Raw genomic sequence first — 115,343 nt, forward strand, 5'->3', positions numbered from 1 at the left:
GCGCGCTCGGGGGGGGGGGGGCCCCCGGGGGCCCCCCCCGCGGGGGGGGGGGGGGGGGGGGCCGGGGGGGGGCGCGGGCCCCCCCCCCCCCCCCCCCCCGCCGCCCCCCCCCCCCCCCCCCACGCTCCTTCATGAGCCGCGGAAGACGGCCGGTCAGGCTCCGCCCACGGCCGGAGGCAGGGACGGGACGCGCAGGGGCGGCCCGCCGCGCTCGTCGAAGACGCGGAACGAAGGATCGGCCGCGATCCGGTCGAGCAGGTCGCGGTAGTCGGCGGCGATGTCCCGTACCCTCGCGGCGGTGTACCTGTTGGTCCGGTACGTGACGACGACGTGGGTCCCGGCCGTCGCGTCGTGTGTCACCCGGAGCGTGAAGTCCCGCTCCGCCTGGCGCCACGGTGGATCCATGACCATCTCGCTGCGCAGGACCTCCTCGGCCTCGTCGGGTACGGCGGGGTTGCTCTCCTCGGTGAACAGGGCGCGCAGCAGGTCGCGCCGGCCGGCCGCGGGCTCCTGGCCGAGGGCCTCGATCACCTCGGCCACCGGGAGGTCGTGGTGCTCGAAGTCAGCCGCAGTCCGGTCGCGTACGCGTTCGAGGACCTGGAGGTACGTGGGGTCACCGGACAGATCCGCCCGCACGAGCAGCAGATTGATGAAGGCGCCGACGAGGCGGTCGGCCTCGGGGCGGTCCCGGCAGGAGTAGGGAGTGGTGACCGCTCCGTCACGTACTCCCGTCCAGCGGGCGAGCAGTATCTGGAAGGCGGCCAGACTCACCATGAACGGGGTGGCTCCGTGCTTCCTGGCGAGCTGCCGCAACGCGGTCACGGTCCGGTCGGAGACCGGCAGCTGATAGGTCCTCCCGGTGCAGTCGGTCGCCGGCCGCGGCGCCACGTCGCTGGGCGGGACCGGGACCAGGACGCCGTCCAGGGCGGTCCGCCAGTAGTCGAGCAGTTGCCGGCGCCGGGCCGCGGTCAGCCGCCCGCCCTGCCAGGCGGCGAGGTCCGCGGGCTGGAGCGTCAGCGGCGCCAGCGGTGAAGGAAGCCCGGCCGAGCAGGCGAAGTACAGGGCGGTCAGTTCCTCGATGAGCACCGACATGGTGTGGCCGTCACTGACGATGTGGTGCACCACGATGGCGATGTGGTGCTCTTCGGGCCCCACCCGCAGGACCCGGAGCCGCCCCGGCGGATCGGCGCACAGGTCGAAGGGTTCGTCGAAGAAGTCCCCCATGGCGTCGTCGGCGCCCTCCGGCGTCACTTCGACGACCTGGAAGGACAGGTGGCCGGTGCTGGACGGTCGCACGATCTGCGCGGGTTCGCCGTGCTCCTCGGTGGTGAACACCGTCCGCAAGGCCTCGTGCCGGTCGGCCAGGGCGGCCCAGGCGCGTTCGAGCGCGCCGATGTCCAGAGCGCCGAACAGCCTGATGCCGCCGAGGGTGACCCAGGTGTTCCGCGTGGGCGAGTCGTGGTGGAGGTGCCACATCAGGTGCTGGACCGGTGACAGCGGGAAGCGGTTGTCGCCCTCGCTCCTCGGCAGCCGGGGGACCGCGGCCCGGCCCGTCCGGGAGCGCCGGGCCAGCAGGGCGGCCTCGATGCGTGCTCGCGCGGCCAGGTCGGCCGGGCCCGCCGTCATGCTCCGGCCTCCCCGGCGGCACCGGCAGAGCCGTTCGTACGGTCAGCGTCCTCCGCAGCGTCGGCATCGTCCGTGCCGTCCGCGAGGAGCAGTTCGAAGATGTGCTGCGCGACCTCGGCGACGGTCGGCTCGATCGTGAACAGGATCCGCATCGGGACCTGGATGCCGAGCGTCTCGCTCACATCGGCGAGCATCCGCACGGCGAGCAGCGAATGGCCGCCCAGATCGAAGAAGTTGTCGTGGACACCGACTTGCTCCATGCCCAGGAGCTCCGCCCAGATCCGGGCGAGTTCCTCCTCCACGGGGGTCCGCGGTGCCACGTAGCGCGCCGACGCGGCGGCTCCCGACGCGTCCGGCAGCGCCGCCCGGTCGACCTTGCCGTTGGCGGTCAGCGGGAGCTCGGCCAGCGGCACGTACAGGGCGGGCACCATCCACTCCGGCAGCCGCTCGGCCAGGAAGTCCCGCAGCTCCCCGGGGTCGGCTCCACCGCCGGGGACGGGCACCGGGTACGCCACCAGCTGCTGGGCGCCCAGGGCATCGGGCCGGGCGATGACCGCGCCGCCGGAGAGTCCGGGGTGCCGGTTCAGCACGGCCTCCACCTCGCCCGGCTCCACCCGGTAGCCCCGGATCTTCACCTGCTGGTCGGACCGGCCGACGAACTGAAGGCTGCCGTCGGCGCGCCGGCTCACCACATCGCCGGTGCGGTAGAGCCGGGCGCCCGGCGTGGCCGAGTGCGGGTCGGGCACGAAGCGTTCGGCGGTGAGGCCCGGGCGGGCGTGGTAGCCGCGGCCGACGGAAGGACCGCCCAGACACAGCTCGCCGGCGACACCCGGCGGCACCGGCTCCAGCCACGCGTCCAGCACGTAGGCCCGGCAGTGCGGCAGCGGACGGCCCAGCGGGGCGATGGCGTCGGCGGCGCCGTCGTAGTCGACGGGCGCCGCCACGGAGGTGCACGCGGCCTCGGTCACTCCGTAGACCTGTACGAGCCGGCCGGGCCACTGCCGCCACGGCATCAGCCGGCCGAGCGCGGGCGCCGCCTCGCTGCCGAAGATCAGGATGCGCAGACAGGAGGGCACGGTCTCCCGTTCGGCCCGGGTGATGGCGCCGAGCCGGCTGGGCGTGGTGGACAGAACGGTGGCGCCGGTCGCTGCGACGAGCTCCCACAGCTCGTCCGTCGCCACCGGCGGCTTTCCGTCGGGCAGGGCTATCGAGCCGCCCGTGAGCAGATGCGGATAGACCTCTTCGGCGACCACGTCGAAGCCCAGCGGTGCCAGTTGCAGGGCCCTGTCCTGCGGGGTGAACCCGAGGGAGCCGGCCAGCGCGCGGGCGAAGGCGGTGACGCCGCGGTGGGTGTTCATGGCGCCCTTGGGGCGTCCGGTGGAGCCGGAGGTGTAGATGAGGTAGGCGAGCTGGTCCGGCGTGGTCTCGTCCGGCGGCGGTCCCGGGCGGGACTCGGGCGGCAGCGCGTCGAGCAGCACGGCTTCACGGCCCCGCAGATACGGCTGCGCGGCGCACTCGGCCGTGGTGATGACCAGGGAGGCGTCCGAGTCGGTCACCATGTAGTCGATCCGGTCGGGCGGGTAGTCCGGGTCGAGCGGCACGTAGTGTCCACCGGCCTTGAGTACACCCAGGTAGGCCGTGATCAGCTCCGGCGACCGGGGCAGGAGCACGGCGACGGGTGTGCCGGGCGCGACGCCGCGGTCCCGCAGATGCCAGGCGAGCCGGTCCGCGGCGGCGTCCAGCTCCGCGTAGGTGACCTGCCGCGGCCCGCAGACCACAGCGATGTCAGCGGGTGCGGCGGCGGCCCGGCGCGCGAAAGCCCGGTGCAGGCAGTCGGGTTGATCCTCCGCATCCGGCACGGGCTCATGGGCGGAGCCGAGAAGCCGGTCGCGCTCGTCCTCGTCGAGCAACCGCAGCCGGGAGACGGGCTCCTGCGGCCGGGTGGCGACGGAGTGCAGCAAGGTCACGAACTGCCGCGCCATCCGCTCGGCCGTTTCGGCGTCGAACAGCTCGGTGCTGTACTCGAGGGTGGCATCGGCGAACTCCGCCCCCGGCGTGATCTCGAGCGAGAGATCGAACTTCGCGGTGCGCGTGGCCACCGGCATCGCCTCGAAGGACAGTCCGCCCGCGGACCAGCCCTCCTGCGGCAGGTTCTGCAGGGAGAACATGACCTGCGAGAGAGGGCCGCCGAGTCCCGCGTAGCGCGCGGGCCGGAGCTCCTCCACCAGCTTCTCGTACGGCAGATCCTGATGGGCGTACGCGCCGAGACAGGCTTCCCGGGCCCGGGCGATGAGTTCGGTGAAGGCGGGGTCGCCGGAGCTGTCGACGCGCAGGGGAAGGGTGTTGACGAAGAACCCGATCAGACCGGCGAGTTCGGAACGGCCCCGGCCCGCGACCGGGGTGGCCACGGAGATGTCGTCGCTCCCCGAGTACCGGCCGAGCAGGACGTTGAAAGCCGCGAGGAACACCATGAACGGGCTGGCCTCGTGCTCGCGGGCGAGCCGGTCCACCCTGGTGACCAGGGCCGTGGGAATGGTGAACGGGTGCACGGCGCCGGCCGAGGACGGTTCGGCGGGTCGCGGCCGGTCGGTGGGGAGCTGGAGCGGGGAGAGGCCGGCGAGGCGGTCCCGCCAGTACTCCACCAGCCCCTTCAGCGTCTCGCCCTGCAGCGACTCACGCTGCCAGAGCGCGTAGTCGACGTACTGGAGGGGAAGCGGTTCCAACTGGGGCAGCCGGCCGCTCGCATGGGCCTCGTAGCAGAGCGAGAGCTCCTGGAAGAGGATGCCCGACGACCATCCGTCCGTGATGATGTGATGCATCGTCAGGACGGCGATGTGCTCCTCGGGCGAACACCTCAGCAGCCGCATGCGCAGGAGCGGTCCGGTGTCCAGGGAGAACGGCCGCTCGATCTCGGCGAGGATGAGCTCGTCGGCGTCCCGGCCCGCCACCTCGACGACCGGCAGTTCGATCCGCAGCTCGTCGAGGATGACCTGGAGCGGTTCCACACCGTCGAAGTGGAAGACGGTGCGCAGCGACTCGTGCCGTTCGACGACGCTGTCGAGCGCCCGGCGCAGCGCGGTGACGTCGAGCGCGCCCCGGATGCGCGCCGCCGCGAGCACGTTGTACGTCGGCTGACCCGGGTCGACCTGGTCGAGCAGCCACAGGCTCTGCTGGCTGAAGGACGTCTCGGCCATCAGCGGCTCGTCGTCCTCCGGCCGGTCGTCCGTCGCCGCGGACCCGGATTCTGGTGCGGTGGTCAAGGGTTCTCCTGTCGCGATGGGCGGGCTGGCGGGCACATCGGGTGCGCGAACCCGGCCGGGACCGGGCTCCCGCACGCCCTCTCAGACCAGCGCGCGTCCGTGCGAGCCGTAGCGGCGGTCCTCGGAATCGCGCAGGTTCGACGTGACGTTGATGCGCCGCAGCCAGCGGTCGGTGCCGTCGTAGCGGGCCTTGAACGGGCGACGCCCGTGGATCGCCCGCTTGTTGTCGATGAGCAGGAGCTCGCCGGGGGCGAGGGAGACGTCGCGCAGTCGGGTGTCGAAGGCCGCGATCACGGTCTCCAGCGCCTTCTCGGCGGCCGGGTCCGAGAGCGAGCGCTGCATGAAGGCCGGGTCGATGCGGATGAACGGGGCGTCCTGGCTGCCGCTGAGAATCGCGGTGGGCCGGGGACTGCTGTTCATCTCCGCGATCTGCCGGAACGCCTTGTCTGCCCAGGCGTCGGTCTCCAGGCCGGTCGTCGTCTCGTTGAACGCGGCGGTGTGCGACTCGTCGGGGAGGATGATGAACCGCTCCTCGAAGAGGATCCGCCGCGTCTCCGCGTCCAGGGGCAGGTCCTGGACCGGCGCGAAGGTGGTCGGCACCCGGTCGGGGTTGCGCAGGCAGAACAGCATGATCCAGTCCGCGCGCAGCGGATGGAACGCGTCCTCGTTGTGCCATTCCAGGTTGACCGTGGAGCTCGAACCCAGCTGGGACTGCTCGTGCCCGGCCACCGGGAAGACGTCCAGGACCAGCCGGCCGCGCTGCTGGGTGAGATAGGAGATCGGGTCGCCGATCAGCGAACCGATCAGAAGGAGGACCGCCGCTGCCCGGTCCGTCTCGCGGCTCCGGGGATCGTCGGTGTACTCCAGCGGGGTCGGGCCGAGAGCGGCGGCGTCCAGCGGGAGTCCGGAGACCACGAGGCCGCCGTACGGCTGCCCGGTGAGCCGGAATTCGGTGAGCCGCCGGCGCAGACGGAACGGAAGCTCGTGGGAGCGGACCGAGATGCGGTTCAGCCGGTCCTCGAGAGGGCGCTCCGGGTCCTCGTCGAGGAGGGTGTCGGTGATGTCGCGGACCGTCGCGCTCTCCTGTCCGTCCAGTGCCAGGCAGGGCACACCGTCGTCCGCCCGGATCTCGAGGTCTTCGGCTTCTTCGGCATGTGCCAGTCCCACGTTCAGCCTCCTGGAGTCAACGGCCAGGGTCGGGGCCGTTCGCGCAAGGCTCGCAGTGGTCCGGTACCGCCAGGCAGTCGGGAACCCTCCTGACACCCCGGGCCCGGCGGCGCCGCCCGCGCTCACCCGGCCACGTGGTGGCCCGCCTCCCGCAGTACCGAACAGGCTTCGGCCCGGCGTTCACGGGGCACCAGGACCAGGTCGCTGAGGTAGCTCGACGAGACGAAGACCGGGACGCCCGCTGCCGCGAGCGGGCCGAGCACGGCCGCCAGCATGCCGGGCAGGTCGAGGCCGTGCGACGTCTCGCCGTAGAGGCCGGCCCAGCGTTGCGGAGCGCCGTCCCCGACGGGCTCCGCCGCCGGGGACGGCGGTATCTCGCGCACCACGGTCAGGCCTTCCGGGGCCCGGTGCAGGACGTACCAGGAACCGTCCGGCGGCAGGTGCCCGGCCGGCAGCTGTTCGACGGTGAACTCGGAGGGCAGCACCCGCAGGTGCTGCGCGGCAGGGGTGATCATGCGCGCACCCTAGGGCATCCCGTCCGGAGCGGGCCGGGGCGCGCGAGCCCCGGCCCGCTCCGGACGGGATGCCCCGGACCAGGTTCCGGACCGTGCCGCGCCCGCGGGTCAGGAGGCTCCCTGACCGGCGGGCGCACCGGCCGTCGCCGTGGGGGATTCCCCCGACTGCTGCACGCGGCGGGTGGTTGCCAGTATCGGCGTACCTCTGCTGCTCAAGTGCCTCAGAAAGGAGGCGCCCGTGGTGGCTGAACCGAGCACCGCTACGGTGCCGAAACGCCGCTTCGGGGCAGGATTCTGGCGACTGTGGACCGCGACCTCGATCTCCGGGCTGGGCGACGGCGTCCGGATATTCGCCCTGTCCGTGTACGCCGCCACCGTCTCCAGCGACCCCGTCGCGGTGTCGCTGGTGGCGGTCGCGGGCCAACTGCCGTGGGTCCTCGTCGGCCCGTTCTCCGGCACCCTGATCGATCATCTCGACCGCTGGCGGATGCTCTGGATCTGCGATGTCGCCAGGGCCGTCGTCCTGGCGGGCTTCGTGTCGGCCATCATGGGGGACCGGGTCACCATCCCCGTCCTCGCGGTCACGGCCTTTCTGCTCAGCTCGATCGAGACGATGGCGGACAACCTGTCCCAGGCCGTCGTTCCCGACGTGGCCGGCTCCCATTCGCTGGACTCGGCCAACAGCAAACTGCTGACCGGGCGCCTGGTCACGATGGAGTTCCTCGGCGCACCGGTGGGCACGGCCCTGTTCGCCACCGCCCACCTGCTGCCCTTCGGCCTGGCCACGGTCTGCTTCGCCCTCTCCGCACTCCTCATCTTCGGAGTGCGGCCGGCGTCGGGCCGCACGGCCGCGGACGAGGGCCGGGTCACCCTGCGGCTGCTCGGTTCCCAGACCGGCGAGGCCGTGGTCTGGCTGTGGCGCCACCCGCTGCTGCGCACCGTCTGTGTGATGGCGGGGCTGCTGAACTTCGCGGTCCTCGCGGTGATGGGCGTCGCCGTCCTCTACGCCCTGCACGTGCTGCACGTCAGCGAGACCGTGTACGGCCTGCTGCTCCTGGTGATCGCGGTCGGCGGTCTCGCCGGGCTGACCGCGGCCCCGAAACTGATCGCCGGACTGGGACGCGGCCGTGTCCTGCAACTGTCGCTCGGCATCTGCCCGTTCGTCTTCGTGCTGGGCGGCATCACTTCGCAGCCGCTGATCGCCGCCGTCGTGTTCGCCTTCGCCGGGATCAGCGTCGCCCTGGTCAACGTGGTCACCACGACGCTGCGTCAGGCGCTCATTCCACCGGACAGGTTCGGCCGGATCAACGGCGCCTACCGGCTGGTCATCAACGGCCTCTCGCCGCTCGGTGGCCTCGCGGGAGGGCTGGCCGCGGACCGGTTCGGGCTGCGCGCGCCCTTCTTCCTCGCAGCCGTCGTGCTCGCCGGCGTCACGTGCGCGGCCCTGCCCCTGCTCTCCAACCGCAGGATCGGCCACGTCCCCGACCCGGACACCGAGCCCGGGCACGAGGGCGCCGGAAGTCCGGCCACACCGACAGGAACGGACGGCGAATGACGCTGCGCGAGATCCAGATCCCCGCCGCCGCGGCCCCGGAGCAGACGCCCGACTCCGGCCGGCGGCGGCTGCTGCCCGGCCTGCTGGTCCTCCTCGTCACGCTGGCCGTGGCGGTCCTCGGTGTGCTGTCCGTCTCCACACCGCCCGACCCGCTGCCGGCCGACGCGCCCGCCGCGGAGTTCTCGGCCGTACGTGCCCATGCCCATGTCGAACAGATCGCGACGGGACCGCGCCCCGTCGGGTCGGCCGCGCACGATCGGGTACGGGACCAGCTCGTGCAGAACCTGCGCGGACTCGGCCTGGACCCGGTGGTCCACAAGGAGCTCGGCGTCGACCGGACCCCGGGGCACGCCATGGCGGCCCCGGTCCAGAACATCGAGGCCACGATCCCCGGCAGCGATCCGACGGGCAGGGTCCTGGTCGTGGCCCACTACGACTCGGTGGAGATCGGGCCGGGAGCCACGGACGACGCGCACGGTGTGGCGACGCTGCTCGAAACCGTGCGGGCGCTGCGGTCGGGCCCCGCGCCGCGCAACGACATCACCGTCCTGTTCACCGACGGCGAGGAACTGGGCCTGATGGGTGCCCGGGGCCGGCTCGCCGCCGACGACCGGGGCGATCCGAACCGTACCGTCGTCCTCAATCTGGAGTCCCGCGGCACCTCGGGCCGCGCGGTCATGTTCGAGACCGGTGCGCACAACGCGGCGCTCGTGCCCGCGCTGGCCGACCACGCGCCGGTCACCACCTCGCTCGCCTACGAGGTGTACCGGCTGCTTCCCAACAACACCGACTTCACGGTCTTCCGCGAGGCCGGCTTCACCGGAATGAACTTCGCCAACGTCGGTACGTCGGCCAACTACGACACGCCCCAGGACAAGCTCGCCAACTCCAGCAAGGCCTCGCTCCAGGACATGGGCGCCACGGTCCTGAGCGCCACCAGGAGCCTGGCCGCATCGGACATCGCCGCGACGGGCAGGGGCGGCGAGGCCACCTACTTCACGCTCGGGCCGCTCCTGGTGCGCTACCCGGGCGCTCTGGTGCTGCCGCTGGCCGGGATATCGGTGGCCGCGTCCGCCGTCGTCGTCTGGCTCGCGCTACGGCGGCGCGCGGTCACGGGCCGGGCCATGACGATCGCCGCCGCCACGGTGCCCCTGCCACTGATCACGGCAGCCGCCGTCGGCTGGGCGGGCTGGCAGCTGATGACCCTCGTCCGGCCGCACTACGCGGGCTTCATCTTCGGCGACCCCTACCGTCCGGGCCCGGCCGCGCTCGGCCTGTGTCTGGTGACCGCGGTGGCCGTCTGGGTCTGGGCGACGGTGCTGCGGCGCAGATGCGGCTCCCTGGAGCTGACCGCGGCGGTCACCTGCTGGCTGACCTTCCTCACCCTGCTCACGGCGCTCCTCGTCCCCGGCGCCTCGTACCTCTTCCTCTGGCCCGCGCTGACCGGCGCGGCCGCGTTCGCCGCCGCGGTCCGGCTGCCGGCGTCCTCCCCCTGGCGCACCGCCGTCGCGGCCCTGCCGGCCGTGCCCGGCGCCGCACTGCTCGCCCCCATGGTGGCGCTGCTCTTCGCCGCGCTCGGACTGGTGCTCGCCATGGCGCCGCTGGTCGTACTCGTCCTGCTCGTCGCCCTGGTGGCGGCGCCGCTCGCCCGCCCCCTGGCACGGCGGCCGCTGTTCCTCGGGGCCGGTGCGGCGGCTCTCGCGGGCGTCGTCGTCTGCGGGATCGGCGTGGCCCGGGACGGCACGGACAGCGAGCACCCCGCCCAGGTCAGCATGGTGTACGTCGCCGACGGGAAGGGCGCCCGCTGGGTGAGCTCGGGCCGGAGCAGCCATCCCTGGCTCGATCCGTACGTGGACGCGGGCACCGCCCCGCTGGCAGCGGAGTTCCCGTACCTCAAGGAACCGGACGAGTGGCTCACCGGCCCCGCGCCCCGTGCCGAGGCCCCGGCGCCGACCGCGCGCGTGCTCTCCACCCGGCGCGGCGCAGACGGATCGCGCGAGGTCACCGTACGCATCGGCACGGCCCACGGCGCGGCCGGCCAGCTGATGCTGTACGCAGACACCGGCAGCGGTGACGTGGAGAGCCTGACCGTGGCGGGGGAGAAGTGGTCCGGAGGCAACAACCGGCCCGGTGTGAAGGGCCGTTGGGGCTGGGGGTTCACCTACGTGGCGCCGCCGGCCGAGGGGGTCGAGCTCCGGCTGAAGGTCGCGGGCGACGGCCCCCTGCGGATGCGGCTGCTGGCGAAGTCCGCCGGATTCCCGGAAGGGGCGCTGGCGCAGGAGCCGCCGGCCGATGTCGCCTGGGCCGCCTGGGACGCCGGGTTCACGCTGGTGGCCAAGGAGTTCACCGTCTGATGGGCGGCCGCAGCCCACGGCTTCCACGACGGAGGTCGCCGCCTCCGGATGCCCGGCTCGTCCGCACCGGACTCGTTCAAGGACAGGTATCCGCACAGGGCGTCCGTCGGGACGCACCACATAGGGAGGTTCACATGGCCGGTGGTACCCAGGACTATCAGGTGGTCGTCAACATCGAGGAGCAGTACTCGATCTGGCGGGCCGGACGCGATCTCCCGGACGGCTGGAGCGAGGCGGGCTTCAGCGGGTCCAAGGAGGAGTGCCTGGCCCACATCGACACCGTCTGGACGGACCTGCGACCGCTCAGCGCCCGCTGATCCAGCAGACCGGAGCCGTCACGCAACGGCGCACGGGGCTTCGCCTTCAAACCGGAGGCGGAGCCCCGTTTCGCGTTGCGCGGGAGGCGTCAGGCCGCGGGATCCGCTTCGATGGCTATCCAGAGGGCACTCGCCCGGGCCAGCAGGCGGCCCGTCTCCGCTTCGTACAGAGCCGTGACGTTCGTGGCGGTGCGGTCCTGGACGCCGTCGAGTCTGCCCACCACGACATAGTCCGTTCCCGCGCGCGGGCGTTCGTCGATCCCGGCCGTCATCCGGCCGAGCAGCCTGGGACGCCGGACCGGATCGGTCGTCCAGCCGCCCGGGCAGTCCAGGGCGGCCCAGACGACCTCGGGCCGTACGAGACCGGACGCGTCGGCCAGTTCGGGGCGCGGACGCCAGCGGCAGGCGACCGTGCCCGGACGGCCCTCGACGGCCCCGGGCCGTAGCGACAGGCCGTCCTTCTCCCGCTCGGTGCCGCAGACGAAACAGGTCGGGAAAGGATGGCCGTCCCCGCTGAACGACTTCTGCGCCACCGCTGCCGCCGTCGCGGAGACGGCGGCGGGTGCGGGAGGGGCGCCGTTCGCCGCCGTGACCGTGGCGACCACGTCCTCCCCGTGCCAGGCATGGCCACGCCGTCCGGCGGGCCGGTAGGCGAGTGGTGTGTCCAGCGGAACCGGAAGATGCAGGGAGACCGCGAGCGGGCCGGTGAGATGGTCCGCGGACCGGGCGACCTCCGCCAGAACACCGCAGGCGTAGCCGCCGTTGGCGCTGGTGGGGGGCCCGTTGAAGGCGGCGTCGACGGAGAAGGACGTTATCGGGGGCACGGTGTCTCCTCGGCGGCAGGTGGCTGATCGTGCCAGCGACCTTAGAGCGCTGCGACGTTGGTCCGGGCCCCGGTCGGGGCCGTGCCGGTGTCAGGAGTCTTCCCGACTGTCTGCGTCCGCCGGGTGTGGCCAGGCTGTTCGCGTACCCACGGGTGGGTGTTTCCGCCGCGCCCTCGGACGACAGAGGTGCTGATGACCCAGATCCGCCCCGTGGCAGGCAGCTGGACCGAGCTGCTCGCCGATACCGCACTGCGTTCACCGGACCGTGTCGCCTTCATCCACCTCGCCGACGGGGAGGTGCCGGCCGGTGAGCTGACGTACGCGCAACTCGACTCCAGGGCACGGGCGATCGGCGTCCACCTTGAGGAACTCGGCCTGGCCGGAAGCCGGGTGCTGCTGCTCTACCCCTCGGGCCTCGACTACGTGGCGGCGTTCTTCGGCTGCCTGTACGCGGGCGCCGTGGCGGTCCCCGCCTATCCGCCCACCCGCCAGGCGCGTGCGCAGGAACGCATCGCGGGCATCATCCAGGACTGCGGCGTCGACACGGCCCTGACCACCGCGGAGTTCGCCGGGCGCCTGGCGTCCAGGGCACCCGCGGTCGCGGGACTGCGGCTGGTCGCGACCGATTCCGTGGCGCAGGGCGCGCCGGCCGACGGCTGGACGCCGTACCGGGCCGATGAGCGGACGACGGCGTTCGTCCAGTACACCTCGGGTTCGACCAGCAGCCCCCGGGGCGTGGTGCTCAGCCACGGCAACCTGCTGTCCAACGCACACGTCACCCAGCAGGCGTTCGGGACGTCCGCCGGCACCCGCGTGGTGTCCTGGCTCCCCATGTACCACGACATGGGTCTGATCGGTTCGGTCCTCGGCACCGTCTACTGCGGCGGGAGCTGTGTGCTGATGTCGCCCTCGGCGTTCGCGCAGCGGCCTGCCCGCTGGCTGGAGGCGATCAGCTCGGCAGGCGGAACGGCGAGCGGCGGTCCCAACTTCGCCTATGACCTGTGCGTCGACCGCATCGGGCCCGAGGAGCGGGCGGCGCTCGACCTCAGTTCCTGGGAGGTCGCCTTCAACGGCGCCGAGCCGCTGCGTCCCTCCACCCTGCGCCGCTTCGCCGACGCCTTCGCTGACAGCGGCTTCCGCGCCGAGGCACTGACGCCCTGCTTCGGCCTCGCCGAAGCGACCCTGCTGGTCTCGGCGAAACCGCGCGGTACAGCGGCGGCCGTGGACGGGACCCCGCCGGACGGCAGCGCCCCCGTGGTGTCCAGCGGGACACCGGCCCCCGGCGTCCGCGTGGAGATCGTCGACCCCGCCACGCGTGAACGGACCGAACCCGGCAGCGTCGGCGAGATCTGGGTGAGCTCACCGGGCGTCTCCGAGGGATACCTGGGCAGGCCCGAGCTCACCGCGGCCACCTTCGCGGCCACCCTGAGCGGCACCTCCGAGCCGCGTTTCCTGCGCACGGGCGACCTGGGGTACCGGTCCGGGGGCGAGCTCCACGTGGTCGGCAGGCTCAAGGACCTCATCATCGTGCGCGGCCGGAACCACTATCCGACGGACATCGAGCAGACCGTCGAGCGCAGCCATCCGGCGCTGCGTCCCGGCGGGGGAGCGGCCTTCTCACTCACCGGCGGCGACGACGGCGCCGAACAGCTCGCCGTCGTGCACGAACTCGACCGCGGCTTCGACGGTGACCGCGCGCAGATCGTGACGGCCGTCCGCGCCGCCGTCGCCGCCGCGCACCAGATCCGGCCGCACACGGTCGTGCTGATCCGGGCCGGCAGCCTGCCGCGCACCTCCAGCGGCAAGGTGCAGCGGGCCGCCTGCAAGGCGGAGCTGCTGGCCGGCTCGCTGAAGACCGTCCACGCGGACGACGGAGGTGACGCCGTGCCGGCAGCCGGTGCGGAACCTGCCCGCGCCCCCGCCCTTCCCGAGGTCCTCCCTGTTCGCGACGTGCCGGCCCTTCCCGAGGCTCTGCCCGCTCCCGACGCGCCCGTCGTGCCCAGGGTTCCCCCCGTTCCCGACGTGCCTGCCGCTCCCGGCCCCGTGCAGCCGGACGCCCGCGCCACCGGGGCTCTGAGCCTTCTCCGTACGGAGCTCAGCCGGCTCCTGCTCCATGACGACCTGCCCGCCGACCGGACGCTGATCGAGCTCGGCCTCGACTCGCTGGGCACGGTGGAGCTCCAGCACCGGATCGAACGCGAGCTCGGGTACCGGATCGACTTCGAGGAAGCCGCGACCCTCACCCTCGCCGAGCTCGCCGCGCTGGTCGCGGCGCCGAAGCCGGCCGTCGACACCCCGGCCGACGCCGTACCCGCCGAGCCCGTCGGGGACCGCCCGCTCACCGCGAACCAGTACGCGCAATGGCTGGGGCATCAGGTCGCGCCCGACGGCCGCGCCCAGGTGATCGCCTCGGCGGTGGCCGTCCGAGGGCCGCTGGACACCGCAGCGCTCGAGCGGGCGGTGCAGGGTGCGGTGGCACGGCACCCGGGGCTGCGCTCCACCTTCCCCGCGACCGGTGACGGTCCGGTACGACGGCTGCGGCAGGACCCGCGGGTCGAATTCGTCCGCCACGACGCCTCCGGGCTCGACGCGCAGACCTTGCGCGAGCGTCTCACCGAGGCCGCCTACCGGCCGTTCGACCTGGCCGAGGGGCCGCTTCTGCGGGCCGTGGTCTTCACGCTCGGTGCCGACGACCACCGACTCGTCCTCGCGATCCATCACATCGTCGCGGACCTCTGGTCGGTCGAGGTCCTCCTGGCCGACCTCGACCTGCTCTATCCCGCGGAGCTGCGGGGCGACACGCCACCCGCACGGCCGGCCGGCAGCGGAGAGCCGAGGCAGCCGGCCGCGGACGAGCAGGAGCGGCTGTGGGAGTACTGGAGCCGGGAACTGGCGGGCGCCCCCGTACTGTTGCCACTGCCCACGGACGGGCCGCAGCCCGGCCGCCCGCCGCTTACGGATGGGCCGCAGCCCGGCGCGTCGTTGCCCACGGACGGACCACCGCATGACCGTTCGCTGCCCGTCGGCGACCCGCAGCCGGTCCCCGCGGCATCGCGGGGCGAGAGCGTGCCCTTCACGCTCGGCCCGGAGCTCAGCTCCCGGATCGCCGCCGCCGCGACCACCGCCCGGACCACCCCCTACACGGTGCTGCTCGCCGGCTACCAGATCCTCCTCGCCCGCCTCAGCGGCCGCCAGGACCTGCTCGTCGCCACCCCGGAGCACGGCCGTCGCACAGCGGACGAGGCCGACGGCATCGGGCTGTTCGCGGGGATGCTGGTGCTGCGCGGCAGGCTCGGGCGCGGCGACGACGTCGACGCCCTGCTCCGGCGCACCCACCGCACCGTCCGGGCCGCGGCCGCCCATGCCGGGCTGCCCCTGCCCGCGCTGATCGAGCGCCTGCGGCCGCGGCGCAGCCCCGGGCGGCCCGCGCTCGCCCAGGCCGTCATCACCGTGCACCGGCCGGTCGGCGGGCACGGTCCGCTGGCGGCCGCCTGCGCCCTGGGACTCGCGGGGGCTCGCGGCTCGGTCGGCGGACTCGCCCTGGAATCAGTGCCGTTCACTCCGCCGCCCAGCCAGTTCGAGACCGGCGTGACCCTCGCCGAGATCGACGGCCAGTGGCACGGAGTACTGCACTTCGACGCGGCGCTGGTCCGGTCCGCATCGGCCGGCGACTGGGCGGATCAGTTCCGTACCGTACTCGACACGGTGACCCGCGACCCCCGGACGCCGCTGTCCGATCCGCGACTCCTCGGCCCGGCCCCGAACACGGCCGCGACCGGAGAGGAGAGCGCCGAACCGCTCCCCGTGCACGAGATGTTCGCCCGCCGGGCGGAGATCGCACCGGACCGGACGGCGCTCGTCTGGAACGGCGGCACGCTCACGTACGCGGAGCTCGACGCCCGGGCCAACCGGCTCGCCCATCGGCTGCGGGAGGCCGGGGTGGTGCCCGAGTCGCTCGTGGCGCTCTGCCTCCCGCGCTCGCCCCACCTCGTGGTGGCCGTCCTCGCGGTGGCCAAGGCAGGCGGCGCCCATGTGCCGCTGGACCCGGCGCACCCGTCCGCGCGGACCGGGTACGTCCTCGAAGACGCCCGGCCCTCGATCGTCCTGACCTGCGCGGAGACCAGGACCCGGCTCCCCGCCCACGACGCCCTGGTCATCGATCTCGACGCCGAGGCCGGGACGCTCGCGGCGCTGCCCGCCACCGACCCGGGCGTTCCGGGCGACCTCGGCCGGCTGGCGTACGTCATCCACACCTCGGGCTCCAGCGGCCGGCCCAAGGGCGTGCTCGTGCCGCACCGCGGCGTGGCCAACCTCTTCGCGGCGGCGGCGGACTTCCGCTTCGACCACACCGACGTGTGGACGCTCTTCCACTCCTACGCCTTCGACTTCTCCGTGTGGGAGATGTGGGGCCCGCTCGTGCACGGCGGCAAGCTCGTGCTGGTCGAGGCGCAGGAGACGCTGTCGCCGCCGGACTTCTGGGAGCTGCTGCGCCGGCACCGGGTCACCGTGCTGAACCAGACGCCCGCCGTCTTCGCCGAACTGACCGCCGTCCCACCGCGGATGCTCCAGGGCCTGGACCTGCGCCACATCATCTTCGGCGGCGAGAAGCTCGAAACGGGCCACCTCGCCGGCTGGGCGGCCCACGGCGACCCGGCGACCCGGCTGACCAACATGTACGGCATCACCGAGATCACCGTGCACGCCACCTACGGGCCGCTGCGGCGGGGAGCCGGACCGGCGCCGTCCCCCGTTCCGACGCCAGGGAGCACGGTTGCCGAGGTACCGCTCGGTGCTCCGCTCGGCGGCACCGATCTGCGCCTGCTCGACGAGGACGGCTGTGCGGTGGCCCCCGGTGAGGCCGGGGAGATCTGCATCGGCGGCCGGGGAGTCGCACGCGGATATCTGGGCCGGCCCGCCCTGACGGCCGAACGGTTCGTGCCCCATCCCGACCGGGCCGGGGAGCGCATGTACCGCTCCGGCGACCTGGCCAGGCAGCGGCCGGACGGTGCCCTGGAGTACCTCGGCCGCGCCGACTCCCAGGTCAAGATCCGCGGTCACCGGATCGAGCCGGGTGAGATCGCCGTGGCGCTGCGCACCCACCCCGGCATCCGCGACGCCTTCGTCCTGGCGGACCTGGACAGCCGCGGCCGTACCGGCCTCACCGGCTACGTGGTGCCCCGCCAGACGCCGCCGACGGCCGCCGAACTCCGCGCCCATCTGCGCGAGCGACTGCCCGAATACCTGGTCCCGGGCAGCTTCCGCCCGGTCCCCGCCCTGCCGCTGACGGTCAACGGCAAGGTCGACCACCGGGCACTGGCCGCGCTCGGGGCCAGTGCCGACGCCACGCCGGAACGCGCCCCGGCCGCGGCCCAGCAGCTCAGTGCGACCGAGGCGGCCGTGGCCGGCATGGTCGCCGAGCTCCTCGAAACCGCCCGGGTCGGGCGCGACGACGACCTCTTCGCCCTGGGCTGGCACTCCCTGCTCATGGCCCGGCTCGCCCTGCGCATCGACGACCGGTTCGGCGTGAAGGTCCCGCTCCAGGAGCTCTTCGCCGAGCCGACGGTCGCCCGGGTCGCCGCCTCCGTGGACGCCGGTGTGCGGCGAGCGGACGGCAGCGGTGGACCGGGCGGGCAGGGCGCGGCGCGCACGGTCATCGCCAAGGTGGACCGCTCCCGCTATCTCGCCGGCACGTCCGGGTCCGGGCGCCTGACCCTCCCCGACTCCCTCTCCTGAGATCCGCCGCGCCCGGTGCCCACGGCATGGGCACGGCTCCGCAGCCCTGTTGTCCCCGACCGCAATACCGACGTGTGGAGACGGCCATGCAGACCCCGCAACCGACGATCTTCCCCCTGGCCTCCGCCCAGGAACGGCTCTGGTTCGTGGAGCAGTTGACCCCGCACACCGCCGCCTACCACATTCCGCTGGCCTTCCGGCTGCGTGGCGCCCTCGACGGCGAGGCGCTGCACGGTGCCCTGCAGCACGTCGTGGACCGGCACGAGGCGCTGCGCACCGTGTTCCGGCAGGTGGACGGACGGGCGGTGCAGGTGGTCGAGGCGGCCGTGCCGATCGCGCTGCCGCTCCTCCAGGTGGCCGAGGCGGACCTCGATGAGACGCTGAGCACCGAGGCCTCCCGGCCGTTCGATCTGGGCCGGGGGCCGCTGCTGCGCGCCTGTGTGCTGCGGCTCGCCGAGGACGACCACGTGCTCGCCGTCACCCTGCACCACCTGGTCGCCGACATGTGGTCCTGCGGGATACTCCTGCGCGAGGTCGGGGTCGCCTACGCGGCCCTGAGCGCCGGTGAACCCGTCAAGCTGCCGGAACTCCCGCTGCACTACCCGGATTTCGCGGTCTGGCAGCGGGAGCAGCTCCAGAGCGAGCGCCTGGGCGAGCTGCTCGGCTACTGGCGCGGGGCCCTGGCCGGGGCCCCGCCGGTCCTGGACCTGCCCTTCGACCGCCCGCGCCCCGCGGTGCAGTCCCTGCGGGGCCGGCAACTGGCCGTACAGCTGTCTCCCGAACTCTCGGCGGCGGTCCAGGATCTGTCGCAGCGTCTGGGCGTCACCCCCTTCATGACACTCCTCGGGGCCTTCCAGCTCCTCCTCGGCCGCTACAGCGGGCAGCAGGACATCGTGGTGAGCACCGGCGCGGCCACCCGTACGCCGGAGACCGAGCAGGTCATCGGGTGTTTCATCAACACACTGCTGCTGCGCACCTCGCTGGCGGGTGACCCGGACTTCGCCGAACTGCTCGGCCGCGTCCGCGACACCACCCTGGGCGCCCTCGACCATCAGGACCTGCCCTTCGAGCGGCTGGTCGAGGACGTCCGGCCGCAGCGCGACCTGAGCGTCAACCCGCTGGCCCAGGTGATGTTCATCCTCCAGAACGCTCCGGTGCCCGAGCCGGACCTGCCCGGCCTCCGGGCAACCGTCACCGGGATGGAACGCGGCGGTGCACAGTGCGACCTTGACGTGCAACTCCGTTATACGGACGGGGTGTTCACGGGCTTCATCGAGTACGCGGACGACCTCTTCGACGCCGCGACGGTCAGCCGCCTGTGGGACCACTACCACGTGCTGCTCACCGCCGCGGTGCACGACCCGCAGCGCCGTACGGGCGAACTGCCCTGGCTCACCGAGGCCGAGACGGAGCGCGTCGTGTCCGAGTGGAACGACACCGCGGCGCCAGCACCGGACCTCTGCCTGCACCAGCTGTTCGAGCGGCAGGCCGAGGAGTGCCCCGCAGCGCAGGCGCTGGCCTGGACGGGTGGCGGCATCAGCTACGGCGAGCTGGACCGGAAGGCCGGGCAAGTGGCCGCGGCACTGCGCGCGGCCGGCGTGGGGCCCGATGTTCCCGTGGCCATCTGCATGGACCGCTCCTCCCACCTGGCCGCGGCGGTGCTGGGGGTACTCAAGGCGGGCGGTGCCTACGTGCCGCTGGACCCGGGTTACCCGTCCGAACGCCTTGCCTTCATGCTGGCCGACGCCCGGCCTGCGGTCCTCCTCACCGACTCCGCCGCCCTGCCGCGGTTGCCGGAGGACGCGGCCACCGGCCAGGTGGCCGTCGGCGCCGGGGTGCCGGCCGTGCGGGTGATGAGGGTGGAGGAACTCGACGGCGACGGACCCACGGCCGCGAGCGGGTCCCCGGCCGTGGTGACGCCGGCCCATCTCGCGTACGTCATCTACACCTCGGGATCGACCGGCAGCCCCAAGGGCGTCGCCGTCACCCACCGAGGTGTCGTCAACAACATCACCGACCTCAACAGGGGCCAGGACATCGGGCCCGCCGACTCCGTCCTGTCGCTCTCCTCGCTCAGCTTCGACATGTCCGTGTACGAACTGCTCGGCATGCTCGCCGCCGGCGGCATGACGGTGCTGCCCGACCCCGGCCGCGCCAAGGACCCACGGCACTGGGCCGAGCTGATCGAACGGCACGGCATCACCGTGTGGAACTCCGCCCCCACGCTCCTGGAGGCCCTGGTCGACGGCTACGGCGACGGCTCCCCGGCCCGTCCCACGCTGCGCGTCGCGTTCCTCGGCGGCGACTGGGTCCCCGTCCCGCTGCCGGACCGGGCCAGGGCGCTCTTCCCGGACCTGAACGTGATCGTGATGGGCGGCGCGACCGAGGCGTCCATCCACTCCATCGTCCAGCCGGTCGGCGAGGTCGGCCGGGACTGGGCCCACATCCCGTACGGCAGGCCGATGGCGAACCAGCAGGCACTGATCGTCGACGAACGGCTCGAAGCGGTGCCCGCCGGGGTGCCGGGAGAGCTCTGCCTCGGCGGGATCGGCCTCGCCCGCGGCTATCTGGCCCGCCCCGCACTGACCGCCGAGCGCTTCGTGCCCCATCCGTACGCGGGCACCCGCCCCGGCATCCCCGCCGGCAGCCGGCTGTACCGGACCGGGGACCTCGCGCGCTACGCGCCGGACGGCACCATCCACCTCATTGGGCGCCTCGACCACCAGGTCAAGGTGCGCGGCTTCAGGATCGAGCTGGGGGAGATCGACGCGGCACTCGGCCGGCACCGGGGCATCGCCGAGGCGGTGACGGCCGTACGCACCGACGAGGCGGGGCACGGCGTCGGACTCACGGCGTACGTGGTGGCCGCCGGCGACCCGCCCCCGACCGTGGGCGAACTGCGTACGCACCTCGCCGCATCCCTGCCGGACTACATGGTCCCGGACGCGTTCGTCCCCCTGGAGCGGCTTCCGCTCTCGGCCAACGGGAAGGTGGACCGCCGCGCCCTTCCGGCGGCCGGGACCGCGACGCTGGCACTGTCCGGGGAGTTCGTCGAGCCCGTCACCGCCCTGGAGCGGGCGATCGCCGACATCTGGCAGGGCGTGCTGCGGGGCGAACGGGTCGGTCTGCACGACGACTTCTTCGAACTGGGCGGCAACTCGCTCGGTGTGACGCAGGTGGCGTCCGCTCTGAGCGAGTACCTGCGTGTCGACCTGCCGCTGCGCGAGGTCTTCGACGCCGCGACCGTGGCGGGACAGGCGGAAGCCGCCGAGCGCACCGCCCAGGACCTGGGGACGGACGTGAACGCCATCGCCGAGATCTACCTCCGGGTGATCTCACTGGACCAGGAACGCACCAGGGAGCTGCTGAGCGACCTCGAGGAGGCCAGGTGATGACGGCAGACATCGTCGGCCGCACCCTGGCCCATGGAGTGGAACTGCTGGCCGCGCACGACCAGGAGCTCCACGGGCTGCTCGCACGCGAGCAGGTCCGCCAGCACGAAACGCTGGCCATGGTCGCCGCGGCCAGCGTCGCCGACCCCTCGGTCCTGGCCTGCGAAGCCAGCGCGGCGGGCAACGTCACCACCGAGGGATACCCCGGCGCCCGCTACCACGCGGGCTGCGACGTGGTCGACGAGGTCGAACGCCTGGCCGTGGACCGGGCGAAGACGGCCTTCGGCGCCCGGTACGCCAACGTCCAGCCGCACTCGGGATCCACCGCCAACCAGGTGGTCCTGTGCAGCCTGCTCGACCCGGGCGACACCGTCCTCGGCATGGGCCTCAAGGCGGGCGGGCACCTCACGCACGGCGCCGCCGCGTCGATGAGCGGCCGCTTCTTCGATCCGGTGCGGTACGGGCTCGACGGCGACGGGTTCATCGACTACGACGCGATGGCCGAACTGGCGCGAAGGCACCGGCCCCGGCTCATCTTCTGCGGTGCCAGCGCCTACCCCCGGGCCATCGACTTCGGCCGGTTCCGCGAGGTCGCCGACGAAGTCGGTGCCTACCTGGTGGCGGACATCTCGCACATCGCGGGCCTGGTCGCCACCGGCCAGCACCCCAGCCCCGTCGATGTCGCCCATGTGACCACGACCAGCACCTACAAGCAGCTGTACGGGCCCCGCGGCGGACTGATCCTGCTCGGTCGCGACGCGGAGACCCCCACCGCCTCGGGCAAGCCGCTCGCGGCCGCCCTCCAGGACGCCGTGTTCCCCTATCTCCAGGGCACCCCCCGGCTGAACACCGTGGCCGCCAAGGCGCGCGCCCTGGCCCGGGTGGCCGAGCCCGGTTTCCGCGCGCTCACCCAGCGGATCGTCGCCGACGCCAGTGCCCTGGCGAAGGAGCTGGACCGTCTCGGACACCGGGTGCTGACCGGCGGCACGGACACCCACATGGTCCTGATCGATGTGGGCCGGCGCGGACTGACCGGGAAGATCGCCGAGGGGTCGCTGGAGGAGTGCCGGATCGTCGTCAACAAGAACAGCATCCCCGGCGACCGGCACGGACCACAGATCACCAGCGGCGTGCGTCTCGGCACCAACGTGCTCGCGCTGCGCGGCATGGGGGTGACGGAGATGGCCGAGTGCGCGGAGCTGTTCGACACCGTGCTCGGTGCCGTACGTCCTACGGGCGACCGGACCTATGCCCTGGACGACGAGGTACGGCGCCGGGTCGCGGACCGCGTCACGCGACTGTGCCGGCGCTTTCCGCTGCCGGATCACCCCCTGCCCGAACGATGACAGGACACGGACGCGCGCCCACGCCGGGCAAGCCGGCCCGGCGGGCCCGCGGACAGTCTCCCGGCGGCTCCCGCCCGGGCGCACGTGCCCGCGAACGAGCCCCTGTCAGGAACAACCCCGACTGCAACTCCTGCCCCCGGTGGCGAAGCTGGAACCCGGTGTCCTGCGGCGCCGGACGGGCTGTGAAGGGAACACGTGGATGGCACGGCTGACATGGCTGCGTGACTGGTCGCACAGCGACCGGGTCACCCTGCGGGTGCTCTGCCTTCCCGGGGCGGGCACCGCGGCGCACACCTACCGGCGTTGGTCGCAACTGCTGCCGGCCGACATCGGAGTGGTGGCGGTGGAACTGCCCGGGCACGGCAGCAGGCTGAGCGAGCCGCCCGTACGGACCGTGCGGGAGATCCTGGATCCGCTCGCCGAGGAGGTGGCGACGCTCGCGGACCGACCGCTGGTGATCTTCGGTCACAGCATGGGCGCCGCCGTGGGCGCCGAACTCGCCCGGCTGCTCCGCCGCGAGCGGGGCATCACGCCCGCCCTGCTGATCGCCGCGGCGCGTGAGGCCCCGCGTCCCGCCCGGGACCGGGACTACACGAAGTGGCTCAGCGAGGACGGAGCCCGCACGTTCCTCCGCGAGATGGGCGGCACCCCGCCGGAACTGCTCCGCAACGAGGACTACCTGGCGCTGATGCTTCCCCCGCTCCGGGCGGACCTGGCCGTTCTGGCGGGTCCCTGGCCCGAGGACACCGAGCCGCTGGACTGCCCCGTGCGGGTCTACCTCGGCGACTCGGACACCGGTGTGCGGCCGGACCAGGCCGCCGGATGGCGGGCGGAGAGCAACGGCGACTTCGCGGTCCACACGTTCGACTCGGGCCACTTCTTCGTTCACGACCGGACCGCCGAGGTGCTCGCACAGCTGTGCGCCGATGTCACCGACACCATCGGGTGCCCCGACCGGCCGCGCACGGCGTCCGCACCGTCCTACGGCCAACTCCACCGACCCGTCCCCGCAGACAGAGTGAGGCGTCCATGCGACCGGCAACGCTGACAGCTGAACAGAGGGAACTGCTCAGCCGGCTGACGGAGCGCCAGGCCCCGGCCGGTGCGCGCACCCGCATTCCCCGCTACGACGGGGACCGCACGAGCATGCCCCTGTCCTCCGTACAACAGCGCATCTGGTTCTTCTACCGGCTGCAGCCCGAAGCCACCGTCTACAACGTCGCGGGAGCGGCCCGCCTCCGTGGCCGGCTCGACGCGGAACTGCTCCACCGCTGCCTGGGCGAGATCGTCGAACGGCACGAGATCCTGCGCACCACGTACGGACAGACCGACGGCATCCCGATGCAGACGGTCCACCCCTTCACCGGTGTGGAGCTTCCGACGGTCGACCTGACCGGACTGCCCGAGGCGGAGCGGGAGGCGGCGGCCCGGCGCCGCTGCCAGGAGGAGACCGACCGGCCCTTCGTCCTCGAACGCGACCCGATGCTGCGCCCGATGCTGCTGCGGCTGGCCGACGACGAACATCTGCTCCTCATCTGCCAGCACCACATAGCCACCGACGGCTGGTCGCTCAACGTCCTCATCCGGGAGCTGGGCGAACGCTACGCCGCACACGTGCGCGGCGTGCCCGTCGACCTGCCCGAACTTCCCGTCCAGTACGGCGATTTCGCCGCCTGGCAGCGTGGCTGGCTGGACGACGCGGCGGTTCGGCGCCAGCTCGACTACTGGCAGGAGCGCCTCGACGGGACCCGTCTGGTGGACGTCGCCACCGGTCTGCCCCGGCCCACCGAGCTCAGCTGGTCGGGCGGCACCCTGGAGTACCGGATCGAACCGGAGACCGTGCGCCGCATCACCGAGGTGGCCGAAGCCGAACGGGCCACCCCCTACATGGCGTTGGTGGCGGCCCAGTCCGTGGTCCTCTCCCGCTGGAGCGGCCAGGACGACATCGTCATCGGCTGCCCCGTGGCCGGGCGCCGCCATGCCGAGCTGGAACACCTCGCCGGCTGCTTCATCAACGAGGTGGTCCTGCGCATGGACACCTCGGGCGCCCCGACCTACCGGGAGCTGCTCAGGCAGTCCAGGGACGCCTGCCTGAGCGCCTACGACCACCAGGACGTGTCCTTCGAGCGGATCGTCGAAACGGTCACGCCCGAGCGCGACGCCCTCGCACGGATGCCCCTCGTCCGGCATCAGCTCGGCTTCCACAACGAACCGCAGTGGAGCGCGCGGCTGCCGGGTCTCACCTTCACCATCGAGCCGCTGAGCACCAACACGGCCCGCTTCGACCTGGAGGTGGACCTGTCGCCGGCCGACGACGGCGCGATCACCGGCACGATTTACTTCTCGACCGACGCGTTCACCGAGGACGTCGTGGTGCGCATGCTGGAATCCCTGCGTACCGTCCTCGAAGAAGCGGGCCGGCAGCCGGACGTGCCCGCCCGGGAACTGCCGGTGGTGGGCGCCGCGGAGCTGGCCCGGATCGGTGCCGGTGACCCCGCGCCCCGCCGGGAACAGGACCGGCCGGCCACGGTCCCCGCACTCTTCGAGGAGCAGGCCGGGCTGCGGCCCGACGGGACCGCCGTCCGGGCGGGCGACAGCAGCCTGACCTTCCGGCAGCTCGACGAACGGTCCAACCGCCTCTCCTGGCAGCTGCGGGACCGGGGCGTGCTACCCGACCAGCCGGTCGCGGTCTGCCTGCCCCCGTCCCCGGACCTCCTCGTCGCCCTGCTGGCCGTACTCAAGGCCGGCGCCCTCGCGGTGCCGCTCAACCCCGGCTACCCCGTCGCGGACCTCAACGACGTCCTGCTCGACTGCTCCACCGGCCTGGTGCTCATCGAGGGCGACGGTCCCGAGGGTCTCGACCCGATGGTCAGCCGGCTCGATGCCACCGGCGACCTCGGCCAGTGGCCGGCCGACCGCCCTCCGGTCGCACGGACACCGGCGGACCGGGCCTTCGTCAACTACCCCTACACACCGGGCGGAACGCCCCGCGGTCTGGTCAACACCCATGCAGGCGTGACCCATCGCCTGCGCTGGGCAGCAGCGGCCTACGCACGGAACGGCACGGACCGGCCCGACTGCCTGGTCACCGGAGCCGGTTTCGACCTCTCGCCCTGGGAACTGCTGTGGGCCCCGGCCGTCGGCGGCTGCCTGACCCTCACCGGCCAGGAGGATCCGGGGGGCCGGGCAGGGGCGCTCGCCGATGCCGCGGTGAACACCCTGAGCTGCACCCCCTCCGAGCTGGCCGCACTGCTCGACACCGGACTACCCGGAGGCCTTCTGCGCCAAGTCGTCTGCCATGACGAGCGGCCCTGGCCGCAACTGGTCCAACGGCTGGCGGCCGTCGCGCCCGGCTGCCGCATCCATCTGCAGTACGGCCCCGCCCACGCGGCGCTCGACATCGTGGCCCAGCCCCTCCTGGCCGAGCACCGCACCGGAACCCTGTCCCAGGTCGGCGCGGAGGAACCCGGAGCGGTCCTGCGCGTCCTGGACGCCCGCGGGCTCCCGGTCCCGCTCGGCGTACCCGGTGAACTGTGCCTGGGAGCAGTGCCGTTGCCCGAAGGAATCCTCGGCCGCCCGCACGAGGACCGGACCCTCCTCGCCGACGACCCGCTCCGGCCGGGAACGCGTCTCTTCCGCACCGGCCTGCGCGCCCGCAGGCTCCCGGACGGCACCCTCGATCCGCTCGGCGAGGACATCCGTGTCCACACCCACCAGGTCGAGCCGAGTGAGGTCGAGGCGATCCTGCACACGGCCCCGGAGATCGAGCGCGCGCTGATCACCACCCGGCCCGGCGCGGGTGAGGAGGCCGGACTGACCGCCCATCTGACACTGCTCCCGCAAGAGGGCGGCACCGACGAGGACCCCGGCCGCGCCCGGTTCGAGGAGATCTACTCCACCCGGGCCGCGGAGGACGACCCGACCCTGAGCCCCGCCGGCTGGAACAGCCCGCAGACCGGCGAGTACCTGACGGCGGCGGAGATGAAGGAGTGGGCCGACACCACCTTCCGCAGGATTCTCGCGCTGCGGCCCAGCGACGTCCTCGAAATAGGCTGCAAGACCGGAGCGCTCCTGTTCCGGCTGGCGCCGCGCTGCTCCGGATACACCGCCACGGACCTGTCGGCACACGCGTTGCAGCACATCCGCGACCACGGGGACTGGCTGGCCGACAAGGCGGACGAGGTACAGCTCCTGGAGCGGGCCGCGGACGACCTCGGGTCGCTGGCCGAGGGAAGCTTCGACACCGTCGTCCTGAACTCGCTGGTCCAGTACTTTCCCGACGCCGCCTATCTGGAGCGGGTCCTGACCGGAGCCCTGCGAGTGCTGCGGCCCGGTGGCCATGTCTATCTCGGCGCCGTACGGAGCCTGCCGCTGCTCGGACCGCTGAACCTGCCCGCGCAACTGGAACTCCACGAAGCCTCGGACCCCGCCGACCGGCTGCGCGCGGCGGTGTCGGCCCGGGTCGCGCAGGAGGAGGAACTCTGCCTGGACCCGAGGTACTTCGCCGAGCTGGCCGCCCGGCTTCCGGGTATCTCCGAAGTGTTCCTGCTGCCGAGGCTGAGCCGGCACCGCAATGAACTCGGCGCCTACCGCTACGACGCCGTCCTGCGGGCCGGAACACCCGTCGGACCCGGTACCCCCGACCTCACCCTGGACTGGCAGGCCGATGCCCTGACCGCCGACGCGCTGACCGGCCTCCTGCGCGAGCAGACTCCGCACAGGCTGCTGCTCGATGCCGTGCCGGACAGCAGGGTGCACACCCGGCTGCGTGCCTGTGCGGAGCTGACGGCGGGCCGCACCGGCACGGTCGCCGACACCACCGCGGCCCTCGCCCCCCGCAGCCCGGGCCCCGGCTCCCCGGTCGACCCCCACGCCCTGGCCACGCTCGCCGCGCGGGAGGGCTACGCCGCGGTCGTGCAGTACGGCGCGGACCCCGCCGACGGAACGGTGTCGGTGCTGCTCACCCGGAGCACCGAACCGGGCAGCGGTGAAGCGGGCGCGGACGCGGAGCTGCCGGCCGGGTTCGGGCACAGGACGAAGGACGGGGGAGCCGCCGGCGCGCCGCAGAGGTACAACGACCCCTCGACGGTCGCCCGGGGCCGCGCGGCCGTCGCACGGGCGCGCCGACATCTGCAGCAGCGGCTGCCCGTCCACGCGGTGCCGCCGGACCTCCTGGTGATACCCGGCTTCCCGCTCGGCCGGTCCGGGGCCGTCGACACCACGGCGCTGCCCGACCCGGATCCGAACGCGGCCGCCGACGCGCACAAGGCACCGAGCACGGAGACGGAGTCCAGGCTCGCCGTCATCTGGTCGGCGGCGCTGGGAGTCGACCGGGTCAGCGTGCACGCCGACTTCTTCGCTCTCGGCGGCCACTCCCTGATGGGTTCGGAAATCATGGAGCGGGTCCGCCACGCGTACGAGGTCGATGTGCCCCTCGGCCTGCTCTTCGGATCACCGACGATCGCCGCCGTCGCGGCCTATGTCGACGAGCAGCTGGCCAAACCCCGCGAGTCCGTCGCTCCCATCCAGCGCGTCGACCGTTCCTCGCTCCGGCGGCGACGCGCCAGGATCCCGGCCGGCACCGCCTCTTCCAAGGAGACCCCGTGACCCCCATGACGGAATCGCAGCAGCGCGCCACGCCGGGTCCGGCGGGCGGCGGAACCGCTCTCCCCATCGCCGCCGCGGCGGCCGTCGCCGTCGCGGTCCTGCACCGGTGCACGCTTCAGGAGACCGTGCGGCTCTCCTACCGGGACGGCGAAGGCGAAGGCGTGCTCGAACTCGACGTCTCCGCGGATCCGACCCTTGCCGAGCTGCTCTCGGAGATCAGCACGGCCCTGTCCGCGCCCGACCGGGAAGCCGCGGAGGACCTGGACCCCGGAACCCCCGTGGACGTGCGGCTCGCTCCGGACACCGGGCCGCCGGAGCGGGCCACCGGATTCGGTGAGGCGGTTCGCTTCGACGGCTGGTGGGTGTCGGTGGCCCTGGCCGGCGCGGCCGGGCCGGTGGTGGACTCTGCCCGGCTGCTCGCCACGGCGGCCGGGGCGCTGGGCGCCGGCGAGGCCACCCCCCTGTCGGCCCTTCCCCTGGCCGACGACCACGCCGGCCTGGTGGGCAGCCTGGCGGGATCGGGCCGCGCCGCCGTGCCGGCCCGCCCGCTGCACGTACTCGTCCAGGACCAGGCGGAGCGGACCCCGGACGCCGTGGCCGTGAGCTGTGCGGGACAGCAGCTGACGTACCGCGGACTCATGCGCCGCGCCGACCTTCTCGCACACCGGCTCCTGGCGCGGGGGGCCGGCCCGGGACACGTGGTCGGGGTGCTGGCGGAGCGGTCGCCGGAACTGGTCGTGGCCCTGCTCGCGATCCTCAAGACCGGTTCCGCGTACGCCGCGTTCGAACCGGACCTGCCCGCCCAGCGGCTGCACCGGCTCCTCGACGACGCCGGGGTCCGCCTCCTCGTGGCCCAGGACAGGTTCGGCGCGAGCGCGCCGGCCGGCCTGTCCGTGCTGCCCGTCGCCGAGGACGCCGGCACCGAGGTGCCGGTACCCGTCTCGGCGGAGGTCGCGCCCTCCGCGGTGGCCTACGTCAGCTTCACCTCGGGCTCCACCGGCGTGCCCAAGGGGGTGCGGGTGCCGCACGCCGCGGTCTCCCGGCTGGTCGTCGAGCCCGACTGGGCCAAGTTCGGCCCGGACGACGTGTTCCTGCAGCTCGCCCCGGTCGCCTTCGACGCCTCGACCTTCGAACTCTGGGCGCCTCTGGTCAACGGCGGGCGGCTGGCCGTCCACCCGCCGGGCCCGCTGTCCACGGAACAGCTCGCCACCACCCTGGCGGAGGAGCGCGTCACGGTCGCCTGGATGACCGCGGGCCTGTTCCACCAGATGACCGGCCGGCACCTGGACGCCTTCGCGGGCCTCCGGCACGTCGTGGCCGGTGGAGACGTCGTGTCGGCGACCCAGGTGCGGCGGCTGCTGGAGGCCCATCCGGGGCTGGTGTTCACCAACGGGTACGGGCCCACCGAGAACACCACCTTCACCGCCTGCTGGACGTCCACCGCGCCCCCGGCAGGCCGCACGGTCCCGCTCGGCAGGCCCGTCAGCGGCACCCGCGTCCTGGTCCTCGACCCCGAGCAGCGACCGGTCCCGGTGGGTGTGCCGGGTGAGCTCTACGCGGGCGGCGAGGGGCTCGCCCACGGGTACGCCGGACGGCCGGGCGCGACCGCCGAACGCTTCGTCCCCGATCCGTACGCCTCAGGCCCCGGCGGCGGGCGGCTGTACCGCACGGGCGATCTCGTACGACGCCTTCCCGACGGGAACCTGGAGTTCCTGGGCCGCGCCGACCGGCAGCTCAAGGTCCAGGGGTACCGGGTGGAACCGGGCGAGATCGAGGCGGTGCTCACCCGGCACGAGGACGTCCGGCAGACCGTCGTGGTGGCACAGGACGACGGCGCAGGCAGCAAACGCCTTCTCGCCTACATCACCGCCGAACGGCCCGAGGACGACAGCCCGGCCGCACTCGGGCTGCGACTGCGCGAGTGGCTCCGCGGCGAACTGCCCGGCTACATGGTCCCGTGGGCGATCCTGCCCCTCCCCGCGCTGCCGCTGAACCGCAACGGCAAGGTGGACCGCGCCGCCCTGCCCACGGCCCGCAGGACGGCCCGCGCGCTGCCCACCGAATATCTGGCCCCCACGAATCCCACCGAGGACGCCGTGTCGCAGGAGTGGGCGGACCTCCTGGGCGTCGAACCGGTCGGCCTGGACGACGACTTCTTCGAGCTGGGCGGCCATTCACTCATCGCGGCCGACCTGCTCGGCCGGCTCGGTGACCGCTTCGGCGTGGAACTGTCCGCGCGCACGCTCTATCTGCACCCGACCGTTGCCGAACTGGCAGCGGAGATCGACGGCCGCCTGACCGCCTGACGCGTAGTTGAGAGAGAGGCCACACCGTATGAAGCTCAGCCAGCCGGCTCCGCCCGAGTCCGTCGACCTGGACGCCGTCGATCTGACCGATTCCGTCCTCTACGGGGAAGGCGACCCGCACTCCATCTGGAACGCCATGCGCCACCGCGACCCCGTGCGGTGGCAACAGGTCGACGACACCCTGGGATTCTGGTCCGTGACCAAGTTCGAGGACGCCGACCTGGTCCTGCGCGACCACACCAGCTTCACCTCGCAGCGGGGCACGATGCTCTTCCTCCTCGGCAAGGAGGATCCCGCGCGGGGCCGCCAGATGGCGGCCACCGATCCGCCGCGCCACACCCGCATGCGGGTGCCCATGCAGCGGGCCCTGACCAACAAGCAGGTGGAGAAGTACCAGGGCGCGGTCACCAACGAGGTACAGCGACTGCTCGCCCCGGCGTTCACCGGTGAGCCGTTCGACTTCGCCGAGGCCATGATGCGGCTGCCCATGGCCACGGCGGGCACCATGATGGCGCTGCCGCGCGAGGACTGGTCCCGGCTGACCGAGCTGACGACCATGTCGGTCGCGCCGGACGACCCCGAGTTCGCCGGGGCGGGCGGCCCCAACTCCACGCTCCAGGCGGCCCACCGGGAGCTCTTCGCCTATTTCCACGACATTCTGCGTGAGCGCCGGGACAACCTGGGCGACGACCTCATCAGCCTGCTCCTCGGCATGGAGATCGACGGCCGCGCCCTGGAGACCGGGGCGATCCTCTCCAACTGCTACAGCCTGATCCTCGGCGCCAACGTCACCACTCCCTTCGTCCCGACGGGAGCGCTGGCAGCGGTCATCGACACCCCGGTCTGGGACGACTGGCGGTCCAGTCCCAAGCTGCTCAACACCGGTGTGGACGAGGCGCTGCGCTGGGCCTCACCGGCCAACCACTTCATGCGGTACGCGCTGCACGACATCGAGATCCGCGGGAAGAAGATCCGCGCCGGGGACGCGGTGGTGGTCTGGCTCGGATCGGCCAACCGCGACGCCGACATCTTCGACCGGCCCTTCGAGTTCGACATCCACCGCAAGCCCAACCGGCACATGGCCTTCGGCAGCGGGGCCCACTACTGCGTCGGTCACACCGTCGCGCGGATGAGCCTGAAAGTGCTGTTCACCGAGCTCTTCACCCACTTCGAGGCGTTCGAGTTCGCCGGTGAGCCCCAGCATCTGCACTCCAACTTCGTCGCCGGAATCAAACACATGCCGCTGGTCGCCAAGGTCCGTGCCGGGGCCGAGCAGGCCTATGCGGGGGTGTCCGAATGAGCGCCTCGCCGTGGTTTCTGCGCGAGCCGTCGCAGGAGAGCGCCGCCAGGCTCTTCTGCCTGCCCTACTCGGGCTGCGGCGCCAGCATGTACCGCAAGTGGCCGCGGTTCCTGGGCGACGTGGAGATCGTTCCGCTGCAGCCGCCGGGACGTGAGAACCGCTTCCGCGAGGACCCGTACACGACGTACGAGGCGCTCGCGGACGACCTGGTCGAGGTGCTGCTCCCGTACCTCGACCGGCCGTTCGGCCTCTTCGGCCACTGCGGGTCCGCGCTGCCCGGCTACGAGACCGCCGTCCGGCTCCAGGAACGCGGATACCCCGCGCCGGCCCGGCTCTTCGTCTCCTCCCAGATCGCTCCGCACGACGGTCCCCACGGCCGTTTCCTGGAGATGACGGATGCCGAACTGGCCGACGAGGTGCACACCCTGATCGTGTCGCTGGGTGGGAAGCCCCGTCCGGACCTGGTCGAGCTGAGCCTGGAGATCCTCCGCGCCGACGTGGAGACGAACAAGCGCTACCACCCGGCCGAACCCGTCCGCCTTCCCTGCCCCATCACCGCGCTCGGCTGGGACCAGGACGCCGAGGTCGACCACCGCCTCATGGGTTCCTGGACCGACTGCGGCGACACCACGTTCCGGGTCCTGGAGGGGCCGCACTACCGCTTCATGGAAGCGCCGTCCGAGCTCATGGACACCCTGCTCGCCGACCTCACCGTCTGACGCAGGCCGATACCCGGCAACGCCGGTGAACGAGAAGGCCGAGGGACGGCCGGCCCGCACGTGGCACCGCCCCTCGGCCCGGCCGTCCGTTCTTCCACCGGGCGGCTGCCCCGGCGCTCCCGGACCAATTCGGCGCCGCCCGGCGGACGGTAACGCGTTCAGGTCCCATTCCGTCCGCCACGGAACAGAATTCCGCCGCACCCGGAACCGATTCCCACCGCCACGTCGATGTCGATGAACGGAATGGACGTGTTCCGGCGCACTCGGTATGCGATCATCACCTGATGACACGTACTGATATGCCGTCCTCCTGGGACGAGCGCACCATGCTGGCGACCTTTCTCGACTACGCGCGAGCCACGGCGATCGCCAAGTGCACGGGGGCGGAGGACACCGGAAAGGCTCCTCTTCCCGGATCGCCGCTCATGACCCTGGGCGGTCTGATCAGCCATCTTCGGTGGGTCGAATACTGGTGGGTCGAGGTGATCTTCCTCGGGGAGGAGGACCGCGGTCCCTGGACGGATGAGGACCCCGACCGCGAAATGCGTATCGGTGCGGAGATTCCTCTCGCGACCTTGGTGGAGGAATACGAGGCGCAGAGCGCGCGCTACCGCGAATTGATCGCGGCGACCGATCTGGCGACGTTGGCGAAGCGCCCCGTCAGGGACGGTATCCATGTCAGTCTGAGCTGGGTCGTCATGCATCTGATCGAGCAGACGTCCCGGCACAACGGGCATATCGATATTCTGCGTGAACTCGTCGACGGCACCGTCGGCGATTGACGGCCGAGACGATTCCTGTCCGGCCGCGGCGTCATGACGTCGGGCGGATGCGCGGGGTGCCACCGGCGGGTCCACGCGTCCGTTCCCGCACCCCTGTGGGTCTCGTGGCGGGACGGGCATTAGGTTGACCGGCAGAAGTCTCGGCAGCCGGACTCGCGATGGGGGCGAGCATGACCATGCTAAAGGGAACCAACGTTCCAGTGGCGGCTCAGGCCGTGCGCGTCGAACTGGGGTGGCGCGCCGCCCCCGGTACTCCGGACGTGGACGCCTCGGCGCTCCTTCTCCTCGGGTCCGGAAAGGTGCGCAGCGACGCGGACTTCGTCTTCTACAACCAGCCGGTCCACGCCTCCGGGGCGGTGCGTCACGAGGGCAAGCGGACCGCTGCCGGAGCGGCCACCGACACGCTCGCCGTCGATCTGGCCCGGGTGGAGCCCGCCGTCGACCGCGTGGTGCTGGCAGCCTCCGCGGACGGCGGTTCGTTCGGGCGGGTGGGCGGCCTCTACGTACGGATCACGGACGCGGCGAACGGTGCGGAACTTGCACGCTTCGACAGCACCGACGCCACGGTCGAGACCGCCTTCATCCTCGGCGAGCTCTACCGGCGCCAGGGCGCCTGGAAGTTCCGGGCCGTCGGCCAGGGATACGGGACCGGGCTCGCGGGACTCGCCACGGACTTCGGGATCTCCGTCGACGAACCGCGACAGCCCGCGCGGGCACCCCAACCGCCCCATCCGGCAACGCGGGTAGCCGCCGCCCCGCCTCCGCCGCAGTACTCCCAGCCGACGCTCGCCGCCCCGATGGCCCCGCCCGTCCCTCCGGCACCCCCGGCGCCGCCCGTCACACAGCCGGTCCGCCTCACCAAGGTGACGCTCACGAAGGACGCGCCGTCGGTCTCGCTCGCCAAGCAGGGCGGGACCTCGGGAGCCATGCGCGTCAACCTCAACTGGGAAGTGCGCAAGCAGTTCAAGGGATGGGGCAGCAAGCTCGGCAGGGCCGTCGCCCACCATGCGGACCTCGACCTCGACCTCTGCGCCCTCTACGAACTGACCGACGGCCGCAAGGGAGTGGTGCAGGCACTCGGCAACGCGTTCGGCGCTCTGCACCAGCCGCCGTACGTCCAGCTCGACGGCGACGACCGGACGGGCGCCGTCGCCTCCGGGGAGAACCTGACGATCAACCTCGACCAGAAGGCCAGGATCCGCCGTCTCCTGATCTTCGTCACCATCTACGAAGGCGCGCGGAGTTTCGCGGACCTGCACGCGACCGTCACCCTCCAGCCGCAGCACGGCGCACCGATCGACTTCTCCCTCGACGAGTGCACCGTTCCCTCGACGGTCTGCGCGCTCGCGCTCATCACGAACACGGGGAGCGACCTCACCGTGCAGCGTGAGGCCCGCTATCTCGTGCCGCAGCGCGGAGTGAGCCCGCAGCGCACCATCGACCAGGCCTACGGCTGGGGCATGAACTGGACCCCCGGCCGCAAGTAGACCCGGCCGGCGGAGGTCACTGATCCGGTGCGGCCTCGGGACGGGCGTACGTACGCCCCTTCCAGGCCGCACCCCGGCCGCGGTAGTGCCGCACCGCGGAATCGACCGTCATCAGCAGATACAGCAGCGCGGTGAACGGCAGCAGCGGGGCGAGCCACAGCGACTGCCGGTAGTACCCCAGCACCGGCATGTACGTCCCGGCCATCACGGCCCACGCCGCGCCCCCGGCCCACGCGGCCGGGGCATCGCCGGCCACCAGCCCCGCCACGAGCGCCACGGGCGGCGCCAGGTAGATCAGCGCGAGGCCGAGCACCGTACCGAGCAGCACCAGCGGATTGTGCCGCAGCTGGGCGTACGCGCTCCGCGAGACCATGCGCCACAGGTCGGCCAGGCACGGATACGGCCGCACGCTGTCCACCCGGTCAGCCAGCCCCAGCCAGATCCGGCCCCCGCTGCCCTGCACCGCCCGGGCCAGGGACACGTCGTCGATCACCGCCTGCCGGATCGATTCCGGCACCCGCGCCCGAACCGCGGCCTCGGTCCGCAGCAGCACACAGCCGCCCGCAGCTGCCGCCGTCCGCGCCCCCGCCCGGTTCACCCACCGGAACGGGTAGAGCTGGGAGAAGAAGTAGACGAAGGCGGGCACGACCAGCCGTTCCCAGACGCTCTCCACCCGCAGCCGCGCCATCTGCGAGACCAGATCGAAGCCGCCCGACCCGGCGGCCGCCACCAGCTCCCGCAGACTGTCCGGCTCGTGCGCGATATCGGCGTCCGTGAGCAGCAGGTACTCCGGCTCCCGTGACCGGGCCAGCGCGATCCCGTGCCGGAGGGCCCAGAGCTTGCCCGTCCAGCCGGGCTCGGGCTCCCCGGGTGACACGACGGTGACCGGCAGCCCCGCGCAGCGCACGGACAGCTCGCGGGCGAGAGCGCCGGTGCCGTCCTTGCTGCAGTCGTCCACCAGGAAGATCTCCGCGTGTCCCGGGTAGTCCTGCGCCAGCAGTGAAGGCAGGCTCACCGGAAGCATGTCGGCCTCGTCACGCGCCGGCACGACGATGGCGACCGAGGGCCAGTGTGCCGGGGCCGCGCGGCTCGGCAGCCGCTGGTCGGTCCGCCAGAAGAACCCCTGGCCCAGCAACAGCCACACCCACGCGACAAGCGAACCCACGGCGATCCAGGCAACGGCGCTCATTGGCCGAAGTCTGCCCCACTGAGCGGGGACCGCAAGGGTGGTCGACTATGGTGACCGGGTGAAGATCGCGCTCATGGACTCCGGAATCGGCCTGCTCGCCGCCGCCGCCGCAGTACGCCGGCTGAGGCCGGACGCCGATCTGGTGCTCTCCTCCGACCCCGCCAGCATGCCCTGGGGGCCCCGGACGCCCGAAGACGTCGCGGCACGCGCCCTCGCCGTCGCCCGGGCCGCCGCGGAGCACCGGCCCGACGCGCTGATCGTCGCCTGCAACACGGCGTCCGTCCACGCGCTGGCCACGCTCCGTGCGGAGCTGGAGCCCGCACTGCCGGTCATCGGCACCGTGCCCGCGATCAAGCCGGCCGCCGCGGCCGGGGGCCGGGTCGCGATCTGGGCCACCCCGCTCACCACCGGCAGCCCCTACCAGCGGGGACTGATCCGCGACTTCGCCGGGTCCGCGGACGTCACCGAGGTGCCCTGCCCCGGACTGGCCGACGCCGTGGAGTACGCGGACGAGGCAGGCATTGACCAGGCTCTGGCCGAGGCCGCCGCGCTCACCCCGCCCGATGTGCAGACCGTCGTGCTGGGCTGCACCCACTACGAGCTGGTCGCCGAACGCATCCGCGCGGCGGTCCAGCAGCCCGGCCGGCCACCCGTCGTCCTGCACGGCTCCGCGGGCGCCGTCGCCGCCCAGGCCCTGCGCCGGGTCGGGGCCGAACCCGCTCCGTCGGCCGAACGCTCCGGCGGGCTCGTCGTCCTCCTCGGCGGACGTCCGTCCGAGCTCCCGCAACCCGCCCTGGCCTACGTCGAAGGGCGTGGGCTGGCCGCCGTCGGCTCCGCCCGCTGACCGTCCGGCGACCCGACGGGAGCCGTTGGCCCCGTCCCCTCGCGCGGATTCTTCAGTACGCTGCTGGGCATGGAGGACCACCCCCGGAAACCGGCGCGAACCGGTGCCGACACTCACACCGCCGTCTGGACCGGCCGGGCCACCAACAGGACCCAGTGGGTACTCGCGGCCGCCGGTGCCGCCTGTCTGGCGCTGGGCATCCAGCTCGCCGTCAGCTCCAACTGGACCTCCGGCATCGCCCCGCTGCTGATGGCGGTCATCGGCTGTGTGGCGGCCGGACTGCTCATGCTGTTCGGCACGCTGGCCTTCGTGAACGTGGCGGTCCGCGTCGACGGCGACGCCCTCGAAGTGCGCTGCGGCCACATGGGCCTGCCCCGCCGCCGGATCCTGCTCACCCATGTGGTGGGAGCGGAGTTCGTCCCCCGGGTCACCCCCCGCCAGTGGGGAGGCTGGGGCTACCGCTGGCGCCCCGAGCAGGGCACGGCCGTGGTCGTGCGCCGGGGCGAGGGGCTGGTGCTCAGGCTCGGCGACGGCCGGACCTTCACGGTCACGGTCGACGACGCGGAGGCGGGCGTCCGGTTCATCCGCGAACGCCTGCACCTGCCGTCCACGGGCGCTCCGGCCGGGGCCTGACCCACCCGCCCGCGAGACGGTCCGCGGGTACCCCCGCCCGGCCCGCCCGCGGGAGCTTCACAGCCCTGCCGGGCCGGCCTGCGCTTCCTGCGCGGCCGTCCCGTCGTCGCGCCGGCCGCCCGCTCCGATCGGCCGCCTGGCCGATGCCAGTCCGGCGAGGAGCCCCGCCCCCGCCGTCACCGGAGTGAAGCTCAGGGCGTTGCCGACACTCGCCAGCACCGCCAGTGCCGTGAGCGCGGCCCCGGCGGTCAGAGCGACCGCCGTGCTGCGCGGCGAACGCCACAGTACGTACAGCAGCCAGCCGAACGCGGCCCCCAGCAGCACCACTCCCACCAGCCCCTGCTCGGCCGCCTGCTGCAGAGCGGCCGAGTGCGGCCTGCCGTCCGAGCCGAGCGTCTGCTGCGCGGTGGGGCTCAGCTCGGCGAAGCGGTCGGGACCGATGCCGAGAACCGGGTGCTGAGCCGCCAGCCGCGCGGCGTCGCCCCACAGCTGCACCCGGTTGGCGGTCAGCGGGCCCTCCAGGGAGACGGTGAGGCCGTCGGGCAGCACGTCCTCGGCCACCGCCCACGTCAACCCCACCGCCAGGCCGGCAGCCAGCGCAAGACCCGCGAGACCGAGCAGCCGGCTGCGCATCCTGGCCGCCGCCAGGGAGCAGAGCAGAACGCCGGCCGCCGCTGCGAACCCGGCGACGGAGCCGAGCCCCAGCGCGGCACAGGCCGTGCCCAGAGCCAGCAGCCGCAGTGTGAACCGCAGCGAGTCCCGGCGGGCGGCGGCCGCCGCGCAGCAGGCCGCTCCGGTGGCCAGGACCAGTAACGCGGCGGACGCGCCGGTGTGCCCGGGCGCGGTCTCCGCGGTGGCCGTGGCGCCGGGCATGCCATGGCGCCAGACCAGGGCCATGAGGAGAGCGGACAGGGCGGCGACGCTCGCTGCGGCCACCGGCAGCAGCGTGCCGCAGATGCGCCCGCAGGCGAAACCCGCCGCGACGGCGAGCAGCGCCAGCAGCACTCCTTCGGGACGGGTCTCGCGTCCGGCCGCGCTGATCAGCGACCAGATCGCACAGACGGCAAGGATCAGCGCCCCGGCGGCATCGGACACATTGCCGTCCTCGGCCCCCCGCGCTGCAGGTGCAGCCATCACGTCCGCCCCCCGGCCTGTGACCCGTCCCGTCCGCGAGGGCCGGATCCGGCCCGGTCGGCGGGGGACTGGCGCACAGATTAACGGCCACGGCGGTCATCTGTGTACAGATCGGAGAAACGATCCGGCAGTGCATGTTCCGTCACCGGGGCGGGGCTCCCCGGTCCACGGCCCGCCACCGTAGACTCCGCCGGGTGAGCACCACCATCGCCCAGGTCGGCGACCCGCAGATGCCCGACTCCGCCCCCCGGGCCCGCCGCCTGCTGCCGCGCCTCGCCCGGCCCGCCGCAGCCGTGCTCTCCGGAGTGCTGCTGTACGCGAGCTTCCCGCCCCGGCCGCTGTGGTGGCTGGTTCTGCCCGGCTTCGCCCTGCTCGGCTGGGTGCTGTTCGAGCGCAGGTTCCGCGCCGCGTTCGGTCTCGGCCTGCTCGCCGGGCTCGGCTTCATGCTGCCCCTGCTGCACTGGACGGGCGAAGAGGTCGGGCCGGTGCCGTGGCTGGCCCTCGCCGCGGCCGAGGCGCTGTTCATCGCCGTGGGCTGCATCGGCATCTCCGCCGTGTCCCGGCTCGCCGGATGGCCGCTCTGGGCGGCCGCGGTCTGGACGCTCGACGAGGCGCTCCGCGCCCGGGTGCCGTTCGGCGGTTTCCCCTGGGGCAAGATCGCGTTCGGGCAGGCCGACAGCGTGTTCCTGCCGCTCGCGGCGCTGGGCGGCACCCCGCTCCTGTCCTTCGCCGTGGTGCTGTGCGGCTTCGGCCTCTTCGAGGCGGTCCGCCGCTTCCGTATCCACCGCACGACGGGCGAACTGTCCCGGATCGCCGCCGCCGCGACCGCCGCCGCCGTCCTCGTCCCCGTCGCCGCGGCCCTTGCGTCGCTGCCGCTGGTGGACGACTCGGCCGAGGACGGCACCGCGACCGTCGCGGCGATCCAGGGCAACGTGCCGAGGCTCGGCCTCGACTTCAACTCCCAGCGCCGGGCCGTCCTGGACAACCACGCCAACCGCACCGAGCAGCTCGCCCTGGACGTGAAGGCGGGCAAGGTCCCGCAGCCCGACTTCGTCCTGTGGCCGGAGAACTCCTCCGACCTCGACCCCTACCGCAACGCCGACGCGAGGATCGTCATCGACGACGCGGTGAAGGCGATCGGTGTGCCGACCGTGGTCGGCGCGGTCGTCGAACCCGACACCGGCAACCTGCGCAACACCCTCATCCAGTGGGACCCGGACAAGGGGCCCGTGGCCACGTACGACAAGCGCCACATCCAGCCGTTCGGCGAGTACATGCCGATGCGGTCGTTCGTACGCATCTTCAGCTCGGACGTCGACCGGGTGCAGCGGGACTTCGGTCCGGGCAAGAAGGTCGGCGTCTTCGACCTGTCGGGCACCGCCGTCGGGCTGGTCACCTGCTACGAGGCCGCGTTCGACGACGCGGTGCGCGACACAGTCGAGCACGGTGCCCAGATGATCGCCGTGCCCAGCAACAACGCCACCTTCGGCCGCAGCGAGATGACCTACCAGCAGCTCGCCATGTCCCGGGTACGCGCGGTCGAGCACAGCCGCTCCGTGGTCGTCCCGGTCACCAGCGGCGTCAGCGCGGTAATCCGCCCGGACGGCACCGTCGTCAAGAAGACGAAGATGTTCACGCCGGACGCCTTGGTGGACGAGGTGCCGCTGCGCTCCTCGCTGACCCCGGCGACCCGGATGGGCCCGCTCCCCGAGGGCCTGCTCGTTCTGCTCGCGGTGACCGGCCTCGGCTGGGTGGCGGTGCGGGCGGTACGTGCCCGGCGTGCTCGCTGAGCGGGTCCGCACGCCACGTAGGGTCGGGGCATGGCCACTCCTGACTTCATCCGCGAGATCCGCGCCACGGCGGGTCAACAGTTGCTCCTGCTGCCCGGCGTCACCGCCGTCGTCTTCGACGACGAGGGCAGAGTGCTGCTCGGCCGGCGCGCCGACACCGGCGAGTGGTCGGTGATCGGAGGCATCGCCGAGCCCGGCGAGCAGCCCGCGACCACGGCCGAGCGTGAGGTGTACGAGGAGACGGGCGTGCACTGTGTGGCGGAGCGGGTGGTCCTCACCCAGGCCCTGCCGGCCATGCAGTACGAGAACGGCGACCGCTGCCAGTACCTGGACATCACCTTCCGCTGCCGAGCCACCGGCGGCACGGCCCGGGTCAACGACGACGAGTCGCTGGAGGTGGGCTGGTTCCACGTCGACGCGCTGCCCCCGCTGCCCGAGTTCGCGCTCTTCCGGATCAAGCAGTCGATGACCGACGGCCCCACCTGGTTCGAGCCTTCCACCGCGCAGGCGTGACGGAGGGCCGGGCGGCCCGCGAACGGCCCGCCCGGCCCGGTACCGCCCACGGCGGTTCGGACGCTACTTGCCCGTGCGCACGGCGTCTGCCGGCTGCTTCGCCGACGCGTCCTGCGCGTTGGCCGGGTCCACGTCGGCCAGGTCCCGGTGCCGGGTCTCCTTGGCGCACACGACGGCCAGCACCGTGATGAGCGCTGCGGCGATCACGTACAGCGCGATGGGCGTCGAGCTGTCGTAGTCGGCGAGCAGCGCGGTGGCGATGAGCGGCGCCGGGGCGCCGGCCGCGACGGACGAGAACTGGGCGCCGATCGACGCACCCGAGTACCGCATCCGGGTCGCGAACAGCTCGGAGAAGAAGGCCGCCTGCGGTGCGTACATCGCCCCGTGGAAGAACAGGCCGACCGTGACGGCGAGGAGCAGGCTCGCGAAGCTGCGGCTGTCGATCAGCGCGAAGAACGGGAACATCCAGAGCCCCACGCCGACAGCGCCGACCAGGTAGACCGGCCTGCGTCCCACCCGGTCCGACAGCGTGCCCCACAGCGGAATGACGGCGAAGTGGATCGCCGACGCGATGAGGACGGCGTTGAGTGCCGTCTGCTTGCTCAGATCGGCCGCTGTCGTCGCGTAGACGAGGATGAACGCGGTGATGACGTAGTAGCTGATGTTCTCCGCCATCCTGGCGCCCATGGCGATCAGCACGTCGCGCCAGTGGTGCCGCAGCACGGCCACGACCGGCATCCTCTCCGTCGCCCCGGAGGCCGACCTGCGCTCCTCGGCCCGGGCCAGGGCGGCCTTGAACAGCGGCGACTCGTCGACGGACAGACGAATCCACAGCCCGATGATCACCAGCACCCCGGAGAGCAGGAACGGGATGCGCCAGCCCCAGGCCTCGAAGGCCGAGTCCGACATGAGCGCGGTCAGCGCGGAGAGCACTCCGGTGGCGAGCAGCTGCCCGGCCGGCGCCCCGGTCTGCGGCCATGAGGCCCAGAACCCGCGGCGCTCGGCGTCCCCGTGCTCCGACACCAGCAGAACGGCTCCGCCCCACTCGCCGCCGAGGGCGAAGCCCTGCACCAGCCGCAGGACGGTGAGCAGGACCGGAGCGGCCACCCCGACGGTGGCGTGCGTCGGCAGGAGCCCGATCGCGAAAGTGGCCCCGCCCATCATCAGCAGGCTGAGCACCAGCAGCTTCTTGCGCCCGAGCCGGTCGCCGTAGTGCCCGAAGACCAGTGCGCCGATCGGCCGGGCGGCGAAGCCGACCGCATACGTGAGGAAGGACAGCAGGGTTCCGACCAGCGGCTCGGAGTCCGGGAAGAACAGCTTGTTGAAGACCAGGGCGGCCGCTGATCCGTACAGAAAGAAGTCGTACCACTCGATGGTGGTGCCGATGAGGCTGGCGGCGACGATGCGGCGGAGGTTGGAGGCGGGTGGGGGAGCGGATGCTGGGGCGGCCATGGGTACCACTTCCGGGCGGTTGGCGGGGACGGGGACGTGTCGCCACACCGTAGGAAGGGGCAGGTCAGGCGCGTATGTGGTGGGGCACCATAGTTCGGGTGGCGGGGGTGCGGGCGGGCGCTACGGGGTCGTGATCGGGAGCTGAATTGGTCGCGTGAGGCGGGCCTGGACCGCGCTGTCCGAGTTGCACTATTCGCCATGGTTCAGTCGGGCGGTGCTGACTCCCGTGCTGACTGAAAGCGCACGTCATCACCTGTGCTCACCCCTCCCGTGCTGACTTGGTGCTGACTACGCTGCGTTGCGATCGGGCAATTGGGACTAAAGGGTTGTCCGCACGTGCGGCGTGCCGTGGCCGGAGACCGGCTCGATGGGGTCAGGGCCACAGCCGACGGGAGTGGATCGTTCGATGGCGACGTACGATCGACTGGCTGAGTGGGTCGGTCTGGGGCGTGTCGTGCGAGCCGGACGGGACGTTGTGGCCGGCTGGTGGGTCCCGGGCTCCATGAGTAACTCGTTGAGGTGGGCATCCCGGTAGGTCTGCGCCTCAAGGGCGAGCCGGAACGGCCCCCGCTGTTCAAACGATTGCGGCAGATCATCGAGTCGGTCAATGAGGCCTTCCGGGGGCAACCTCGAACGACGCCGAGGCCGCACCAGGCGGCGTGGTCGCCCGTGTCATGCAGCGCATCCTCGCGCTGACCGCAGCTATCTGGTACAGCGACCGCAACGGGCGGCTCGTCCTACGCTCACCGACCGCTTTCGACCACTGACGCGGAATCGATCATCTACGGCGGGCGGCTGGAGCTTTCATGTCAAGGGGACCTTGAAGCTCGGTTGGCGGCAGCCGAAGAAGTGCTGGCAGGAAGCATCGGCTGGAATGGCGTGTAAGCCGCCCATCGTGGTCGGGGAGATCCCGAAGAGCGGGGCGAGTTGGCGCATCGTGAGGTTGGTCCGGTAGTAGACGGCCACCAGGAGGACCCGGTCCGCCAGGGGCAGGCACCACGGGCGCCCTCCACCGGGACCGTTTCCTCCCCGCTCCCGTACTACCTTCACCAACTTCTCGAACCGGCCCATCCGCAAGCCGGTGAACGTCTCCACCCACAACGGCTCAGCCCGCAACACCCCACCCATACAAGAGGAATGCCCTATCCCAGACGTTCTGCAACAACCTTTAGCCCTGGTGACATGAACTCACGGCCGCATTCCACCGACTGGCCGCACTGCCCCGCCCCGCCAGGTGACCCGCCGCCCCCGCCCACCTCGACTCAAGGACCTCGGAGAACCCGAGCCCGCGTCGAACCCTCACCATGCCCACCGGCCGACCCAGCCTCAAACAACACATCGCTCAGCCGCCCAGCAACCCCAACTGAAACGGCGAGGCTACGTGCTCTCAGCGCCACCGGCTTCGAGGAAGCTCACTGGGCTCGACCAGGTCAAGGCCGAGGTTGAACGCGTCAGTTGCCTTCGTCTTCGCTTTGCAGGTACTGAGCAACGCCATCGCCCAGGGACCAGTCCGCATGCGAGTTCTCCGTCAGCACAATGAACATGTTGCGCGGTTCGACCCCCGCGTATGCCTCCGCAAGTTCGGATATGCGTTGATACAACGCCTGCTTCTGGGTATCTGGGCGGCCGGCCCGCAGCGTGATGGCCACGTACACGATGCCGTCGTCGCGGGGAACACCGAGATAGGTGCCGTGGCGCAGCACCCCGTGCTGCCCGTCATGACCAGTCAGGATCTGGAAACGGTCCTCGTCAGGGAAGCCCATCGTCTCGCCGAGCGCCTCGTGGGCGGCCCGCCCAAGGGCCTTCAAGCGCTCCGTGTCGCAGTGCATGGCGTCGATGCGGACGAGTGGCATGACAGGGTCTCCCAAGGTCGGTCTGCGGTGGTGCGTAGCAGCCACTGTACATACCGGTAGGTACAGAAGGATGGGCGTCCTCGCCCCGAGGTTGTCACCGAAGGTTCGCGTCGGTGTCATCGTTCGCTCAGTCCGGCTTATGACGTGACTGCGTCGCCGGCGGCGTACGCCAACGACTGGCCCCCGGTCGTTGCCGACTGCGCTTCTCACCCCAGGGCGTGCCGGTCCGCTGTGCTTCCCGGGCCGAGTGCTGCGCGCTCTCACGTCTCAGGGTGCCGGGACGCCCTGCTCCCCGGCCGCGCGCTCGTCCTGTCCCCCTGCGCGGTGGGTGCGCTCCGCGCTCCATGTCGGGACCGCCCGGCCAAGCGGGATGACGCACGGAATACAGTGCGGGAGAACGGGCCCCCGGACCCACTCCCAGCCCATGTGCAGGCCCGAGCCGGGCGCGGCTGCGAGGTGAGGAGTCGGGCCGAAGCGACCCGGGAGCAAGGGTGGGTTCGCACTACACAGTATGTTCAAATGGCTCTGGTCAGAGCGTTGTTGTATGAACCGAACGTGCCATCGTGTGAAGGAGATCGTGTGTTCCCCAACGGGTCGTTCGAACAGGGAAAGCCGCACCCGGCGCGTGTCTACGACAGCCTCCTCGGCGGCAAGGACAACTACCCGGTGGACCAAGCCGTCGCGGAAGGCATAGCCCAGCGCTGGCCGGAAATCCAGCGCAGTGCGCAGCAGAACCGGGCATGGATGGCGCGCGCTGTACGGCACATGGTGAAAGAGGGCGGTGTCACACAGTTCCTGGACATCGGCACCGGCATCCCCACCCGGCCCAACCTGCACGAGATCGCTCAAGGCATGGTGCCCTCGGCTCGGATCGTCTACGTGGACAACGACCCCGTGGTGTTGCGGCACGCCGAGGCGCTGCTCACCCCGATATCCCCCGAGGGCCGATCGACCTACCTGCAAGCCGACCTGCGTGACCCGCGCGCGGTACTGGAATCGCCTGAGGTGACCGAGACACTCGACATGACACGTCCGGTGGGCCTGGTCCTGGCCGCGATCATGCACTTCCTCGACGACGACGAGGACCCGGCGGGCGTACTGAAGGTTCTCGTGGACGCTCTTCCGGACGGCTCGTATGTCGCGTTGTCTCATGCCTGCGGTGACGCGGATCCGGTCAGGGCAGCGCAGGCATCGGAGTTCTACCGTCAGAACAAGGTCTCCAAGCCCGTGGTGCTGCGCACACAGAAGCAGATCGAGGAATTCTTCACGGGATTGGAACTGCTGGAGCCGGGTGTAGTGACCGTCGACCGCTGGCGCCCGGGCGCATCGGTGTCCGAGGGGCCTGACGACATGGGGTTCCGTGGCGGCGTGGGCCTGAAGCGCGGAGCTGCGTGAGGTGTGAAGGGCGTCGCCGAACGACGGTTGGGGTTGTGGGGGCCTGTCGGCACACGCCCCGCCGCGCCTCAGCGGCCTCCATCGCCCGCACCCGTACGGTCCGCTCGGACGCGGCTGCCCGTGCCCGTCCGGAGGGATGCAGACCACGACCGACGTCGCCGCTGAGCCGGCAGAGCGCATCGAGTGCGGAGACAGAGACAGGAGTCCGGGAAACCGGAGCGCGTGATCCTTACGGGTGACAGGAAGGTCGGACCCGGTGGCAGGGTTCGGAGATCTGATCGGATCCGTTCGGACCAGCAGCGAAGGCAGGCCGCTCTCTGCCGCCGTCCGCACAGTGATCCTCATGCATCGAGCCTACGGCCTGATCAGCGACCGGGGTGCCTCCAGCCCGTAACCCTCAGCTGAGCCGCGAGCCCTATGCCCGCCTCCCGCCTGCACACATCAGTCGTTAGAGTTCCGCCCATCGGACGGGGGTCCGGCTCCTGGTTCGCGCCATCGTGTGGCAATGGTCGGCCCTCCCGCTACCGTGCCGGGAATCCGGCGTCGTACACATCCGCGAGCCGGCCCGAACAGCACTTAAGGAACAATGATGTCCCAGTCCCACGCCAGTCGCAGGACCGTCCTGGCCACCCTCGTGGCCGCAGCTGCGGGTGGCCCGCTCCTGACCGGCCTCGCCGCGACTCCGGCCGCCGCTGCCGGCGGGGACACGTACACCTCGAACTCGGACCTGTACACGAAGGCGGTCGAGGGCCAGGACTTCGCCCGCCGGTTCAAGCGGCACGAGGCCTTCGACAACGACAAGGCCACCACCCCACTTCCCCGTCTGACCAGTGTGCTGGCCATCCACGGCGGCGGAATCGAAATGGGCACGTCCGAACTCTGCCTGGGCATAGCGGGTTACCGGCCCGACACCCTTGCCCCCGTCACGGCGGGCGCCCCGGTGCACGACTACTGGATGCTCGAGGGCATGCGCACTTCCAACAACGGCGAGCTGCACGTCACCGCGTCGCACTGTGACGACCCGGTCGCCCGGTCCATGGCCGCGGGCAGCGCCAACGTCCTCAGCCTGCACGGCTGCACCGCGACTCAGGCCGGTGCGCCCACGAGCCGGCCCGAAGCTGTCGTGGTCGGTGGTCTCAACACCCGTTTCCGCCAGTTGCTGTCCACGAAGCTGAGCGACGCGGGATTCCAGGTACTCAAGGGCGACCCGGACGACATCAACGGTGACCTGCCGGAGAACATCTGCAACCGCACTCTGACGGGCGAAGGCGGCGGCCAGCTGGAGATCACCACCGAACTCCGTCAGAGCCTGTTCGGCAACTTCTCCGGTGCGGGCAACCGTGCGGCCACCACCAACGCGGACTTCTGGAAGTTCACCAATGCCTGCCGTGACGCGATCGCGGCGATGGAGACCGAGCAGCGGGCGCGCGAGAGCCTCTTCGTCTACTGAGAAGTAGCCATGGGGCGAACCGTCCTGGTCCTTCCCCGCGGCCGGGGAAGGACCAGGACCCGCGGCAGCTCACCCACAACGCTGCGCCGGCCATCGCGACGGCGGAGGGCTGATGGCCCCGGCCCCGCGAGGAAGCGGCCTTCCTGCACAGGCGTCAGCTGAGACGGCCGGCTCGCACGGCGTCAGGGCTCATCCGAGTATCGAACCTGGTCGACAGTCCGGCCTTGCACCCACCAGTTCTCCGCAGCGGCTTCCAGAACAGCCCGCCAAGCGGCACCTCCGACGCCGGCCAGCCCCACACCCTGACCTCCGTCACCGTCAACAACGGCACCGCGAAGACCTTCACCTACGACGAGCAGGGCAACACCACCAAGCGCTACAGCCCCAGAGGCGCCGCTCAGAGCCTCACCTGGGACACCGAAGGAGAACTCACCCGCCTCACCGAAGACACAGACGTCGTCCACGGCGAGGCAGTGCTCCGCGCTCAGGCCCTGTCGCGGCTCGTGCATCCCCTTGAGGAAGAGGGCGACGCGGATGGCGAGCTGCGCCCGTACCTGACGGACTTGTTGGGCTGGCCGTGGCCTCGTCGAGACGGCCTGCGCTGTCGTAGCCGTAGTCCTCGACCCTGCCGTCCAGGGCGGTCACTGCCGTCAAGCGGTCGTCGGTGTAGCCGTAGCTGATGGATCGCCCGTCCGCCAGTAGTCAAGAGTCGCCGAACGGCTGGCCTCGTCCGTAATTCGTGTTGGCCTCCCAGCGGTATACGCCAGGCTCAAACCCCGACCCCTACTGTCCCGGCAACAGACCGCAGACCGATCCTGGCTTGGCGGACGTGAGCACCGAGGCGGTTGATAGGGACGGGGACGTGTCGCCACACCGTAGGAAGGGCCAGGTCAGGGGCGTATGTGGCGGGACGCCATAGTTCGGGTCGCCGGCGTGCGGGCCGCGCCACGGGGAGGGGCCGCGCGCCCGTTTCCGCTCGGCCCTCCCGGCGTCGCTCAACCCGTCGCCACGCGTATCTCGCGGTCCAGAGCTACCGGAGCCGAGCGGCCGCCTTCGGCCGAGCGGTGCCGACACCACCCAGTCGAGTCCAGCCGCTGCGCCCGCATCCGGCGTTCGTGCAGACGTCCCAGGAGAGTTCGATGATCACTTCCGATACACCCGAATCGGAAGGCGTCGTCGGGGCCCTCGATGGCGGTGACCACGTCCATGAGCGTGATGCGCTCGGGGAGCCCGGCCAGCCGGAACCCGCCCCGGGCCATGGGCGTCGAGCTCAGGATGCCGGCCCTGACCAGCGCCAGGTGCAACAGCACGCTAGTGCCGTGGAGTCCCCCTGCTCCATGCGGCGGTGCGTCTCGGCGGCGGCACTCGGCGGGAGCCTCTCGATTGGCCGGGGCGCGGTCGGCCTGCCAAGGCTCAGCCAGTGGACGTTGTTGCCCCGGACGCTCTCCGCCTTTCCGCCCGGCACTTCGACGACCTGCCAGCCGGATCAGTACACGACCGGAAACCTCATCAATCGCGAGCATGCCGAGCCGGCCGCCGCGCGGGCGAACGAGATGGACGCCGGCACCGTCGACCGGGAGTTGCCCATCGGGTGCGAGGTGATCGAGCAGTGGCAGCGCAGAGGCTGGAGCGAGTGCGATCCGCCGATCGGCATCGAGCGGGCGGCCGCCCTGCCGGTCCGCGCCAAGGGCCCCAGGGATTCGGGGAGTCGTTGCTCCATCGACGTGGTGAGCATCGGTTCACGGGCGGCGACCTCGTCGGGTGGTCCTCGGTAGGGCGCGCATGGTCGATGCGCTCCGGTACCTCGCGGACGACGACTGGGCTGACGCCTGGGCTCGACCCCGATCGCTTGTTCATATTCTGGTCAATGGCTCCACCATGTGGACGGCTCGGGAGTGGCGATCCAGGTGTGGGCAAGATGCTCGCATGACTGAGGAGATACGCAAGGCATACCTGCTGGGCGCCGAGCGGGCTGTGCGTCTGCTGGCCACGGAAGAGGTGGCGCGTTGCTGGGACAAGGAGTCAGTACTGCCGGGGATGACGGTGGGTGGACTGGCCGGCCACCTTGCGCGCAGCGTCCTGCAGGTCGAATGGTTTCTCGATGGCGAGATTTCCGGCGCGGATCCGGTATCGCCGGTGCGCTACTACGCGAGGCTCGTCGGCACGTCATTGCCCGACTCCGCACTCAACGTCGGCGTGCGTGCACGGAGCGAGGAGACGGCGACCGCCGGCCCCGCCGCCGTGGCTGAGCAGGCACGCGCTGCGTGGCAGAGGCTGGCACAACGGCTGGGCCGGGAGCCGGCCGATCGGCGAGTGGCCGTCCTCCACCGGCCCGGAGAGGAAATGCTGCTCGACGGCTACCTCCAAACCCGGTGCGTCGAGCTGGCAGTGCACCTGGATGACCTGGTTCTGAGCGTGGGCGCCCAGGACCAGACGCCCGAACCCACCCTTGCCATTGCAGTAGATGTCCTTGTCGCAGCCGCCCGTGACCGGCACGGCGATCAGGCCGTGCTGCATGCGCTCGCCAGGCGTGAACGTGACGCCGACCAGGCTTTGCGCGTGCTGTGAGTGGCGGCTGTCGTTTCCGGACTTGAGCGGAGCGCGCCGAGGCCCTGTTCCGGCCCGGGCTGCAGGCCGGTGCTCAGCGCGGTCCAAGTCCTGTTCTTCCGTCGAGCAGTTCGCGGGCAATATCCGATGCCCGGCGTGACGCGCGGTCTCCTCGATGACATGCATGATGATCCCGCGCAGGTCTGTGAGTTCGTCTCCCAGCGGTTCGGGATGGCGGCCCTGTGGGGGTGCTGACAACAGCGTGCGGGCTATCACTGCATCGGGGGTCCCCACCCGTGCGCGGTCGTTCGCGTGGCCGACGCCCGCCGGGCTTCGAGCACGCCCCGGCTCCGGACCGCGATGATCAGGCGATCCTCCCGCATCCCACGTCCCGCGTGTCAGCGCTCGGGAAGGGGCAGGATGATCTATGTGGTGACCTATGGGTATTTCAAGGAATTGGCGCGGAGCGGTGAGCCGCCGCGGGTTCACGGCAGCGGTCATGGGCGGAACGGCAGCGGTGGTGCTCGGCGGCTGCTCATCGGGCGCGGCGGATGTGCCGGCTCCACCGGCGACGGGAAGCGACGCCGTGGATGAGGAGGAGGCGCTGGCGCGCGCCTACACCTTTCTCGACCGTCGGGTCGACGAGGCGGCGGGTGGCACCCGGCAGGGACTGCCGCGCAGCTATACCGGCGGCTGGATGGAGAGTCACCACTCCACCGTGGCCTTCACCTACGATGTCGCGCTCACGGTGATCGCCTACTGCGCGCGAGGGACGGACGCGGACCTGCACCGGGCCGGAGTCCTGGCCGGGACACTGCTCGCCCTCCAGGAGGACGACGCCGCCGGTGACGGCCGGATCCGCCAGTCGTACGCCTCGGGAAAGGTCAGCGCGGCGGACGGACTGCCGGCCGTCCTGGCTGCCGACTCGTTCACCGGCGCGCAGGCGTGGACCGGCCTGGCCCTCCTCCACGTCCACCGGGCGACGGGCGGCGCCACCTACCGGAGCGGCGCGCTGCGGCTCGCCGAGTGGATCCAGGACCACACGGGCGCCACATCAGGCACCCGTGGCTACACCGGCGGCATCCTCGCCTCCGGTTCCGCGCTCACCTGGAAGTCCACCGAGCACAACATCGATGTCGCTGCCTTCTTCCGCGGTCTCGCGGACGTGACCGGCGACCGGGTGTGGGCCGGCAGGTCGGCCGTCGCGACCGGCTTCCTCGACGCCCTGTGGAACGCGGAAGGCGGAGCGTTCTGGACCGGCACCGGCACGGACGGAGCCACCGTCAACCGTTCGCCGGTCCCGGAGGACCCGCAGAGCTGGTCCTTCCTTGCGACCGGCGACGCCCGGCACACCGGCTCGCTGGACTGGGCTCTCACCCACCTGGCCGCCGAGGACGGCGGATTCAGCGGGGTTTCGGTCAGCGACGCCGACACCTCCAAGGTCTGGTTCGAGGGCACCGCCCACATGGCGGCGGCCCTGCGCCGGCGGGGCGGTGACGGCGACGGGGCGCGAGCCGGACGGCTCCTCGCCGGCCTCCGCTCGGCCCAGTCCGACGCTCCGAACGCCGATGGGTACGGGATCGTCGCCGCCTCCTCGGACGGGCTGCGCACCGGAGACGGCGACACCCTGTACGCCAGCCTTCACACCGGCACGACGGCATGGTTCGCCCTCGCCGCCCAGGGCGCCAACCCCTTCCTCCTGGGGTGAGGGCTCAGGCCGGCCAGAGGGCACGGGCCGTCAGCAGCGCGGCGACGAACAGCACCGCCAGCAGTTCCCACCACAGCAGCCGCCGGTCACTGCGCCGGTCGTGCTCGGTCAGCTCCGCGACGTACCGCGCCAGTTCCTTCTCCGGCCCCGGCTCCCCGGGTTCCGCCTCCCTCATCGTCCTGTCGCCACCTTCCCGGTCTTCTCGGTCTTGTCCCACTTCAGTTCCGCGTTCCGCCGCTCCTGCACCCAGGCCGCCACCAGACAGGCTGCGAGCAGCGAGCCGTACCCCGCCAGGTGCAGCAGTACCGGTGCGAGGAACCGCATCCGGGTTCCGGAGAGCAGCTTCGCGAGCCACGCGAGGGGCAGGGCGAGGCCCATCCAGGCGTAGACCACGATCATCAGGAGCTGTGGTGAGCCGTCGTCCGTGATCAGCCCGGCCTGTTCCAGGAGCGGTGCGAAGGTCCCGGACAGCGCGGTGACGACGAGGATGCAGGTGGAGACGATTCCCGGGTAGATCAGCGCCTCCCGCCAGCACCGCCGGAAGGTGGCGGGGTCCACGACCGCCGACATCAGGATGATGAGCAGATAGCAGATGAGGTTGATCGCCCACAGCCAGCGGAAGATCTCCCACGAGCGGTCCGAGTCGGTGAAGTAGAGGTAGAGCAGCGAGGCCGAGCAGGCTGTCAGCAGGACCGGGGTCGCGAGCAGCGAGTACCAGATGAGCCCGAAAAGGACCGAGCCGAGCCGGTGTCCCTCCCGCCGCTTCCACGGGCGGAACCACACGTGCCGGTAGCGGTGGGTCACCTGGAGGTTGCCCCGCGCCCATCGCAGCCGCTGTTTCCACAGCCCGGCCAGGTCGCCCGGCTCCTCGGCGAGCACGGTGGCGTGCCCGTCGAAGACGACCCGGCGGCCGGTCAGCTGGGTCTCGAAGGTGGTGACGGTGTCCTCGGCCAGTGTCGAGGTGTCGATCCGGCCGCCGATCGCCTCAAGGCTCGCCCGGGAGTGCAACTGCGCCCCGCCGGCGAGACAGGCGACGACGCCGAGGACGTTCTGCGCGCGGCGGGCTGCGGCCTGTGCGGTGATGTACTCGAAGGCGATGTAGCGGGTCAGGTAGTTGCCCTGCTTGCCGCTGCCTTCCTTGATGTACGCGGTGACTGCGCCGACGTCGGGGTCGGCGAGGTGACGGGTCATCCGCAACAGGGCGTCGCGGTCGAAGACGACGTCGGCGTCCATGACGAGCACGGCCTCGGCCCAGTCGTCGTCGAGGACGTGGGCGAGCCCGTGGTTGAGGGTATGCGCCTTGCCCTGCCCGCCGTCGCTCCGGCGCAGGTGTACTACCTGTCCGGGGTGGCGGGCCATCAGCTCCCGCATGACCTGCGGTGTCGTGTCGGTGCTGGCGTCGTCGACGACCACGACCCGGACGCGGTCCGGCGGGTAGCGCATGGCGAGCAGCCCCTCGACGGACGAGCTGAGTACCAGCGCCTCGTTCCAGGCCGGAATCAGGACGGCGGTGCGGGGCACGTACGACGGCCGGTCCTCGTACAGGTGCCGGAAGCGCTGGAGGCCGACCAGCAGGAACTGGACGATCGCGACGACCAGCGGAACCGCCCCGAGGAGGACGAGGACGGTCGTCACGACGTGCAGGATCTGGTTCAGGACATCCACGGCTGCTCCGTCGTGGCCGTTCTCGTCATGACGTCCGCGAGCGCGCCCCCGACCCAGGGGAAGCGGCCCACGGCCCCGGCCCGGTGGGCGTCGCTGCCGGCCCCGAGCCGGATTCCGGCGCGATGCAGCAGCCCGGCCGTGCGCACGGACGGACACCGCCACTTCTCGTTCAGTTCCACCGTGATGCCGTGGGCGCGGCCGGACCGGACCAGGGGTTCGAGCAGGGGGCCGTCCACGAGCGCCTCATCGAGCCCGGCCTTGGGCAGCACACTGAACAGGTGCGCGATATGGGCGGTCCGTCCGGCCGGGACTCGCTCCACCGCCCGGGCCGTCGCCCGGACGAGCATCCGCAGCACCTCCTGCGGTGTCAGCCGTCCCTCGTCGAGCAGGGCCCGTACGGTATCGGGATGGGCGGGTCCGTCGGGCAGGGGGAACCGGTGGTCGGCCAGCGCGATGTGCTCGATGCCCGTCAGATCCGCCGGGAGGTCGATCCGGCCCTCGGTGTCAAGGATCTTCGCCTCCACCCCGCAGACCAGGCTGAGCGGCGCGGCGGCGCGGGCCGCGCGGACGGCCGCGACGTAGGCCGGGAGGTAGGTGGTGTCGGCGCGGACGTGATCGGTGACGACGAGCGTGTGGAGCCCGGCGTCCGCCGCGGCGCCGACGACGGCGGCCAGGGTGTCGCGCCCGTCGGAGAAGTCGGTATGGGTGTGGAGGTCCGTGCGCAGAAGGCCGGACCCTGCCGGCGCCCGCCCGGCCGCCGAGCCGCTCACGCCGCCGCCTTCCGGTCTCCATCGGCGTCCGGCGGGGCGGCCTCGGTGACGTCGCCCATGTCGCCGAGTTCGCGCGGGGCGAGGACGACGTCCTGCCAATGGCGGACGACGGCGGTCTCGCGGTGGGCTATTTGGTCCGGCAGCTCCATGCCGAGCAGCGAGGCGACCGCCCACTTGGGCATGTCCACCCCGGCAGCCACCGTCAACGACATGCCGCCGGGCGGGCGGGGGTTGACCTCCAGAAGAGCGGACTTGCCCGCCCGGTCCTCGCGGACCTGGACGTTGAGGACGCCGCGCAGCCCGAGGGTGCGGACGGTGTCCTCGGCGACTGCGGACAGCTCCGGCAGGTCCAGTACCCGGCCGGCCACGACGATGCCCGAGTCCGTCTTGTCCCGGGCACGGGGCACGGCGGCCACGACCCGTCCTGACGCGTCCGTGAGCACGTCGACCGAGTACTCGGTGCCCGGCAGGAACTCCTGGAGCAGGTAGGACCCGTCCGCGGGCAGTCCGGCCAGTTCCTCGGCGGAGCGGACGAGAACGATGCCCCGTGAGCCGGAGCCGGTGCGCGGCTTGGCGATCGCCGGGAAGCCACCCGCCGGCTCCGCCGCCCCCGGGGCGCCGACGAGCCGGGTGTCCGGCAGCGGCACCGCCCCCCGGCAGGCCTCGGCGAGCCGCCACTTGTCCAGGCAGGTCTCCAGCGCCTGGGCGGGGGAGACCAGCACCCGCACGCCTGCGGCCGCGAAGGCGTCGGCCGCGCGGGCGAGCGCCACCAGCTCGGCGTCCACGGTCGGCACCAGGACGTCGATCTCGTGCCGCGCGCACAGGCGCAGCACCGCCTCGGCGTAGCCGGGGGCGTCCCCGGGCGGTACCAGCATCCGGTAGGCGCGCGGGACGAGGTAGAGACCGGCGCCGTTGGGATCGAGGTCCGCCGAGTACCGCTCGGCCACCCCGTCCAGGGCACGTAGGAAGCACACGCCGGAGGGCCCGCCCGCGCCAGTGACCAGGACCCGGGGCGGCCTGCCCAGGGGCACCGAGAGGTCCGGCTCAGAAGAGGAGGGGGTTGCGCTCATGGACGAGCTCCAGGGGTTCGGCGTAGCGGGTCTGGGAGAAACGGCCCCAGTAGCGGGCGGTGGAGCGCAGCAGGTCCTCGTCGAGGTACCAGCGGCTCGCGGCCTGCGAGTGGTGCGCCTCGATGGCGGCGAGCTTGGCCTCCACGTCGATCTCGCTCAGTTCGATGAAGCGGTTCGGCCGGTAGGCCACTGTGGCGGAGGGGGACTGGTAGCAGGCGAGCCGGGCCACCTTGCGGCAGGCCACGAGGGTGGCGCGGTGCACGGCCCGGTGGTCCTGGTGGGTGTCGCTCTCGGAGTGGACGACGACGACGTCCGGCGTGACCTCGGCGACCGCCCGCTCGACGGCCTCCACGGTGATCCGGTCGGCCACCATGGACCCGTCCGGCAGATCCTCCATGAAGAGGCGGGCGCCCAGCACCTCGGCGGCTCGGTGCGCCTCCTTCCGGCGCTGTGCGGGGTCGCCGCCGTTTCCGCCGCCGGACATGGTGAGGACGGTGACGTCCCAGCTGCTGTGCGCGCGGCGGTGGATGGTGCCGCCGAGGCCGATCTCGACGTCGTCGGGATGGGCGCCGACCACCAGCATCCGCAGCGAATTCTGTCCGGAGCCCTCGACGCCGAGCGGGTCCGCCCGTTCCGCGACGGCCCGGGCGACGGCCACGGCCAGCCCCTCCGGGTCGGAGCGCTCGACCAGGTCGGCGGCCCGGCCGCGCAGGGCGGTGACGGCCAGCCGGGCGCTGGGCGCGTCGTCGGTCAGGACCAGGGGGATCCCGGGGTGCTGGGCGCGCCATTGCTCCAGGAACCGGCCCAGCGAGCGGCCCGCCCCGCCGAACCCGGTGTGCCACACGGCGGCGTCCCACAGCCGTACGGGGGCGGGAGGGCCCGCACCGGCCCGCAGGAACGCCTCCGGCGAGTCGACGGCGTGCACCGTAGCGGCGCCGTGCTCGCGCAGGGCCCGGGCGAAGCGCGCGGCGGTCTCCGCGTCGCGTTCGCCGAGGAGAATGTGCGTTCCGGAGAGGGGGGAGGGGTTGCCGCCGTCACCGGACACATTCACAGCACCGGATATTTCAGACATATGGGATACATTACAGTGTGGCGTTGGTTTCGCTGCCGGGTCGAACGTCCTGTCCGGCAAGGGCCTCCGGCCCCGAACGAGGAGGCGGCACCGAGGGCCGCCCGGATTCCCCGGCCTGCGGCCCCGTGAAGCACGCCCCGGCCTGACCGGACCTCCGGGTCCCCGCGCGCGGGATCCGGCATCCGCGGGACGTCGCCGACCACCTGACCCCGATCCGGGGTTCGGCCCCGGGAGGATGCCTCTCGTGGAGAGCGTGCGGAAGAGGACGCCTCGCCGCCCTCGTCCCTCGTTTCCCGCAGGAGATCAACGCGGAGACCGTCGGGCCGTGCGGACGGGGCGACCGCTCGCCCGGGCAGGTTGCCAAGGGCCTCGAGCCGGCCGAAACCGTGGTGCGGACCGGGGAAAGCGCGCCGAGGCGGACGCGGGCGAGCGCAACGGGCCGGCAGCCGGTGAGCGTGAGGAGCAGGCCGCGTCGCGGCGGGAGAACCGCAGGCTGCGTGAGGATGTCGAGGTCCTCGAGCGGGCCGCAGTCTTCTTCGCGAGGGAGACCCGGTGATGGTCACCCGCGCATCGAGGCGGAGAAGCGTGCAGGTCACAGGCCCAACCGGGTGTGAGCTGGCGAAGGTCTCCCGGACCCCCGTCGCCTCTCCCGTGCCGGCTCGGTCCGGCCGGGAGAGGCGACGGTGACGTCTCCGCCCATCAGGCGCCGGGGGAGGGGCCGGCCGGATCGAACCACCGGCCGCTGCCGGGCGGCGAGCGAACGGACGGGTGCGGGTCAGAGACCCGGGCAGGGTCTGCGGTACGTCAGCGCAATTCCACCACCCGAACTCCGAACGCCTCCAACTCGACCTCCCGGAGCCGCTCGCCGGTGGTGAGGTCGTGGAGTGCCGCGCCCTGGGGGCTGACGGTCAGTGGGGTCGGGGACTGGCTCACCAGCCAGCCGAAGCGGCGTCCGTCCTCGTGCACGAGCGTGTCCGCGCTGACGTACGGGCTGTCCACGGTCAGAGCGCGTGTGACGCCCGCGTGCGCGGCGAGTGCCTGGTAGAGGCGGTGTGTCTGCTCGGGGTTGACCTGAGGTGTCCGTGCCGCCATGTGCTCCAGCGGATAGGCGCTCAGGATCGCCCAGCCGCTGCCGATCGCATGCCGCAACAGCGCCGGACGGCCGTGTGCGTCGGTGGCGACGACTTCGGCGCCGTCCGGGAGAAGGGGGAGGTAGGAGCGGGAGAATTCGGTGCCGTTCACCTGGAACGTGAGCGTCTGCCCGGACACGAGGTCCCCGAAGTCGCGGGTGAACGTCAGCGTGACGGTGTCCTCGCGGATCGGCTCCACCATCCCGTACGACAGTTGGTGCTTGATGCCGAACAGCGCGTCCATGCCCTGGAACCAGGGCATCCGGGTCTCCGCGTACTCGCCCGAGCAGTACGAGAGGTAGACCGTGGCGCCTGCGCGGGCGAGGCGCTCCAGCCCGATGCGGCTGCCCGCGGTGATCTGGCGGGTGGAGGGCAGCAGGATCAGCTTGGCGTCCTCGGGGAGGCCGTCGAGTTCGCGGGTGAGGGCGAGCGGCAGATCGGCCTCCCGGGCCGCGATGTACGACTGCCGCAATGAGGAGAAGATCGCCGGCTTGTCGGTGGGCAGCGCGCGCGGGAACTCCCACTCCAGGAACGCGGGGACGAACAGTGCGGTCCCGGCGTCCGTGCGGCGGCAGCGTGGGAAGTCCACAGCCTTCAACACCGCGGAGAATGAAGCGAGTTCGAGGAGCGGCGGCTTGGGGCGGGCCTGGTTGTCCGTGATGCCGAAGTGCATCTCGAAGGGATGGTGGTCGTACGGGTCCTGGTTCCACAGCGTGTCGTAGTCCGTGTTGTTCCAGGCGATCCAGCCGGTCGCGCCTCCCAGCAGCGAGTTGTGCAGGCTCTGCCGGTAGTAGACCGCCGCGTTCTCCTCGGAGACCGTGTCGGAGGAGAGCCCGAACTCCTCCAGAATCACCGGCTGCCCGGTGACGGCGGCCAGTTCGCACTCGAAGGCCGCGTTGTGGTGCTGGCGGACACGGTCGTTCTGTGAGCGGTAGACGTGCGGGCCGACGAAGTCGACGTACTCGGCGGTCTCCCGGAGCGAGAAGCCGTTCGGGCGGCCGTGCACCTCGATGCCCCAGGCGCCGTCGCCGAGCGACACCGGCTGCGTCGCCCCGGCGGCGCGCACCGCGTGACACATGGCCTGCGCCCAGGCGGTGACCTGGTCGGCCGGGGCGGGCGGCTCGCCCACCAGGCGTCCGTACCCCGGCATCTCGTTGCTGATGAGCCAGCCCGTCACCGCCGGGTGGTCCTTGAAGCGGGCCGACATCTGGTGCGCGAACCATGCCTGGCGGCCGACCATCCAGACGTCCGCGTACAGGTCGCGGCCGTTCCGCCAGGCCGGATCCCAGTTCTCTCCGGACATGTGGCCGACGATGAAGGTGGGCACGGTGCCCATGCCGAGCTCGTGGTGTGCGTCGAGGAAGTCGTCGAAGCGGGCGCAGAGTTCTTCGTCGATGCGGTGCGGTTCGGGGTGGAAGTCGGGCCAGTAGAAGAAGGAGCGGGTCATGTTGAGGCCGTGGTCGCGGAGGACGGTGAGTTCTTCGCGTACGACGGCCGGGTCGTAGTTCCGCCACATGAGGGGCCCGCCGGTGCGCGACCAGTAGTTGGCGCCGAGCCAGGGCAGGACGGAGGGGTGGTGGGACAACTGGGCGCTGTGGCGACGCATGGTGGAGTACTCCGGTGCGGTGAGGACGTCAGACGGTGAAGGTGACGGACCGGGTGCGGTCCGACGAGGGGCCGGTCTCGATCGCATAGGTGCCCGGCTCGACCGCCAGGTCGAGGGAACGGGTGACCGATGCCAGGACGGCGTCATCGAGGGGGAAGGCGACGAGTGCCTTCTCGCCGGGTGCGAGGTCGACCTTGCGGAAGGCGCGCAGCTCGCGGACGCGTGGCCAGGACGTGCCGCCGCTGGTCCGGCGTACGTACAGCTGCACGGTCTCGCGCACCGGCCGCCCGCCGGTGTTGGAGATCTCGACCTCGCAGAACCCGCCCGAGATTCGCGGGGGGCCGAACTCGGTGGTGGTGTAGGAGAGGCCGTGCCCGAAGGGGTAGAGCGGGGTGGCCGGCTCGTCCACGTAGCCGCGGTAACCATGGTCCTTGGCGTTGTAGAAGACGGGGAGCTGACCGGACGATCGCGGCACGGACAGCGGGAGCCGGCCGCTCGGTTCGCAGGCACCGAGGAGGACGTCAGCGATGGCCCGTCCGCCCCACGGGCCCGGATACCAGGCGCTCATCAACGCCCCTGTGCTGTGGGTGAGTTCAGGTACCGCGTGCGGGCGGCCCTGGACCAGGACCGCGACGAGCGGGGTGCCGGTGGCCGCAAGCGCATCGACCAGCGCACGCTGCCCGGCGCCGAGCCGCAGATCGGCGAGGTCGACGCCCTCGCCGCACGTCATCTCCGTGGGGTTGCCTGTGGTGATGATCGCGGCCCCGTTGTCGTCGAACACCGTGCCGTGCTCACGTGCGCTGGACCCGCCGAGCACGAGTACGGCGGCGTCACTTGCGGCGGCGACCGCGACGGCCTCGGGGATCTGCGTGCGGTCGTCGCCCACCAGGTCGCAGCCGCGCGCGTATGTCACGTCCACGCCCGCGTCCCTCAATCCGGCCAGCACCGAAATGCCCTCCGCGGGCCGCTGCGGCGCCGTGTAGTCGCCGATCTGCTGCGGGACCGAGTCCGCGTTCGGGCCGATCACGGCGATGCGCATGCCGGGTGCGAGAGGCAGTACCGCTCCGTCGTTGTGCAGCAGCGTGAGGGATGCGCGGGCCAGGCGCTCGCTCAACTCAGCCGCAGACGTCGCCTGTTGGATGGAATCGCTGGTGTGCGGGCGTTCGAAGAGGCCGAGCCGGAACTTGAGCGCCAGGACGCGGGCGACCGCCGTGTCGAGCACGTCTTCCGAGACGAGTCCGCGCCGCACCGCCGTCTCCAGTTCGGGGAACGCCTCGTCCCACAGGCTCAGATCGGTACCCGCGGACAGGGCGAGCGCGGCGGCCGAGGGCTTGTCACCGGCCAGCCGCACCAGGCGGTCCAGAGCGCAACCGTCCGCCATCACCAGGCCACCGAAGCCCCAGCGCTCCCGGAGCAGTCCGGTCAGCAGGTCGCGCGAGGCCGCACAGGGAAGCCCGTCGAACTCGTTGTACGCGGCCATGACGCCCGCAGCCCCGGCCCGCACGCCCGCGAGCGCCGCCGGGAGGTGGATCTCGTGCAGCTCGCGCGCCCCGATCTCGGTGGCGGCGCTGTTGCGTCCGCCCACCGAACTTCCCTGCCCCGCGAAGTGCTTGAGCACCACGGCCGCCCGGTCCGGCGCGAACATCCCTTCGGCACCGGCATCGCCCTGCGCGCCTTCGACCAGCGCCTGCGTCAACCGCGTCGCCAAGTACGGGTCCTCGCCGAAACACTCCTCGCTGCGGCCCCATCGCGGGTCACGTACGAGGTCGAGCGCCGACACCAGTGCCACATGCCCGCCGCGCGCCCGCAGTTCGGCTGCCGCCGCGGCCGCGGCTTCCCGGTACAGGCCCGGGTCCCAGCTCGCGCCGACCGCCAGGTTCACCGGCAGCACCGTCCCGTCCAGGGCCTGGTGGCCGTGCGGCACCTCCTCCACCATCAGCACCGGGATGCCGAGCCGGGTCTGCTCGACCACATGGCGCTGCACCGTGTCAGCGACCCGCGCGCCGTCGGCCGCCGTGATGCCGTCGGCGAACGTGACACCCGACCACGGGTCCGCGCGCTGCAGGCCGTACAGCGCACCCATCCCGTCGAACCGCGCCACCTCGTCGCGGAAGGCGTCGGTGAGACGGTGCCCGTCGGCGGTGCGCTCGTAGGCGTTCCAGCCGTACATACGCTGGTTGACCTGTCCGACCTTCTCCGTCAGGGTCATACGGGACAGCAGGTCGCGGACTCGATCGGGGACCGGGGCGCCGGGGTCCTTGTACATGTCCATGGCTCAGGCCTCCGTACGGAGCTCGAACACCCGCACCCCGTACGGTGCGAGCGTCACCTCGGTGACGGGCCTGCCGCTGTCGAGTTCGTGGGGGACGCCGCCCGAAAGCCGTACCGTCAGCTCCTCCTCGGCCTGGCTGACGAGCCACACGAATCGCCGCCCGTCCTCGTGGACAAGCGTGTCGGCACTCACGTGCGGTGTGTCCACGGTCACCGGCCGCGCCGCTCCCGCGACCTCGGCGAGCGCTGCGTAGAGACGGTGCGTCTGCTCCGGGTTGACCCGGGCGGTTCGGGCCGCCATGTGCTCCAGCGGGTACGTGGCGAGAACGGTACGGCCCGCGCCGAGCTCGTGCACGAGCAGCGCGGGGCGGCCGTGGGCGTCCGTGGCGACGACCCGCGCGCCGTCCGGCACCACCGGCAGCCAGGCGCGGCTGTCCTCGTTGCCCGCGACCGGGAACCGCAGGGTCTCTCCGGCGCGCACCGAGCCGAAGTCCTCCGTGAACGTCATCTCCAGGACGTCGTCCTCGATCGGCTCCGCAACCCCGTACGACAGCTGCATCTCGACGCCGAAGAGGCCGTCGAGGTCGTGGAACCACGGCCCGCGCGTGGCCGGATGCTCGCCCGAGCAGAACGACAGGTACACCGTCGCGCCCTCTCGGGCTCGCTGCTCGAGTCCGCGTCGGGTGTGCGTGGTCAACTGCCGGGTGGACGGCAGCAGATACAGCTGAACGTCGCCGGCCTCCGGGAGCCCGTCGGCCTCCCGTACGAAGCCCACCGGGAGATCCGCGCCGCGCGCCGCCACGTAGCCCTGCTGCAGCGAGGTGAAGATCAGCGGGCGGTCGGCGGGACGGCTGTACGGGTAGCCCTTCTCCAGGAACGCCGGCACCACCAGTGCCGCTCCCGCGTCCGCCCGGCGGCAGCGCGGGAAGTCGACGGCCTGCAGTACCTGTGAGAACGCGCTCAGTTCGCGCAGCGGTTCCTTCGGGCGTCCCTTGCTGTCGGTGATGCCGAAGTGCATCTCGAAGGGGTGGTGGTCGTACGGGGACTGCTCCCACAGGTCGTCGTAGTCCGTGTTGTTCCAGGCCATCCAGCCCGTCGCGCCGCCAAGCAGCGAGTTGTGCAGCGCCTGGCGGTAGTAGATGCCCGCGTTGCGTGCGGACACGGTGTCCGTGGACAGGCCGAACTCCTCCAGGATCACCGGCTTTCCGGTGACCGATGCCAGCTCGCACTCGAAGGCGGCCCGGTAGTGCTGGCGCGGTCGGTCGGTGTCCGAGCGGTAGACATGCGGGCCGACGAAGTCCACGTAGGGGTCCGTCTCGCGCAACGAGAAGCCGTTGTCGCGGCCGGTCACCTCGATGCCCCAGGCGCCGTCGCCGAGCGACACCGGCTGGGTGGCCCCGGCCGCCACCACGGCCTGGCACATGAACTGCGCCCAGGCCGTCACCACGTCGGACGGCGGCGGGTCGACCTGGTAGATCCGTCCGTACCCCGGCATCTCGTTGCTGATGAGCCAGCCCGTCACCGCCGGGTGGTCCTTGAACCGCCGGGTCATCTCGCTCGCGAACCATGCCTGGCGGCCGACCATCCAGACGTCCGCGTACAGGTCGCGGCCGCCACGCCAGGCCGGATCCCAGTTCTCTCCGGACATGTGGCCGACGATGAAGGTGGGCACGGTGCCCATGCCGAGCTCGTGGTGTGCGTCGAGGAAGTCGTCGAAGCGGGCGCAGAGTTCGTCGTCGATGCGGTGCGGTTCGGGGTGGAAGTCGGGCCAGTAGAAGAAGGAGCGGGTCATGTTGAGGCCGTGGTCGCGGAGGACGGCGAGTTCTTCGCGTACGACGGCCGGGTCGTAGTTCCGCCACATGAGGGGCCCGCCGGTGCGCGACCAGTAGTTGGCGCCGAGCCAGGGCAGGACGGAGGGGTGGTGGGACAGCTGGGCGCTGTGGCGACGCATGGTGGAGTACTCCAGGGATGGGTGCTGGAAACGGTGGTTCGCGTGGGGAGGGGACGAGGTCGGTGGGGGTCAGGCAGTGGCCGGTCCGGTCGACTCCCTGACGACGAGACGCGGGCGTCCGACGAGGCCGGGCGAGGGCGCTTCGCTCTGGCCGACCTCTGCGAGCAGCGAGCGCGCGGCTGCCGCGCCCACCTCGGTCACCCGCTGGTCGACCGTGGTCAGGGCCGGATGCAGCCAGCGGCCGAGCGGCAGGTCGTCGTAGCCGATGACGGACAGGTCGCCGGGGACCGAGAGGCCCGCTCGCTGGGCGGTGCCGATGCCGCAGACGGCCATCGAGTCGTTGGCGTACACGATGGCTGTGGGGCAGGGGGCAAGGGCGAGGAGCCGTTCGGTGGCGGAGATCGCGGCGGCTGCGCTGAAGTCCGTGGGGACAACGGCGGCCGGGGTGAGCCCGGATCGTGCGAGCACGTCGGTCAGGACGCCCAGCCGGAACCGGGAGTGGACCAGTTCCGGCGGCCCGGCCACGTAGCCGATCCGCCGGTGGCCGAGGGAGAGGAGATGCTCCACGGCCTCCGTCACCCCCGCCTCCTGGTGGCTGAGCGTGACACCGTCCGGGGCGCCGAGCAGGACGAACGGCAGGCCGAGGCGACGGAGCAGACCGGGGCGCGGGTCGTCGATGCGGTAGTCGGTGAGTACCGCGCCGTCCACCCGGCCCGCCGCGGCGAGCCGCTCGTACAGACGGCTCTCCTCGTCGACGTCCGTGACGAGGTGCAGCAGCAATCCGTAGCCCTGTGGCGCGAGTTCACGTTCCAGACCACTGATCAACTCGCTGAAGTGAGGGTCCGTGCCGAGAACGTCGCTGGGGCGCCGCACCACGAGGGCAATGGTGTGGGTACGGGAGCGGCGAAGCGCGCTCGCCGCCGCGTTCGGCGACCAGCCGAGCCGGGCGGCGGCCTCCTGCACGCGCAGTCGGGTCGGCTCGGAGATCCGGCCCATGCCGTTGAACACCTTGGAGACGGCACCCGGCGACACCCCGGCCTCCGCCGCCACGTCCTTGATGGTCGGGCGCCTGCCCGCCGCGTGCGTGCTCACATCTTCACCGCACCGCTGACCAGGGCCGTCTGCATGCGCTTCTGCAGCACCGTGTACGCGATCCACACCGGGACCAGGGTGAGCACGGTGCCGGCCGTGAGGACGCCGTAGTCCGTCCCGGTCACCGACTTCAGGGTGGGCAGGGCGACCTGGACGGTGCGCAGGTCCGGGTCGGGACCGATGAGGATGACGGAGTAGAGGTACTCGTTCCAGAAACTGAGGAAGTTCAGGAGGAGCACCGTGGCGATGCCCGACAGGCACATCGGCGTGTAGATGTGGCGCAGGACCGCGAAGGTCGAGGCGCCGTCCATCCGCGCCGCCTCCTCCATCTCCTTGGGGATGGTCCGCATGAACTGCACCAGGATCACGACCGACAGGGGCAGCGCGGTCGCGGGAAGGAGCAGGACCATGAACGTCCGGGTGTGGAAGAGACCCGTCGCGGCCGCGAGCAGGAAGGTGGGGAACAGGGCGGCGAACGTCGGTATGAGGAACCCGAGGGAGAAGACCTTCTCGATCACCGAGGCCGCCCGGCCCTCGGAGCGGGCGAGTGCGAACGCGGCAGGCACCGCGAGCCCGAGGGTGAGGGCGAGGGCCAGCACGGTCACGAGTGCCGAGTTCAGTACCGCGGTCCCCAGGTCGGCCGTTTCGAAGGCCGTGCGGAAATTACCGAGGCCGAGCGAGGTCGGCGGAGCCAGCGGGTGCCCGAAGATGGCGTCGTTGGACTTGAAGGCGGAGGCGAGGAAGTAGTACAGCGGCACCGCGAGAAGCACCGTGTACGCCCAGACCAGCACATGTGCGGGCAGCCACGAGCGCCCGAACTTGGCTTTCCTCCCACGGGAGTTGGTCGCCTTGATTGCTTCACTCATGATCAGGGAGCTCCGTTCGGCTCAGTAGCTGGGGCGGAAGGCGCGGCGGACGGCCAGCAGACCCGCGAGGCCGGCGAGGAAGAGGATCACGCCCACGGCCTGGCTGTATCCGAGGTCTGCCTCGATGAACGCCTTCTGGTAGACGAGGAAGGACAGCGTCGTCGACGAGGTGCCGGGGCCTCCCTGGGTGAGCAGCAGTACGTTCTGTGCCGAGCCGAACAGCGTCCACAGCAACTGCAGCATGGTCACCACACCCACGTAGTCCCGTACGACCGGGAAGTGGATGCGCCACATCGTGCGCCAGTGGCCCGCCCCGTCAAGCTGCGCCGCCTCCCCGATGTCCTCCGGCACGCTGGACAGCCGCGCCGCGAACAGCACCGCGGTGAAACCGATCCCCGCCCAGATGTCCATGCCGATCAGGCAGTACAGCGCGGTCGAAGGATTGGCCAGCCAGGCGTCGGTCAGGGAGCCGAGTCCAAGTCCCGACAGGGCGCCGTTCAGCAGGCCGTCGGGGGAGAGGACGGCGTAGAAGACCATCGCCTTCGCAGGGGTCGAGATCAGACCGGGTACGAACAGCAGATACCGGATGACACGGTGGCCGGGCGGCCGCTGAGCCACGTAGTAGCCGAGCATGTACGCGCAAAGGATCATCACCGGCAGCGCGATGACCAGCTGGATCGCCGTGTTGCCCACCGCATCCCAGAAGACCGAGTCGGCGAAGACGGTGCGGAAGTTGTCGAGGCCGGCGAAGGAGACCGGCTGGAGCATGCCGGGCCAGCGCAGGGCGGCGATCACGAAGATCGCGACCATCGGGCCGACCATGAACAGCAGATACCAGACAAGCGCGGGCAGCGCCAGGATCGTGGTGCTCCGACTGCGGCCCGGACGGAGGCCGGAGGGCCGGTCGGGGGTGATGGCCCGGCGTGCGGTGTCGGCGGGCCGGGACGAGGTGATCGTCATTGGGGTGCGACTTCCGTTCTCGGCAGGCGGGTTCAGACGGAGCGGTACGCGGACTCGAGCGCCTTGCGGATGGCGCGCGTTCCGGTCCCCGGGGTGAAGGCGGTCGAGGTGGCCTGGATGAGCGGCTGCGCGGCGGCGGACGGGATGTACTGGTCGGGCAGCACCGCCTGGCTCACCGAGTCGCCCAGTTGCTGAGCCTTCGACACCAGCGGGAAGTCCTTGCTCAGCGCTTCGGTGACCACGGCCATGTCGCGGCCGCCTTCCGTGACGAACCGGTCCACCACCTCGGGCCGGTACATGAAGCGGATGAACCGCTCCACGTTCTTGATCTTCTTCACCCCGTTCGGGCTGATCCAGAACCCGGAGACGGTGTAGGTGCGCAGAATGGTCGGCTTGCTCTGGACGGCTCCGGCCGCGAGAGGGAAGCCGCCGACGGACGTGGTCTTGACAACGTTGTCAGGAACTTTGGCGAGAGCCGAGGACATGGCGGATTCCATGGCCGCGTGCGCCGTGTTGTACTGCGTGGTCATCGTGTCCGAGGTGAGGCCCTGTGCCTTGTCCGCGAACACTCCGGCATCGCGCAGATCCGCGAAGTACGCGATGCCGTCCTGTGCGCCCCGTACCCCGCTGAAGTCGCCCGTCGCATACACGTGGCGGGCCTCGGCCGGATTCATGAAGGTCTGGATGATCTGCGCCAGGAGCTTCTGCCCCGTCCAGTCGTTGCCCCCGACGGTGAACGGGGCGATGCCCTTGCCCCGTAGCTTCCTCGCGGCGGAGATCAGGTCGTCGGAGGTGGTCGGCGGGGTGTCCACTCCGGCGCGGTGCAGCAGCGCCTCGTTGAAGGCCACCGGCCAGTTCGCGCCGATGTACGGCAGTGCGCGCAGGCGTCCCTTGGGATCGGTCCACTCGGTCACGGCCTTGGGGATGACCCGCTCGCGCAGTCCCCAGTCGTCGAGATAACCGCCGACCGGAACGGTCGCGCCCACCTCGGTCCACGCCAGCGTCTTGTCGTAGAGATTGACCATGACGACATCGGCCTCGGCGTGCGCCAGGCGGGAGGTCTCGTAGACCTGTCCCAGATCGTCGCCGTTGACCAGGTTCTTCACGGTGATGTCCGGGTTTTCCTTGCGGAACTGACCGACGACCGCGCGGAACGTGGGCGAGCCGGGGGCGTTTCCGCCCATTTGGCTGTGAATCACCAGGGTGTTGGGGTCTGAGCCGTATGCGGAGAACGCACCGCACGCGCTGAGCGTGGGCACCGCGGCCAGGCCCGCACCCAGGGCTATGAAGCTGCGTCGGTCCATAGGGGAGCGCAAGGCGAGAAGCCTCCTGTCGCATGGGTATATCGATATACCTCGGGGGTGTGAGCACCATATTCAGGAAGCGGAGGCAGGTCAACCAGTTGTTACACATGGGCACATGGCCGATGGATGGCCACCGTCATGGCGGCAATCGACGTCCGGAGGACCACATGTCATGCTTCGCCACTGAGGGATCCTTGCCGCGCGGATGCCGCACGGGACGTGGCCTGCCCCGTGACGGCGGGCTGTACGTGCCGCAGCGGGAGGGCATGCGGCGATGCCCGTGCTCTGTCGTTGAGCAGGCATGGCGCAGGGCCGTTCGGTCGCCGCCGATTCGTCCCGTCGCCGCCGGTCAACGCCGTGGCCTCGTCGGCGAGCGCGCCTCCGACGCGGCGCATCAGGGGCTGCGTCGGTGTGGGCGCGGCTGCCCGCCGGGTGATGAGCCGGCCGGCCGCTCCACGAAGACGGGGTCTCCTGTGGCGAGGACGTGCCGGTACGCGGTCATGGTTGAGACGTCGGCGGGCTCGGCCACCGCTCGTGGCGGCTTTCGGTGGGGCCGGGGAGGCCCCTGCCTTGCTCAGGCCACGGAGAGCAGGTCCACCACGAAGACGAGTGTGGAACCCGCCGGGATCGTCGTCGAGGGTGACTGGTTGCCGTAGCCCAGGTGCGGGGGAACGATGATCTCGCGCCGGCCACCGGCCTTCATGCCCCTGATTCCCCGGTCCCAGCCCTTGATGACCCGGCCACCGCCCACGGCGAACTTGAACGGCCGGCCCCGGTCCCAGGAGGCGTCGAACTCCTTTCCGGACTCGAAGGTGACCCCGACGTAATGAACGCGGACGACCCTTCCCGGCTTCGCCTCCGGCCCGTCCCCGACGACGAGGTCCCGGATGGTCAGCTCCTGGGGAGCGTCACCCGCCGGCCGTGCGATCTCGGGCTTTGTCGGTTCGCTCATGAAGTACATCAAACCCCACTCGGTACGCCTTGATCCAAACGAGAGGCCCCGCGTCCTCGGGACGGCGGGCGGCGGGCGGTGGGTGTCCGCGACGATCGCCGGGGTACGGGCCCCGGCGCGGGCCTCGCACGGGCCGGTCACCAGTGGGGAGTGGGCACCGCCGGTGTGTCGTCATCGTTGCCCCGCACCGGCCGCGGCGGCTGGTTGAGCACCTCGCGGGCCGTACCCCCGTCACCATCGGCACGGTGCCGCCAAAAGCGCACCCGGCCCCTGAAAAGGACGGTGAGGAGTCCCAGGAGCAGGGTGATTGCCCCTTTGGTTCGTTCCACGGTGAAACCTTCCAGGCAGTCTGGGAATATCTACCGCGCATCTGAACAATAGACATCTGTACGGCGGGGGCGGAGCCATCTGGCTGATGAGGGGTGGGCGTCATGGGTGAGGACGGCCAGTTACAGGGTCTTCGCGGGACGGCTGGGAGGACGGAGTTCGGCACGCAGTTGTCCGAGGACGCCGTGCGGGTGTTCAGGTGGGTGAGTGACCAGGGGTCGTGCGACGCGAAGACGCTGGGCACGACACTGGGGCTGACGGAGGACTGCACGGCCTCGGCGGTGGGGACATTGACCGGATTGCTGCTGCTGCGCTACCTGCCCGAGGATTCCGACCGGCTGGTGGCGGTGGCCCCGGACGCGGCCATCGCCGCGCTGGTCGCGCCGAAGGAGGCGGGGCTGCGCCGGCAACTCGCCGAGATCGACCAGCTCCGGGGCGAGCTGGCCCTGCTGACACCGTTCTATGCGGAGAGCCGGCGCCGGTGGCAGGGGCGGCCGCCGCTGACAGAGGTCACCGACCTGAAGACGGTCGTGGGCATGATCACCGAGGCGACGATGAGGTGCCGCCAGGAGGTCCGCACCTGCCACCCCGGCGGGGGCCGCTCTCCGACGCTGCTGGAGCAGGCTTTCATCCAGGACCGGGACATGCTGCGCCGCGGCGTGCGGATGCGCACGCTCTACCAGCACACGGCCCGCTACCACCTGCCCACGCAGGAGTACGCCCGGCGGATGACCGACGAGGGTGCCGAGATCAGGACCATGAGCGAACTGTTCGGCCGCATGGTCGCCTTCGACGGGGAGACGGTCTTCATACCGCACCAGGACGACCTGGACGCGGCCATCGTCATCCACGAGCCGTCCACGGTGGCGTACCTGTGCGCCACCTTCGACCACACCTGGTCGCTCGCCGAGCCCTACCACCCGGCCTGGACGGAGAGTTCGGCACGGGACGAGGTGAAGCAGGCCATCGTCCGGCTGCTGGCGGAGGGCATGAAGGACGAGATGGTGGCCCGGCGCCTGGGAATGTCGCTGCGCACCTGCCGCAAGCACATCGCGGAGATCATGGAGCAGTTGGGTGCGGCCAGCCGCTTCCAGGCGGGCTACCTGGCGCGGGTGCAGTCCTCCGCCCCGGCCCCGGGCGGCGCCTGAAGCGCGCGCGGCGGCCGTCCGCGCCCGGCCGGACGCGGACGGCCCCGTCGCCTCTCGCGCCGACCGGGGCGGCGGCGGCCGGGAGGCTCTCCCCGAGAACGCCGGTCCGGTCCGGGGAGCCGTCGGCCGTCGGCCGATCTCGGTGACCTCGGCGCCGAACCTGCTCAGGCCGCCGCTCCGTACGGCGCCGGCGCGGTCGGCGTGCCCCGGCAGGCGCGGTCCTAACACCGCGTTCCCGGCCCGGCCGCCTGCTCCCGTGCGAACAGCACGGTCAGCCAGGGGAGTTCATAGCGCACGGGCTCCGCATCAGCCCCCCTGTGAGCGGTCACCTCCGGACAGGACGGCGGAGCCAGGACGCCGACGTCGATCAGGCCCTCCAGGGCGCGCTGTGTGTTCCGTCCGTCCAGGCCCAGCGCGCGGGCGGCGACGGGAAGGGAGAAGGCGGGGTCCGGCAGCGCGGCCAGGGCGCGGAGGGTGATCCGGGCGGGGCCGGGCAGCCGGGCCCAGGCACCGGCCAGACGGGCGCGGACCCCGAGGCCGCCGGACGAGAGTTCGTCCAACGCCTCCGAAGGGTGCTCAAGGCGGTCCGCGTACTGTCCCAGCGGCATGTGGCGCAGCACGGAGAGGCGGTTCCCGCCCGCACGCAGGGCGAGAGGGAGGAAGCCGGTGGCGGTCACGATCCTTTCGGCAGCGGCGTGTTCGGCCTCCAGCCGGGTCCGGCCGATGATGCGGCCGAGCAGGCTCAGGGCCTCATCGGCGGACAGCGGCGGGAGTTCGGTGCGGTGCGCGGACTCCAGGCACGGCAGCCGGCTCCGTGAGGTGACCAGCGCGGCGGTGGGGCCCGACGGCGGCAGCAGCGGGCCGAGGGCGGCGGCGTCGGGTGCGTCGTCCAGGAGCAACAGGACCCGGCGCCCCGACAGCCAGGACCGCCAGGCGGTGGCGGCCTCCTCCCGGTCGGCGGGCAGCCGCTCGGTGCAGCCGAGGGAGCGGGCCAGCTCCGCGAGCACCGATGACCACGGGCGGGTGGACCCGTCCTCGGCGCACAGCCGGGTGGCGACCACACCGTCGGGGTACTGGGCGGCGAGGTGGTGCGCGACCTGCACGGCGAGAGCCGTCTTACCGATGCCGGCCGGTCCGGTGAGCAGGACCGGAGGCCCGCCCTCGCAGCTCAACTGCGCACAGAGCGACTCCCGTTCCTGCTCCCGGCCGATGAAGTCGGCCAGGCCGGGCGGCAGCAGCCGGGACCCGGTGGGGCCGCCGCGCGGCCGGGCCGGGGCGGCGTTCTCCAGCAGGCAGCGGTAGGCCGACTGCAGCGCCGCACCGGGCTCCAGCCCCAGCTCGCGGGAGAGCTGCTGACGGCAGTCGTCGTACGCGGCCAGCGCCTCCGTTCTCCGGCCGGCCCGGTGCAGCGCGGTGACCTGGGCGGCCCGCAGCCGCTCCCGCAGGGGGTACCGGCTCACCATCTCGTCCACGGTGTCGGCGACCGGGGCCGGCTCGCCGGTCTCCAACTGCGCCTCCGCCCAGGCCTCGTACACGGCCAGCCGGCGGGAGTGCTGCCGCTCCACGGCAGCGCGCAGCACATCGGCGCGGGCCGCGAGATCGCTGAAGGGAGCATGGCGCCACAGGTCCAGCGCCCGGCGGTACAGGAGAGCGGCGCGATTCGGCGCCCCCGCGCGCAGCTCGGCGTCGCCGTGCCGGGCCAGTTCGTCGAACCGCAGGCTGTCGCACTCGTCCGCGGTCAGGTGCAGGACGTATCCGCCGGGACCGTGACGGAGCCGGCCGAGGTCGCCGGGATCGAGTACCCGGCGGAGGTTCGAGACGTACACCTGGAGGTTCTTGCGGGCCGTGCGGGGCGGATCGTCCGGCCAGAGGGCGTCGGTCAGTTCCTCCAGTGAGACCGGCGTGTTCGGGCGGGTGAGGAGAACCGCCAGGACGAGGCGCTGCTTGAGCGGACCGAGCGGCAGAGGAAGGCCGTGGCGGGAGGCTCGCAGAGGGCCGAGAAGATCGATGCGCAGCTGTGCGGCCCCGGTACCGTCATCGCCGGTAGGTTCTCGCCGAATCCCGGGATACGCCTCTCCGGTGCGGCTCTCCATGAACGTGTCGGTCATTTTCTCAGCCCCTTCCCCAACCGGTGTCGTCGGAATTCGGGGAAGACAGAACAATTGCGTGCACGAAAGCCTCCGGGGTGCGGTCGGGGGGGTGAGCGAGTCCGCGAGGAGCCGTGAATGCCTGGGGAATTCGGGGGAATTCCTTCCGTTCTTCACAGCATGGTCACATGCCGGAGGCGGGGCCATGGGGCCGAGGATGGCTCAAGGTGCATGCAGCAACGCACCCGCCGGGATGGAGCGGTCATAGGTGCATGGAACAGGGTGAAACGCCGAGCCCGGTCCGGGGTACGCCCGGCCCGGCCGGCCCTGCGCCGCGTACCGGGCCCCAACCCGGTACCAACCGGGACCGAACCGTTGCCGCGCACCCTGGCGCCGCCTGTCCCGGGACCGACGGAGGTGACGCGATGCGACTGGCGGAGATCATCGAACTGCGTCCGGTTCCGGCTGCCGGGCTGCTCGCCACCCTCACCAGACGGTGCCCGCTCAGCTGTGCCCACTGCTCCACATCGTCGGGACCGCGGGGCGAGGACACCCCGGCCGCGGCGCTGCGCCGCTTCGTCGGCGGGTTCACCGCGGGGAACCGTCCGGAGGTTCTCATGCTCACGGGCGGTGAGCCGCTGCTGCGGCCCGCGCTCGTCGGTGAACTCGCGTCGCTCGCCGCCTCGGCGGGGACGCGCACATCCGTGCTCAGTGGCATGTTCTTCGCGGCCGACGGGCGGGTTCCCGCCCGCATCATGCGTGCCCTGGCGCATGTCGCACATTTCTCGGCGAGCGTCGACGTATTCCACGAACGTGAAGTGCCGCGCGCGGCGGCTTTTCGTGCGATGCACCACATCATGGAAAGCGGAATCGACGTGAGCTTTCATGTGGTGGGTCATTCGGCGGACGATCCGTATCTCGCGGACGTCACCGCGGCCGTACGAGCCGAGTTCCGCGACCGGGCGGCCGTACTCGTCAACCACGTCCGACCGGTGGGCCGGGCAGCGGGCTGGGCGGGCGCGCGTACGGTCCAGGCCGGCGGCGCCGGGGCGGCGCCGTCCCCCTGCGCGATGGCGGCCTGGCCGGTGGTGGCCTTCGACGGCACCGTCACGGCCTGCTGCAACCAGGCCGTGGTGGACGCCGACCCGGTGCCGGAGCATCTGCGTCTGGGACACATCGCCACGGACGACTGGCCGCGGATACGCAGCCGTTGCCAGGACTCACCCGTACTGCGCACCATCCGTACCGCGGGCGTCGCGTCCTGTGCCGACTGCCGCGGCCTGGCGGGGCGGCCCGCGGAACTGGCCGCCGCCGGACGGGCCGGATCCCGTCCCGCCGCCGGCGCGATGGACGCGCTCGGCGCCCGGCTCCAGCGCGACGCGGGGGCCGAGGTGCTGATGCGGCGGTACGGGAGCCGGCCGTACGCGCCGCTCGTGCTGCTCGGCGGTCCCGGTGACGAGGAGGCTCCCGCATGAACGTGTCGGCCGCCGCCGGCCTGCGCCTCGAACTGTCCCTGGTCCAGCCCGCCCTGAGGGCCGCCGCCGCCCGCATGTGGCGCTCCGACGCCGGGCTCCCCGGCCGGTACCGGCACTACCTGCGCGCCATGCACCAGGTGATCCGCGCCTCCGTGCCGCTGATGGAGCGGGCGGCCGCCCGGTGCGAGACGCTGCAGCGGGACCCGCTGGCCCGGCCACTCGCGCGCTATCTGCGGGAGCACGCCGAGCAGGAGCGCGGCCACGACGACTGGCTGCTCGCCGACGCCGCGGCATCCGGGGCAGCGCCGTGCGAGCTGACCGGGTCCGTTCCGCCGGCCCATGTCGCCGCTCTGGTGGGAGCGCAGTACTACTGGATCGAGCACAGCCACCCCGTGGCCCTGCTCGGCTACATCGCCGTACTGGAGGGCAACGCGCCGGCGCCCGGTCTGGCCGGCCGGCTGGCCCGCGAGACAGGGCTGCCGCATGCCGCGTTCGAGACCGTACGCCTCCACGCCGACCTCGACGACGGGCACAGCGCCGACCTGGACCGGCTCATCGGCCGGCTTCCGCTGGACGCCGCACGGCGCTCCCTGGTCGCCGTCAGCGCGCTGCACACGGTCACCGCCCTCGCCGAGCTGTTCGACCGCATCGCCACGGCATCCCACGTATCGGAGAGCGCTCATGACTGACCACGCGCACGATCGCGACCGCCTCCGCACCCTGGAGGACGCCGGGTTCCCGCTGCACAGCCTGTCACCGGAGCAGCGCGAGGTGCTCCAGGACCTCAGCGCGGAGGAACTGACGCTGCTGCTGGGCCTGAAGGAGCGGCTGGACGCGGCCGAGCCGGAGGTGCAGGCGCACAGCGAGATCGCCGGCGGAGCGCTGTTCTGATGGCCGGGACCACGAGGACCATGTGCCCCCGGTGCCCCGAACCACCACCGGACGGCGCGGCCTTCTGCCCAGGCTGCGGAACCGCCTGCGTGGCCGTGGCGGAGGCCGCGACGGCCGAGGAACGCCGGGTGGTGACCGTGCTCTTCTGCGACCTCGTCGGATCCACGGCCCTGTCGGGGAGGCTCGACCCGGAGACGCTGCGCACGCTCACCCTGCGCTACTTCGCGCTGATGCGGGCCCGGATCGAGGAACACGGCGGAACGGTGGAGAAGTTCATCGGCGACGCCGTGATGGCCGTCTTCGGGGTCCCCGTGCGCCACGAGGACGACGCCCACCGGGCCCTGGCCGCCGCCCGCGGGATGATCACCGGCCTCGACGGACTCAACGCGGAACTGGAGCAGGAGCACGGCGTGCGGCTCGCCGTCCGCATCGGCGTGAACACGGGCGAGGTCGTGGTGAGCGTCGATCCCGCCGCCCGGCAGGCCCTGGTCTCCGGAGAGGTCGTCAACATAGGCGCCCGGCTGGAGCAGCACGCCGGCCCGGGCGAGATCCTGATCGGACCCGCCACCCTGCGCGCCGCCGGGCCCACGGCGGTCACCGAGCCCGCCGGTGCGCTGTCCCTCAAAGGCGTCGACGACCCGGTCCCGGCCCGCCGCCTGACCGGTCTGCACGAGGACGACCCCGAGCGGGTCCGCCGCTTCGACACCCCGTTCATCGGCCGCGAGCAGGAACTGGCCGAACTGCGCCTGCTGCTGCGCAAACTGACGGCGGACCCCCGCTCACATCTGGTGACCGTCTACGGCGAGGCGGGCCTCGGCAAGACGCGCCTGCTGCGCGAGTGGCTGCGGGACTGCCCGGCGTACGGCGAGGGCCGATGCCGTCCGTACGGCGAGAGCGGCACCCTCTCACCGCTCGCCGAAGCGGTACGCCAGGTACTCGCGGCCGTCGGGGAGGACGCCGGGCTCGCGGCACTGCCGGTGCACGAGCGGATCGAGGCGGAGCATGCCCTGCGCCTGCTGCGGAGCGGTCTGCTCGCGGACGGCACACCCAGCCCGTCGGCCGACGACACCCTCATGGCGCTCGCCTGCCTGCTGGACGGGCTGTCCCGTGAGCGGCCCGTGGTACTCGTACTGGACGACTGCCACTGGGCGTCCGCACCGCTGCTCGACATGGCGGAGCGGCTGCTGGACGAACTCGACCGCTCGGCCGTCGCCGTGGTGTGCGCCGCGCGTCCCGAACTGCTGGAGACACACCCCGGGTGGGGCAGCGGCCGGATGCGCTCCGCCTCGCTCATGCTCACGCCCCTCACCCGCCAGGAGGCCGCCCTCCTCGCCGGTGAACTGGTCGAGGTGGCGGCCCACCGGCAGGGAGTGCTGGAGGGCGCCCTCGACCGCGCGGAGGGCAATCCGCTGTACCTGGAACACCTGACAGCCGTGGCGGCCCAGTGCGACGACCTGCCGCTCACCGTGCACGCCCTGCTCGGCGCCCGGATCGACGCGCTGCCGCCCGAGGAACGGACCCTGCTCCAGCTCGCCGCGGTCCTGGGGCGCGAGTTCCGCCCCGCCGACCTCACGGAACTCGCCGACGCCGAGCACTCCTGCCCCGCCGGGTCCGCCGCGGGGCCGCTGCGAGGCCTCGTACGACGGCGCCTGGTCGAGGCCGGCGGCCGGACCCTGGCCATGAGCTCCGTGCTCCGGTTCGGCAGCGCCCTCGTCCAGGAGACCGCCTACCGGGGAATGGCCAAGAAGGTACGCGCCCGGCGCCACGAGCACGCCGCCCGCGTCCTCGTCCGGCACGAGGCGGGTGACGCCGCCGTCGGCACCCACCTGGCCCGGGCCCACCGCCTGCTCACCGAACTGGGGATGCGCGACGAGGACACCGACGTGCTGCGCACGCGCGCCGCCGGCCTGCTCATCCGGGCCGGCGCGGCCGCGCTGGCCCGCTCCGACCTGCCGTGGGCCGACGATCTCCTGACCCAGGGTCTGGAGCTGGCCGCGCCCGGCGAACCGGCGGCCGCCGAGGCCGCCCGCCGCCTCGGCGAGACGAAGGTCGCCCGCGGTGAGCCGGTGCGCGGCCGAGAACTGCTGGCGGGTGCGCTCGACACGGCGGACCGGTCCGGCGACCTGCTGGGCGCCGCCCACGCCCGGCTCGCCCTGACGGCTCTCGACCCCCGGCACGGGGCCGCGACCGAGGTGGCCGAGGCGGCCCTCGCGCTCTTCACGGTGGCGGGCGACGACCAGGGCATCGCACGTGCCTGCGTCCGCATCGCGCAGGACCGGCAGGGGCGTGGACGCCACGCCGAAGCCGAGGCACTGCTGGGTCAGGCCCTGGACCACGCCGACCGCGCCGACGCGGAACCCGAACGGGCCCTGGCGCTCGGCGCGGTCGGCATCTCCCTGTGGCGGGGCCCGACGCCCGTCGGCCGCGCCGTCGCGCGCTGCGAGGAACTGCTGACCACCCATGGCGCCGGCCGGCCGACCGTCCACGCCACTCTGGCCTGCCCGCTGGCCGTACTCCTGGCGCTGCAGGGCCGTCACGACGAGGCACGCGAGAGGCTGGCCGAGGCGGCGCGGCTCGCCGGCGGCCTCGGCTACGCCGAGAGCGCGCTGTTCGTCCCGCTGTTCGCCGCAGAGGTCGAGGCGCTGACGGGGACGCCGGAGCGCAGGATCGCCCTCCTGGACGAGGCCGCCCGCGCAGGCCGTGAACTCGGTGCCACGGGCGCGCTGCCCGGCATCGCCCGCGAGCGGGCCCGGATCCTGCTGGAGCTCGGGGATCCGGGCCCGGCCCTGGCCCTGCCGGACCCCCGGGAGGCCGGACTGCCTCCGGCGGAGTCCGCCGACGCGCAGGGGCTGCGGGCCCGTGCCCTCGCTCTCACCGGGCAGGCGGCCGCCGCACGGGCCGGCGCGGTCGGGGCGACCGCCGCGGCAGCGGACACGGACTCCCCGGTCGTCCGCGGCACCGCGGCCCTCGATCTCGCCCACACGCTGCGCACGCTGGCCCTGCACGGCGACGCGGCGCGGGCGGCCCGCACGGCGCAGCGGCACTTCGCCGCCAAGGGACACCGGATCGGCGCGGACCGCGCGGCCGCGTTCGCCGACGACAGCGCGGCCGCGGCCGGGAGCACCGGCCGCCGGGCCGGGCCGGAAGGAAGGACTCCATGACCACCGGGACGGCAGGACGGCTCACCTGGAGCCTGCGCGACCGTACTCCCGAGGACCTCGCCCTGCTCGCGGACACCCCGCCCGCCGATCCCTCGGCGTGGTCGGACGGCACGGGCGTACGCGTGTGCGTGGTCGACACCGGAGTGGAGTGCGGTCACCCCTCGGTCGGACCGGTGCAGGGCTCCTACGAGGTGGCACCCGCGGCCGACGGGAGCCTGCGGGTCGTCGACAGCGGTCCGCTGCCGGACGGCACCGGCGACGGATGCGGGCACGGAACCGCGTGCGCCGGAATCGTCCGCCGGGTGGCGCCCGGCTGCGATCTGTACAGCGTGCGGGTGCTGGGGGAGGGTTTCACCGGAAGCGGCGACGCCCTGCTCACCGGACTGCGCTGGGCCGTCGACCAAGGCTTCGACGTGGTCAACCTCAGCCTGTCCACGACCCGCCCGAAGTTCCTCGAAACCCTGCGGTCCCTGGCCGACCAGGCGTTCTTCACCGGAACGACGCTGGTGGCATCGGCCCACAACACACCCGTGGAGAGCTTCCCCTGGCGGTTCTCGTCGGTGATCTCCGTCGGCACCCACCGTGAGGACGACTCAGGGCTCTTCCTGTACAACCCCGCACCACCCGTGGAGTTCTTCGCACCCGGCCAGAACGTGCAGGTGGCCTGGACGGGCGGCAGGACCATCCGCACCACGGGGAACAGTTTCGCCACCCCGTTCATCAGCGGGATGTGCGCACGACTGCTGGGCAGCCGCCCGAAATTGACGCCCTTTCAGATCAAGCACGCGCTCTACCTCTCCGCCGCGAACGTGCGGATCGGCGCACCAGGAACCCGAGGTGAATCATGAGCCAGTCCCACGGCCTCGTCCCCGCCACCGGCGTGGGCCCCGCGACACGGGCCGGCAGCGCCGAGCACGATCTGCTGCAGTCCGTCGTCGAGACCGCACGGGCCATCTTCGGAGCCGCGGCCAGCTCCGTCCTCCTGCACGACGAGGACGCCGACGAGCTGGTCTTCCAGGCAGTGGCCGGGGAGGGCGAGGAGTCCCTCGTGGGTTCCCGGTTCCCCGCCGGCCGCGGGCTGGCGGGCTGGGTGCTCGTCTCGGGCGAGCCGATGGTCGCGGACGACCTGCGCGACCAGGGCATGTTCGCCCGGGACGTCGCGCAGTCGACCGGGTACGTCCCGGACGCGCTGATGGCGGCGCCCCTCGCCCACCGGGACCGGGTGCTCGGCGTGCTCGAAGTGCTCGACCCCGTCGCGCAGTCCCGCTCCAGCCTCTCCGAACTCGACCTGCTCGCCCTCTTCGCACGCCAGGCCGCGGCGGCTCTCGCCGTCGTCGCCGAGCGGCGCGGTGACCCGGCACCGTCGGCGGTCCGGGAGCGGAGCCTGGAGCTCGTGACCGCGCTGCGGGACGTGCTCCTGGACGGGATGCCACCGCAGGCACCGCACGGGAGCTGAGGGGCCGCGGTGGGGCCGTCGCCGGGAACCGCCGCGTCGACCCGACGCCGGGCCGGGCGGTCCGCCGGGGGTCAGCGTGCCGCCGCTTCCACGGCGTCGGCGGCGCGCGCCTCGCTCTTGCCGTCGGCGAGCAGACCGCCCAGCTCCCGTGTGCGCGCACGTACACCGTGATCGCGGGCGGTGTCGCGGACCGCGGCACGCAGGGCCTCGGCGCGGGCGCCGGGCTCCGGGAGCCTGCGGGCGACGCCCGCGCGCAGGCAGCCGGCGGCGAGGACCTGCTGCTCCGAGCCGTTGGGGGCGACGAGCAGCGGCTTGCCGTGCAGGAGCGCGGCGAGGACGGGGGCCGACGTCGCATTGGTCAGGACGAGGTCGCTCCGCTCCACGAGCGGTCCCATCCAGTGCCGGCGCCCCACGATCAGGTCGGCGTCCGGTGCGGCCTCGGGGCCGCCCGACCGCCCCAGTTCCACCACGGCCCGGTGCGTGCCCGAGGCGAAGGCCGCGTTGAGGCGGGGCCAGAGGCTGGTGCCGCCGAAGGTACGGCCGAGATGGACGTACGCCAAGGGCTTGGAGTCCGGCAGCGCTTCCTCCGCCAGGGGTTCCGGCTCCCACCAGCAGGGGCCGACATGCCGTACGGAGCCCGGCAGTTCGGCGTCGGCCACCTCCAGGGCGGGGTGTCCGCGCAGCAGGAAGGCGGTGCCGAGCAGCGGCGTGTCCGGGAACCGGTCGTGCCGCGGGGCGAGACCGGCCGTCTCCCGGACCGACGCGTAGTGCTTCAGGGTCTCCGCCAGCCGCCACGCGCGGCCGCAGTCGTCCGCCGGCCCCGTGCGGTAGGGCCACAGGTACGCCGCCAGCCCGAGGACCACCACCGGCAGTCCGGCGCTCTCGGCGGCCACCAGCGCGCCGTGGCAGAGCACGGAGGTGACCAGGACGTCGGGCCGCAGCCGCCGGACCGCCCGCGCCACGACGTCGTGCTGTTCGGGACCGCGGATGGTCCAGTGGGTCACCGACAGGGCGGTGGGGTCCGCGACGGCCGACATCGCCAGGCCCGCCGCGGTGACGGCCGACCCGGCCCGCTGCCCGGCGAGCACGTGGACGGTGTGACCGCGCCTGCGCAGTTCCCGGCCGGCCGCGAGGGCCGGGTACAGGTAGCCGGGGTCGCTCAGCGGGCACAGAAGTACGTTCATGCCGGGACGTCCCCCGTCAGGTCGAGGTCCAGGTAGCGGGAGAAGAAGGCCATCACGTCCGCGTACAGTCCGGCACTGCGCGAGGCGCCGCGTGTGCCGTGACCGACGCCGCGTTCGGTACGCAGCACCACCGGCCCCTCACCCGTGCCGGCCCACTGCAGGGCGGCACACATCTTCCGGGCGTGCGCGGGATCGACGCGGGTGTCGCCGTCGAACACGGCCAGCAGCACGGCCGGGTAGCGGGCACCCTCGCGAACCCGGTGGTACGGGGAGTACGCGAGCAGCCGCGCGAACGCGTCGGGGTCCTCGGCGCTCCCGTACTCGTCGCGCCAGCTCGCCCCCATCCCCGACCGCTCGTAGCGCACCATGTCGAGCAGCGGAGCCGCGCACACCACCGCCGCGTACGCCTCCGGACGGCGGGTCAGCGCGGTCGCCGCCAGCAGGCCGCCGTTGGAACTGCCGAGGACGCCGAGCCGGCCGGGCGCGGCCCATCCGGCATGGAGCAGATGGTCGGCCGCGGCGTCGAAGTCGTCGAAGGTGTTGTGCTTGTGCTCGCGGCGCCCGGCCCGGTGCCACGCATCGCCCTCCTCGCCGCCACCGCGCACGCAGGCCACCGCGTACACGCCGCCGGCGCGCACCCACGGCAGGGCCTGCGGGGTGAAGCCGGGGGTCATCGAGGCGCCGAAGCCGCCGTAGCCGGTGAGGACGGTGGGACGTGGCAGGTCGGGGCGGCCGGTGGGAGACATCACGAACATGCGCACCTCGGTGCCGTCACCGGAACGCACGACCTCCTGGGTGACTCTCACGCCGCCCGCCGGCGGTCGGGCCGGCCCGTCACCCGGCCACGGGCGCAGCTGCCCGGTGACCGCGTCGTAGTGCAGGACGACGGCGGGGGCGAGGTGGTCGGCGTAGGTGAACCACGCCTCGTGCCCCGGGTCATGACGTGTGGTCAGACGGGTCACCGTCCCGTGTCCGGGCAGGGTCACGGCCCCGGCGGGGGCCCCGGTCCGGGCGTCGTGCAGGGTTACCTCGCCGACCGCGTGCCGGGTCCGGACGACCATCAGCAGGGGCCGGTCCAGCGCCGGTCCGTCCAGGACCGCGAAGTCCTGGAGCACCGTGCCGGGCTGCTCGTCGACCAGGGTGCGCCACCGGCCGGGGTCCGTCGCGTCGCGAGGAGCCGCGGCGATCCGGCCGCGCGGCGCGCCGGCGGTGGTCCGGAGCAGCAGGGGTCCGCCGCCCGGCCGGAGGCGGAGGGCGGTGTGCGCGTCGGTGCCGTGCTGGAAGCGGCGCAGCGCGGGCCGGTCCGCGCCGGTCACGGTGAGGTCGGCGGTCCACAGGTCGGTACGCGGCGCGGTGCCCTCACTGGCGCCGATGACCAGGAGCCGGCCGTCGGGGGAGGTGGCCACGGTGTAGTACTGGGTCTCCGGCCGCCCGGCGCCGAAGATCTCCGTGTCGAGGTTGGTCGGGGTGCCGACCTCGTGCAGATACACGCGTCGGTGGCGGCCCGCACCGCCCGGCGCCCGCTCCGGCGGCAGCCGGCGTACGTAGTAGAAGGCCCGGCCGCCCGGCAGCCAGGCCACGGGGGACCGGCGGACCCGGTCGACGGGTCCGTCCACCACTTCGCCGGTCGCCGCGTCGAGCACCCGCAGCACCGAGTTCTCCGTACCGCCGCAGGACAGCTGTACGGCCACCAGGCCGCCCTCCCACGAGGGTTCCCAGGCGTCGAGCACCGTGGTGCCCGACGGGTCGGCCTCCAGCGGGTCGAGCAGCACCCGGGTCCGTCCGTGCTCCCGCACGGCGAGCACGGCCAGGTCATGGCCCGGTTCTCTGCGCAGGTGGAACGCGCGCCCGCCGCGTACCGCCGGCGGGCCGCTGCCGCCGCCGGCGAGCAGCGCCGTCATCTGGGCGCGGAGCGCCTCCCGGCCCGGCCAGCGGGCCGACTCCTGTGCGTGGAGCAGGTCCTGGGCCGCGCACCACGCCGCGGTGGCGGGGTCGTCGGGATCCTCCAGCCAGCGGTAGGGGTCCGCCACGGGCTGTCCGTGCACGATCTCCACCGGTCCGCTGCGGGGAGCGGCCGGGTAGGAGGGCCGGGCCGGCGTCGGCCCGGCGTCACGGGGCGGGGACACGGTCATCGCGGCACTCCTGGGAGGACGGTCACGGCGGACCGGGGCGGATCACGGCACGGGCGGATCACGGCGACCCGGGTGGAGGGCGGGGTCAGCCGACGTCGGTGCCCCGGCGCGGTGCGGGAGGGGCCGTGACCGGCCCCGCGGGCCCGGCGTCCTCCGGGACGGTCCGCTCGGGAAGCGGCTCCTCCGTCGGCCGGTCCGCGGACGGAGGAACGGCGGCTTCGGGCCCGGGACTCCCCGGGCCGTCGCCGTCGCCGGTGGCGTCCAGGCTGGTCTCGCGCAGCAGCGGCACCGACGAGATCACGGTGACCACCGCCGCGGCGCCGGCCAGGACCAGCCAGGTGCGGCTGCCTCCCATGGAGTCCACGAACGAGCCCGCGATCACGGGTCCGGCGGAGGCGAGACCGGCCATCAGCAGCCCGGTCGCCGTGCTGACCCTGCCCAGCAGATCGCGGGGCGCGAGCACGAGGATCGCGCGGCCGACCACGATGCCGGCCGGCGGGCTGAAGAAGACGACCACGACCAGGACCGGGCCGATCGCCCAGGGCTGCGTGGTCGCGGAGAAGACGGCGAGGCCCAGGGCCCAGACCGTGCCGATGAGCAGGAACATCCGGCCCGCCGGGTTCCGCTTGATCAGCCACGGCGCCGCGGCCGCGCCCAGCAGTCCCCCGACGCCGGCGCAGGCCATCACCGCTCCGATCGCCGCCCCGCCGGCGCCGCTCTGCCGCAGGGTGACGACCATGGTCGTCTGGGCCGCCGCCGAGACGATGTTGATGCCCGCGGCGAACAGCAGGGCGGCCAGCAGCGCCCGCTGGTGCGTGAGCCACCGCAGCCCCGCCGTGAGCCGGTTGTCGCGCTCGGAGTCCGCGAGCTTCCGGGAGGGCAGCGTGCCCATCCGGAGCAGCAGCACTGCGGACACCCCGTACGAGGCGGCGTCGACCGCGAACGGGAGGATCGGGTCCAGGGTGAAGAGCCAGCCGCCGAGGAACGGCCCGATCAGCGAACTCGACGCCATGGCGGTCTGGCTGCGGCTCAGCGCGTCGGTGAGATCCTTCTCCGGCACCACGTCACGCACGGCGATCGTGGCCGCGGGGGAGAAGAGCGCGGTGGCCGCGCCCTCCACTATCGCCACGCAGAGCAGATGCGTCTGGCCGAGCTCTCCCATCCCCGAAGCCAGCGGAATGCTGGCCAGCGCCACGAGCCGCACCAGATCGGTCCCGACCATGATCATGCGCCGGTCGAGCCGGTCGGCGAGCTGGCCCGCGGGCAGACGCAACAGGGTCCGGGTCACCATCGAGCAGGTCGCCACCGTGCCGGCCTGCGCGGCGCTCCCGCCGATGGACAGGACGAGCAGGGGAAAGGCCAGCAGCGACAGCTGGGACCCGAGAGTGGACAGGGTCGAACTGAGCCAGTACCGGCGGAAGTCGGGGTTGGTGCGCAGGATGCCGGCGCTCTTCATCCCAGCCGTCCGACGGCCTTGAGGCAGTCCAGGACGCCGGCGTCCACCCGGTCCTGGAAGGTGGCGCGGACGGCCGCCTCCTCGTCGTACTGGTAGTGGTCGTGGCAGCTGACCCAGCGGCCCTCCGTCTGCTCGGCGGACATGTAGCCGTCGGTGAGGTTCCCGACCTCCATGCCGGGCTTGCCGGCGGTCTCCCAGCAACTGGCGAGAACACCGTCGGCGTTGATGACCGCGCCGTAGCGGCCGTCGCTGAAGGAGCAGGCCTGGCAGGGGACATGGGCGCGCGGGCGGGCCACCGTGAATCCGAGTTCCAGGGCGCGGGCGTGCCAGCGGACGAAGTCCGAGACGAGGCCGTCCTCGTGCAGCAGGTTGTTCGCGTAACCGACACCGACGTCACCGACCCGGGCGAAGTGGATGCCGCAGCGCGCCGGATCGAGGCGGCTGCCGAGGCGTTCGACCAGCTCGTCCACGCCGTTCCGGTTCAGATGGGAGACGTTGACCCGCAGCATCCAGCGCAGCGACGTCTTCTCGATGGCACGCGCGATGTTGGAGACGATGACGTCGAAGGTGCCGCCTCCCGAACGCTTGACCCGGATGGAGTCGTGGTCGGCCCGGTCGCCGTCGAAGGTCACCTGGACGGAGCCGAGCCCCGCCGCGTTGAGCTCCTTGGCGATCAGCGGAGTCAGCAGGGTGCCGTTGGACGTCATCGATGCCGTGAGGGGGCCCAGTTCGGCTGCCCGGGTGAGCAGGTCGCGGCAGCCCCGAGGGTTCAGCAGCGGCTCACCGCCGAACAACAGGAGCGCCAGCCGGTCCATGCCCGCAGCGTCCATGCGTTCGCGGGTGAAGTCCAGGACCTGTCCGATGGCTTCGGGGGTCAGGCGGGCGTGCTGGATCCGCGGCGGCCGGCTGCCGCCCTTGGGGTCCTGCGCGGTGTTCTGGAAGCAGTAACCGCAACCGAGGTTGCAGTCCGTGCTCGTCAGCACGGTGAGCGAGTACGAGGTGTACGGCCGTACGTCGTACAGACCCGCCTCGCGCAGATAGCGTTCGGCCGAGGGCCGCAGGGTGCCGTCCGGCCCCACCTGACCGGGCCGCATCAGCGCGTATCCGCCGGCTCCGAGGAACCACCACCCCCTGTCGGCGTGGATCAGACGGGCCCCGGCGGCGGGGACGGCGACAGACTGCGTACCGGGCACGGCAACCTCCGGGTCGGGACGAGGGCAGGAGCGGGTCGGCCGGAGTGGACCCCGGCCGCGGCGGCGTCAAGCGCCACCGCGGCCGGGGAGAACGGCCGGGTTGACCGGATCAGGCGTTCTGCTCCTGGTGGACGCCGCACCACGGGGTGTCCTCGCCCTCCTCGGAGTGCGCGATCACCTCGGGCTCCTCGGTCTCGGCCGCCTCCTGGTGCACACCGCACCAGCCGACAGGCGCCTCGGAGTGCGCGATGACCTCGGGCTCCTCGGCCACCTCCTGGTGGATGCCGCACCAGCCGACAGGCGCCTCGACGTGTGCGACGACCTCGGGGGCGTCCTCGGCGGGGGTCTCGTTGGGCTCGACGTTCTCGGCCATGTTGCTCCTCCATACGACGGGCGATCGGGACGACGGACGGCGGCGCTGCGCCGACCGCCAGGAAGCTAGGAGCATGAGGTTCGGGACCGGTTCGCGGCCGGTTGTCGCGCGGTGAATCGTCCTGGCCGGCGTGTGGGCCGATCCGGTGCGGCGGGTGCGCGGGCATACCGCGATCGCACCGGGTTCGAACCGGCGGGCAACCGGCCGTTCCTAGCGTGGCCCAGGGCGTGTTCGAAGGTCCCGCCTGCCTGGCGGCGTCCGGCACGCACGCCCGCACACTCCGCGACCGCGAGAGGACGCCTTCGGATGGACACCGAACCCGCCGTCACGGCCGGCGCGCCCGCGCCGGCCGGGCAGCAGCCGTTGCCGCAGCCGCTCGGGGCCGAGTTCATGAAGCGGCCGGCCGAGGCGCTGGCAGAGATCCGGGAGTCCTGCCCGGTGGCCCGGGTCAGGACGCCGGCGGGAAGAGCGGCGTGGCTCGTGACCCGGGCCGAGGACGTGCGTGCGGGCTTTCGGGACCCTCGGCTCTCCCTGAGCGGCGGACGCGTCCCCGACCCGGGTGTGCGGCGTCGCGCTCTCGACCTGACGCTGGTCAACTACGACCCGCCCGACCACACGCGGATCCGTCGCCTGGCCACACCGGCTCTGACTCCGGCCCGTATGTCGGCCCACCGCGATCGGATCGAGCGAGCCGCCGTTGAACTTCTGGACGCGGCCGACGCGGCTCGCGGTGAGGGCCCGTTCGAGCTGATGGACGCCTTCGCCCGGCCTCTTGCCTTCCGGTCGCTGTGCGAGGTCTTCGACGTGCCGGAGGAGGAGCGGGCCGCCCTGTACGAGCCGGTGGCGTGCCTCGCGGACAAGACGGGCCGCACCGCCGCCATGATCGAGGCGAGCGTCGCCCGTATCGACTCCTTCGTACGCTCCACGATGGCCTTCCGCTCCACCGAGCCGGGTGACGACGTCGTCTCCCGCGTACTTGCCGCATGGCGTGAGCAGGGCGGTGCGACCGAGGACGAGGTGGCCTCCCTGCTGGCGATGCTGCTGCTGGCCGGCTTCGACAGCACGGTGCAGGCCATCGGCATGAGCGTGGTGGCCCTCCTGGGCCACGAGGACGTCCAGCGCTCGCTGCGGGACGACCCCGCGCGTATTCCCCGTGCGGTGGACGAGCTGTTGCGCTGGGACACTCCGGGCCCCTTCAGCACCAAGCGGGTGGCCCTGACGGACATCCGGTACGGGGACACGGTCATTCCGGCGGGCAGCGGTGTCCTGCTGTCCGTGGCGGCGGCCAACCACGACCCCCGCTGCCACGCCGATCCCGGGACGCTGGATCCGGACCGGAGTACCGCCGGCCGCCATCTGACCTTCGGCCTGGGCCCGCACTTCTGCCCGGGATCGGCGCTGGCCCGGCTGGAGCTCACCGTGGCCCTGACCAGCCTCCTCGGACGCTGGCGCCGGCTGACTCCGGCGGTGCCGCTGAACGAACTGACCTGGGGCGGCGGCTACCTGCACCGCCGCCTGGCCGCACTGCCCGTGCTGCCTCTGGGGCCCCGGGCCGCCACGCCGGGCGGCTCGCTCTGTCCCCACGCGTGACCGCCGCCGTGGACCGCGATGTCCCGGCCTCGGACACGCGAGCCTCATCACCGCGGAGATCACGAAACGCCACCGGAGGCACGCCCCTGCCGAGATCCGCTCCTGCCGCGGTGCCGCAGGCCCGGGACGAACCGAACGCCCCGGACCGGCAGCGCGCCGGGAGGACGGGGGGTGCCGGTCAGCCCGAACCCGGCCGGACGACGGGAAGCCCGGCCGCGTGCGCGGCCTCGGTGAGCACTTCACGCAGCATGGCCGGGGTGAGGCGACCGGTGGAGACGTTGCGCCGGCTCACGTGGTAGCAGCCGAAAACGGTCAGCGCGCCGCCGGCCCCGTCCGCCGGCTCCAGCGTCGCCCGGGCGCCGTGGCCGAAGGGCGGGCGGGGGCGCGGCACGCTCCAGCCCGCCCGGCGCAGGGCCGGCAGCGTGGCCTGCCAGCCGAAGCCGCCCAGCACGACGAGGGAACGCGCCGTCGGCCGCAGAAGCTCCCACTCCCGGACCGACCAGGGGCGGCAGGTATCGCGCTCACCGGTCGTCGGGAGATTGCCGGGTGGCGCGCAGCGGACGGGGGCGGTGACCCTGACCCCGTACAGCTCCAGTCCGTCATCTCGATGCGTCGCCGTGGCCCGGGAGGTCAGACCGAGTTCGTGAAGTGTCGCGAACAGCAGGTCACCGGCCGGATCACCGGTGAACATCCGGCCGGTCCGGTTGGCCCCGTGCGCCGCGGGCGCCAGCCCCGTGATCACCAGGGAGGCGTCCGACGGCCCGAATCCGGGCACCGGACGCCCCCAGTACTCCCAGTCGCGGAACGCGGCACGCTTGACGGCGGCGGTCTCCTCGCGCCAGGCGACGAGGCGCGGGCAGGCACGGCAGGACACCAGCCGCGCGTCCAGTTCGGTCAACGTACGGGATGCGGAGGCGGCCGATACCGGGTAGTCGCCGGCACTGAACATGATCAACCCCGTTTCGCGAAGAGTGGGCGGCCCGCGTGGGACCCTGCGCCCGGGGCGACGCAGGGAGCCACCACCCCTTGTTACCCGACGCGCTCCTCCAGCAGCCGCTCCGGGACGAATCCCGCCCGCGCGAGCCGCTGCCAGAGCTCGTCCGGGACCGGGAAGCGGGCAGCCGCCACGTTCGCCGTCACCTCCGCCGCGGAACGGCAGCCGAGGACGACCGAGTCCACGGCACTGTGCAGCAGCGGGAACTGGATCGCCGCCGCGGGGAGCGGAACCTCGTACGCCTCGCACAGGTCCCGGCACTGCCGTGCCCGCTCCAGTGAGGCAGCGGGGGCCGGCTGGTAGTTGAACATGGCGCCTGGCGTCGGGTCGGCCAGCAGACCCGTGTTGAAGACACCGCCGACGACCACCGCCGTACCCGTCCTGGCGCACATCGGCAGTACCTCGGTGAGCGCGTCGTGGTCGAGAAGCGACAGACGGCCCGCGACGAGTACGACGTCGACCTCGAACTCCGCCACGTACGAGGCAAGCGGGGCGCAGTGGTTCATGCCGAACCCGATGGCCTTGACCAGGCCTTCCTCGCGCAGTCGGCGCACGGCCGGATAGGCGGTGCGGCGGATCTCGTCCGGGAAGCGTTCGGGGTCGTGCAGATACAGGATGTCGACGCTGGAGCGGCCGAGGCGGGCCAGGCTCGACTCCAGGGACTCCCGGATGCCACGCTCGGTCCAGTCGGTGATCACCTCACCCGGCGAGCCGTCCGGCCGGGGACGCAGCAGCCAGCCCGCCTTGGTGGAGATCACCGGAGCGGCGCCCGCGGAGGCGGGGAGCAGCCCGCCGAGGCGCCGCTCGGCGAGGCCGTGTCCGTAGCGGGGGGCGGTGTCGATGTACGACATTCCTCCCTCGGCCGCCGCCTCGAGGGTCGCGGCGGCTTCCTCGTCGCTGACCTCCTCGAACAGACCGCCCAGGGGAGCGGTGCCCAGGCCGAGGCGGGGCAGGGTGAAGGGCAGCCGGTTCGCTGCCGGTCCGTCGGTCATGCCGTCTCCCACGGTGAGGCGCAGACCGCGCGGCCCGCGCGCAGGGCCATGGTCAGGGTCAGCCGGATCCGCGCGTTCCCCGGGAGGCCGACGCGGAAGTACGGTCCGCCGACCGGCTGCACGCCGCCGTCGTCCGCCTGGACGGTCGCGACATGGTGCTCGGCGAACGACCCCGCCTGCACCAGCAGGGAACGCGCCGCACCGCCGAGGTTCACCAGTTCGATCACCGTGTGATCCGGGCGGATGTCGGAGACGAGTGCGGCGACGTCCGGCGGAAGGCCGGGGCGGCGGGCGTCCGCGTCGTGGTAGCGCACGTGCAGATGGGCCATTCCACCGTTGTAGAGCACCTGCGGTGAGCCTGTGGTCAGCTGCAACAGGGCTTCGGTCACGACGGGGTTGAGGTGTTGCCAGTGGTGGATGTCCAGCGCGTCCGGGCCGATCTCCGGGTCGACGGTGTCGTTCTCGATGGCCTCCACGCGCTCGGCGCAGCTCGCCAGGGCGCTGCTCAGCATCCGCTCGGGGTACTGCGGGTTCCGCCCGTGCAGGTACTCGTACCAGGGCTCCTCGTGGCCCGCCTCGTCCTTGATGCGCTGGGTGTGCACGGCCGTCCAGTCCCAGCTCGATGCCGACCGCAGCCGCTCGATCCGCTCCCGGTCGGCCTCCTCGCGGCTGAAGTGCCACAGGGCCAGCGGAAGCTGCCCCGGCATGACCGTGTAGTCGAACCAGCCGGAGTCGTTGTGCCGCTGGGGCACCATGAGCGTGCGCTCGGCCGGCATGGCCCGCAGGTGCGGATCCCAGCGCTCGCCCAGCGTGCCCCGCTCGCCCGCGCCGCGCTGCTCGGCGTGGGACATCACGACGTCGAGGGGGTTGCGGGCGAGATCCAGGAAACCCCGGTCCCCGGTGAGGAGGGTCGCGTTGGCCGCGCCGATGACGGTGGCGCTGCCGACGGGGGAGAGGCCGTGCGGCCATGACCATCCGTAGTGGCCGCCGTACCAGCGGCCGTCCAGGTACTCGCCCACCACACCGTTCAGACCAGCGTTGTCGGGCACGACGGGACGGCCCTCCAGCCGCTCCCGCCACACGCCGACGTACTCGGCCACCCAGTCCGCGTAGCGCTGTTCGCCGCTGAGCAGGAACGCCTGGGTCGCGAGGCCCGTGGCCGCGAGGTTCACGATCGTGTCACCGCGGCCCATCCGCTCCCACATCGCCCGGCCGTACACCCGGGCACGCTCGGCAGACGCCTCCAGATCGTCGAAGGAGGCGAGGTCGTCGACCCCGTCCAGCGGCATGCCGTACGGGCGCAGGGCCGGGCTCCACGGGAAGTACGGCTCCTCGTCGCTGAAGCCGAACCGTGGGCCTGCCGAGCCGTTGTGCGGGGCGCGCACCACACGGTGTTCCGGGTCGTAGTTGGGTCCGCCCGGAAGGTAGAAGTCAGCGAAGAGCAGGGCGAGTTCCCGTAGCTCCTGATCGTCCGGATCCGCGAGGCACAGACCGTAGAAGAGGAGCAGCCCCTCGCCCTGGTGGAACCAGTCGTAGCCCCGCTCCAGACCGTCGACGAGCATGCCCATCTCGGTGAGCTGCGCGGTCACACCGCTCCAGTGCCGCCGTGCGGCCGGCAGCAGATCCGTACTGCCGCCGAGCAGGTACAGCATCGGCCAGTTGAAGAACGGCTCGTAGAAGTCGTCCACGCCGTCCCGGCCGTCCAGCCCCCGGCCGAGCGTGTCACGGAAGACCAGGCGGCCGTCCCCCTCGGTGTAGCGGTCGGCGAAGAGCCGCCAGGCCTTGTTCTGGAAGGCGAACAACTGCCTTTCCAGCTCCGCCCATCGGGGGATCCCGGTCATGGTCCGGGTCGCGTGCAGCAGTGGCCCGTGTACCTCGTCCCCTGTATGTGTGCCGCCGGTCCGCTCAGGCCTGAGCATCGAGAACACCTGCTCCCTCGTCACGTAAGCATTGAATAATCGCCCATCGATAGCCGATGGTTAGACTCACCGGCGGGGAGCCGACGTGTCAATACTCAGGAGCTGCCCCGCGAAGCCCGAGGAGGGGGCGAACCGTGATCGACTGTCACGTCCACCTGTGGGATCCGGCCCGGGGATTCCCGTGGATCAAGCCCGGCACCGAGCACCATCACACCTTCGGCGAGGGCGACTTGGAACGGTCGGGCGCCGGGATCGGCCTGGCCGGTGCGATCCTCGTCGAGGCATCGCGCGGAGACGCGGGAGAGACGCACACGCTGCGCGAACTGCGCCTGCGCCGCCCGGACCTGGTCGCCGGCTACGTGGCCAATCTGCACGTCCACGGGGCCGACGGGCCCGGCCCGTTCCGTGCCCTGCTGCGCGAGTGGGGTACCTCGCGTCCGAACGGGATGCGGCTCGGCGGAACGTCCTGGCAGGACACTCCCGAGGCGGCCCGCGCGCTCGTCCCCGTACTGGCCGAGGAAGGCGCGGTACTCCAGCTCAACCTGCATCAGGGGGCGTTGGGGGCGGCAGCCGACGTCACCGCCCGGCATCCGGAGCTGAAGGTCGTCGTCGACCACCTGGGCAACCCCCCGCACCTGCGCACGCCCGAGGCGGCGCAGTGGTACCGCGACATCGAGCGCGCAGCCGAGGCGACCGGTGTGGTGGTGAAGATCTCCGGACTGCTCACCCAGCAGCACGGCGCACCGCCGCAGCGCATCGCGCACATGGTGCGGCACGCCGTCGACACCCTCGGCCCGGACCGCTGCCTCGTCGGCTCGGACTGGCCGATCTGCCTGCCCCGGGGCTCCCGCGCCGAATCGCTCACGACGTCCCGGCTCGGCCTGGCGCACCTGACGGGCGACCAGCGCACTCGCATCCTGCACACGACCCCGGTCCGCGTGTACGGACTCGACGGCTGACCGTCCCCCTGGTTGACAGTGCTCGAACGCCCCTGATTCGATTCCCTCGATGATCGATAGGCGATGATCAGCGGCCGGCTCGGCATCGCCGAGAGCAGGCCCCGACCTCTGCGGAGATGCTCATGGCACAATTCGACCTTCCCCTGAACGAGCTGGAGAGTTACCGTCCGGCTCTCGCCGAGCCGGACGACTTCGATGCCTTCTGGCGGGAGACCCTCGACCGGCACGAAGACATCGGCCTCGCGGTCTCGTTCGAGCCGGTGGCCAACGGGCTCGTCACGATCGACACCTTCGACGTGACCTTCGCCGGCTACGGCGGCCACCCCGTACGCGGCTGGCTCCACCTGCCCGTGACCCGCACCGGCCCGCTGCCGGTCGTCGTGGAGTACCTGGGCTACGGCACCGGGCGTGGAGCGCCCCACGAGACGCGTCTGTGGGCGGACGCGGGCTACGCGCACTTCGTCATGGACACCCGCGGCCAGGGCGCCGAGACCCCCGACGCCGACCCGGCCACCGGCGACATCGCGGCGCCGGGCTTCCTCACCCGCGGCGTCCTCGACCCGCGCCGCTACTTCTACCGGCGCCTCTACACCGACGCGGTGCGGGCCGTGGCCGCGGCGCGCACGCACCCGGACGTCGACCCGGCCCGCGTCGTGGTCACCGGAACCAGCCAGGGCGGCGGCATCACGCTCGCCGCCGCGGGTCTGGTCCCCGACCTCGTGGCCGTCATGCCGGACGTGCCGTTCCTCTGCCACTTCGCGCGCGCCACGACGATCACCGACATGCCTCCGTACGACGAGGTCACCCGGTTCGTGAAGCGGCACCGGGAGCACGCGGCCACGGTGACCCGTACCCTGTCCTACTTCGACGGGGCCGCCCTGGCCCGGAGGGCGAACGCGCCGACCCTGTTCTCGGTCGGGCTGATGGACCGCATCTGCCCGCCCTCCACGGTGTACGCGGCGTTCAACCACTACGGCACCCACGGCAGTGTGGATCAGTCCGACAAGCAGATACGGGCCTATCCGTTCAACGACCACGAAGGCGGCGGGGCCGTCCATGAGGTAGTCAAACTGGAGTGGCTGGCCGATCAGCTGGAAACCTCGGTGTGACTCCACCGAGAGAGGACGGGCGCGTATTATGTCGCAACTGACGTGCCCCAATGCAGGATTGGGAATTCATGGCATCACATGCGTCCGGTGGGTTCGTCTCCACGCTGGCCACCAACAAGGACCGGTTCCGCAAGACCCTGATCTCGGACCAGGTGTACGACCTGCTGCGCCAGGCCGTCGTCGAGGGTGATCTCGCGCCGAACGACCGCGTGGTCGAATCCGAGATCGCCCGGCGGCTCGGCGTGAGCCAGGCCCCGGTGCGCGAGGCGGTCAAGAGGCTCGCCCGTGAGGGCCTGTTCACGCACGTTCCGCGCCGCGGTCACTTCGTCGTCGAGATCTCCTCGCGGGACGCGGAGTACGCACGTCAGGTACGCGAGCCACTGGAGGGACTGGCCGCACAACTGGCCGCCGAGCGCATCACCGAGGACCAGCTGGCCGAGCTCGACGCGCAGGTCGAAAGGATGCACGCGGCGGTCGCCACGAACGACGTCAGCAGCTTCCGCGACGCCGACATCGAGTTCCACACGCTGGTCAGCCGGTTCGCGGGCAATCCGTTCCTGGCCCGCATGTGGGAGGTCATCGAGCCGAGTCTGCGCACCCTGCGGGCCATCTCCGACCCGCTGTTCGACGGTGACCGCTGCGCCATGGCCGATGAACACGGGCGCCTCGTAGGACTGTTGAGGTCCCGGGAGCCCGCCAAGGCGGCCCAGGCGTTCGCCGACCACGCGGCCGGCCGGGGGCCCGTTCCCGACACACGGGAGACCAGGCCGCCACGCAAGAAGGCTGCCGCGACGAAGCGCACGACGCCGCGGAAGAGCGTGCCGAAGCCGAGCTGAGCGCACGGCTCAGGGGCCCGGTCCGGAACATCCGGACCGGGCCCCTGCACATGCCGGACGAGGCTACCGGCGGGCACCCGCCGTCCACTTCGGCGCACCGTACTGGTAGGCGCCCAGGCTCGGCACCGCATCCGTGGAGCCGTCATTGATTCCGGGCAGCGCGAGTGCCTGACCGCGCGCCGGTGAGCCGGCGGTGAGCCGGTAGTCGTGGCCGGCCGCGTCGACGTACAGCGGGTCGGTCTCCGCGGGGAGGTTGTGGGAGAGGACGAGTCCGCCGTCGGTGGCGCCGGTCAGGCCCCGGATCGTCCCGAGGTTGTTGTAGATCTTCGTGCCGGTCGACTGCCCCGGCTCCTTCACGTAGAACAGCGTCATGCCACCGGTGTTGTTGTAGACGCCGTTGTCGTGCGATCCGGTACCCAGACCATTGAGCATCACCGTGCCCTCCCGGTTGCCCCAGCCCACGTTGTTCGCGATCACGAGGTCGCTCTGGCCGTTGTCCGCGTAGACCCCCGAGATCCCGAAGGTGGTGGAGGTCGTGGCCGGAGCCGGGTCGTGGAGCACGTTGTGATCGATGGAGGTGCCCATCATCCAGGCGCTGCAGCAGGTGTAGATCGCGGCCACGTCCAGGCTCATGCGGGCGTACCCGGAGATGTCGTTGTACGCGATCAGGTCCTTGCCCGGAGTGAGCCCGGGGACCTCGTTCCACTGGAGGTTGATGCCGCTGCGGCCGACCCGGGAGATCGTGTTGTGCGTGACCGTCTGGCTGTTGCCCTGCACCGCGATGCCCGCCGCGTAGGTGCCCATGTAGTCGACGTCGTGGATCACGTTGTCGGTGGCGGTGTTGTTCTGCCCGCGGAGTGCGATGCCGTTTCCGGCGCTCAGCGACAGATCACTGTTCACGATCCTGTTCCCGGTGCCGTCGAGGACGATGCCGGTGTCGCCGACGCCCCGCGTCACCGTACTGCCGCAGTCCGTCGCGCCCCGGGTGATGTCCGTGTAGTGCGAGAGGTACCGGCCGTCGATGCCGTCCAGAGTGACGCCCGTACTGGAGGGCCCCGTGGTGATGGTGGTGGCGAACAGGCCGATGCCGTCGATCGTCGTGTGAGAGGCGTTCGTCAGGTCGAAGCCGAGCGTGCGCCGCTTGACCTCGACGCTGTGGGTGTCCGGATCGTCGGTGCTGTAGACATACAGGCGCTTCGCCCCCGGATCGTAGAACCACTCGCCCGGATGCGCGAGTTCACCGATCTTCCCGGAGAGTGCGTACCGGGTCTCCTCGGGTACGACCTTGTGGACGCAGGGCGGCGCCGCGTCCAGCGTCACGGAGCCGACGGCGGAGCTCTTGACCGTGGTCGTGGCCGATACGTACCAGTAGCCGGTGAGCGCACGCGCGCCGTCCCAGTACCCCGCCGGACGGGTCAGATCCGCGTCGGCGACGGTGGCGTCGGCGCTGCCCGCACCGGCGTACTGGAGCGAGGGACCGAGCAGGTCGAGGCCGGGGTAGGGCCACTGGGCCTCGACGCCCATCGCCTTGTCGGTGAAGACCTGCACCGTGGTCACGTCCGGCCCGAGGTCGGCGCTCGTGCTGTACACGTGCCCGTCCGCCACGGCGTCGCTGAACTGCGAGCCCGCGGCGAACGGGTCCTTCGTGGCGATCTCGCTGACATCGGCGGCGGTGACCGGCTCGAAGCCGCCGATCCTGGAGGCGCCGCTGACCGTCACCTTTGCACCCGGGGCCGCGCGATAGGTGAGGGGCAGCTCGGCGGTGCCGGAACGAGCCGGTACGACCGTCTCCTCGTACGTACCGGACAGGACCAGGCACGTGTCGCCCGGCACCATCACGTCGGCGCACTTCTGGATGTGCCGGAACGGGGACCTGTCGCTCCTTCCGTTCGCCGTGTCCCGGCCGGACGGTGCTACGTAATACGTCGTTCCTGCCTTGGACTTGACCGGATGGGCGGCGGCGGGATGCCCCACCGCGACCATGGCCAGCGACGCGAACAGGACGGCCGCGGTCCACGGTCCTCCACGGGACCGTCGTTTCGGGTTCCTCAGCACGCGTGGTCCTTTCTCGGCTCTTTCTCGGACGGGACGGGGAAGCGGGCCCGGTCAGCCCTTCACGGCGCCGACGGTGAGACCGCTGATGATGTGGCGCTGCATATAGATGAAGAAGATGACGACGGGGGCGATGGCGAGCAGCAGGTTGGGGAACACCTTCGTCAGATCGGTCGAGTACTGACTGATGCCGGCGTAGACCGCCGTCGTCACCGTGTAGTGCCCGGAGGACGGACTGAGCAGGATCTGCGGAGAGACGAAGTCGTTCCAGATCCCTATCGAGTTGAGGATGAGCACCGTGACCACCGCCGGGCGCATCAGCGGGAAGATGATGGCCCAGAACGTCCGGAAGCGGCCCGCGCCGTCGATCGTCGCCGCATGGTCGATGTCCACCGGAATGGTGCGGATGAAGCCGACGAACAGGAAGATGCTCACCGGCAGCGTGGACGCCACGTCATGCGCGACCAGGCCGGTCACGGTGTTCGCCAGCCCGATCTCACGCAGTACGTAGATCACCGGGATGATCACGGCGGCGCCCGGAATGAACGTGCCGGCCAGGAAGTACAGCAGCACCAGCTGCGTCCGCCGCTTGAGGCTGCGCGCGATCGCGTACGCGGCGGGGCCGGCGAGCAGGATGCACAGCACGTCGACGAGCACGACGAGGAACAGCGTGAAGCCGTAGCCGTCGATGACGTTGAACTGCGGGCTGCTGATCGCGGCCGACATGTGCTCGAAGGTCAGCCCGCTCAGCGGGATGGAGAAGGGGTTGTCGAGGATGTCCTGCTGAGATTTGAAGGCGTTCACGACCAGCAGGTACACCGGCACGATCATGACGACGAACAGCACTCCGAGCAGCACCCACCGGCCGGGCGAGCGAGGCTCCCCGCGCTCCGTTCCCGGTGCCTCCCCGCCCTTGGCAGGCGAGGCCTGCGGCCTTTCGCGGACCTTTGCTTCCAGTACGACCACCAACGGCTCCTAACTTCCTGTCGCGGCCTGGTCCTGGCGGTTGCGCAGCGCCGTCACGACGAGGGCGAGCACCGCCGAGACCACCATCAGGAACACCGCCTGCGCGGTCGCGTATCCGACTTTGGTGCCCTCGAAGGACCGGGCGAGAATGAGATAGGTGAAGGTCTGCGTCGACCCGGCCGGACCCCCGCCGGTGAGGCTGACCACGATGTCGTAGGCCCTGATGAGACCCACCAGGTTCAGTACCGTCGCCACGGTCACCACCGGCGCGATCATCGGGATCACGATGCGCAGATTGATCTGCCGCTTGGACGCGCCGTCGATCGCCGCCGCCTCCAGCAGCTCGGCCGGCACCGTCTGCAGCGCGGCCACGAACAGGACGACGTTGAAACCGAACCCCGCCCACACGATCACGCCGATCAGTGAGATCAGCGCGAACTGCTCGTCGAAGAGGAACCCGAGCGGCTCGATGCCGAACTTGGCCAGCGTGTTGTTGATGGCGCCGTTGGTTCCGAGGATCGCCGCCCACAGATAGCCGAGGATCAGCGCGCTGATGACGTGCGGGAAGTAGGCGACGGCCCGGAAGAAGGAGTTGGCGCGCGAACGGCCCTTGAGCGCCAGCGCGTACACGAGGCCGAGACCCACCATGAGGACGGTGCCGGCCGTGGCGATCAGCGCTGTCACATACCAGGCGTCCGACGAACTCGGGTCGTCGAACAGGTGCTTGTAGTTGTCCAGGCCGATGAACGCGGCCGTGGAGAATCCGTCCCAGTCGGTCAGGCTGAGATAGACGGCGACGCCCACGGGAACGACGGTCATCACCGTGTACAGGAGGACGGCCGGACCCATCATCGCGAAGGACACGGCCGACTCACGCAGTCTCGCCCGACGACGTGCCTGCCGGTCGAGCCCCGCGGTCAGTTCTGCGAGTTCCACCACTTGTCCAATCCGCCGGCCGCGTCCTCGGGGGAGGCGCCTGTGTACAGGGACTGGATCTGCTTGTTGAGCTCGTCGCTGAAGCCTGTGATCGGCTCGCTCTCCCCGGACTTCACGAGCACCGACGGTGCCTTGTCGAGGATCTGCTGCACGGAGGTGCCGAGGCTGGACATCGGGTACGTGAAGCCCTCGCGCAGGTTGCCGTCCGAGGCGAGCTGGCTCTTGATGGCCGCCGCGTCAGTGGTCGCCCACTTCACGAACTCGATCGCCTCGGCCTTGTGGCGCGACTTGTTCACGACGACGTACGGGTTCGAGATGTTGCCGAACTGACCCGACGGATACGCCCCGTCGGTCGGCATGGTGAACACCCCGATGTCGTCGCTCTTCTTCGCGGCGTCCGCGGCGGGCACGAAGAACGAGCCCATGATGTACATCGCGGACTTGCCGTTCAGGAACGCGGTCTGGCCGTCCGCGTAGGTGAGACCGAGTGCGCTCTTCTCCAGGTACCCGTCGTCGATCCAGCTCTTGTAGTGGTCGAAGTAGGGCAGGTAGCCGCTCTCGGCGAAGGAGGCCTTGCCCTGGTTGCGCTTGGCCGACCACTCGGGATCGGCGGTGAGTACGCCCGCGTCGGCGATCATCGAGAACTGGGCCCCGGTGACCCACTGCCCGGCAGTCTGCAGGGGCTTGTAACCGGCGTCCTTCAACTCACCCATGGCTGAGGTGAACTGCGCCATCGTCCTGATCCGTGCCGCGTCGACCCCCGCCTTCGCGAAGGCGGCCTTGTTGTAGAAGACGAGCGACTGTATCTGCTCACCCACACCTGCCACGTAGTTCTTGCCGCCGACGGCGTACTGGTCGGTCAGCGGAGTCTTCTTGATCCAGGGCTGGTCGGACAGGTCCGCGAAGAGCGCTACGTTGTCGGCCTTCGGCGTGATCTGCTGTGCGACGTCAGGCGGATCGCCGGCGGCCAGGTCCTGCCTGAGCTTCGCGTCCGGTGAGATCGTGCCGGTCAGTTCGAGCTTGATGGTCACACCGGGGTGGGCCTTCTCGTACCCGTCGAAGAGGTCGTTCCAGTACTTCTCCGTCAGGTTCGGGGTGATGTTCACGATGACGCGGAGGGTCGTGCCCTCCGACGCCTGGTCGGACCCGCCCCCGCAGGCGACGGCCGATGCCATCACCAGGGGAGCCACCGTGAGCCCGCAAGCGCGACGCCACATTGTTTTCATCGGGACACGCTCCGTTGCGTAGTCGTGAATAATCGATAGTTGGCATCCGGCCGCGGATTCCTGAGGGGAAGGCGGCGGGAGGGTGCGGGCGCCCGAGGGTTCGGTTCGCCCGGCGGGATGGTGCGGTGTCGTGGAGGCGGGGCCGGGCCCACGCCTCCCAACAGGCCTATCGTCTATCGATTGTTGATGCTAGAGCGGGCTCGTTGCTTCTTCAAGGGTGCTGCCGCAACTCTGGTTTCCGGCGCTCATGTCCAGCTCCAGCTCGATCACCGGAAGCAGCACATCGGGCCGGGCGATGGGCAGGGTCAGGGTCAGGGTCCCCGGCGGCTGACTCGGGGGCGCGAGGTTGTTGTGCTCGTGCCGTGCGCCGTCCGTCTCATGGAAGCGGATCTCCGAACCATCGTGCAGGAGTTGGGCGTAGCGCACGTGCCCGGCCAGCCCCGGCAGGTGAAGGTGCTTGAGCGGCCAGGCCGGCAGATGCAGATACAGCCGGTTGCCGGACTGGGTGTACAGGCCGTGCGCGGGCGGCGCGAAGGAGCTCGGCCCCGCGCCGTACAAGGACCGTGCGTGGAGCTTCGTCCATCCGCCGATGGCCCGGAGCGTGGCGGCGGCCTGCGGATCCAGGGCGCCCCGCCCGTTGGGCCCGACGTTCAGGATGAGGTTGCCGCCGCAGGCGACGGACTGCACCAGCATGCGGACCAGCAGCTCCGGATCCTTGTAGTCATGGTTGTCGCGGTCATAGCCCCATGAGCCGTTGAGCGTGTGGCAGGCCTCCCACGTCACTCGCTCGCCCTCACGCTCCAGCGGCCGGTCGGGCTGGTACTGCTCGGGCGTGACGTAGTCGCCCGGAATGCCGAGCCTGTCGTTGACCAGGATGCCCGGCTGCAGCGTCCGTACGGTGTCCAGGAGATGCTCCGCCCCCCACTCCAGCGGCCCCTTCTCCGGGTACGTGAAGTCGAAGAACAAGGTGTCGACCGGTCCGTATCGGGTGAGGAGTTCACGTACCTGGCCCTCCATGTAGGCGCGGTAGCGCTCCATGTCGCGCGGCTCCTGCCGGGCCGGGGTGTCCCGGAGCGGGTGGTGCTCGTCGACCGGGAAGTCGGGGTGATGCCAGTCGAGCAGTGAGTAGTACAGGCCGACACGCAGCCCTTCGGCGCGCATCGCGTCCACGAACTCGCGGACCAGGTCGCGGCCGACCGCGCGCACCGACGTGTAGTCGGTCAGCGCCGAATCGAAGAGGCAGAACCCGTCATGGTGCTTGGCGGTCAGTACCGCATAGCGCATCCCGGACTCCCGTGCGGTACGCGCCAGTTCCCGGGCGTCGAACAGGTCCGGATCGAACCGGTGCAGATAACGGTCGTACTCCTGCTGCGACATGGACTCGCGGCTGCGCACCCATTCGTGCCGTGCCGCCAGGCTGTACAGGCCGAAGTGGACGAAGAGGCCGAAGCGTGCCGCCTCGAACCACCCGGTGGCGTCGGGTGAGTCGGCGGATTCCGTGGACGCACTGTTCATGGAGGGCTCCTGACACATTGACAGCACTAATCGATTGGCTGTTATCTACCATCGATAGGCGATGATGTCACTGGCGTTGCGTGCGGTGAGCGCGCGGAGAGGCACGTGCATGCACTCGATCGGCAATCAGGATTCGGCGTCTGCGGGGGAGGCCCGCATCAGCGGGACGGAGGGGGCCGGGCTCTACGAGTCGATGCGCGCACCGGTCCACACCTCCGCCTATGTGCGGCCCACCCCGCAGATGGTGGACGCACTCAAGGACGTGAGCGCGGCGACGGCCTGTGCCAAGCTGCACCAGATGGGCATCACCCGGACGTTCATCGACGGCCCCGTGCCGTTGCACCGGGAACCGGACGTCAAGGTCACCGGCGGTGCCGTGACGCTGCAGTTCCTCCCGCAGCGGGAGGACGTCTTCAACGGCGCGGAGCAGGAGGACATCGAGCGCAAGACCCCGCTGTGGGGCGTACTGGAATCCATCCGGCCGGGCGACGTCCTGGTCATCTCGGCCCAGGGCAGCCACTTCACGGGCTGCCTGGGCGACATGCTCGTACGCTACTTCAAGCTGCGCGGCGGCGCCGGGATCGTGGTCGACGGACGGGTGCGGGACGCGGCCCGGGTGCGCGCGCTCGGCGTGCCCATCTGGTGCACCGGTGTCACTCCCCACTACGCCTCGCAGACCGAGCTGTTCCCGTCCGCGTTCAACGTGCCCGTCGGGGTCGGCGGCTCACTGGTGACCCCCGGAGACCTGATCGTCGCCGACGAGGACGGGGCCGTCGTCGTGCCGCAGCGGAACGCGATCCCGCTCGCCGAGGACTCGCTGCTCCACCAGGACCGGGAGGCGTTCGCCCGTCGTCGCCTCGACGAGGGCGCCAGGCTCTCCGACTACTACCCGCTCACCGGCGACAGCATGAGCGAGTACCTGGCGAGCCGGTCCGCCACCTGACCGGGCCCTTCGAGGCGGTCGGCATCGCGGTCCGGGACGGGTTGTCCGGCGCGTAGTCACCGGGCACGCGGTGCGCCGGGCCGGCTCCCTGGGCGGGACGGTCTCCGTGCGGGCGAGCCCTGCCGGAGCGCGGTGCGGCAGGCCGGGAATCCGGCGGTCGCACGGCTCGGCGCCGGCCGGCCCGCACTCCGGCGATTGCTCGGCGCGGCCGCCCGGACTCCGGCGATCGCTCGGCGCGGCCGCCCCGGACTCCGGTGGTCGCACGGTCAGCTCTCGGCTCGGCTCGGCTCGGCGAGGTGCGGCTCAGCTCGGCGTGGTTCAGCGCGGTGCGGCCTGCGGCAGGCGCGCGCGGAGCGTGTCGGCGAAGTCCTCGGCCCGGGAGAGCTGGATGCGGAGCTTGGTGACCTGTTCCGAGGCGGCCCGTTCGTACTCGCGCACGCGGTCCAGCAGCGCGTCGCGTTCAGTGGCGTCCAGCTCGCCGTCCGCGTCGAGCCGGTCCGTCGCGTCGAGCAGGTCACGCATCTGGTCGAGGGTGAAGCCGAGCGGCTTCATGCGGCGGATGACCATGAGCCGCTGGACGTCGCTCTCGGTGTAGAGCCGGAAGCCGCCCTGCGAGCGGGCGGAGGGGACGACGAGACCCGTCTCCTCGTAGTGGCGGATGGTGCGCAGGGACAGTTCGGTCCGTGCGGCCACCTCGCCGATCTGCATGTGCCTGTCGTCCACGCCCGTGGCCCCGGCCCTTCTCCTCGTGGCGGGCCGCGCCCTGAGCGACCGCGACCGACCTCTACTCTAACGTTAGGGTAGAGTTGCTGGCGGCGAGGGCAGTGAGACGGCCCTGCCCCCATCCATCGTTTCCGGGCCGAAGACGACCCGGCGCAGACCCGATTCTTGCAGGAGTGAGCGTGCGCGAGCCCATGGTGCTGAGCGCCCCCGCCTGCCCGCCGTGACGTTCGCCCTCCGGATGTGAGCGGCGCGGCCGTGCGCCCGCGCTCCGTCCCTGCCTTCGAAGTCCGGTCCTCCGGGGCCGTCCGCGGGGTGCCGGCCCGGCCCCTTCGCGCTTTTCCCGCATGCCCCCGGCCTGCCGGCGGGGTCTGCCCGAGCACGACAGGTTCCCACCCCCTTGTCTTCTTCCGTCATGACGCCCGCCGCTGTCCTGCGGGGCCTGAAGCCCGACTGGCTCTCCGATCCGAAGGTCTGGCGTACCGAGATCCTGGCCGGGCTGGTCGTCGGGCTCGCGCTGATTCCCGAGGCCATCTCGTTCTCGATCATCGCGGGCGTCGACCCGGCGATCGGACTGTTCGCCTCGTTCACCATGGCGGTGGTCATCTCGGTCGTCGGAGGCCGCCGTGCCATGATCTCGGCCGCCACCGGCGCCGTCGCCCTCGTGATCGCCCCGCTGAACCGTGAGCACGGCCTGGGCTACCTGATCGCCGCCGTGATCCTGGCCGGCGTCTTCCAGGTCGTGCTCGGCGCCCTGGGAGTGGCGAAACTGATGCGGTTCGTGCCGCGATCGGTGATGGTCGGCTTCGTCAACGCTCTGGCGATCCTGATCTTCATGGCTCAGGTGCCCGAGATGCACGACGTGCCCTGGGCCGTGTATCCGCTGATCGTCGGCGGCCTGGCGCTGATGGTGTTCTTCCCGAAGGTCACCAGGGTGGTTCCGGCCCCGCTGGTCTCCATCATCATCCTCACCGTCATCACGGTCGCCGCGGGGATCGCCGTGCCGACCGTGGGGGACAAGGGCGACCTGCCGTCCTCGCTGCCCGTGCCGGGCCTGCCGGATGTTCCCTTCACACTCGACACCCTGACGACGATCGCTCCGTACGCGTTCGCGATGGCGCTGGTCGGGCTGATGGAGTCGCTGATGACCGCGAAGCTGGTCGACGACATCACCGACACCCACTCCTCCAAGACCCGTGAGTCCATCGGGCAGGGCGTCGCCAACATCGTCACCGGGTTCTTCGGCGGCATGGGCGGCTGCGCGATGATCGGCCAGACGATGATCAACGTGAAGGTCTCCGGCGCCCGCACCAGGCTGTCCACCTTCCTCGCCGGTTCCTTCCTGATGCTGCTGTGCATCGTCTTCGGCCCGGTGGTGTCCGACATTCCCATGGCCGCGCTGGTGGCCGTCATGGTGATGGTGTCGTTCGCGACGTTCGACTGGCACTCCATCGCCCCGAAGACCCTCAGGCGGATGCCCGCGGGCGAGATCGCCGTCATGGTCATCACCGTGATCGTGGTCGTCGCCACCCACAACCTCGCCATCGGCGTCGTGGTCGGCACCGTCACCGCGATGGTCATCTTCGCCAGGCGCGTCGCCCGCGTCGCCGACGTCACCGCGGTCACCGACCCCGACGGCGGCTCCGTCGTCTACTCGGTGAACGGCGAGCTCTTCTTCGCCTCCTCCAACGACCTCGTCGGCCGGTTCGACTACGCGGGCGACCCCCAGCGCGTCGTCATCGACCTCTCGGCCGCCCACATCTGGGACGCGTCGTCCGTGGCCGCCCTCGACGCCATCGAGACGAAGTACGCCCAGCGCGGCAAGACCGTCGAGATCATCGGCCTCAACGATTCCAGCGCCGATCTCCACGGGAAGCTGTCCGGAGAACTCACCAGTCACTGATCCGACGGGCGGCTGCCGGCGCTCGCCGCCCTGCGGGGCTCCGGCGGCGGAGTGCCAGGGTCTTCGGAGGTTCCGGCGCTCAGCGGATCCGCGGTGCCGCGGTCTCCGGAAGCCCCGCCGCTCAGTGGATCTCCGGCACCGGCCGCACCGGCCCTGGAGCACCCGCCCCCGCCCCGCCGCTCCCGGGCCTCCGGTGTCAGGCCCCGTCGTCCCCCGAGACGGTGAACAGGGCCCCGCCGGGATCGCGGATGACGTAGGCGTCCTTCGTGCAGCCGAGCGGGGGAGGCGCCGGCGAGGATGCCCCGCCGGCCGCGTCCGCCGCCGCCGCGGCGGCCCGGCTGTCCGCCACCTGGAAGTCCACCACCCACCTCGGCCGCATGTTCGGGTCCGGGGCGGATTCGATGCCGCCGCCCCGCAGGGTGGCGACGGTGTGCCCGGCCACCTGAACCACGACATGGTCCTGCGCGTAGTCCACCGTGCAGCCGCCGTCCGGCTTCGCCCAGTCGAAGATCCCGGCATAGAAGATGGCCGCCTCGAAGGCATGACGTGTCATGAGGTCCAGCCGTGCGGGAGCGCTGCCCCGCCCCACCGTCCAGGCCAGGGCCGGTCCCTCCCAGAAGCCGAAGGCGGCCCCGTCCCGGTCCGCCGCGACGGCGGCACGTCCTCCGCCCAGCCGTGCGGGTCCGACGGCCAGTGTGGCTCCCCGCTCCCTGACCCTGTCCGCGGTCTCGTCGGCGTCCGCCACAGCGAAGTACGGCGTCCAGCGGGCCGGGAGGCCCGTGCCGTGGCAGTACCCCAGGCCCGCGACCGGCTCGCCGTCCGCCACGGCGACCGAGAAGTCGTGTCCGAGGGAACTCTCGCGGAACTCCCACCCCATCACCCCCGCGTAGAACGACCGGGCCGCGTTGGGTGAGGGTGTCACCAGGCTCACCCAGCAGGGCGCGCCGGTCACCGGCATCGTCGTTCCGAGGGCCGGCATCAAGGACTCCTTGCGTGGTGAAGGAAGCTGACCTCCGGGTCCCGACTGCGACCCGTGGTCCGCTCGGCGCGCTCGCCGGAGGCGAACGGAAGCAGCGCATCAAGGCTCCGGCGGGCCGCCCGGATTCGCCGGACCGGCGCCGGCCGGACCGTCGGCTCTCCCCTGCAACTGTGCGCACGGCCGCGCCCCCACCGCACCCGGACCACGCCCCGTCCACCGCACATTCCTCGTTCCGGGAGAGAAGCACGCCTCGCCGCACGCGGGCCGGGGAGGGTCACCCGAGCGGCGTGGTCCACAGGCGTACTTCCCCTCCGGGTGTCATGTTTCGAAAATGAGCACGCGGGGGCGGGCGAAGGCCGGCACGTCGCCCGTCTCGGTCGTCGCGGAACCCCTCCGTCGCCTTGTCGAGAAATGGCCCAGATGATGTCTGCCCGCACTTCGCGCACCCCCCAGCCCGCCTGCGACGCAGAGGCTGCCGCAGTGCAGCCCCCCATCGACGAGCCCAGGGCCGCTTGGGCGGTCGGCACGGTGATGGCCGGGATTCCGTGCTCGGCGCGGGATGCCGGGCGGGTGCTCGGTGCGGCGGCGACGGCGGCGGGTGTCACCTCCGCGGAGGTGGCCGCCGCCATGGCCGCCGACGCCCGTGGCATCGCGATGCCGGCGCGCGTGGAACGGGCGCTGCACCGGGCCGTGGCGGCGGCTCGCGCCGTCCCGCCCCGGGCCGCGTACATCGGACTGATGCCGAGCCGCGCCCGCACCGCCGAGGTCCTCGCCGAGTTCCGCGGCTGCCAGGCCCGGCTCACCGGCGCCCCCTCGGACATGCGCGCACGTCAGGCGCTCGACGATGCCGCGTACACCTTGTGCGTGCTGTTGGGCAGAACAGGCGTGCACGACGCGGTACAGGCGGCGGAACGGCACCTCACGGCCCGGAACTAGTCCGTGGATCCGGCACCGGCGCGAAGGTTCCGGACGTACCGGTCGAACCGTGTGCCGTCCTGGCGGTGCGTCCGTCCGGCGAGGGTGAACCCCGCCCGTCGCGCGACCGCACCGGATCCGGGGTTCCCCGGATCCACCTGGATCACGGCCTCCGTCGCGCCCTCACCCGCCCCGTAGCCGGACACCAGGAGAACCGCGCGGGTGGCCGGACCGCGTCCTCGCCAGGACGGACAGAGGCCGTACGCGACATTCACCTGGCCGTGAGCCGGCCCTTCGCCCGTGAACCGCAGGTCGGTCGTTCCCGCGAGTGCCCCGTCGGCGCCCGCCCGGATTCCGAAGGCGCGCAGCGGTCCCGAGGTTTCCCACTGCTCCCGGCAGTGCCGGAAGTACGCCTCGACGCCCTCGCGCGTGCCCGGCCCGCCGTTGAGCCGGCGGACGAGCAGCTCGTCCTCCCCGGCAAGGTGCTGTTCCGCATCGTCCGGGCGCAGCGGGGACAGGGTGACCACGCCGTCGGACAGCCGGCTCTTACGCATCCCGCGATTCTCGACCGTTGCTCCGCGTCGGACCACCGGTTCGGGTGAGCCGTTCCGGCCGAGGAGCCTCCACGTCCTCGGCCGTGCGTACCGCCGACCCGGGACCACCCGAGCTGCCGCCGGGCGTCGGCCGGGCGGGTCTCCACAGAAGCGGCGAGGTCAGGCGCCGGACGGGCCCGGGACGGCGAGCGCCGCGTCGATCTCCCGGACGAACGGCTCCAGATCGTCCGGATTCCGTGAGGTGATGAGCGTCCAGCCACCCGAATCGTCCGTGACGACCGGCTGATCGGTCCACTCGCCGCCCGCGTTACGGATGTCGGTCCGCAAGGAGGCGTACGAGGTGAGCCGCTTGCCCGCGACGGCTCCGGCCTCGACCAGCAGCCAGGGGCCGTGGCAGATGGCCGCGACGGGGCGGCCGGAGCCGGTGAACGCGCGCACGATCCGGTTCGCGGAGCTCTGCGTACGCAGCGTGTCGGCGTTCAGCGTCCCACCCGGTACGAGCAGGAGGTCGTACGCGGACGGATCGGCGTCGTCCAGTGTGAGGTCGGGGTGCAGCGTCCGGCCGGGGTCCTTGTCACCGACCAGGGTCTCGACGGGGTCCTTCGTCATCGCCGCGACATCGACCTGGGCGCCCCGTCCGCGCAGGTGGTCGACCGGAACGACGAGCTCGTCCTGCTCCACGCCGTAGTTGGTGACGAGGGCCAGTACCTTCCGCCTGCTCATCTCGTGGTGGCTCATCAGCTTCGTCCGTCCTGTTCTGTGCAAAGTGCGTCGATCCCGCTTCTGCGGGGCCGCAGCCTCTGGGTTCCCCTCACGGCGGCCGTCATTCCCGCGGTCCGACCGGTCTACGGCAGCGTGTGGCCGTGCCCGGGCGCTCGCAACAGCGGGCCGCTCGAACGGCGTAACGCCGCAGCGGGGGAACGGGAGCGGGGCGGCCCCGCCGGAGGCGCGCGCTCCGCCGGGGCGCAGCCCTCGCGGAGATCCCCTGCCCGCCCGCCTGCGCTCCATGACGCAGCGGCATCGGCGAAGTGCCATGGTGGGAGGAACCGGGGCGCGGCCGCCGGCCGCGTCGGCGCCCGCACCCGGCTGACCGATGTGCTGAGCGTGGGGTGCCCGGTCCGGTCGGCAGGACCCGGGCAGCGCGGGCGCCGAAGGCGTCGATGCCGGCAGCGTGCGGCGGTGGGCGCGGGCCGGGCCCGGGACCGACAGGGCGCTTCCGACGGCGTCCGGCTGGGAGGACATGATGGTGCGGACCGTGGGGGTGGAGGAGGAACTGCTGCTCGTCGACGCGCAGAGCGGTGAGCCCCGGGCGCTGTCGGCGGCCGTGCTGGCGCTTGCCGTGGACCGGGCGGCGGACGACTCGGCCTTCGAGTCCGAACTCCACCTTCAGCAACTGGAGTTCGCCACACAGCCGCGCAGTGACATGGGTGAACTCGCGGAGGAGATCCTGCGCTGGCGGGCCGCGGCCGCGGAGAGTGCCGCACAGGCCGGGGCCGACGTCGTCGCCCTCGCGACCTCGCCCCTTCCCGTCAGCCCGTCGATCGGCGAAGACGAGCGGTACCGCTGGCTGGCCGAGAGGTTCGGCCTGACCGCGCAGGAACAGCTGACCTGCGGATGCCACGTACACGTGTCCGTGGATTCGGACGAGGAGGGTGTCGGAGTGCTGGACCGGGTGCGCCCGTGGCTTCCGGTTCTGCTCGCGCTGAGCGCCAACTCGCCCTTCTGGCAAGGGCAGGACACCGCGTACGAGAGCTACCGCAGCCGGGTCTGGGGACGCTGGCCGTCGGCCGGGCCGGTGGAGACCTTCGGCTCCGCGCGCCGGTACCACGAGCAGGTCCGGGCACTCGTCGACACCGGCGTGCTGCGCGACGAGGGGATGGTCTACTTCGACGCACGGCTCTCGCACCGCTACCCGACCGTCGAGGTCAGAGTCGCGGACGTGTGCCTGGACCCGGCCGATGCCGTGCTCCTCGCCTCGCTGGTGCGCGGTCTCGTCGAGACGGCGGCACGCAGCCGGCTCGCGGAGGAACCGCCCGACCCCGTCGGCGTGGGTCTTCTGCGCATGGCCGCCTGGCAGGCCGGGCGTTCCGGTATGGAGGGGGACCTGCTGCATCCCGTCACCATGCGGCCCGAGCCCGCGTCCGATGTGGTGGGCGCGCTGCTCGCGCATGTGCACGACGCGATGGAGGACAGCGGTGACGGGGCTGCCGCGGAGGAAGCGGTCCGGCGCGTGCTGGAGCGCGGCACAGGGGCGCGGACTCAGCGGGCCGTGTTCGCCCGCACGGGCAGTCTGCGGGCCGTGGTGGCCGAGTGCGTGTCCGGCACGCGTGGCTGACCCCACGTCCGCCGGGCCGGCGCGCGGATGCCGGGCGCCTGCACAGCGCCGTGCGGCACCGTGCACGGGAACCGCCCGCGCAGGATGACGGAGCGCGACTCGGGTGCCCAGGTGTGCGCTGCCGAACAGGTCGCGTTCCGGTTGCGCGGGGACCTCCTGCGGACCGGCCCGCGGCAGAGGCGGAACGGGTGCCCGGCCGGGTCCGCGAAGACCGAGGAGTTCGCCGGAGCGGTACGCACCTTCGCCGACGGCGGGTTCACCGGGATCGCACGCGTGCAGATCGGCGGAGCACACCAGCAGTCCTTCGTCCGATGGGCACGCGATGAGCTCCTGCCCGCCGGAAGCCTGAAGAGGCCGCAGGGCCCCGCGGCTTCGCGGCCGAGGAGCGCGACGCCCGCCGGTCAGCTCACCGCTTTACGGAGCTGCTCCTTGTTCATCGTCGAGCGGCCCTCGATGTTCTTCCTCTTGGCCTCTTCGTACAACTGGTCCTTGGTACGGCCCCGGGCGCCCCGGTGCGAGCGTTCCCCGCCGCGCCGGGAAGCCGACTTGGGGTCCTGCGTGGACGTCCTGCCGGCTGTCCTCGCCTCCCCCGAGCGGGCGCGTTCCTTGTTGACGGTACGGGCGGCGATCTCCTTCGCGCGCTTCTCCGACTCACCGCGGTTCTCGGCGCTCTCCTTCACATGCTCGTACTGACGCTCCCGCTTGCGGCTGGATCCTGCCGGCATGGGGTTCTCCTCCTGGTGCTCGTCGGATGTCCTCCAGCGGCACACGGCCCGCCGCAGCGCCGCCGTACAACCGGGTAACCACTGGCCCACGTCCGAAACATGGCATCGCCGCCCTGCGCGCGCCCATCGGGCCGTGCGCTCGGGTGACCCCGGACGAGTAAACTGAGAGCCCGGTCGGCGGCCCGGCACACGAGCCCGCACGGTGACGAACCGCGACACGCGGTGCACGACGTCGGCCTGCCGCGCCACCGTGTGTGCTCCACGGGAGGTGTCCCCATGACCCGGCCGGAGAGAGCCCGGCGGCTGCTGGAGGAACACGGCCTTACGTACGCCGAGGAAGCCGGAATCCGGCTCCGGAACACACCCTCGCCGCTGTACCGGCTGCTGACGCTCTGTGTGTTGCTGTCGGCGCGCATCAAGGCCGGCATCGCGGTGTCCGCGGCCCGGGAACTGTCCGCGGCGGGGATGCGTACGCCGCGCGCGATGGCGCGGGCCTCCTGGCAGGACCGGGTGGACGCCCTGGGCCGCGCGCACTACCGCCGCTACGACGAGAGCACGGCCACCGCGCTCGGGGACGGGGCGGACCTCCTCCTGGACCGGTACCGCGGGGATCTGCGGCGGCTGCGTGCGGAAGCGGACGGGGATCCGGGGCGGATACGCGGGCTGCTGCGGGAGTTCCCCCGGATCGGGCCCGTGGGCGCGGACATCTTCAGCCGCGAGGCCCAGGGCGTGTGGCCCGAACTGCGCCCGGCGTTCGGCACCCGTGCCCGTGACGCCGCCGCCCGGCTGGACCTGCCGAAGACGTCCGGAGGGCTGGCCCGCCTCGTCGCCGGCGAAGACCTGCCGAGACTGGCGGCGGCCCTGGTCCGGGCCGAACCGGCCGAGTGAGCCGGTGGACGGAGAGGAAGCCGCTGTGCACGGCCATGCGTCGACGAGGCCGGGGAGAAGGTCCCCATGAGCCCGGACCAGGAAACCGATCGCACCGGGAACCGGAGCCGGCCCAGGAGGGCGAACCCATGGCGCGCGTGCTGATCGAGGGAACGGACATCGTCGTCCGGCTGTCGTGGTGGGAGAAGGCCGCGGCCCGGCGGCGCGTCGTGCGGGTGCCCGCATCGGCGCTGCGCCGGGTGTACGTGGAGCCCGACTGGTGGCGCGCGCTGCGTGGTGAACGCGAGCGCGGCACCTGCGTTCCCGGCAGACTGTGCGCGGGCATCCGCAGACACCACGAGGGTCAGGACTTCACACTGGTGAGGTCGGGCGGCCCGGTGCTGTGTGTGGAACTGCACCGCAGTTCACCGCTCAGCAGGCTGGCGGTCTCGGTCCCCGACGCCGACGGGACGCGGCGCGAGCTCTCGCAGACCGACGCGGGAGGAGGGCCGTGAGGATCCGTCCCGCCACGGCGGCCGGTGGCCCGACCGTGCACCCTGTGGAGGCCCCGGCAGGATGCTCCGCCCGACGTCGCGCCGCATGACGCACACCGGGAACACCGAGGCCGACATGGCGGCCGGGCCGGTCCGGGAACTGCTGCGTGACCAGCACCCCGATCCGGCCGGCCGGCGGGGTCCTCAGGGACGGCTGGTCAGGTATCCGCCCATCGAGGTGAAGTACTCCGTCGCGGGCATCTCCCGGCCGTCCTCGGCGCGTACGCGGGTCACGGCCAGGCCGTGGTTGCGGCCGGTGCGGGCGTCCGCGCCGGCGACGATCACCACGCCCTCTCCCTCGCGGTAGAAGATGCGGCCGGGCGTTCCGCCGTAGCGGCCCTGGGACACCACGGAGGCGAGGATCTCCAGGCGCTTGCCCCGGTGGAAGGCGTAGGCGCTGGGGTACGGCTCGGACTGGGCGCGCACCAGGCGTTCGAGGTCCTGCGCCGGCCACGTCCAGTCGATGCGGATGTCCTCGGCGGAGCGCTTGTGGAAGAAGGTGGCGTGGGAGCGGTCCTGCTTGGTGAACTCCGTCCGGCCGCCGGCGATGAGGTCGAGCGCGCCGGTGGTGACCGGGGCGATGAGGTCGACGGTCTTGTGGAAGAGGTCGGTGGCGGTGTCCGCCGGTCCGACCACGACCGCCTCCTGCCGGACGATGTCGCCGGCGTCGAGCTCGTCGTTCATCATGTGCGCGGTGACGCCGACTTCGCGCTCGCCGTTGATCAGGGCCCAGATCAGCGGCGAGAAGCCGGCGTACTTCGGCAGCAGCGAGTCGTGGATGTTCAGCGTGCCGTGGCGGGGGAGGGCGAAGATGCGCGGAGGGATCCAGGTCCGCCAGTTGTTGGCGACGATGATGTCCGGCTCCGCCTCCTTGAGGCGCTCGAACAGTTCCTCGTCGTCGGGGCGGTTGCGGATCAGTACCGGAACGCCGTGTTCCTCGGCGAGGTCGGCGACGGAGTCGCTCCAGATCTTCTCGTACGCATGGTCGCTCCTGGGGTGGGTCACGACCAGCACGACGTCGTGCTCGGAGTCCAGGAGGGCTTGCAGGGTGCGGTGCCCCCAGGTCTGGTAACCGAACATGACGACCCGCATGGGGGTTCCTCCTCAGCGTGGGAATGGAGCGACAGTCAGTAAAGCAAGCCTTACCTAATCTCGCAATGGGCGGGTACGGTTCACGAGTTGGCGGGTCCGGCGGTCCCGCCGGCCCCGGTTGGCCGGTTCCGGTCTATCGACAGCACCGCAGGATTAGCTTAGGCTCACCTAAGTTCCACCGGGTCGCTCCCTCGGCGTGCCCGTCTATCGAACGTTCCCCACACCTGACAGGCGGCTTCCCCGCACGATGGGAGTGACATGTCACAGGTTCGTCCTGGCGACGCACCACCGGTCCACGACCTCATTGGCATCGGCTTCGGGCCGTCCAATGTGGCGATGGCGATCGCGATCAGTGAGCACAACGCAAGGGGCGGAACCCAGGAGACATTCAGCGCTCACTTCTTCGAGCAGCAGCCGCAGTTCGGCTGGCACCGCGGCATGCTCATCGATGACGCGACCATGCAGGTCTCCTTCCTCAAGGACCTGGTGACGCTCCGGAACCCGTCCAGCGAGTTCAGCTTCCTCTGCTACCTGCAGAGCAAGGGGCGGCTGATCGACTTCATCAACCACAAGAACCTCTTCCCGCTGCGCGTGGAGTTCCACGACTACTTCGAGTGGGCGGCGGCCCAGGTCGAGAGCATGGTCTCCTACGACCACGAGGTCGTCGGCGTCACGCCCGTCCTGGTCGACGGGGCCGTGGAGTACATGGACGTGACGGTCCGGTCGGGCGAGGGGCTCACCGTTCACCGTGCCCGCAACCTCGTCATCGGCACCGGGCTGCGGCCCCTCCTGCCCAAGGGCGTGGAGCGCGGCGACCGTGTCTGGCACAACTCCGAACTGCTGGCGAAGGTCGACACGCTGGAGGGCACCTCACCCTCGCGGTTCGTGGTCGTCGGCGCCGGACAGAGCGCCGCCGAGAACGTCGCCTACCTGCACCGGCGCTTCCCGGAGGCCGAGGTCTGCGCGGTCTTCTCCCGCTACGGCTACAGCCCGGCGGACGACAGCAGCTTCGCCAACAAGATCTTCGACCCCGGCGCGGTCGACGAGTACTTCGCCGCGCCCGAGGGCGTCAAGCGCAGGCTCATGGACTACCACGGCAACACCAACTACTCCGTGGTCGACATCGACCTGATCGACGACCTCTACCGCCAGATGTACCAGGAGAAGGTGCTCGGCGCCGAGCGGCTGCGCTTCCTCAACGTGTCACGCCTCGAGGAGGTCAAGGAGACGCCGGACCATGTCCGCGCCACCGTGAGATCGCTCGTCACGGGCGAGGAGACGCTCCTGGACGCCGACGTGGTGGTGCTCGCCACCGGTTACAGCCCCGCCGACCCGACCGGACTGCTGGGCGACGTGGCGGAGCGCTGCCTCCGGGACGAGCAGGGCCGTCTGCGCGTCGAGCGCGACTACCGCATCGCGACCGATTCCGGCCTGCGGTGCGGCATTTACCTCCAGGGCGGCACCGAGCACACGCACGGCATCACGTCGGCGCTGCTGTCCAACACCGCGATACGGGTCGGAGAGATCCTGGACTCGCTGCTGGTCCGCTGCGCCCAGCCGGTGGCCGGCGCCGTGGGCGGACCGCGGCAGTAGCACGGCCGTCAAGGACCGGACCGCCGCGCCTTCGAGTGGATCAAAGGGATAACGTACGCCGACATGAGCACGACTGCAGTGGAGCGCCCCGCACCCAGGGGCACGACGACGGCCCGCCGGAGGCGGGTCGTGGGGCTGGGAACGCTCCTGGTGATCCTCGTGGTCGCCGGAGCGGTGTCCCTGGCCGTGGGTGCGCGGGCGTTGAGTCCCGCAGAGGTGTGGCACGGGCTGTTCGCGGCGCCGGAGTCCGACCAGCGCCTCACCGAGATCCGGCTCATCGTGCAGACCGTGCGGGTGCCCCGGACGGTGCTCGCCGTGGTGGCGGGCATCGCCCTGGGCGTCGGCGGCTCGCTCATCCAGGGCTACACGCGCAACCCGATCGCGGACACGGGCCTGTTGGGGGTGAACGCGGGCGCCTCGTTCGCGGTCGTGTCGGTGATCGCCGTGTTCGGGCTCACCGATCCGTTCCAGTACGTCTGGTTCGCCTTCCTCGGGGCGGCGGTCGCCGGTGTCGTCGTGTTCGGGCTGGCGAGCATCGGCAGGGGAGCGGGCAATCCGCTGACCCTGGCACTGGCCGGCCAGGGCGTCACCGTGTTTCTCGCGGCCATGACGACCGCGGTCGCGCTGTCGGACCAGAAGTCGCTGAACGCGCTGCGGTTCTGGAACGCGGGTTCCGTGGCCGGTGTCGGCTTCGAGGTGATCTGGCCGGTGACCGGATTCGTCGCGGCCGGGCTGGTCCTGGCGCTCGTCATGCTGCCCTCCCTCAACCTGCTCAACCTGGGTGACGACGTGGCCCGGGGCCTGGGCGTGAACATCGCGCTGAGCCGGACGGCCGGCATTCTCGCCATCACGCTGCTGGCGGGCGCGGCGACGGCGGCATGCGGCCCCATCGCCTTCCTCGGGCTCATGGTCGCTCATGTCGCCCGCTATCTGACCGGACCGGACTACCGCTGGCTGGTGCCGTACGCCGGTCTCCTCGGCGCGGTGGTCCTCCTGGTCTGCGACATCGTGGGCCGACTGGTGGTGCGTCCCGGTGAGTTGGACGCGGGTGTCGTCGTCGCCCTTCTCGGCGCCCCGTTCTTCGCGGCCCTGGTGTGGCGCGGAAAGTTCAGGAGCGCATGAACGTGACAGAGACGAAGACCTCTCCGGTACCGGGCGTGCGGGCCGGCGGGATGTCGTTCGTATGGCGGCCCTGGCTCGTGCTGGTCACGCTGCTGCTCGCGGCCGCCGGCTTCCTGGTCTTCTGCCTCTCCATCAGTGTCGGCGACTTCCCCATCGGCCTCTCCCGCGTGATCGCCACGCTCTTCGGCCGGGGCGAGCAGGTCGACGAGTTCGTCGTGATGGACCTGCGGATGCCGCGGGCGCTGGCCGGACTCGTCGTGGGCGTCGCGCTGGGGGTGTCCGGGGCGATCACCCAGTCCGTCGCGCGCAATCCGCTGGCCAGCCCGGACGTCCTCGGGATCACCGGGGGCGCCGGCATGGTCGCGGTGTTCCTGGTGACGGTGTCGGGTGGGACCGCGACGGCGGTCGTCAGCTCCGTGGGCCTCTCCGCGGCGGCGCTCGGCGGCGGCCTCGGCGCGGGGCTGCTGGTGTACCTCCTCGCGTGGCGGCGGGGGATCGACGGCTTCCGGCTCATCCTCATCGGCATTTCGGTGAGCGCCATGACGGAGGCCGTCTCGACCTGGCTGCTGGTCTCGGCGGACATCAGGGATGTGGCGCGGGCGCAGGCGTGGCTGGTCGGCTCGCTGGACAACCGTTCGTGGGACGAGGTCCGGGTGGCGCTGTGGTGCTCGCTCGCCCTGTTGGCCGTCGTCGCCACCGCCGCCTTCCAGTTCAAGCCGATGCACCTCGGTGACGAGGTGGCCGCCGGACTCGGCGTCCGGTACACGAGGGTGCGGGCCGTTCTGCTGCTGTGTGCCGTTCTGCTGGCCGCGGTCGCGGTGAGTGCGGCCGGCCCGGTCCCGTTCGTCGCGCTGGTGGCGCCGCAGGTGGCGATGCGTCTGGCGCGGTGCCCGACACCGCCGATGGTGGCCTCCGGACTGACCGGTGCGCTGTTGCTGACGGGATCCGACCTGGTGGCGCGTTCGGCGCTGCCGATCGGCCTGCCGGTCGGGGTGGTCACCGCCGCGATCGGCGGACCGTTCCTGGTGTATCTGCTGGTACGGGCGAATCTCAGATAGATGGAAGACGAGTCGGACTACCCGGAGAATGGGGGGCCTGTGGCCGTTCACGACACCACCACCGAGGTCGAGTCGGTGGGCACGGACGCCGCACGGCTGGCGGCCAGAGGCATCACGGTCGGGTACGGCGGACGGACCGTCATCGACGAGCTGGACGTCGCGATCCCACCGGGTGTGATCACCACGATCATCGGCCCCAACGGCTGCGGTAAATCGACGCTGTTGCGCACGCTGACCCGCCTGCTCAAGCCCGCCAGGGGTGCGGTCGTCCTGGACGGCGAGGACATCGCCGGGCTCAGGACCAGGGACGTGGCCAAGAAGCTCGGCCTGCTGCCGCAGGCCCCCGTGGCCCCGGAAGGGCTGACGGTGGCCGATCTGGTCGCCCGGGGACGGCATCCGCACCAGAGCTGGCTGCGGCAGTGGTCGTCGGACGACGCCGATGTGGTGGCGTCCGCGCTGGCCATGACCGGGGTGTCCGAACTGGCGCACCGTCCCGTCG

The 115,343-nt window shown here is 71.8% G+C and carries 86 protein-coding genes and 3 pseudogenes (1 of these 89 running past the window's edge); 43 read left to right on the plus strand and 46 right to left on the minus strand.

Annotation, left to right across the window (positions count from 1 at the left end):
• Positions 1–153: 153 nt before the first annotated feature.
• From ACIQMX_RS11020 to ACIQMX_RS11035, 4 genes are all read right to left on the minus strand, one after another.
• The gene (locus ACIQMX_RS11020; RefSeq protein ID WP_402476626.1) at positions 154–1,626 is read right to left on the minus strand and encodes a condensation domain-containing protein; all 1,473 of its coding nucleotides are present in this window, start codon (positions 1,624–1,626) and stop codon (positions 154–156) included.
• Positions 1,623–4,886, minus strand: a complete 3,264-nt coding sequence (locus ACIQMX_RS11025; protein ID WP_363077857.1) for an amino acid adenylation domain-containing protein — start codon at positions 4,884–4,886, stop codon at positions 1,623–1,625. Before ACIQMX_RS11025 ends, ACIQMX_RS11020 begins: the two co-directional genes overlap by 4 nt.
• Positions 4,887–4,967: 81 nt before the next feature.
• Positions 4,968–6,053 (minus strand): guanitoxin biosynthesis L-enduracididine beta-hydroxylase GntD, encoded by a 1,086-nt coding sequence (gntD, locus tag ACIQMX_RS11030; RefSeq protein ID WP_363077855.1) that lies wholly within the window; start codon positions 6,051–6,053, stop codon positions 4,968–4,970.
• A 122-nt stretch (positions 6,054–6,175) separates the two neighbouring features.
• Positions 6,176–6,568 (minus strand): ACT domain-containing protein, encoded by a 393-nt coding sequence (locus ACIQMX_RS11035; protein WP_363077853.1) that lies wholly within the window; start codon positions 6,566–6,568, stop codon positions 6,176–6,178.
• A 241-nt stretch (positions 6,569–6,809) separates the two neighbouring features.
• Between ACIQMX_RS11035 and ACIQMX_RS11040 the strand changes: the two genes are divergently transcribed.
• From ACIQMX_RS11040 to ACIQMX_RS11050, 3 genes are all read left to right on the plus strand, one after another.
• The gene (locus ACIQMX_RS11040) at positions 6,810–8,123 is read left to right on the plus strand and encodes an MFS transporter (RefSeq protein WP_363071954.1); all 1,314 of its coding nucleotides are present in this window, start codon (positions 6,810–6,812) and stop codon (positions 8,121–8,123) included.
• Positions 8,120–10,477 carry a M20/M25/M40 family metallo-hydrolase gene (locus tag ACIQMX_RS11045; protein ID WP_363071956.1) on the plus strand — a complete coding sequence of 786 codons (2,358 nt, stop codon included), beginning with the start codon at positions 8,120–8,122 and terminating at the stop codon, positions 10,475–10,477. Before ACIQMX_RS11040 ends, ACIQMX_RS11045 begins: the two co-directional genes overlap by 4 nt.
• Positions 10,478–10,611: 134 nt before the next feature.
• Positions 10,612–10,794, plus strand: coding sequence for an MbtH family NRPS accessory protein (locus ACIQMX_RS11050; protein ID WP_363071958.1), 183 nt, complete (start codon positions 10,612–10,614; stop codon positions 10,792–10,794).
• 89 nt (positions 10,795–10,883) lie between these two features.
• Here ACIQMX_RS11050 and ACIQMX_RS11055 read toward each other — a convergent pair whose 3' ends face one another.
• Complete coding sequence (locus ACIQMX_RS11055; RefSeq protein ID WP_402476634.1) at positions 10,884–11,618, minus strand: hypothetical protein; 735 nt, start codon at positions 11,616–11,618, stop codon at positions 10,884–10,886.
• Between the two features lie 192 nt (positions 11,619–11,810).
• Here ACIQMX_RS11055 and ACIQMX_RS11060 point away from each other — a divergent pair, with 192 nt between their 5' ends.
• From ACIQMX_RS11060 to ACIQMX_RS11105, 10 genes are all read left to right on the plus strand, one after another.
• Positions 11,811–17,351, plus strand: a complete 5,541-nt coding sequence (locus tag ACIQMX_RS11060; protein WP_402476636.1) for an amino acid adenylation domain-containing protein — start codon at positions 11,811–11,813, stop codon at positions 17,349–17,351.
• 86 nt (positions 17,352–17,437) lie between these two features.
• The gene (locus ACIQMX_RS11065; protein ID WP_402476639.1) at positions 17,438–20,743 is read left to right on the plus strand and encodes an amino acid adenylation domain-containing protein; all 3,306 of its coding nucleotides are present in this window, start codon (positions 17,438–17,440) and stop codon (positions 20,741–20,743) included.
• Positions 20,743–22,089 carry a serine hydroxymethyltransferase gene (gene glyA, locus ACIQMX_RS11070; RefSeq protein WP_402476641.1) on the plus strand — a complete coding sequence of 449 codons (1,347 nt, stop codon included), beginning with the start codon at positions 20,743–20,745 and terminating at the stop codon, positions 22,087–22,089. Before ACIQMX_RS11065 ends, glyA begins: the two co-directional genes overlap by 1 nt.
• 199 nt (positions 22,090–22,288) lie before the next feature.
• Positions 22,289–23,137, plus strand: a complete 849-nt coding sequence (locus ACIQMX_RS11075; protein WP_402476644.1) for a thioesterase II family protein — start codon at positions 22,289–22,291, stop codon at positions 23,135–23,137.
• Positions 23,119–27,696: a condensation domain-containing protein gene (locus tag ACIQMX_RS11080; protein WP_402476647.1), complete on the plus strand. Its 4,578-nt coding sequence runs from the start codon at positions 23,119–23,121 to the stop codon at positions 27,694–27,696. Before ACIQMX_RS11075 ends, ACIQMX_RS11080 begins: the two co-directional genes overlap by 19 nt.
• Positions 27,697–27,701: 5 nt before the next feature.
• Positions 27,702–30,002 carry an amino acid adenylation domain-containing protein gene (locus ACIQMX_RS11085; protein WP_402477493.1) on the plus strand — a complete coding sequence of 767 codons (2,301 nt, stop codon included), beginning with the start codon at positions 27,702–27,704 and terminating at the stop codon, positions 30,000–30,002.
• 28 nt (positions 30,003–30,030) lie between these two features.
• Complete coding sequence (locus ACIQMX_RS11090) at positions 30,031–31,302, plus strand: cytochrome P450 (RefSeq protein WP_363071972.1); 1,272 nt, start codon at positions 30,031–30,033, stop codon at positions 31,300–31,302.
• On the plus strand, positions 31,299–32,021 hold the full coding sequence (locus tag ACIQMX_RS11095) for a thioesterase II family protein (RefSeq protein ID WP_402476651.1): 723 nt from the start codon (positions 31,299–31,301) through the stop codon (positions 32,019–32,021). Before ACIQMX_RS11090 ends, ACIQMX_RS11095 begins: the two co-directional genes overlap by 4 nt.
• 284 nt (positions 32,022–32,305) lie before the next feature.
• On the plus strand, positions 32,306–32,803 hold the full coding sequence (locus ACIQMX_RS11100; protein ID WP_363071976.1) for a DinB family protein: 498 nt from the start codon (positions 32,306–32,308) through the stop codon (positions 32,801–32,803).
• Positions 32,804–32,961: 158 nt separating this feature from the next.
• A complete protein-coding gene (locus tag ACIQMX_RS11105) occupies positions 32,962–34,290 on the plus strand; it encodes a TerD family protein (protein WP_402476655.1) in 1,329 nt (442 codons plus the stop codon).
• 16 nt (positions 34,291–34,306) lie between these two features.
• Here ACIQMX_RS11105 and ACIQMX_RS11110 read toward each other — a convergent pair whose 3' ends face one another.
• A complete protein-coding gene (locus ACIQMX_RS11110; RefSeq protein WP_402476658.1) occupies positions 34,307–35,479 on the minus strand; it encodes a glycosyltransferase in 1,173 nt (390 codons plus the stop codon).
• Between the two features lie 58 nt (positions 35,480–35,537).
• Here ACIQMX_RS11110 and ACIQMX_RS11115 point away from each other — a divergent pair, with 58 nt between their 5' ends.
• Together ACIQMX_RS11115 and ACIQMX_RS11120 are read left to right on the plus strand one after the other, a co-directional pair.
• Positions 35,538–36,323 (plus strand): glutamate racemase, encoded by a 786-nt coding sequence (locus tag ACIQMX_RS11115; RefSeq protein WP_402476660.1) that lies wholly within the window; start codon positions 35,538–35,540, stop codon positions 36,321–36,323.
• 69 nt (positions 36,324–36,392) lie between these two features.
• Positions 36,393–36,956 (plus strand): hypothetical protein, encoded by a 564-nt coding sequence (locus ACIQMX_RS11120; protein ID WP_363071984.1) that lies wholly within the window; start codon positions 36,393–36,395, stop codon positions 36,954–36,956.
• A gap of 57 nt (positions 36,957–37,013) precedes the next feature.
• Here the strand turns inward: ACIQMX_RS11120 and ACIQMX_RS11125 are convergent, their stop codons facing one another.
• Entirely contained in the window at positions 37,014–38,090 is a 1,077-nt protein-coding gene (locus ACIQMX_RS11125; RefSeq protein WP_402476664.1) for an O-antigen ligase family protein, read from the minus strand.
• 194 nt (positions 38,091–38,284) lie between these two features.
• Between ACIQMX_RS11125 and lnt the strand changes: the two genes are divergently transcribed.
• Positions 38,285–39,880, plus strand: a complete 1,596-nt coding sequence (gene lnt, locus ACIQMX_RS11130; RefSeq protein WP_402476667.1) for an apolipoprotein N-acyltransferase — start codon at positions 38,285–38,287, stop codon at positions 39,878–39,880.
• Positions 39,881–39,910: 30 nt separating this feature from the next.
• Positions 39,911–40,393 (plus strand): NUDIX domain-containing protein, encoded by a 483-nt coding sequence (locus ACIQMX_RS11135; protein WP_363071990.1) that lies wholly within the window; start codon positions 39,911–39,913, stop codon positions 40,391–40,393.
• A 63-nt stretch (positions 40,394–40,456) separates the two neighbouring features.
• On the opposite strand, the gene ACIQMX_RS11140 is transcribed toward ACIQMX_RS11135, so the two are convergent.
• From ACIQMX_RS11140 to ACIQMX_RS11150, 3 genes and pseudogenes are all read right to left on the minus strand, one after another.
• Positions 40,457–41,845 (minus strand): MFS transporter, encoded by a 1,389-nt coding sequence (locus ACIQMX_RS11140; RefSeq protein WP_402476670.1) that lies wholly within the window; start codon positions 41,843–41,845, stop codon positions 40,457–40,459.
• 903 nt (positions 41,846–42,748) lie between these two features.
• Positions 42,749–42,973 (minus strand): annotated as a pseudogene (locus ACIQMX_RS11145) (transposase family protein); the annotation flags it as partial.
• Positions 42,974–43,296: 323 nt separating this feature from the next.
• Complete coding sequence (locus tag ACIQMX_RS11150; protein WP_363071994.1) at positions 43,297–43,698, minus strand: tautomerase family protein; 402 nt, start codon at positions 43,696–43,698, stop codon at positions 43,297–43,299.
• A gap of 579 nt (positions 43,699–44,277) precedes the next feature.
• Between ACIQMX_RS11150 and ACIQMX_RS11155 the strand changes: the two genes are divergently transcribed.
• Together ACIQMX_RS11155 and ACIQMX_RS11160 are read left to right on the plus strand one after the other, a co-directional pair.
• Entirely contained in the window at positions 44,278–45,093 is an 816-nt protein-coding gene (locus ACIQMX_RS11155; RefSeq protein ID WP_363071996.1) for an SAM-dependent methyltransferase, read from the plus strand.
• Between the two features lie 589 nt (positions 45,094–45,682).
• Positions 45,683–46,543 (plus strand): poly-gamma-glutamate hydrolase family protein, encoded by an 861-nt coding sequence (locus ACIQMX_RS11160; RefSeq protein WP_402476674.1) that lies wholly within the window; start codon positions 45,683–45,685, stop codon positions 46,541–46,543.
• A 438-nt stretch (positions 46,544–46,981) separates the two neighbouring features.
• On the opposite strand, the gene ACIQMX_RS11165 is transcribed toward ACIQMX_RS11160, so the two are convergent.
• Both ACIQMX_RS11165 and ACIQMX_RS11170 read right to left on the minus strand, forming a co-directional pair.
• Positions 46,982–47,197, minus strand: coding sequence for a hypothetical protein (locus ACIQMX_RS11165; protein ID WP_363072000.1), 216 nt, complete (start codon positions 47,195–47,197; stop codon positions 46,982–46,984).
• Positions 47,198–47,706: 509 nt separating this feature from the next.
• Positions 47,707–47,838: pseudogene (locus ACIQMX_RS11170) on the minus strand (Rrf2 family transcriptional regulator); the annotation flags it as partial.
• A gap of 24 nt (positions 47,839–47,862) precedes the next feature.
• Between ACIQMX_RS11170 and ACIQMX_RS11175 the strand changes: the two are divergent.
• On the plus strand, positions 47,863–48,318 hold the full coding sequence (locus ACIQMX_RS11175) for a hypothetical protein (protein ID WP_363072002.1): 456 nt from the start codon (positions 47,863–47,865) through the stop codon (positions 48,316–48,318).
• 151 nt (positions 48,319–48,469) lie between these two features.
• Positions 48,470–49,111, plus strand: coding sequence for a maleylpyruvate isomerase N-terminal domain-containing protein (locus ACIQMX_RS11180; RefSeq protein ID WP_402476678.1), 642 nt, complete (start codon positions 48,470–48,472; stop codon positions 49,109–49,111).
• Between the two features lie 186 nt (positions 49,112–49,297).
• Here ACIQMX_RS11180 and ACIQMX_RS11185 read toward each other — a convergent pair.
• Positions 49,298–49,591: pseudogene (locus ACIQMX_RS11185) on the minus strand (hypothetical protein); the annotation flags it as partial.
• On the opposite strand from ACIQMX_RS11185, the gene ACIQMX_RS11190 reads away from it, so the two are divergent.
• Entirely contained in the window at positions 49,560–50,798 is a 1,239-nt protein-coding gene (locus ACIQMX_RS11190) for a hypothetical protein (RefSeq protein ID WP_363072006.1), read from the plus strand. The pseudogene ACIQMX_RS11185 and the gene ACIQMX_RS11190 sit on opposite strands and share 32 nt — an antisense overlap.
• 4 nt (positions 50,799–50,802) lie before the next feature.
• On the opposite strand, the gene ACIQMX_RS11195 is transcribed toward ACIQMX_RS11190, so the two are convergent.
• From ACIQMX_RS11195 to ACIQMX_RS11255, 13 genes are all read right to left on the minus strand, one after another.
• Positions 50,803–50,973, minus strand: a complete 171-nt coding sequence (locus ACIQMX_RS11195) for a hypothetical protein (protein ID WP_363072008.1) — start codon at positions 50,971–50,973, stop codon at positions 50,803–50,805.
• Positions 50,970–52,463, minus strand: coding sequence for a glycosyltransferase (locus ACIQMX_RS11200; RefSeq protein WP_402476682.1), 1,494 nt, complete (start codon positions 52,461–52,463; stop codon positions 50,970–50,972). The genes ACIQMX_RS11195 and ACIQMX_RS11200 overlap by 4 nt, the downstream gene beginning before the upstream one ends.
• Positions 52,451–53,233 carry a PHP domain-containing protein gene (locus ACIQMX_RS11205; protein WP_402476685.1) on the minus strand — a complete coding sequence of 261 codons (783 nt, stop codon included), beginning with the start codon at positions 53,231–53,233 and terminating at the stop codon, positions 52,451–52,453. The genes ACIQMX_RS11200 and ACIQMX_RS11205 overlap by 13 nt, the downstream gene beginning before the upstream one ends.
• On the minus strand, positions 53,230–54,303 hold the full coding sequence (locus tag ACIQMX_RS11210; protein ID WP_402476688.1) for an ATP-grasp domain-containing protein: 1,074 nt from the start codon (positions 54,301–54,303) through the stop codon (positions 53,230–53,232). Before ACIQMX_RS11210 ends, ACIQMX_RS11205 begins: the two co-directional genes overlap by 4 nt.
• Positions 54,278–55,375: a PIG-L deacetylase family protein gene (locus ACIQMX_RS11215; RefSeq protein WP_363072016.1), complete on the minus strand. Its 1,098-nt coding sequence runs from the start codon at positions 55,373–55,375 to the stop codon at positions 54,278–54,280. The genes ACIQMX_RS11210 and ACIQMX_RS11215 overlap by 26 nt, the downstream gene beginning before the upstream one ends.
• Positions 55,376–56,179: 804 nt before the next feature.
• Complete coding sequence (locus ACIQMX_RS11220) at positions 56,180–58,111, minus strand: cellulase family glycosylhydrolase (RefSeq protein ID WP_402476691.1); 1,932 nt, start codon at positions 58,109–58,111, stop codon at positions 56,180–56,182.
• 28 nt (positions 58,112–58,139) lie between these two features.
• Positions 58,140–60,383 (minus strand): glycoside hydrolase family 3 N-terminal domain-containing protein, encoded by a 2,244-nt coding sequence (locus tag ACIQMX_RS11225; RefSeq protein WP_402476694.1) that lies wholly within the window; start codon positions 60,381–60,383, stop codon positions 58,140–58,142.
• 3 nt (positions 60,384–60,386) lie between these two features.
• Complete coding sequence (locus ACIQMX_RS11230; protein WP_402476696.1) at positions 60,387–62,333, minus strand: cellulase family glycosylhydrolase; 1,947 nt, start codon at positions 62,331–62,333, stop codon at positions 60,387–60,389.
• A 69-nt stretch (positions 62,334–62,402) separates the two neighbouring features.
• Entirely contained in the window at positions 62,403–63,425 is a 1,023-nt protein-coding gene (locus ACIQMX_RS11235; RefSeq protein WP_363072024.1) for a LacI family DNA-binding transcriptional regulator, read from the minus strand.
• Positions 63,422–64,291, minus strand: coding sequence for a carbohydrate ABC transporter permease (locus ACIQMX_RS11240; RefSeq protein WP_363072026.1), 870 nt, complete (start codon positions 64,289–64,291; stop codon positions 63,422–63,424). Before ACIQMX_RS11240 ends, ACIQMX_RS11235 begins: the two co-directional genes overlap by 4 nt.
• Positions 64,292–64,312: 21 nt before the next feature.
• Positions 64,313–65,251 (minus strand): sugar ABC transporter permease, encoded by a 939-nt coding sequence (locus ACIQMX_RS11245; protein ID WP_363072028.1) that lies wholly within the window; start codon positions 65,249–65,251, stop codon positions 64,313–64,315.
• A gap of 32 nt (positions 65,252–65,283) precedes the next feature.
• Positions 65,284–66,567 carry an ABC transporter substrate-binding protein gene (locus ACIQMX_RS11250; RefSeq protein ID WP_363072030.1) on the minus strand — a complete coding sequence of 428 codons (1,284 nt, stop codon included), beginning with the start codon at positions 66,565–66,567 and terminating at the stop codon, positions 65,284–65,286.
• A gap of 562 nt (positions 66,568–67,129) precedes the next feature.
• Positions 67,130–67,507 carry an FKBP-type peptidyl-prolyl cis-trans isomerase gene (locus ACIQMX_RS11255; protein WP_402476702.1) on the minus strand — a complete coding sequence of 126 codons (378 nt, stop codon included), beginning with the start codon at positions 67,505–67,507 and terminating at the stop codon, positions 67,130–67,132.
• 530 nt (positions 67,508–68,037) lie between these two features.
• Here ACIQMX_RS11255 and ACIQMX_RS11260 point away from each other — a divergent pair.
• On the plus strand, positions 68,038–68,982 hold the full coding sequence (locus tag ACIQMX_RS11260) for a LuxR C-terminal-related transcriptional regulator (RefSeq protein ID WP_402476704.1): 945 nt from the start codon (positions 68,038–68,040) through the stop codon (positions 68,980–68,982).
• Between the two features lie 221 nt (positions 68,983–69,203).
• Here ACIQMX_RS11260 and ACIQMX_RS11265 read toward each other — a convergent pair whose 3' ends face one another.
• The gene (locus tag ACIQMX_RS11265; RefSeq protein ID WP_402476707.1) at positions 69,204–71,090 is read right to left on the minus strand and encodes a BTAD domain-containing putative transcriptional regulator; all 1,887 of its coding nucleotides are present in this window, start codon (positions 71,088–71,090) and stop codon (positions 69,204–69,206) included.
• A gap of 404 nt (positions 71,091–71,494) precedes the next feature.
• Between ACIQMX_RS11265 and ACIQMX_RS11270 the strand changes: the two genes are divergently transcribed.
• The 6 genes from ACIQMX_RS11270 (at position 71,495) to ACIQMX_RS11295 (ending at position 78,052) form a co-directional block, all read left to right on the plus strand.
• The gene (locus ACIQMX_RS11270; RefSeq protein WP_402476710.1) at positions 71,495–72,544 is read left to right on the plus strand and encodes a radical SAM protein; all 1,050 of its coding nucleotides are present in this window, start codon (positions 71,495–71,497) and stop codon (positions 72,542–72,544) included.
• Positions 72,541–73,233 carry an iron-containing redox enzyme family protein gene (locus ACIQMX_RS11275; protein WP_402476713.1) on the plus strand — a complete coding sequence of 231 codons (693 nt, stop codon included), beginning with the start codon at positions 72,541–72,543 and terminating at the stop codon, positions 73,231–73,233. The genes ACIQMX_RS11270 and ACIQMX_RS11275 overlap by 4 nt, the downstream gene beginning before the upstream one ends.
• On the plus strand, positions 73,226–73,435 hold the full coding sequence (locus ACIQMX_RS11280; RefSeq protein WP_219568169.1) for an aroma-sacti cluster domain-containing protein: 210 nt from the start codon (positions 73,226–73,228) through the stop codon (positions 73,433–73,435). Before ACIQMX_RS11275 ends, ACIQMX_RS11280 begins: the two co-directional genes overlap by 8 nt.
• A gap of 89 nt (positions 73,436–73,524) precedes the next feature.
• Positions 73,525–76,596: an AAA family ATPase gene (locus tag ACIQMX_RS11285; protein WP_402476716.1), complete on the plus strand. Its 3,072-nt coding sequence runs from the start codon at positions 73,525–73,527 to the stop codon at positions 76,594–76,596.
• Complete coding sequence (locus ACIQMX_RS11290; protein WP_363072044.1) at positions 76,593–77,444, plus strand: S8 family serine peptidase; 852 nt, start codon at positions 76,593–76,595, stop codon at positions 77,442–77,444. Before ACIQMX_RS11285 ends, ACIQMX_RS11290 begins: the two co-directional genes overlap by 4 nt.
• Positions 77,441–78,052 carry a GAF domain-containing protein gene (locus ACIQMX_RS11295; protein ID WP_363072046.1) on the plus strand — a complete coding sequence of 204 codons (612 nt, stop codon included), beginning with the start codon at positions 77,441–77,443 and terminating at the stop codon, positions 78,050–78,052. The genes ACIQMX_RS11290 and ACIQMX_RS11295 overlap by 4 nt, the downstream gene beginning before the upstream one ends.
• A gap of 71 nt (positions 78,053–78,123) precedes the next feature.
• On the opposite strand, the gene ACIQMX_RS11300 is transcribed toward ACIQMX_RS11295, so the two are convergent.
• The 5 genes from ACIQMX_RS11300 to ACIQMX_RS11320 form a co-directional block, all read right to left on the minus strand.
• Complete coding sequence (locus ACIQMX_RS11300; RefSeq protein ID WP_402476719.1) at positions 78,124–79,236, minus strand: glycosyltransferase; 1,113 nt, start codon at positions 79,234–79,236, stop codon at positions 78,124–78,126.
• On the minus strand, positions 79,233–81,368 hold the full coding sequence (locus ACIQMX_RS11305) for a prolyl oligopeptidase family protein (RefSeq protein ID WP_402476722.1): 2,136 nt from the start codon (positions 81,366–81,368) through the stop codon (positions 79,233–79,235). The genes ACIQMX_RS11300 and ACIQMX_RS11305 overlap by 4 nt, the downstream gene beginning before the upstream one ends.
• 85 nt (positions 81,369–81,453) lie before the next feature.
• On the minus strand, positions 81,454–82,824 hold the full coding sequence (locus ACIQMX_RS11310) for an MFS transporter (RefSeq protein ID WP_402476724.1): 1,371 nt from the start codon (positions 82,822–82,824) through the stop codon (positions 81,454–81,456).
• Positions 82,821–84,017: a radical SAM protein gene (locus ACIQMX_RS11315; protein ID WP_363072054.1), complete on the minus strand. Its 1,197-nt coding sequence runs from the start codon at positions 84,015–84,017 to the stop codon at positions 82,821–82,823. Before ACIQMX_RS11315 ends, ACIQMX_RS11310 begins: the two co-directional genes overlap by 4 nt.
• Positions 84,018–84,126: 109 nt before the next feature.
• Positions 84,127–84,390 (minus strand): hypothetical protein, encoded by a 264-nt coding sequence (locus tag ACIQMX_RS11320; RefSeq protein WP_363072056.1) that lies wholly within the window; start codon positions 84,388–84,390, stop codon positions 84,127–84,129.
• Between the two features lie 306 nt (positions 84,391–84,696).
• Here ACIQMX_RS11320 and ACIQMX_RS11325 point away from each other — a divergent pair, with 306 nt between their 5' ends.
• The gene (locus ACIQMX_RS11325) at positions 84,697–85,980 is read left to right on the plus strand and encodes a cytochrome P450 (RefSeq protein WP_402476728.1); all 1,284 of its coding nucleotides are present in this window, start codon (positions 84,697–84,699) and stop codon (positions 85,978–85,980) included.
• 178 nt (positions 85,981–86,158) lie between these two features.
• Here the strand turns inward: ACIQMX_RS11325 and ACIQMX_RS11330 are convergent, their stop codons facing one another.
• The 3 genes from ACIQMX_RS11330 to ACIQMX_RS11340 form a co-directional block, all read right to left on the minus strand.
• Positions 86,159–86,929: a uracil-DNA glycosylase gene (locus ACIQMX_RS11330; protein ID WP_402476731.1), complete on the minus strand. Its 771-nt coding sequence runs from the start codon at positions 86,927–86,929 to the stop codon at positions 86,159–86,161.
• A gap of 80 nt (positions 86,930–87,009) precedes the next feature.
• Positions 87,010–87,966 carry an aldo/keto reductase gene (locus ACIQMX_RS11335; protein ID WP_402476734.1) on the minus strand — a complete coding sequence of 319 codons (957 nt, stop codon included), beginning with the start codon at positions 87,964–87,966 and terminating at the stop codon, positions 87,010–87,012.
• Positions 87,963–89,909, minus strand: a complete 1,947-nt coding sequence (locus tag ACIQMX_RS11340) for a hypothetical protein (protein ID WP_402476737.1) — start codon at positions 89,907–89,909, stop codon at positions 87,963–87,965. Before ACIQMX_RS11340 ends, ACIQMX_RS11335 begins: the two co-directional genes overlap by 4 nt.
• A gap of 110 nt (positions 89,910–90,019) precedes the next feature.
• On the opposite strand from ACIQMX_RS11340, the gene ACIQMX_RS11345 reads away from it, so the two are divergent.
• From ACIQMX_RS11345 to ACIQMX_RS11355, 3 genes are all read left to right on the plus strand, one after another.
• Complete coding sequence (locus ACIQMX_RS11345) at positions 90,020–90,844, plus strand: amidohydrolase family protein (RefSeq protein ID WP_402476739.1); 825 nt, start codon at positions 90,020–90,022, stop codon at positions 90,842–90,844.
• Positions 90,845–90,966: 122 nt separating this feature from the next.
• Positions 90,967–91,953: an acetylxylan esterase gene (locus tag ACIQMX_RS11350; RefSeq protein WP_363072066.1), complete on the plus strand. Its 987-nt coding sequence runs from the start codon at positions 90,967–90,969 to the stop codon at positions 91,951–91,953.
• Positions 91,954–92,021: 68 nt separating this feature from the next.
• A complete protein-coding gene (locus tag ACIQMX_RS11355) occupies positions 92,022–92,789 on the plus strand; it encodes a GntR family transcriptional regulator (RefSeq protein ID WP_363072068.1) in 768 nt (255 codons plus the stop codon).
• A 63-nt stretch (positions 92,790–92,852) separates the two neighbouring features.
• Here ACIQMX_RS11355 and ACIQMX_RS11360 read toward each other — a convergent pair whose 3' ends face one another.
• The 5 genes from ACIQMX_RS11360 to ACIQMX_RS11380 form a co-directional block, all read right to left on the minus strand.
• Positions 92,853–94,844 (minus strand): right-handed parallel beta-helix repeat-containing protein, encoded by a 1,992-nt coding sequence (locus ACIQMX_RS11360; RefSeq protein ID WP_402476743.1) that lies wholly within the window; start codon positions 94,842–94,844, stop codon positions 92,853–92,855.
• 51 nt (positions 94,845–94,895) lie between these two features.
• Positions 94,896–95,807 (minus strand): carbohydrate ABC transporter permease, encoded by a 912-nt coding sequence (locus tag ACIQMX_RS11365; RefSeq protein WP_363072072.1) that lies wholly within the window; start codon positions 95,805–95,807, stop codon positions 94,896–94,898.
• Between the two features lie 9 nt (positions 95,808–95,816).
• Complete coding sequence (locus tag ACIQMX_RS11370; RefSeq protein WP_363072074.1) at positions 95,817–96,746, minus strand: sugar ABC transporter permease; 930 nt, start codon at positions 96,744–96,746, stop codon at positions 95,817–95,819.
• Positions 96,725–97,918, minus strand: a complete 1,194-nt coding sequence (locus ACIQMX_RS11375; protein ID WP_402476746.1) for an ABC transporter substrate-binding protein — start codon at positions 97,916–97,918, stop codon at positions 96,725–96,727. The genes ACIQMX_RS11370 and ACIQMX_RS11375 overlap by 22 nt, the downstream gene beginning before the upstream one ends.
• 240 nt (positions 97,919–98,158) lie before the next feature.
• Positions 98,159–99,484, minus strand: a complete 1,326-nt coding sequence (locus ACIQMX_RS11380; RefSeq protein WP_402476749.1) for an alpha-L-fucosidase — start codon at positions 99,482–99,484, stop codon at positions 98,159–98,161.
• Between the two features lie 109 nt (positions 99,485–99,593).
• On the opposite strand from ACIQMX_RS11380, the gene ACIQMX_RS11385 reads away from it, so the two are divergent.
• On the plus strand, positions 99,594–100,427 hold the full coding sequence (locus ACIQMX_RS11385) for a ribonuclease activity regulator RraA (RefSeq protein ID WP_363072080.1): 834 nt from the start codon (positions 99,594–99,596) through the stop codon (positions 100,425–100,427).
• A gap of 318 nt (positions 100,428–100,745) precedes the next feature.
• Here the strand turns inward: ACIQMX_RS11385 and ACIQMX_RS11390 are convergent, their stop codons facing one another.
• Positions 100,746–101,150 carry a MerR family transcriptional regulator gene (locus ACIQMX_RS11390; protein ID WP_363072082.1) on the minus strand — a complete coding sequence of 135 codons (405 nt, stop codon included), beginning with the start codon at positions 101,148–101,150 and terminating at the stop codon, positions 100,746–100,748.
• Positions 101,151–101,562: 412 nt separating this feature from the next.
• Between ACIQMX_RS11390 and ACIQMX_RS11395 the strand changes: the two genes are divergently transcribed.
• A complete protein-coding gene (locus ACIQMX_RS11395) occupies positions 101,563–103,050 on the plus strand; it encodes a SulP family inorganic anion transporter (RefSeq protein WP_363072084.1) in 1,488 nt (495 codons plus the stop codon).
• Between the two features lie 196 nt (positions 103,051–103,246).
• On the opposite strand, the gene ACIQMX_RS11400 is transcribed toward ACIQMX_RS11395, so the two are convergent.
• Positions 103,247–104,029: a VOC family protein gene (locus tag ACIQMX_RS11400; protein WP_402476754.1), complete on the minus strand. Its 783-nt coding sequence runs from the start codon at positions 104,027–104,029 to the stop codon at positions 103,247–103,249.
• A 480-nt stretch (positions 104,030–104,509) separates the two neighbouring features.
• On the opposite strand from ACIQMX_RS11400, the gene ACIQMX_RS11405 reads away from it, so the two are divergent.
• Positions 104,510–104,965, plus strand: coding sequence for a DUF5133 domain-containing protein (locus ACIQMX_RS11405; RefSeq protein WP_402476757.1), 456 nt, complete (start codon positions 104,510–104,512; stop codon positions 104,963–104,965).
• Here ACIQMX_RS11405 and ACIQMX_RS11410 read toward each other — a convergent pair.
• Together ACIQMX_RS11410 and ACIQMX_RS11415 are read right to left on the minus strand one after the other, a co-directional pair.
• Positions 104,962–105,498, minus strand: a complete 537-nt coding sequence (locus tag ACIQMX_RS11410; protein WP_402476760.1) for a GNAT family N-acetyltransferase — start codon at positions 105,496–105,498, stop codon at positions 104,962–104,964. The two genes, ACIQMX_RS11405 and ACIQMX_RS11410, sit on opposite strands and share 4 nt — an antisense overlap.
• 159 nt (positions 105,499–105,657) lie before the next feature.
• On the minus strand, positions 105,658–106,221 hold the full coding sequence (locus ACIQMX_RS11415) for a type 1 glutamine amidotransferase domain-containing protein (protein WP_402476763.1): 564 nt from the start codon (positions 106,219–106,221) through the stop codon (positions 105,658–105,660).
• A gap of 520 nt (positions 106,222–106,741) precedes the next feature.
• Here ACIQMX_RS11415 and ACIQMX_RS11420 point away from each other — a divergent pair.
• Positions 106,742–107,833: a glutamate--cysteine ligase gene (locus ACIQMX_RS11420; protein WP_402477495.1), complete on the plus strand. Its 1,092-nt coding sequence runs from the start codon at positions 106,742–106,744 to the stop codon at positions 107,831–107,833.
• Positions 107,834–108,234: 401 nt separating this feature from the next.
• Here the strand turns inward: ACIQMX_RS11420 and ACIQMX_RS11425 are convergent, their stop codons facing one another.
• A complete protein-coding gene (locus ACIQMX_RS11425; RefSeq protein WP_363072092.1) occupies positions 108,235–108,558 on the minus strand; it encodes a plasmid stabilization protein in 324 nt (107 codons plus the stop codon).
• A gap of 276 nt (positions 108,559–108,834) precedes the next feature.
• Here ACIQMX_RS11425 and ACIQMX_RS11430 point away from each other — a divergent pair, with 276 nt between their 5' ends.
• Together ACIQMX_RS11430 and ACIQMX_RS11435 are read left to right on the plus strand one after the other, a co-directional pair.
• Complete coding sequence (locus ACIQMX_RS11430; protein WP_402476766.1) at positions 108,835–109,446, plus strand: endonuclease; 612 nt, start codon at positions 108,835–108,837, stop codon at positions 109,444–109,446.
• Positions 109,447–109,574: 128 nt separating this feature from the next.
• A complete protein-coding gene (locus ACIQMX_RS11435; RefSeq protein WP_402476769.1) occupies positions 109,575–109,940 on the plus strand; it encodes a hypothetical protein in 366 nt (121 codons plus the stop codon).
• Positions 109,941–110,123: 183 nt separating this feature from the next.
• Here the strand turns inward: ACIQMX_RS11435 and ACIQMX_RS11440 are convergent, their stop codons facing one another.
• A complete protein-coding gene (locus ACIQMX_RS11440) occupies positions 110,124–111,071 on the minus strand; it encodes a methionyl-tRNA formyltransferase (RefSeq protein ID WP_363072098.1) in 948 nt (315 codons plus the stop codon).
• Positions 111,072–111,329: 258 nt separating this feature from the next.
• Between ACIQMX_RS11440 and ACIQMX_RS11445 the strand changes: the two genes are divergently transcribed.
• From ACIQMX_RS11445 to ACIQMX_RS11460, 4 genes are all read left to right on the plus strand, one after another.
• Entirely contained in the window at positions 111,330–112,664 is a 1,335-nt protein-coding gene (locus tag ACIQMX_RS11445; protein ID WP_363072100.1) for a lysine N(6)-hydroxylase/L-ornithine N(5)-oxygenase family protein, read from the plus strand.
• Positions 112,665–112,727: 63 nt separating this feature from the next.
• Entirely contained in the window at positions 112,728–113,786 is a 1,059-nt protein-coding gene (locus ACIQMX_RS11450) for an iron ABC transporter permease (RefSeq protein ID WP_363072102.1), read from the plus strand.
• On the plus strand, positions 113,783–114,844 hold the full coding sequence (locus tag ACIQMX_RS11455) for an iron ABC transporter permease (protein WP_363072104.1): 1,062 nt from the start codon (positions 113,783–113,785) through the stop codon (positions 114,842–114,844). Before ACIQMX_RS11450 ends, ACIQMX_RS11455 begins: the two co-directional genes overlap by 4 nt.
• Positions 114,845–114,883: 39 nt before the next feature.
• Positions 114,884–115,343, plus strand: the 5' portion of a protein-coding gene (locus ACIQMX_RS11460; RefSeq protein ID WP_402476773.1) for an ABC transporter ATP-binding protein. 383 nt of this gene lie beyond the right edge of the window; only the first 460 of its 843 coding nucleotides appear in the window; its start codon is at positions 114,884–114,886; its stop codon lies off the right edge, out of view.

This window comes from Streptomyces sp. NPDC091416, assembly GCF_044756845.1.
Taxonomy (GTDB): Bacteria; Actinomycetota; Actinomycetes; order Streptomycetales; family Streptomycetaceae; genus Streptomyces.

Coding starts and splice junctions, on each gene's coding strand:
- ACIQMX_RS11020 (WP_402476626.1), bottom strand. CDS start 1,626: ATGACGGCGGGCCCGGCCGACCTGGCCGCGCGAGCACGCATCGAGGCC.
- ACIQMX_RS11035 (WP_363077853.1), bottom strand. CDS start 6,568: ATGATCACCCCTGCCGCGCAGCACCTGCGGGTGCTGCCCTCCGAGTTC.
- ACIQMX_RS11045 (WP_363071956.1), top strand. CDS start 8,120: ATGACGCTGCGCGAGATCCAGATCCCCGCCGCCGCGGCCCCGGAGCAG.
- ACIQMX_RS11050 (WP_363071958.1), top strand. CDS start 10,612: ATGGCCGGTGGTACCCAGGACTATCAGGTGGTCGTCAACATCGAGGAG.
- ACIQMX_RS11060 (WP_402476636.1), top strand. CDS start 11,811: ATGACCCAGATCCGCCCCGTGGCAGGCAGCTGGACCGAGCTGCTCGCC.
- ACIQMX_RS11065 (WP_402476639.1), top strand. CDS start 17,438: ATGCAGACCCCGCAACCGACGATCTTCCCCCTGGCCTCCGCCCAGGAA.
- glyA (WP_402476641.1), top strand. CDS start 20,743: ATGACGGCAGACATCGTCGGCCGCACCCTGGCCCATGGAGTGGAACTG.
- ACIQMX_RS11075 (WP_402476644.1), top strand. CDS start 22,289: ATGGCACGGCTGACATGGCTGCGTGACTGGTCGCACAGCGACCGGGTC.
- ACIQMX_RS11080 (WP_402476647.1), top strand. CDS start 23,119: ATGCGACCGGCAACGCTGACAGCTGAACAGAGGGAACTGCTCAGCCGG.
- ACIQMX_RS11085 (WP_402477493.1), top strand. CDS start 27,702: ATGACGGAATCGCAGCAGCGCGCCACGCCGGGTCCGGCGGGCGGCGGA.
- ACIQMX_RS11090 (WP_363071972.1), top strand. CDS start 30,031: ATGAAGCTCAGCCAGCCGGCTCCGCCCGAGTCCGTCGACCTGGACGCC.
- ACIQMX_RS11095 (WP_402476651.1), top strand. CDS start 31,299: ATGAGCGCCTCGCCGTGGTTTCTGCGCGAGCCGTCGCAGGAGAGCGCC.
- ACIQMX_RS11100 (WP_363071976.1), top strand. CDS start 32,306: ATGACACGTACTGATATGCCGTCCTCCTGGGACGAGCGCACCATGCTG.
- ACIQMX_RS11105 (WP_402476655.1), top strand. CDS start 32,962: ATGGGGGCGAGCATGACCATGCTAAAGGGAACCAACGTTCCAGTGGCG.
- ACIQMX_RS11110 (WP_402476658.1), bottom strand. CDS start 35,479: ATGAGCGCCGTTGCCTGGATCGCCGTGGGTTCGCTTGTCGCGTGGGTG.
- ACIQMX_RS11120 (WP_363071984.1), top strand. CDS start 36,393: ATGGAGGACCACCCCCGGAAACCGGCGCGAACCGGTGCCGACACTCAC.
- ACIQMX_RS11125 (WP_402476664.1), bottom strand. CDS start 38,090: ATGGCTGCACCTGCAGCGCGGGGGGCCGAGGACGGCAATGTGTCCGAT.
- ACIQMX_RS11135 (WP_363071990.1), top strand. CDS start 39,911: ATGGCCACTCCTGACTTCATCCGCGAGATCCGCGCCACGGCGGGTCAA.
- ACIQMX_RS11140 (WP_402476670.1), bottom strand. CDS start 41,845: ATGGCCGCCCCAGCATCCGCTCCCCCACCCGCCTCCAACCTCCGCCGC.
- ACIQMX_RS11150 (WP_363071994.1), bottom strand. CDS start 43,698: ATGCCACTCGTCCGCATCGACGCCATGCACTGCGACACGGAGCGCTTG.
- ACIQMX_RS11160 (WP_402476674.1), top strand. CDS start 45,683: ATGTCCCAGTCCCACGCCAGTCGCAGGACCGTCCTGGCCACCCTCGTG.
- ACIQMX_RS11180 (WP_402476678.1), top strand. CDS start 48,470: ATGACTGAGGAGATACGCAAGGCATACCTGCTGGGCGCCGAGCGGGCT.
- ACIQMX_RS11195 (WP_363072008.1), bottom strand. CDS start 50,973: ATGAGGGAGGCGGAACCCGGGGAGCCGGGGCCGGAGAAGGAACTGGCG.
- ACIQMX_RS11210 (WP_402476688.1), bottom strand. CDS start 54,303: ATGAGCGCAACCCCCTCCTCTTCTGAGCCGGACCTCTCGGTGCCCCTG.
- ACIQMX_RS11215 (WP_363072016.1), bottom strand. CDS start 55,375: ATGTCTGAAATATCCGGTGCTGTGAATGTGTCCGGTGACGGCGGCAAC.
- ACIQMX_RS11220 (WP_402476691.1), bottom strand. CDS start 58,111: ATGCGTCGCCACAGCGCCCAGTTGTCCCACCACCCCTCCGTCCTGCCC.
- ACIQMX_RS11225 (WP_402476694.1), bottom strand. CDS start 60,383: ATGGACATGTACAAGGACCCCGGCGCCCCGGTCCCCGATCGAGTCCGC.
- ACIQMX_RS11230 (WP_402476696.1), bottom strand. CDS start 62,333: ATGCGTCGCCACAGCGCCCAGCTGTCCCACCACCCCTCCGTCCTGCCC.
- ACIQMX_RS11240 (WP_363072026.1), bottom strand. CDS start 64,291: ATGAGTGAAGCAATCAAGGCGACCAACTCCCGTGGGAGGAAAGCCAAG.
- ACIQMX_RS11245 (WP_363072028.1), bottom strand. CDS start 65,251: ATGACGATCACCTCGTCCCGGCCCGCCGACACCGCACGCCGGGCCATC.
- ACIQMX_RS11255 (WP_402476702.1), bottom strand. CDS start 67,507: ATGAGCGAACCGACAAAGCCCGAGATCGCACGGCCGGCGGGTGACGCT.
- ACIQMX_RS11265 (WP_402476707.1), bottom strand. CDS start 71,090: ATGACCGACACGTTCATGGAGAGCCGCACCGGAGAGGCGTATCCCGGG.
- ACIQMX_RS11270 (WP_402476710.1), top strand. CDS start 71,495: ATGCGACTGGCGGAGATCATCGAACTGCGTCCGGTTCCGGCTGCCGGG.
- ACIQMX_RS11275 (WP_402476713.1), top strand. CDS start 72,541: ATGAACGTGTCGGCCGCCGCCGGCCTGCGCCTCGAACTGTCCCTGGTC.
- ACIQMX_RS11280 (WP_219568169.1), top strand. CDS start 73,226: ATGACTGACCACGCGCACGATCGCGACCGCCTCCGCACCCTGGAGGAC.
- ACIQMX_RS11290 (WP_363072044.1), top strand. CDS start 76,593: ATGACCACCGGGACGGCAGGACGGCTCACCTGGAGCCTGCGCGACCGT.
- ACIQMX_RS11295 (WP_363072046.1), top strand. CDS start 77,441: ATGAGCCAGTCCCACGGCCTCGTCCCCGCCACCGGCGTGGGCCCCGCG.
- ACIQMX_RS11300 (WP_402476719.1), bottom strand. CDS start 79,236: ATGAACGTACTTCTGTGCCCGCTGAGCGACCCCGGCTACCTGTACCCG.
- ACIQMX_RS11305 (WP_402476722.1), bottom strand. CDS start 81,368: ATGACCGTGTCCCCGCCCCGTGACGCCGGGCCGACGCCGGCCCGGCCC.
- ACIQMX_RS11310 (WP_402476724.1), bottom strand. CDS start 82,824: ATGAAGAGCGCCGGCATCCTGCGCACCAACCCCGACTTCCGCCGGTAC.
- ACIQMX_RS11320 (WP_363072056.1), bottom strand. CDS start 84,390: ATGGCCGAGAACGTCGAGCCCAACGAGACCCCCGCCGAGGACGCCCCC.
- ACIQMX_RS11325 (WP_402476728.1), top strand. CDS start 84,697: ATGGACACCGAACCCGCCGTCACGGCCGGCGCGCCCGCGCCGGCCGGG.
- ACIQMX_RS11330 (WP_402476731.1), bottom strand. CDS start 86,929: ATGTTCAGTGCCGGCGACTACCCGGTATCGGCCGCCTCCGCATCCCGT.
- ACIQMX_RS11335 (WP_402476734.1), bottom strand. CDS start 87,966: ATGACCGACGGACCGGCAGCGAACCGGCTGCCCTTCACCCTGCCCCGC.
- ACIQMX_RS11350 (WP_363072066.1), top strand. CDS start 90,967: ATGGCACAATTCGACCTTCCCCTGAACGAGCTGGAGAGTTACCGTCCG.
- ACIQMX_RS11355 (WP_363072068.1), top strand. CDS start 92,022: ATGGCATCACATGCGTCCGGTGGGTTCGTCTCCACGCTGGCCACCAAC.
- ACIQMX_RS11375 (WP_402476746.1), bottom strand. CDS start 97,918: ATGGCATCGGCCGTCGCCTGCGGGGGCGGGTCCGACCAGGCGTCGGAG.
- ACIQMX_RS11380 (WP_402476749.1), bottom strand. CDS start 99,484: ATGAACAGTGCGTCCACGGAATCCGCCGACTCACCCGACGCCACCGGG.
- ACIQMX_RS11385 (WP_363072080.1), top strand. CDS start 99,594: ATGCACTCGATCGGCAATCAGGATTCGGCGTCTGCGGGGGAGGCCCGC.
- ACIQMX_RS11395 (WP_363072084.1), top strand. CDS start 101,563: ATGACGCCCGCCGCTGTCCTGCGGGGCCTGAAGCCCGACTGGCTCTCC.
- ACIQMX_RS11400 (WP_402476754.1), bottom strand. CDS start 104,029: ATGCCGGCCCTCGGAACGACGATGCCGGTGACCGGCGCGCCCTGCTGG.
- ACIQMX_RS11410 (WP_402476760.1), bottom strand. CDS start 105,498: ATGCGTAAGAGCCGGCTGTCCGACGGCGTGGTCACCCTGTCCCCGCTG.
- ACIQMX_RS11415 (WP_402476763.1), bottom strand. CDS start 106,221: ATGAGCAGGCGGAAGGTACTGGCCCTCGTCACCAACTACGGCGTGGAG.
- ACIQMX_RS11420 (WP_402477495.1), top strand. CDS start 106,742: ATGGTGCGGACCGTGGGGGTGGAGGAGGAACTGCTGCTCGTCGACGCG.
- ACIQMX_RS11425 (WP_363072092.1), bottom strand. CDS start 108,558: ATGCCGGCAGGATCCAGCCGCAAGCGGGAGCGTCAGTACGAGCATGTG.
- ACIQMX_RS11430 (WP_402476766.1), top strand. CDS start 108,835: ATGACCCGGCCGGAGAGAGCCCGGCGGCTGCTGGAGGAACACGGCCTT.
- ACIQMX_RS11435 (WP_402476769.1), top strand. CDS start 109,575: ATGGCGCGCGTGCTGATCGAGGGAACGGACATCGTCGTCCGGCTGTCG.
- ACIQMX_RS11440 (WP_363072098.1), bottom strand. CDS start 111,071: ATGCGGGTCGTCATGTTCGGTTACCAGACCTGGGGGCACCGCACCCTG.
- ACIQMX_RS11445 (WP_363072100.1), top strand. CDS start 111,330: ATGTCACAGGTTCGTCCTGGCGACGCACCACCGGTCCACGACCTCATT.
- ACIQMX_RS11450 (WP_363072102.1), top strand. CDS start 112,728: ATGAGCACGACTGCAGTGGAGCGCCCCGCACCCAGGGGCACGACGACG.
- ACIQMX_RS11455 (WP_363072104.1), top strand. CDS start 113,783: ATGAACGTGACAGAGACGAAGACCTCTCCGGTACCGGGCGTGCGGGCC.